Origin of the sequence: Escherichia sp. S10b, from assembly GCF_028421345.1 — a bacterium.
In the GTDB taxonomy this organism is placed as follows: domain Bacteria; phylum Pseudomonadota; class Gammaproteobacteria; order Enterobacterales; family Enterobacteriaceae; genus ECMA0423.
In genome coordinates this window covers 286,457-401,010 of record NZ_JAHZSO010000169.1, presented here as the reverse complement: position 1 = coordinate 401,010, position 114,554 = coordinate 286,457, and the positions used below count along the sequence as shown (strand labels likewise).

Here is a 114,554-nt window from a genome sequence, read left to right as displayed (position 1 = left end):
TCTCAAAATCGGTGGAGCTGCATGACAAAGTCATCGGGCATTATCTGAACATAAAACACTATCAATAAGTTGGAGTCATTACCGCGCCGCTGCAACAATACCGCCGACAACCTGGGCAATTACGTAGCCAACGACTTCTTTTGCCGGAAAACGTCCGCCAGCCCATAAACCAATAGTGACCGCCGGGTTAAAATGACCACCAGAAATATGACCAACAGCAAAGGCCATCGTCAGAACGGTCAGACCGAACGCCAACGCCACGCCGGCAAAACCAATGCCTAATTCCGGGAAGCCTGCGGCCAGTACAGCACTACCACAGCCACCAAAAACAAGCCAGAAAGTACCAAAACATTCAGCTGCTAATTTTCTGAACATATCCACCTCAATTAAAAATTGACCCTGTGAAAAATATGGTCGTTTTATAGGGTCGTCGTAAAAAAGTGACGACGGAAATAATGCGCGGCTATTTTAAAAACGAAGGCGAGTCATTCACCAGATAAATAAATCCAGTAAATTTGATTTAGGGCAACAGCGGGTTGCCCCATATAGTCATTTGTCTGATTGACAGTGTAGTGCAAGCAAAAGATTTAATCCTTTAGGCGTAATAAAAAATAATTTATCATGCTAATTATTTGATTTTGTTGTTTTTGCAGACTTATCAGCAAGAGGGAGTATAACGCGATTATTCGCTCATTTTTCAGACATTTGCCATGCTTAAATGTGATGTCATCACGTATTAGCAAGGCCTTTCCCGTTATACTGCCAGCGTAAAGGATAAGTCACATATTTCTGGAGGGGATATGATTCTTGAGCGCGTTGAAATTGTGGGTTTTCGCGGTATCAACCGTTTGTCGTTGATGCTGGAACAAAACAACGTCCTGATTGGGGAGAACGCGTGGGGTAAATCCAGCTTGCTGGACGCCTTAACCCTGCTGCTATCGCCAGAATCAGATCTCTACCATTTTGAGCGCGACGATTTCTGGTTCCCGCCGGGAGATATCAACGGGCGAGAACATCATCTGCATATTATTTTGACCTTCCGCGAATCGCTGCCAGGCCGACATCGGGTTCGCCGTTATCGGCCGCTGGAAGCGTGCTGGACGCCATGCACCGATGGCTATCACCGTATTTTTTATCGTCTGGAAGGGGAGAGTGCGGAAGACGGCAGCGTGATGACACTGCGCAGTTTTCTCGATAAAGACGGACATCCGATTGATGTCGAGGATATTAACGATCAGGCACGCCATCTGGTGCGTTTAATGCCGGTGCTGCGCTTGCGTGATGCCCGTTTTATGCGCCGTATTCGTAACGGCACGGTGCCAAATGTCCCCAATGTGGAAGTCACCGCGCGCCAGCTCGATTTCCTCGCCCGTGAGTTGTCCTCACATCCGCAAAATCTCTCTGATGGACAGATTCGTCAGGGACTTTCCGCAATGGTGCAGTTGCTTGAGCATTATTTCTCTGAGCAGGGGGCTGGACAGGCGCGATATCGTTTAATGCGGCGGCGGGCCAGCAATGAGCAACGAAGCTGGCGCTATCTGGATATCATCAACCGGATGATTGACCGACCTGGAGGGCGCTCGTATCGGGTTATTTTGCTCGGCCTGTTTGCAACTTTATTGCAGGCAAAAGGCACATTGCGACTGGATAAAGACGCCCGTCCATTGTTGCTGATTGAAGATCCAGAAACCCGTTTACACCCCATTATGCTTTCAGTTGCCTGGCATCTGTTGAATCTTCTGCCATTGCAGCGCATTGCCACCACCAACTCGGGTGAGTTGCTTTCGTTAACTCCAGTGGAACATGTTTGCCGCCTGGTGCGTGAATCTTCTCGTGTTGCCGCCTGGCGTCTGGGGCCAAGTGGCTTGAGCACCGAAGACAGCCGCCGCATCTCTTTTCACATTCGTTTTAATCGTCCGTCATCGCTGTTTGCTCGCTGCTGGTTGCTGGTGGAAGGGGAAACGGAAACCTGGGTTATCAATGAACTGGCGCGTCAGTGCGGACATCATTTTGATGCCGAAGGGATCAAGGTCATTGAGTTTGCCCAGTCCGGGCTAAAGCCACTGGTTAAATTTGCCCGCCGAATGGGGATTGAATGGCATGTACTGGTCGATGGCGATGAAGCAGGGAAGAAATATGCCGCTACGGTACGCAGCCTGTTGAATAACGATCGGGAAGCCGAACGAGAACATTTAACGGCGTTACCGGCGCTGGATATGGAACATTTTATGTATCGCCAAGGATTTTCCGATGTGTTCCACCGCGTGGCGCAAATCCCGGAAAATGTACCGATGAATCTGCGCAAAATTATCTCGAAAGCGATCCATCGCTCTTCCAAACCCGATCTTGCCATTGAAGTGGCAATGGAGGCCGGACGTCGTGGTGTGGACTCCGTACCGACGCTGCTGAAAAAAATGTTCTCACGCGTGCTGTGGCTGGCGCGCGGTCGCGCGGATTAACCGCGAAACATCGTGGCCATTTGTGGCTGAATAGCGTCGAGCATCTCATAGCGCCGACGGTATTCAGCCCGTTTTTTACTGGCGATTTCGGCAATCTCTTTTCGTGCTATCTGTGCTGGAAGGCGGTAATGGCGTTCAGCATCACATACGCCGCCAACCGATTCCCAGAAAGCGTTGTAATCGGCATGGATCTTGCCTTCTTTATCACGATAACGCAGGCTGCGGTAAATATGCGTTTCATTGCTGACGGCAATAATCTGCTCTACCTGCAAACGTTGGGCAAACAGACAGGCCGCTTCCATCACGAGGCGTTTGGGAAATAGCCCGTGGCAGGCTTTCGTCGCATTCTGGATTTCCTGATGTGGAATTTCCCATTTTGCGCCTTGCAGTCCGCCAATAAACATCGTTCTTTTCCCCTGATATTCACACAGGGTAAACGTGATCTCTGCCAGAGGAATACCTTCGCTGTTGCGAAACAGGATTGTGCTGTCACCTTCTTTATCCATTGAGATCATCATGGTCAGCTCAAGCGTGAACTGCTCGCCGTTTTTGCCTTCCAGCTTCGCCAGTTGCAGCCCGGGGGTATTCAAATATAAGCTGAATTCTTCCGCCGACATACATCCGCGGAGTAACGCATAATGGTAACGTAACGCCTCCAGCAATTGCTTACGGCTAAGATTCGCCGCAAGGTAAGGGCGATGCAGACGCACAGGCAGTCGCGGTTGGCGCGTTAACAACACATTGAGATTAGGCCAGTGGGAAAGTTCGTTCATCCACTCAACGCTTAAACGCGGCATAATCAACGAGCGCAGCAAAAATTTCTGGCGAAAACTACGGCGATGCCAGAATTTACCCGGCCGACACTGTCCACGTGCCAGACTAAGAAAAAGTGACAGGCTGCTGAGAGATTCAGATGGCGTAAAGGTCCGTTCAGTTAGCTGCGACATATTCATGAAATCAATGGTTATACATGACGTCGATTTCACCATTGCGTATCTTAACCAAACATCAATAGTGTGATTACTAACGTAAATTTTATGGTTTTGTTGATATTTCGTTGAAGTTAATGACCCGGATTGGCATATGGAGTATTCAGAATATTTATGAAAAAGCGGAAAACCGTGAAGAAGCGTTACGTTATTGCGCTGGTGATAGTCATCGCCGGACTGATTACGTTGTGGAGAATTCTTAACGCACCCGTGCCGACTTATCAGACGCTGATTGTGCGCCCCGGTGATTTACAGCAAAGCGTGCTGGCGACCGGAAAGCTGGACGCGCTGCGTAAGGTTGACGTGGGCGCGCAGGTCAGCGGTCAGTTGAAAACTCTGTCGGTGGCGATTGGCGATAAAGTAAAAAAAGACCAGCTTTTAGGGGTTATTGATCCTGAACAGGCTGAAAACCAGATTAAGGAGGTCGAAGCAACGCTGATGGAGCTACGTGCGCAGCGGCAGCAGGCGGAAGCGGAGCTGAAACTGGCGCGGGTGACGTATTCCCGTCAGCAACGTCTGGCACAAACGCAGGCTGTTTCACAGCAGGATCTCGACACCGCCGCGACGGAGATGGCTGTGAAACAGGCGCAAATTGGCACCATTGACGCGCAAATCAAGCGCAATCAGGCTTCTCTCGATACGGCTAAAACCAATCTCGATTACACTCGCATCGTTGCCCCGATGGCCGGGGAAGTCACGCAAATCACCACTCTGCAAGGCCAGACGGTGATTGCCGCACAACAAGCACCGAACATTCTGACGCTGGCAGATATGAGCACCATGCTGGTAAAAGCGCAGGTTTCTGAAGCGGATGTAATCCACCTGAAGCCGGGGCAAAAAGCCTGGTTTACGGTGCTTGGCGATCCACTGACGCGCTACGAGGGGCAAATCAAGGATGTACTACCGACGCCGGAAAAGGTTAACGACGCTATTTTCTATTACGCCCGTTTTGAAGTCCCCAACCCCAATGGTTTGCTGCGGCTGGATATGACTGCGCAAGTGCATATTCAGCTCACCGATGTGAAAAATGTGCTGACGATCCCTCTGTCGGCGTTAGGCGATCCAGTTGGCGATAATCGTTATAAAGTCAAATTGTTGCGTAATGGTGAAACACGCGAGCGTGAAGTGACGATTGGCGCACGTAACGATACCGATGTTGAGATTGTCAAAGGGCTTGAAGCGGGCGATGAAGTGGTGATTGGTGAGGCCAAACCAGGAGCTGCACAATGACGCCTTTGCTCGAATTAAAGGATATTCGTCGCAGCTATCCTGCCGGTGATGAGCAGGTTGAGGTGCTGAAGGGCATCAGCCTCGATATTTATGCGGGTGAGATGGTCGCGATTGTTGGCGCTTCGGGTTCCGGTAAATCGACCCTGATGAATATTCTCGGCTGTCTGGATAAGGCCACCAGCGGCACCTATCGCGTCGCCGGTCAGGATGTTGCCACGCTGGACGCCGATGCGCTGGCGCAACTGCGCCGCGAGCATTTCGGCTTTATTTTCCAGCGTTACCATTTGCTTTCGCATTTAACCGCCGAGCAGAACGTTGAAGTACCCGCCGTCTATGCTGGTCTTGAGCGGAAACAGCGACTGCTTCGTGCCCAGGAGTTGCTGCAACGGCTGGGGCTGGAAGACCGTACAGAGTATTATCCGGCACAGCTTTCGGGTGGTCAGCAACAGCGCGTCAGCATCGCGCGGGCATTGATGAACGGTGGTCAGGTAATTCTTGCCGATGAACCAACCGGCGCACTGGACAGCCATTCTGGCGAAGAGGTGATGGCGATCCTGCATCAGCTGCGCGATCGTGGGCATACGGTGATTATCGTCACCCACGATCCGCAGGTCGCTGCTCAGGCCGAGCGGGTGATCGAAATTCGCGACGGCGAAATTGTGCGCAATCCTCCCGCCATTGAAAAAGTGAATGTTGCTGGCGGGACGGAGCCTGTTGTCAACACGGTGTCTGGCTGGCGGCAGTTTGTCAGCGGTTTTAACGAGGCGCTGACGATGGCATGGCGGGCGCTGGCAGCGAATAAAATGCGTACTTTACTGACCATGCTGGGGATTATTATCGGTATTGCGTCGGTGGTTTCCATTGTCGTGGTGGGTGACGCCGCCAAACAAATGGTGCTGGCGGATATTCGTTCTATTGGTACGAATACTATTGATGTCTATCCCGGGAAAGATTTTGGCGATGACGATCCGCAATATCAGCAGGCGCTGAAGTACGACGACTTAATCGCCATCCAAAAACAACCGTGGGTCGCCTCAGCCACACCTGCCGTCTCGCAAAACCTGCGCCTGCGTTATAACAATGTTGATGTTGCTGCCAGTGCCAATGGCGTGAGCGGCGATTATTTTAATGTCTATGGCATGACCTTCAGTGAAGGAAACACCTTTAATCAGGAGCAGCTGAACGGTCGTGCGCAGGTCGTGGTTCTCGACAGTAATACTCGCCGCCAGCTTTTCCCCCATAAAGCAGATGTGGTTGGCGAGGTGATTCTGGTCGGCAATATGCCCGCCAGAGTCATTGGTGTGGCGGAAGAAAAACAGTCGATGTTTGGTAGCAGTAAAGTGCTGCGTGTCTGGCTACCTTACAGCACGATGTCCGGGCGAGTTATGGGCCAGTCGTGGCTGAACTCCATTACTGTCAGGGTAAAAGAAGGATTTGACAGCGCCGAGGCGGAACAGCAACTCACGCGTTTACTTTCACTGCGCCACGGAAAGAAGGATTTCTTTACCTGGAACATGGACGGCGTCTTGAAAACTGTTGAAAAGACCACACGTACTTTACAACTGTTTCTGACGCTGGTGGCGGTGATTTCGCTGGTGGTGGGCGGTATTGGTGTAATGAATATTATGCTGGTGTCAGTGACCGAGCGGACGCGGGAAATTGGCATTCGCATGGCTGTAGGTGCGCGAGCAAGCGATGTTTTGCAACAGTTCCTGATCGAAGCCGTACTGGTTTGCCTGGTCGGTGGCGCGTTGGGAATAACACTGTCACTGTTAATTGCTTTCACCTTGCAGCTTTTCTTACCCGGCTGGGAGATTGGTTTTTCACCGTTGGCACTGCTGCTGGCGTTTCTCTGCTCGACGGTCACCGGGATTTTATTTGGATGGTTACCCGCACGAAATGCGGCACGACTGGATCCAGTAGATGCTCTGGCACGAGAGTAATTTTTGAGATAAAAATGCCAGCCGATCGGGCTGGCATTTTGCCTTTAGGATGTACACAATGAGACAGAAGAGCTATGCGACTGCCGCTTCTACTTCGACGGGCACAATAACACTGGCGTGATTGCCTTTTGGCCCCTGGTGGACATCAAACTGAACGGATTGTCCAGCTTTTAGCGTTCTGTAACCATCCATCTGAATGGTGGAATAATGAGCGAAAATATCTTCGCCGCCGCCTTCAGGGCAGATGAAACCAAACCCTTTGGCATTGTTGAACCACTTAACAGTACCCTTTTCCATGCTTCGACATCCTTCGCAAATCTTATACAAGTAAGATGGAATAAACCGGGGTCAGAGAGGGGGCTGTTCAAAACCTCGCCAACTCTAGAAATACAATTTAGAGAATTAGGGCGAGCCGTCAAGCGTTTGACAGGGGCCAGGGGGCAGGTATGAATCAAAAATTTGAAGCAGTTAACGCTATTGACAGGAATGTGACAGATGTCGCTGATGCCAACGATAGATGATAGTTATCTATCATGTGGAGTAGATTGGTCAGGCAAATAAGCTCTTGTCAGCGGCAGGGCGTTCTGCCGATAACCGTAACCGAAGATGATAACTGACAATGGGTAAAACGAACGACTGGCTGGACTTTGATCAACTGGCGGAAGAAAAAGTTCGCGACGCGCTAAAACCGCCATCTATGTATAAAGTGATATTAGTCAATGATGATTACACTCCGATGGAGTTTGTTATTGACGTGTTACAAAAATTCTTTTCTTATGATGTAGAACGTGCAACGCAATTGATGCTCGCTGTTCACTACCAGGGGAAGGCCATTTGCGGAGTCTTTACCGCCGAGGTTGCAGAAACCAAAGTGGCGATGGTGAACAAGTACGCGAGGGAGAATGAGCATCCATTGCTGTGTACGCTAGAAAAAGCCTGAATGCAGGCATAAAAATTGGGGGAGGTGCCTATGCTCAATCAAGAACTGGAACTCAGTTTAAATATGGCTTTCGCCAGAGCGCGCGAGCACCGTCATGAGTTTATGACCGTCGAGCACTTGTTACTGGCGCTGCTCAGTAACCCATCTGCCCGGGAGGCGCTGGAAGCGTGTTCTGTGGATTTGGTTGCGCTCCGTCAGGAACTGGAAGCCTTTATTGAACAAACCACACCCGTTCTGCCTGCCAGTGAAGAGGAGCGCGACACACAGCCGACGCTGAGTTTTCAGCGTGTACTGCAACGTGCGGTCTTCCATGTCCAGTCCTCCGGTCGCAATGAGGTTACCGGTGCAAACGTTCTGGTCGCTATCTTTAGCGAACAGGAGTCGCAGGCGGCATATCTGTTGCGTAAACATGAAGTCAGCCGTCTCGATGTGGTGAATTTTATCTCTCATGGCACGCGTAAAGACGAGCCGACACAGTCTTCTGATCCTGGCAGCCAGCCAAACAGCGAAGAACAAGCTGGTGGGGAGGAACGTATGGAGAATTTCACGACGAACCTGAATCAGCTTGCGCGCGTGGGCGGAATCGACCCACTGATTGGTCGTGAGAAGGAGCTGGAGCGTGCTATTCAGGTTCTCTGCCGTCGCCGTAAAAACAACCCGCTGCTGGTGGGGGAATCTGGTGTCGGTAAAACCGCGATTGCGGAAGGTCTTGCCTGGCGAATTGTTCAGGGCGATGTGCCGGAAGTGATGGCTGACTGTACGATTTACTCTCTCGATATCGGTTCTCTGTTAGCGGGCACTAAATATCGCGGCGACTTTGAAAAACGTTTTAAAGCGTTGCTCAAGCAGCTGGAGCAGGACACTAACAGCATCCTGTTTATTGATGAGATCCACACCATTATCGGTGCGGGTGCAGCGTCTGGTGGCCAGGTTGATGCGGCTAACCTGATCAAACCGTTGCTCTCCAGCGGTAAAATTCGCGTAATTGGTTCGACAACCTATCAGGAGTTCAGCAACATTTTCGAGAAAGACCGTGCTCTGGCGCGTCGCTTCCAGAAAATTGATATTACTGAACCGTCGATCGAAGAAACTGTTCAAATCATCAATGGCCTGAAACCGAAGTATGAAGCGCACCACGACGTGCGTTATACCGCAAAAGCGGTGCGTGCAGCGGTAGAGCTGGCGGTGAAATACATTAACGATCGTCATCTGCCGGATAAAGCCATTGACGTTATCGACGAAGCGGGCGCTCGCGCACGCCTGATGCCGGTAAGCAAACGCAAGAAAACCGTTAATGTGGCGGATATTGAGTCCGTGGTGGCCCGTATTGCGCGCATTCCAGAGAAGAGTGTTTCTCAGAGTGACCGCGATACCCTGAAAAACCTCGGCGATCGCCTGAAAATGCTGGTCTTCGGTCAGGATAAAGCCATTGAGGCGCTGACTGAAGCCATTAAGATGGCGCGTGCAGGTTTAGGTCACGAACATAAACCGGTCGGTTCGTTCCTGTTTGCCGGCCCTACCGGGGTCGGGAAAACAGAGGTGACGGTACAGCTTTCGAAAGCTTTGGGCATTGAGCTTCTGCGCTTTGATATGTCCGAGTATATGGAACGCCATACCGTCAGCCGTCTGATTGGTGCGCCTCCGGGATACGTTGGTTTTGATCAGGGCGGTTTGCTGACTGATGCGGTCATCAAGCATCCACATGCGGTGCTTCTGCTGGACGAAATCGAGAAAGCGCACCCAGACGTGTTCAATATTCTGTTGCAGGTGATGGACAACGGTACGCTGACCGATAACAACGGACGCAAAGCAGACTTCCGTAACGTGGTGCTGGTGATGACCACCAATGCCGGGGTACGGGAAACTGAGCGCAAATCCATTGGTCTTATCCACCAGGATAACAGCACCGATGCGATGGAAGAGATCAAGAAGATCTTTACACCGGAATTCCGTAACCGTCTCGACAACATTATCTGGTTCGATCATCTGTCAACCGACGTGATCCATCAGGTGGTGGATAAATTCATCGTCGAGTTGCAGGTTCAGCTGGATCAGAAAGGTGTTTCTCTGGAAGTGAGCCAGGAAGCGCGTAACTGGCTGGCCGAGAAAGGTTACGACCGGGCAATGGGCGCTCGTCCGATGGCGCGTGTCATCCAGGACAACCTGAAAAAACCGCTCGCCAACGAACTGCTGTTTGGTTCGCTGGTGGACGGCGGTCAGGTGACGGTTGCGCTGGATAAAGAGAAAAATGAGCTGACTTACGGATTCCAGAGTGCACAAAAGCACAAGGCGGAAGCAGCGCATTAATCTGATTGTTAGGTAGGTTGGTCAAGTCCGTAATCTCGAAAGAGGTTACGGACTTTTTGTTTATGGGGTGGAGGAGGTTCAGACCCTTTTTTTAATGATGATGGTAAGTTGTTGATAATTAGTGCTGCGGGAAGGTAAGGATAAAAAAGGGTGCTGCAGGAGAATGGGATGGTTTTGCTTTATTAACAACGGGCTAAACGTGTAGTATTTGAGTTCACTGCCGTACAGGCAGCTTAGAAAACATCATGAACGCGCAGCAATATGCCGCAATTGTTCACTGCCGTACAGGCAGCTTAGAAACGGCAGAAAAACCGGTCGCGCTAATGGAGAAAGTTCACTGCCGTACAGGCAGCTTAGAAAGCCGCAACTCACAATAACAGAATCACAAATTAGTTCACTGCCGTACAGGCAGCTTAGAAATGCCAGATATTTCAGATCATGAACGGTTGCGCGTTCACTGCCGTACAGGCCGTTTAGAAACACATATACGCGAACGTCATTTTGCAGTAGCAGTTCACTGCCGTACAGGCAGTATTCACACTACGATAGTGTTAGGCATTTGGTCATGCCATGACACTCTCAACTTCAAACCATTAGCTTCAGCACACAATAACAATCGTAATAATTGCGACAGAAATCAATTTTCAGCACATAAATCAATGCTGTACTAAGCCCAATACCTTCAAATATAAAATAATCACAGGATGTGTTTATGTCTTCGAATTACCTTACGCCTTCCGATCTCAAAACCATTCTCCACTCCAAACGCGCCAATATTTATTATCTGGAAAAATGCCGGGTTCAGGTGAATGGTGGGCGGGTGGAGTATGTCACCAGCGAAGGTAAGGAGTCGTACTACTGGAATATCCCCATTGCGAATACCACGGCATTGATGTTGGGGATGGGAACATCCGTTACCCAGGCGGCGATGCGTGAATTTGCCCATGCCGGGGTGATGGTGGGCTTTTGTGGTACGGATGGTACGCCGCTGTATTCAGCGAATGAAGTGGATGTCGATGTCTCCTGGCTCAGCCCACAAAGTGAATATCGCCCTACAGAATATCTCCAGCAATGGGTTTCTTTCTGGTTTGTTGAAGTTAAACGACTTGCCGCCGCGAAACGTTTTCAGTTAATCCGCCTGGCTCATATTGAGAAGCACTGGACCAGCGCGAAAATGCAGCGTGAACACGCATTTCAACCTGATGTTAATGCGCTGCATACCCTCCTGAATCGTACTCGTGAAGAAATAGACGCGGCAGAAAACCATACGCAGCTTATGCTCGTAGAGGCCAAATTGACTAAAGCGTTATACAAAATGGTCAGTCAAACAGTGGGGTATGGCGATTTCACTCGCGCAAAACGGGGCGGTGGTATTGATATGGCCAACCGCTTCCTCGATCAAGGGAATTATCTGGCTTATGGACTGGCAGCAGTGGCGGCGTGGGTAACAGGTATCCCGCACGGTTTAGCAGTAATGCACGGTAAAACACGTCGCGGCGGGCTTGTTTTTGACCTTGCCGATCTGATTAAAGATGCCCTGGTTATGCCACAAGCATTTATTGCCGCAATGGCGGGAGAAGATGCTCAGGAGTTTCGTCAACGCTGTATCAATATCTTTCAACAAGCGGATGCGCTGGATGTCATGATCACTTCTCTGCAGGAAACGGCCCAGGCACTGGCTAAGGCTGACCAATGAATGTCCTAATTATCTCGCGCTGTACAAAAAATGCTCGCGTGGAAAGCTGCCGTATTATTGAACAGTTTGCTGAACGTACAGGTGATGCCGCATGGCAAACGGTGATTACTCTGGAAGGAGTTAATACACTCCGCCGTTTACTGCGCAAAACTGCCAGGCGAAATACCGCAGTGGCATGTCACTGGCTAAAGAAGAATGGACAAATGGAGTTGATGTGGATTGTGGGTAATATTCGTCATTTTAATGCTCAGGGGCGCGTTCCCACAAATCGCACAACGCAAACCAGCCTGGTGAACAAGGAAGAAAACCGCTGGCAATGTGCGGAAAGCATTGCGCTGCTGGCAGCCATCGCCGGGTTATTTCATGATTTTGGAAAATCCGGACGCAGCTTTCAGCAAAGCCTGACCCAAAAGAATGCCCGCAGTTATCAACCATACCGACATGAATGGATCTCACTGCGGCTCTTTCAGGCGTTTGTCGGTGATCGGCCCGACGATGTGTGGCTGGCGAAGCTTGGCGAACTTACGGCAGATGATGAATCTGCGATTCTGGAACGCCTGCTAAAAGACACGCCTCAATTTTCAGATAGCCCATTTACTTCGCTGCAACCGCTAGCCAAAACGGTAGGTTGGCTGATCCTTTCCCATCATCGAATTCCGGAGAATCTTTCGCCACAACCGGAACAATCTTGCAAAGGGTGTGAAAGTTGGCTGGAAAGGCAACTTAATGCTGACTGGAATGCCGTCAACCACCGCAGAGATGACTGGTCACAACAGGATTTTGCGCACGTCTGGCAGTTTCCATCAGGAACGCCGCTTCAAAGCGCGAGCTGGCGAGAAAAAGCGCGTCAGATAGCCCGCCGGGCAAGTAACGCGCTCGGTTTAAAGACATACGGGCAGATGGAACAGTTGTTCCCCTTACATATGGCGCGTTTTTGCCTGATGCTTGCCGATCATTACTATTCCTCACGCGATGCGCAGCAAAAATGGCAGGACCCGGAATATATCGTCTGGGCAAATAGCGATCGCCAAAGCGGCACGCTCAAACAACGGGTAGACGAACATCTTGTTGGCGTCGCGCATCATGCGTATCTGCTTGGGCGGCAACTGATGCACACACGGGCTTCTCTTCCGGCAATTGCCCGACATAAAGGTTTTAGCCAGCGAGCTACAGATGTGAAATATCGCTGGCAGAATAAAGCCTGGGATGTGGCACGAGCGCTACGTGAACGAAGCCGGGAGGAGGGATTTTTCGGCGTTAATATTGCCTCGACGGGGTGCGGTAAAACCTTTGCGAACGCCCGCATTATGTATGCGCTTGCCGATGAGCGGGAAGGGTGCCGTTTTACCGTCGCGCTGGGATTGCGCACGCTGACTTTGCAAACCGGCGATGCTCTGCGTAGTCGACTTGGACTCGGTGAGGATGAGCTGGCGGTATTGATTGGTTCTGCGGCAGTTAAACAGCTCTGGCAGCAGGAAAAAATAGACAATGATTGCGGAAGTGCTTCACAAGAGTCGCCAGCAGAGGAGCAACAGTTCGTTAAGTACGAAGGCAGCCTGCATAACGGGGCGCTGGAAAAATGGTTGAAGGATGACAGCAAACTTAAGGCGTTAGTAAGCGCACCGATTCTGGTAGCGACGATTGATCATCTTATTTCCGCGACCGAGGGTGTGCGTGGCGGGAAACAGCTTCCGGCGATGTTGCGTCTGTTAACCTGCGATTTAGTGCTCGACGAACCCGACGACTTTGATATTGCTGATCTTCATGCGGTATGTCGTTTGATGAACTGGGCCGGGATGCTGGGAACGCGGGTGTTACTCTCTTCGGCGACGCTGCCGCCAGGCCTGATTCAGGCGCTGTTCGCGGCTTATCTTGCCGGGCGTAAAATGTGGCAGGCGTCTTGTGGTACCAACGGCAGGCCCGTCAATATTTGCTGTGCCTGGTTTGATGAAAACGATGCTGATGCCACGCAAATTAGCGATGGAGCGGCCTTTCGCGATGCGCATACAAAATTTGTTGCCAGGCGGGCGGTAATGCTGGCTGAAAAAGAGCGGCTGCATTTCGGGCGTGTTGCTTCGATTTCATCTGCATCAGTTGCAATCCAGGATGTTACCGAAAGTGTGGCCCAGACGGTGCATACGCAAATGCTGAAGTTGCATCAGGCGCATCGCCAGCTACACGAAAGCGGTAAAACCGTTTCGCTGGGCCTGGTGCGCTTCTCGAATATCAATCCACTGGTTGCAGTGACCAAAGCCCTGATTGCCATTCCTTCACCAGAAAATGTTTGTATTCATTATTGTGTTTACCACTCCCGACACCCGCTGGCGGTGCGTTCAGATATTGAGAAGCGCCTGGATCGCGCTTTTACCCGTCATAACGAACTCGATTTCTGGAACAACGAAGACATCGCAGATGCCTTACATAACCGTCCGGAATCGCACCATCTGTTTGTGGTGTTGGGGACATCGGTTATAGAAGTGGGGCGTGACTGGGATGCGGACTGGGGAATAATTGAACCGAGTTCCATGCGTTCGATTATTCAATTTGCCGGACGTATTCAGCGCCACCGTAGAAATGTGCCGACCAGTGAGAATCTGGTTATTTTGCGTAGTAATATCAAATCATTGCAGAAAAAAGCCCCCGCATTTTGTAAGCCAGGTTTCGAAACAAAAGAACACTTGCTGAATAGCCACGATATTTGCGAACTGATTCCGATCGCAGACTACCGGACGATTAACGCCTTGCCGCGGATCCTGTCTGCCAATAATGACAACAAACTGGCGGAGCTTGAACATAGTCGTTTATCCGCCGAATTGATGAGCAGTAAAAGCAAACATGTGGTGGCGGCGCAATGGTGGCGTGCACCGCTAAGCTGGAACGGCTGGATACAGCGCCAGACGCCATTTCGTTATTCCCCTTTGCCGGAGGCGGTATTTTTTCTGCATATGGATGATGAAGAAAGCGAAGTGCGTTTCTATTCCCGCACGGGCGACAACGAGCGTAAAGCGCAGGGGAATTTCAGGCGAGAAGAGGTGAGATGCGCCAGCGGTGTTGCTTGCTGGGGCGTGATGGATTACCAACACGTTTTGTTGAATTTAGCTGATAAGCAAGGTTGTGAAATACAGCGTGTTGGAGAAATGTTTGCTGAAGTGAGAGTACCGGCCAGTGAAGAAGATGCGGTCGATGACTGGCGTTATCACCCTTGGCTTGGGGTGTTTCGCAATCAGTGATGGGGAGCACTAGCTGCCTGTACGGCAGTTTACAAGTCCGTATCCGGAGATACATCTATTTCTAAGCTGCCAACGGCAGTGCGTGAATGTTAATCGCATAACTATTGCACTGCAAATAATTTATATATGGTAATATCACTTTGGTTTATAGCATTGGGTTTGGCTAGATTAAAACGTAGATATATCTAGGTGAACTATCCATGATTATAACCACGGGTGTTGTCCCTTTTGCTGTATGCGTCGTTGTACTGAAGCCTGGTTGGGCTACGGAGATTTTTCAGTGAAGTCAGGGAGCAACTTCAATTTGATGGACTAACGAAAGGAGCCGAAATGGAAAAAACGGCGCTAATACAATTTATCACTGACTACATCGCTTCGCGAAGGCAACCCAAAATAGATGCCTTTGAAAAAGAAGCAGCAAAGCGGTTGGAACAGGGCGAGGACGCCAGCGTTATCGCTCTGGAGCGACAGGAGCTCGAAGCACGCTACTTGCCACGTAACTGGTTAACGGATGCGGCAAATCGTATTCGTTCTATAAGGATAATTTCCCACGGGGCAAAATATAGTAATGGTGACTCCAAAGCATATGGGCGTTATTTGGAGAAATTCGTCAGTGAGGGATATTTAAATACAGCATCACTGGCAATTATTAAAGAGGATGCTGAAGGCAACGCAGCCGTTTTTGATGTTGCAAAACTACTACTAACTGAAATCAACGGTGATTCATTACTCGCCAGCTTAAAACGTGGCGATTATCATTCATTAAACGTTTTTGCCTTGAATGATGAACAATTAAAACAATGGGTTGAATGCTTTAGCAAAGCATATGCTTCGGAGTGGATAAAAGCGCATAAACTATCGAAGCAAATCTATTTTCCTGTCGATGATGGCTATCATCTGCTCTGCCCGCTATTTTCCAGTTCGCTGGCGCAGGCGATGTATGAAAAGCTAACCGCTGTGCGCTTTAGCGAAGAATCAAAAGTCATTCGCGATGCGCACAAAGCAGGTAAATGGCACTCACAGCCAGATATTCGTTTCCCTAATCTTGCAGAGATGCATTATGGAGGTGGAAATCAACAGAATATCTCCCTGCTAAACAGTGCCAGAATTGGACGCGTCTGGCTGTTGCCGTCAATGCCGCCTACCTGGGCGACGCTGGATCGTGCACCACAAAACATGCGCAGTATTTTTGCCTTACGCGGCGATTTCAATAGGGCGGCTTCGGGCATTATCGCCCGAATGACCTACTTACTGAAGGTTGACATAAACAATGTTCATATCCGTACTGCGCGGGCGAAATATATTGATGAGTTGATCGATCTGCTGTTCATGCAGGCATCCGCTTTTCAGCAAGAAAAATGGCAGGGATGGTCAGCGCAATCGCAAGATTTACCGCGCCACCAACAACTTTGGCTGGATCCGTGGCGAAGCCTCTCAGATGAGACTTTTAAACAGGAGCGTGAGAAAAACGACTGGCAAGAGACGGTAGCCGATGATTTCGCGCGCTGGCTGAACTATCGCCTGAAAAAATCCAGTTTTGACGTAGGCGCTGTCGAACAAAAAGAGTGGCGCAGCCAGTCTCTGTTTGCTCAACGGATGCGTGAAATGGAAGCTGTTTTGCAGGAGGCGCTGAAATGAGTTATCTGCTCTTGTTACCCCATATACGCATCGAAAACGCTAACGCCGTCTCCGGGTTGACCTGGGGATTCCCGTCAATGACCCATTTTCTCGGTTATGTTCATGCGCTTTCTCGAAAAGTCGTGGATGAATTTGGCGTAAGTTTTGACGGTTGTGCGGTAGTAAGCCATGAACAGCATATTCAGGCGTACAGCTCCGGGCGCGATTTTCAATTCGCTCTCACCCGTAACCCATTAACCAGAGAAGGTAAAACCGCCTCGTTCAATGAAGAGGGCCGTATGCACCTGACGGTTTCTCTGCTGATTGAATGTAATGGCGAAATTACCAATGGTGAATATGGCAGAAAAGCCCTTTGCGACCATCTGAAAATGCTCTGCCAGAGCCATAAACTGGCGGGCGGCAGTATTGTTGACATGCGCGAACCACAGCTTTTTCATGCGCCTGAAGATGAAAAGCAACTGCGTAAAATCATCTGGCGTTTAATGCCTGGCTATGCGCTTTACGATCGCAGTGAATGGCTGGCTGAACGTCACCAACAACATCCCGACATCTCGTTGCTGGATGCCTGGCTTGATTTTGCTGCCGTTAAATATCAGGCCGAATCTCCGGCAGAAGACAACAGCGCAAAATGGACCTATCAGCCGAAGCCAATGCCTGGTTTCCTGGTACCGTTAATGTGTGGCTACCAACGCATTTCGCCTGTTTACGCACCCGGTGAAGTTGAAAATGCGCGCGACACCGTGACGCCATTTGCTTTTGCCGAAGCGGTATATGGCATCGGCGAATGGCGCGGATTACATCGCATAACTGACTTGCAACCGCTGATGTGGCATTACCGCACAACGGACACTGGCTACTATTGTTCGGCAACGCCAGTTGTTGATGATTTTACTTTTAATGAATATGACGATTTAGAATAAGGACATAATTATGGCAAAGGCTCCTGTAGCAATCAAAACGGCATCGGTACTGGCATTTGAGCGCAAACTGGCAACATCTGACGCGGTAATGTACGCAGGTAACTGGCAAGGAAATGTATGGCAACCCATTGAGATTCAGGAGAAAGCGGTTCGCGGAACTATCTCTAATCGCTTGAAAAATACGATTACCAGTGACTCCACAAAACTGGATGCTGAAATCCAAAAAGCCAACCTGCAACGGGTGGATGTGGCTTCGCTTCCGGTAGATGCGGATACGTTAAAGGTGGTGTTTACGCTGCGTGTGCTGGGTAATTTATCCACACCGTCAGTATGTAATGATATGGCTTATCAGGAGGCGCTTTCCGGGGTCATTGAAGGTTACATCAGCGAACATGGCTTTAAAGAGCTGGCGCTTCGCTATGCGCTGAATCTGGCAAATGGTCGTTTTCTGTGGCGCAACCGCATTGGTGCTGAGCAGATCCAGGTGAAAGTTACTGCTAACGACACTTTCTGGACTTTTAACAGCCATGACTTCTCTTTACGTCAATTTGACCAGGGACAGGCAGCGGTCACGCAGCTGGCGGCCATCATAGAACAAGGATTAAGCGCAAAAGAGTGGGTAATGCTCACCGTTGAAGCGCAGGTTCGCCTTGGGGGCGGGCAAGAAGTTTTCCCGTCGCAGGAGCTGGTGCTCGACAGCAACAGTAGCAAAAGTCGCGTGTTATATCAGGTGGCTGGCATTGCTGGTATTCACTCCCAGAAGATTGGCAATGCTTTACGCACCATTGATACCTGGCATCCGAAGGTTGATGAGTTGGGGGCTATCGCCGTGGAGCCTTATGGTTCAGTAACCAGCCGCGGTGTTGCTTGCCGCCAACCGAAAGAAAAACTCGATTTCTACACCTTACTGGACAACTGGGTGACGAAAGGAGTGAAACCAGACGTTGATCAGCAGCACTACGTGATGGCTGTGCTGATCCGTGGCGGTGTCTTTGGTGAGAAATCGGAATAAGGAGCTGCCAATGGATCACTACCTTGAGATCCGCGTTCTGCCAGATCCTGAATTTTCGAGCGAAATGTTGATGGCGGCATTATTTGCCAAATTGCATCGGGCATTAGGTGCAAGAGGGCAAGGTGATATCGGCGTGAGTTTCCCGGACGTGAATGTTACGCCGGGAGCGCGTTTACGCTTGCACGGCAGTGCCCCCGCATTGCAAGAACTTGAAGCCTCGACGTGGCGTAAAGGGCTGACGGATTACTGCCAATGTTCGCCTGTCACGCCAGTTCCTGAAATTAAAGGCTGGCGAGTCGTAAGTCGTGTACAGGTAAAAAGTAACCCTCAGCGTCTGTTAAGGCGTTCAGTGAAAAAAGGCTGGCTAACTGAAGAACAGGCGATTGAACGACTGGCGACGCAGGCTGAACTGCGGACCGATTTACCCTTTCTTAATATGAAGAGTTTGTCGAGTCAGCAGCAGTTCAAGCTTTTTATCCGTCATGGTGATTTGCTTACTGAACCGGTTAAAGGGGAATTTAGTAGTTACGGATTAAGCGCAACAGCCACTATTCCCTGGTTTTGATGCTTTGTAATTTTTAACAGGCCTAGCCATGTGGTTGGGCCTTTTTTATGTGCTCCGTGACTGACACACACAAAAAAAAGCCCGTACTTTCGTACGAGCTCTTCTTTAAAGATGGCGGTGAGGCGGGGATTCGAACCCCGGATACGTTGCCGTATACACACTTTCCAGGCGTGCTCCTTCAGCCACTCGGACACCTCACCAAATTGTTTTGCTGCCAGACCTCATAGGTGGCAACGGGGCGCTACTATAGGGAGTTGGAGTGAAACGGTCAAGAAGAATTTATATAGATTGATTTGTTTGGTTACGCAATGAACACGCTGTTCGCGGGACGGAGATTATGACCGTATGTGTTCTGGTCAATTGTTTATCAAAAGCTATGCAGAAAATATGAGATGAAGAAATACCAAATCGACCCTTTTTTTAGGGCGAAATGTAACTCATTGATTTTATTTATTTCTATTTTGAAGTCTGGAAAAAGGGTTTGAATCTGCGATTTTGTAACTTTTAACAATAAATCAATCGGATAGTCTGCTATTATTCCAGTTCACTGCCGTACAGGCAGCTTAGAAAAGTAATTCCCCAATAATTCCCCGCGCAAAAAAGTTCACTGCCGTACAGGCAGCTTAGAAAGTATTGCCTGACTATTTCACGCAACAGATCGCGTTCACTGCCGTACAGGCAGCTTAGAAATCTAATATTTCAAAACCCCAACGACTGCCAATGTTCACTGCCGTACAGGCAGCTTAGAAAACAGGCACCCGGCTGATGTTCGTAGGCGACATGTTCACTGCCGTACAGGCAGCTTAGAAATGGTGGCCGGAAGAAGCTGATCACATCATGTTGTTCACTGCCGTACAGGCAGCTTAGAAACACATTATGAATCACACGATGGCGATGCGTGAGTTCACTGCCGTACAGGCAGCTTAGAAAATCACATTTAATTCCGTGTTTCGTTTTGAACAGTTCACTGCCGTACAGGCAGCTTAGAAAGAACTCCCTTTCGTGGGCGGTACGTAATGATGGTTCACTGCCGTACAGGCAGCTTAGAAAGGAAAGTTAAGCGCCAGCGCGGCGTTGTGGGGGTTCACTGCCGTACAGGCAGCTTAGAAAGGAATCGCCCCTCGCTCTCAATCCAGAATTTTGTTCACTGCCGTACAGGCAGCTTAGAAAAGTCCGCGCGATTTCATTGATTAACCGGAACCGTTCACTGCCGTACAGGCAGCTTAGAAAGGGAACAACAGGACACAATCCGCAACGGTGACGTTCACTGCCGTACAGGCAGCTTAGAAATCAGCGACGAGCTGCGCCGGTGGGCACGTAATGTTCACTGCCGTACAGGCAGCTTAGAAAATCCTGATAATTCAAGTCTGTGATTACCAGTAGTTCACTGCCGTACAGGCAGCTTAGAAATACTTGTGCTGAAGCACTGGCATCCAGAATGCGTTCACTGCCGTACAGGCAGCTTAGAAAAGTACGCTATTACGCTACCCTACCCAAAACACGTTCACTGCCGTACAGGCAGCTTAGAAAATGTTTATTCCCTGATTAATGACGCCGTGTTAGTTCACTGCCGTACAGGCAGCTTAGAAAACATCGTTTACTCCGTTCGCCGCGTTAATGCGGTTCACTGCCGTACAGGCAGCTTAGAAAACATTGATCAGGTTATTTCAAATACGCCCGGCGTTCACTGCCGTACAGGCAGCTTAGAGAAGCAAGCTGTCTCGCCCCTTCGGGCTTCCAGCGTGCACTGCCGTACAGGCAGTTTTCAAACTCAACACTCCATCCTCTAATATTTATTCCCCATAACTCACAGACGCAAAAAAGGTCGGCTAAACCGACCTTTTACTCGTTCTTTCTCTTCGCCCATCAGGCGGTAAAACAATCAGCGACTACGGAAGACAATGCGGCCTTTGCTCAGGTCGTACGGGGTCAGTTCAACAGTCACTTTGTCGCCCGTCAGGATGCGGATGTAGTTTTTGCGCATTTTACCGGAGATGTGTGCAGTAACCACGTGACCGTTTTCTAACTCTACGCGGAACATGGTATTAGGCAACGTTTCAAGAACGGTACCTTGCATTTCAATATTGTCTTCTTTGGCCATCTAATCCTCTGGGGTATCACTACCGTAATTTGAACCGGCAAGATAATGCCGAAGTTCTGTAAATAAGTAAAGATTTGCGCGCTAAATCGCAACAAACAGGTTCGGCACATTACTCCGAAAACACACGGCTAAGCCGCACCAAAAGCGCAACGTATAAGGGAGCGGTGAGATAAACGATGGGCGTTACCTGACGCGAAAAATTCCTTATCGGCAGCGGGGTAATGAGCGTAACCAACTCTGCGACCGCAATTATAACACTCTGGGGAGAAATGTGCCGAAAACATTCATTCTTGTGGTGAAAACAAGCATCGTGGTACCCAGAAATTATTCGGCAATCGTCCGAGGCGCATTTGATTGAGATAATTAAGGTAATCCCGGCGGGGAATTTCGCAGGCACCAAGCGATGCTGTGTGATCGTTAAGGACCTGGCAGTCGATAAGCTTACCGCCATGACCGATAAATTCCTCACAGAATACCAGAAGCGCCGTTTTAGACGCATTTTCCATCCGGCTGAACATGGACTCGCCACAAAATAGCGTTCCCTGGGCCACGCCGTACATACCGCCGACAAGCTCATCTTCACGCCAGACTTCAATGGAGTGGGCATGGCCGAGTTCGTGAAGGCGATGGTAGGCTTCGACCACGCCACGCGTGATCCAGGTTCCTTCTTCGCGATCGCTGGCACAGCCTTCAATGACCTGACCAAAAGCGTAATTCATCGTGACACGATAGGGCGAGCGTTTATGAAATCGCTTCATACTACGGCTGATATGCAGTGATTCTGGCCATAGCACCGCGCGGGGATCGGGCGACCACCAGAGGATGGGGTCGCCTGGAGAAAACCACGGAAAAATACCACGCTGGTAAGCCATTAACAGGCGCGCAGGGCTAAGATCGCCCCCAAGTGCCAGCAGGCCGTTAGGCTCACGTAATGCGCCTTCCGGGGAAGGGAAGGCTATTGAATGGCGAGAAAGCTGAACCAGGCGCATGACCGCAAAACTCCACGCAAGTCGGATCGTTCAATAATAGCTTACAAACCCTGCTTGAACTGGTAATAACGCCCCTGTCTGGCAAGCAGCTCTGCGTGAGTACCTTGCTCAATAATTTGCCCGTTGTCCATCACTATTATTTGTTGGAAACGAGAGAGTCCGCGAAGTCGATGGGTGACCATTAACACCGTTTTCTCACGCATCATTTCTGCAAGCAATTCAAGGATCTGGCTTTCGGTTGTGGCATCTAAGCCTTCGGTAGGTTCATCCAGCAACACCAGTGGCGCATCATGTAACAGCGCACGGGCGATAGCCAGACGGCGCAGTTCACCACCGGAGAGCTGGCGTCCGCCTTCACCTAACCAACTGTTGAGACCTGCATCCTCGAGCAGCTTCTCCAGACCAACGCGACGCAAGCTCTCCGCCAGAGCCTCATCACTACTGCCAGGCGAGGCGAGTAACAGATTATCACGCAGCGTGGCGCTAAACAGATGCACTCGCTGAGGAACAACGCTGATGGTCTGTCGTAGAGCCGCTTCATTCAGGCTGGCTATGGGGCTATCGTTAAGCAAAATCTCTCCCTGTTGCGGGTCCCAAGCGCGGGTCAGCAGTTGTAACAGTGTTGATTTGCCGCATCCGGTTCGCCCGAGAATCGCTATATGTTCCCCGGCGTTTACCTGAAGAGAAATCCCTTTAAGTGCCTGTTGGGATTGCTCCGGATAAGTGAACTGAACATCCCGTAACGTCAGCGAAACGCGATTGGCAACATGAGTTTGGGTATCAGGGAAGGTGACTTCCGGTTTTTGATCCGTTAAGTCAGTGATCCGAACGGCAGAGGCAATGACTTGCCCCAGATGCTGAAATGCACCCGTTACTGGTGCCAGTGCTTCAAACGCGGCTAACGCGCAGAAGACAAACAGGGCAATTAACGCGCCGGGTTGAGCATTGCCGCCAACGCCGCCAGACGCCATCCACAGCATCAGGATCACCGCTAACGCGCCAATGAGCAGCATTATCGCTTGCGACAATGCGGTCAGTTCAGATTGACGGCGTTGCGCTTCCAGCCATTGAATTTCTGTATTCTCTAATTGCGTGCGATAACGATCGCTGGCACCAAAAATGGTCAGCTCAGCTTGCCCTTGCAGCCAGGCCGTCAGTTGTTGGCGATACTGTCCGCGAAGATGAGTCAGATTTTGCCCGGTGCTTTTTCCCGCACGATAAAACAGCGGTGGCATCAGGAAAAGCGTCAGTAACATAATGCCGCCCAGCGTAAAGGCGAGGGTGAAATCAAGGAAACTTAACCCGATTGTCACCACCATAATCACCACAAAAGCGCCCACCAGCGGCGAGATAACGCGCAGGTAAAGATGATCGAGCGTATCAACATCCGCCACCACGCGGTTGAGCAATTCGCCCTGACGATAGCGCGCCAGTCCGGCAGGGGAGAGGGGCAACAATTTGCTGAAGGTGTAAATGCGCAGATGCTGCAACACGCGGAAAGTCGCGTCGTGACTTACCAGACGTTCAAAATAACGCCCGGCAGTACGGGTGATTGCGGCACCACGCACGCCCGCAGCGGGTAGCATATAGTTGAAGCTGTACAGTCCGGCAACCCCCGCAACCGCTGAGGCCGAGAGGAACCAGCCGGAAAGTGTCAACAGACCGATACTGGCGAGCAGCGTCACAATTGCCAGCACAATACCAAGACTTAACATCCATTTATGACGTTTATACAGTGCCAGATAGGGTAGCAAAGCGCGCATTTAAATCTCCTCCTGACGATGGGCCAGTAATGTGGCGAATGGGCCGCCAGCCACACTTAATTCCGCGTAACGTCCTTGCTCAATAATCCGGCCATCCTGCATAACCCAAATGACATCCCAGTCAGCAAGATCTTCTAACTGGTGGGTGACCATTAACGTTGTCTGGCGCAGAGAGGCGGCATTCAGCGCCTCCATTACGCGCTGTTCACTGTGAGCATCAAGGCTGGCAGCGGGTTCATCCAACAGTAATAGCGAACAGGGATTTAGTAACGCACGGGCCACCGCCACGCGCTGCGCCTGCCCCACGGAAAGGCGGGCAGCCTGGTCGCCAACAGGCGTATCAACGCCTTGTGGCAGGAGCGGTAGAAACTCGCTGACCCAGGCGTTATCCAGCGCTGCTTGTAATTCTTGTTCGCTGGCATCAGGTCGCGCCAGTAGTACGTTATCCCGCAATGTTGCTGCCGGTAATTGTGGGTTTTGCCCAACCCAGGAGAGATGTTTACGCCATGATTCTGGTGATAAATCGCGTAATTCTATCCCGTTGATTCGTAATGATCCCTGATATGAAAGAAAACCAGAAAGCGCGTTCAGCAGTGAGCTTTTACCTGAACCGCTGCGACCAACCAACACTGCACGTTGGCCTGCTGGCAAAGTAAAGTTCAGCGGTCCGGCCAGCGTTTTACCTTCCGGCGACGTGATAAACAGATCCTCGGCCTCAATGGTCACCGGATCGGTCGATGCTAATTCCGCCTCACCGCGCTGCGGATGGGCGAGCGGGGTTTCCATAAACGTTTTCAGACTGTCAGCTGCACCAACAGCCTGGGCTTTAGCATGATAAAACGTACCGAGATCGCGCAATGGCTGGAAAAACTCTGGCGCAAGGATCAGGGCCAGAAAACCCGCAGCCAGCGTCACACCGGTATCGTAGTGACCAAAATCCAGCTCGCCGAGATAGGAAAAACCAAAGTAGACCGCCACCAGAGCAATTGACAGCGAGGTAAAAAATTCGAGAATGCCGGAGGATAAAAACGCCAGCCGTAGCACTTCCATTGTCCGTTGGCGGAAATCTTCCGAAGCAGAACGAATACTTTCAATTTCAGCTTCACCACGACCAAAAATACGCAATGTTTCCATGCCGCGCAGGCGATCGAGGAAATGCCCACTTAAGCGAGCAAGAGCGAGAAAGTTACGCCGGTTAGCATCGGCAGCCCCCATCCCAACCAGCGCCATAAACAACGGAATTAACGGTGCTGTGCCCAGCAGAATGAGCGCCGCAGCCCAGTTAGAGGGGAAGATCGCCACCACAATCAGCAACGGCACCGACACTGCCAGCGCCATTTGCGGCAGGTAGCGTGCATAGTAATCATGCATATCGTCAATTTGCTCGAGTACCAACGTCGCCCAGCTCCCCGCAGGTTTACCCTGAATCCACGCTGGCCCTGCTTGTTGCAGACGGTCGAGAACCTGACGGCGGATGGCAAAGCGGATATGCTGCCCGGCGTGATAACCCACCCGTTCGCGTAACCAGACCACCCATGCGCGCAGTACAAAGGTCAGAACCAGTAACGTAAAGGGAAGCAGCAGGGCTTCACGGGGAATATTCTCCATAATCATATGTTGCAGAATTCGCGCCATGAACCAGGCCTGGGCAATGATCAATATGCCGCTTACAAAGCCCAGCAGACGAGAAATATTCAGCCAACGTTGGGAGATGACGCTTTGCTGTTTTAACCAGCGGGTTAACTCTTTTTGACGGGATTTATTCATTGCACGCTTAGCAGGTGAGTTATCAGAATTATTTGCAGAGCAATGTTACAACGGGGAAAAAATAAAGGCGACCCATAGTCGCATGGTGTCGCCTTCTTTACTTTTGTTACTGATTTGTAAAATTATTTTGCGTCAGCTAAACCATCGAGGTAGCGTTCCGCATCAAGTGCTGCCATGCAGCCTGTACCGGCCGAAGTAATGGCCTGACGATAAATATGATCCATCACGTCACCCGCGGCAAAGACGCCAGGAATGCTGGTCTGGGTGGCATTACCATGAATACCCGACTGCACTTTGATGTAGCCGTTTTCCAGTTCCAGCTGCCCTTCGAAAATGGCAGTATTCGGGCTGTGACCGATAGCAACAAACAGACCGGCAACGTCGAGTGACTCGATGTTATCGCTGTTTTGCGTATCGCGCAGACGAACGCCAGTGACACCCATTTGATCGCCGGTCACTTCTTCCAGCGTACGGTTGGTGTGCAGAATGATGTTGCCGTTCTCCACTTTATCCATCAGACGCTTAATAAGGATTTTTTCCGCGCGGAAACCGTCACGGCGGTGAATCAGATGCACTTCCGAAGCGATGTTAGACAGATACAGCGCCTCTTCAACCGCGGTATTGCCGCCGCCGATGACCGCAACTTTCTGGTTGCGATAGAAGAAACCGTCGCAGGTTGCACAAGCAGAAACCCCACGGCCTTTAAAGGCTTCTTCAGAGGGCAGGCCGAGATAGCGTGCAGAAGCTCCGGTGGCAATAATCAGCGCGTCGCAAGTGTATTCGCCGTTATCGCCATTCAGACGGAACGGACGGTTTTGCAGATCCACCTTGTTGATATGATCAAAAATGATCTCAGTTTCAAACTTGGTGGCATGTTCGTGCATGCGCTCCATTAATAACGGACCGGTCAGATCGTTTGGATCGCCAGGCCAGTTTTCCACTTCCGTGGTGGTGGTCAGTTGGCCGCCTTTTTCCATGCCGGTAATCAGCACAGGTTGCAGGTTGGCGCGCGCCGCGTAGACAGCAGCGGTGTATCCCGCCGGGCCTGAACCCAGGATAAGCAGTTTACTGTGTTTGGTCGTGCCCATGAGATCCCCATAGTTGTTGGCAGACAATGGGCAGGATTGTAGGGAATTTACAGACGTAAAAAAAGAGTATGACGATTTTGTTAACAATTTGTGCAATCGGCAGCATCGATAAGCAGGTCAAATTCTCCCGTCATTATCACCTCTGCTACTTAAATTTCCCGCTTTATAAGCCGATTAAATGATGAATAAACGCCCCTGTTAATGAATATCTGGCATGTTGTACTAAAAATCGATGTTTTGCTTTGACAATCCCCTGGTGTTTTGCGAAAACATTCGAGGAAGAAAAAAAACAGTATTCTTATATGCGCATAACCATGCATGTAAATACCATGTTTACCGTGCTAGTGAAATCTACGTATGGCGTGGACAGACGCCATTCGTGATGTCGATAGCTGCCACAAGGCAACGGTCTTCTCACCGTAGACCCAGGCATTGCGCGCCGTGAATCTTCATGATTTCGGTCTATCGTGACGGGTAGCGACTCTGAACAGTGATGTTTCAGGGTCAGACAGGAGTAGGGAAGGAATACAGAGAGACAATAATAATGGTAGATAGCAAGAAGCGCCCTGGCAAAGATCTCGACCGTATCGATCGTAACATTCTTAATGAGTTGCAAAAGGATGGGCGTATTTCTAACGTCGAGCTTTCTAAACGTGTGGGACTTTCCCCAACGCCGTGCCTTGAGCGTGTGCGTCGGCTGGAAAGACAAGGGTTTATTCAGGGCTATACGGCGCTGCTTAACCCCCATTATCTGGATGCATCACTTCTGGTATTCGTTGAGATTACTCTGAATCGTGGCGCACCGGATGTGTTTGAACAATTCAATACCGCTGTACAAAAACTTGAAGAAATTCAGGAGTGTCATTTAGTATCTGGTGATTTCGACTACCTGTTGAAAACACGCGTGCCGGATATGTCAGCTTACCGTAAGTTGCTGGGGGAAACCCTGCTGCGTCTGCCTGGCGTCAATGACACACGGACATACGTTGTTATGGAAGAAGTCAAGCAGAGTAATCGTCTGGTTATTAAGACGCGCTAACACGGAACAGGTGCAAAATCGGCGTATTTTGATTACACTCCTGTTAATCCATACAGCAACAGTACTGGGGGAACCTGGTACTGTTGTCCGTTTTAGCATCGGGCAGGAAAAGCCTGTAACCTGGAGAGCCTTTCTTGAGCCAGGAATACACTGAAGACAAAGAAGTCACATTGACAAAGTTAAGTAGCGGCCGTCGCCTTCTGGAAGCGTTGCTGATCCTTATTGTCCTGTTTGCCGTCTGGTTGATGGCTGCCTTACTAAGCTTTAACCCTTCGGACCCCAGCTGGTCGCAAACGGCCTGGCATGAACCTATCCATAATTTAGGTGGGATGCCCGGTGCGTGGCTGGCAGATACGCTGTTCTTTATTTTTGGCGTGATGGCTTACACCATTCCCGTCATTATTGTCGGCGGTTGTTGGTTTGCCTGGCGTCATCAGTCCAGTGACGAATACATTGATTATTTTGCCGTTTCGCTACGCATCATTGGCGTTTTGGCGCTCATCCTTACCTCCTGTGGTCTGGCGGCAATCAACGCTGACGATATCTGGTATTTTGCCTCCGGTGGCGTCATTGGCAGCTTACTAAGCACTACGCTACAACCACTGCTACACAGTAGCGGGGGAACTATTGCGCTGCTCTGCGTTTGGGCTGCGGGCCTGACGCTGTTCACCGGTTGGTCATGGGTGACCATTGCTGAAAAACTCGGCGGCTGGATTTTAAACATTCTCACCTTCGCTAGTAATCGTACCCGTCGCGATGATACCTGGGTCGATGAAGATGAATATGAAGATGACGAAGAGTATGAAGATGAAAACCACGGCAAACAGCATGAATCACGCCGTGCCCGTATTCTTCGCGGCGCGCTAGCGCGTCGTAAACGGTTGGCGGAAAAATTCATTAATCCGATGGGGCGGCAAACAGACGCTGCGTTGTTCTCCGGTAAGCGGATGGATGATGAAGAAGAGATTATCTACACTGCACGCGGTGTGGCTGCCGACCCGGACGACGTCCTATTTTCGGGCAATCGTGCAACGCAGCCAGAATATGACGAATACGATCCATTATTAAACGGTGCGCCAATTACCGAACCTGTTGCTGTAGCAGCTGCTGCTACCACGGCGACACAAAGCTGGGCTGCGCCGGTTGAACCTGTGACTCAGATGCCGCCTGTTGCTTCTGTTGATGTTCCACCTTCGCAACCTACAGTAGCCTGGCAGCCTGTACCGGGTCCACAAACGGGAGAGCCGGTTATTGCTCCTGCACCGGAAGGTTACCCACAGCAGTCACAATATGCGCAGCCTGCAGTGCAATATAATGAGCCGCTGCAACAACCAGTACAGCCGCAGCAGCCGTATTATGCACCTGCAGCTGAACAACCTGCGCAACAACCTTACTACGCTCCTGCGGCGGAACAACCTGTTCAGCAACCGTATTACGCCCCTGCGCCAGAACAACCGGTGGCAGGTAACGCCTGGCAAGCCGAAGAGCAGCAATCCACTTTTGCTCCACAGTCTACATACCAGACTGAGCAAACTTATCAGCAACCAGCCGCTCAGGAGCCGTTGTACCAACAGCCACAATCCGTTGAACAGCAGCCTGTTGTGGAGCCTGAACCCGTTGTAGAAGAGACAAAACCCGCGCGTCCGCCGCTTTACTATTTTGAAGAAGTGGAAGAGAAGCGAGCCCGTGAACGTGAACAACTTGCGGCCTGGTATCAACCGATTCCAGAACCGGTTAAAGAACCAGAACCGATCAAATCTTCGTTGAAAGCGCCTTCTGTTGCAGCAGTACCTCCAGTAGAAGCCGCTGCCGCTGTTTCTCCGCTGGCATCTGGCGTGAAAAAAGCGACACTGGCGACGGGGGCTGCCGCAACCGTTGCCGCGCCAGTCTTCAGTCTGGCAAATAGCGGTGGACCGCGTCCGCAAGTCAAAGAGGGGATTGGCCCGCAGTTGCCACGACCGAAACGTATCCGCGTGCCAACTCGTCGTGAACTGGCGTCTTACGGTATTAAGCTGCCCTCACAGCGTGCGGCGGAAGAGAAAGCCCGTGAAGCCCAGCGCAATCAGTATGATTCTGGCGATCAGTATAACGATGATGAAATCGATGCGATGCAGCAGGATGAACTGGCACGTCAGTTCGCCCAGACACAGCAGCAACGCTATGGCGAACAGTATCAACATGATGTGCCCGTAAACGCAGAAGATGCAGATGCTGCGGCAGAGGCTGAACTGGCTCGTCAGTTTGCGCAAACTCAACAACAACGTTATTCCGGCGAACAACCGGCTGGGGCGAATCCGTTCTCGCTGGATGATTTTGAATTTTCGCCAATGAAAGCGTTGCTGGATGATGGTCCACACGAACCGTTGTTTACGCCAATTGTTGAACCTGTACAGCAGCCGCAACAGCCGGTTGCGCCACAGCAGCAATATCAGCAGCCGCAACAGCCGGTTGCGCCGCGGCCGCAGTATCAGCAGCCACAACAGCAGGTTGCGCCGCAGCCACAATATCAGCAGCCGCAACAACCGGTTGCGCCACAGCCGCAGTATCAGCAGCCGCAACAACCGGTTGCGCCGCAGCCGCAGTATCAGCAGCCGCAACAACCGGTTGCGCCGCAGCAGCAGTATCAGCAGCCACAACAGCCAGTTGCGCCACAACCGCAGGATACCCTGCTTCATCCGCTGTTGATGCGTAATGGCGACAGCCGTCCGTTGCATAAACCGACGACGCCGCTGCCTTCTCTGGATTTGCTGACACCGCCGCCGAGCGAAGTGGAGCCGGTAGATACCTTTGCGCTTGAACAAATGGCTCGCCTGGTGGAAGCGCGTCTGGCTGATTTCCGTATTAAAGCCGATGTCGTCAATTACTCTCCGGGGCCGGTTATCACTCGCTTTGAACTTAACCTGGCTCCTGGCGTAAAAGCGGCGCGCATTTCTAACTTGTCACGGGACCTTGCCCGTTCACTTTCGACGGTGGCGGTGCGTGTCGTTGAAGTTATTCCTGGCAAACCCTATGTAGGTCTGGAGTTACCAAATAAAAAACGACAAACCGTTTATCTGCGCGAAGTTTTGGATAACGCCAAATTCCGCGATAATCCGTCGCCATTAACCGTGGTGCTGGGTAAAGATATCGCCGGTGAGCCGGTGGTTGCCGATCTGGCGAAAATGCCGCACTTGTTGGTTGCGGGGACTACCGGTTCCGGTAAATCTGTCGGTGTGAACGCGATGATCCTGAGCATGCTTTATAAAGCACAGCCAGAAGATGTGCGTTTCATCATGATCGACCCGAAAATGCTGGAGCTTTCGGTTTATGAAGGCATTCCGCATCTGTTAACGGAAGTCGTTACTGATATGAAAGATGCCGCCAACGCGCTGCGCTGGTGTGTTAACGAGATGGAGCGTCGTTATAAACTGATGTCTGCGCTGGGTGTGCGTAATCTGGCGGGTTATAACGAAAAAATTGCTGAAGCCGATCGCATGATGCGTCCGATTCCAGACCCGTACTGGAAGCCGGGTGACAGTATGGATGCCCAGCATCCGGTGCTGAAAAAAGAACCATACATTGTGGTGTTGGTTGACGAATTTGCCGACCTGATGATGACGGTAGGTAAAAAAGTGGAAGAGCTGATAGCACGTCTGGCGCAAAAAGCCCGTGCCGCGGGTATCCATCTCGTACTGGCAACTCAGCGTCCATCGGTTGATGTTATTACTGGTCTGATTAAAGCGAATATTCCGACCCGTATCGCCTTTACCGTATCCAGTAAGATTGACTCACGTACCATTCTTGATCAGGCTGGCGCGGAATCACTGCTGGGGATGGGGGATATGCTCTACTCTGGGCCGAACTCCACGTTGCCGGTACGTGTCCATGGTGCTTTTGTTCGCGATCAGGAAGTTCATGCCGTGGTGCAGGACTGGAAAGCGCGTGGTCGCCCACAGTATGTTGATGGCATCACTTCCGACAGTGAAAGCGAAGGTGGCGCGGGCGGTTTCGATGGCGCTGAAGAACTGGATCCGTTGTTCGATCAGGCGGTGCAGTTTGTCACTGAAAAACGCAAAGCGTCAATTTCTGGCGTACAGCGTCAGTTCCGCATTGGTTATAACCGTGCAGCGCGTATTATCGAACAGATGGAAGCGCAGGGGATTGTCAGCGAACAGGGGCACAACGGTAATCGTGAAGTGCTGGCCCCACCGCCGTTTGACTAATTAATGCATTGCCGGATAAGGCGCGGTAGCGTCGCATCCGGCACTCTATCAACTGAAAATTCAGTATTTTCTTCTTTCCTCAAGCTGATTATTAGCCTGGAATAGAGAGTAGAGGGAACTCCCGATCGGGAGTGACGTAATTTGAGGAATAATGATGAAAAAAATTGCCATCACCTGTGCATTACTCTCAAGCTTAGTAGCAAGCAGCGTTTGGGCTGATGCCGCAAGCGATCTGAAAAGCCGCCTGGATAAAGTCAGCAGCTTCCACGCCAGCTTCACACAAAAAGTGACTGACGGTAGCGGCGCGGCGGTGCAGGAAGGTCAGGGCGATCTGTGGGTGAAACGTCCAAACTTATTCAACTGGCATATGACACAACCTGATGAAAGCATTCTGGTTTCTGACGGTAAAACACTGTGGTTCTATAACCCGTTCGTTGAGCAAGCTACGGCAACCTGGCTGAAAGATGCCACCGGTAATACGCCGTTTATGCTGATTGCCCGCAACCAGTCCAGCGACTGGCAGCAGTACAATATCAAACAGAATGGCGATGACTTTGTCCTGACGCCGAAAGCCAGCAATGGCAATCTGAAGCAGTTCACCATTAACGTGGGACGTGATGGCACAATCCATCAGTTTAGCGCGGTGGAGCAGGACGATCAGCGCAGCAGTTATCAACTGAAATCCCAGCAAAATGGGGCTGTGGATGCAGCGAAATTTACCTTCACCCCGCCGCAAGGCGTCACGGTAGATGATCAACGTAAGTAGAGGCACCTGAGTGAGCAATCTGTCGCTCGATTTTTCGGATAATACTTTTCAACCTCTGGCCGCGCGTATGCGGCCAGAAAATTTAGCACAGTATATCGGCCAGCAACATTTGCTGGCTGCGGGGAAGCCGTTGCCGCGCGCTATCGAAGCCGGGCATTTACATTCTATGATCCTCTGGGGGCCACCGGGTACCGGCAAAACAACCCTCGCTGAAGTGATTGCCCGCTATGCGAACGCTGATGTGGAACGTATTTCTGCCGTCACCTCTGGCGTGAAAGAAATTCGCGAGGCGATCGAGCGCGCCCGGCAAAACCGCAATGCAGGTCGCCGCACTATTCTTTTTGTTGACGAAGTTCACCGTTTCAACAAAAGCCAGCAGGATGCATTTCTGCCACATATTGAAGACGGCACCATCACTTTTATTGGCGCAACCACTGAAAACCCGTCGTTTGAGCTTAATTCGGCACTGCTTTCCCGTGCCCGTGTCTATCTGTTGAAATCCCTGAGTACAGAGGATATTGAGCAAGTACTAACTCAGGCGATGGAAGACAAAACGCGTGGCTATGGTGGTCAGGATATTGTTCTGCCAGATGAAACACGACGCGCCATTGCTGAACTGGTGAATGGCGACGCGCGCCGGGCGTTAAATACGCTGGAAATGATGGCGGATATGGCCGAAGTCAATGATAGCGGTAAGCGGGTCCTGAAGCCTGAATTATTGACCGAAATCGCCGGTGAGCGAAGCGCCCGCTTTGATAACAAAGGCGATCGCTTTTACGATCTGATTTCCGCACTGCATAAGTCGGTACGTGGTAGCGCACCCGATGCGGCGCTGTACTGGTATGCGCGAATTATTACCGCCGGTGGCGATCCGTTATATGTCGCGCGTCGCTGTCTGGCGATAGCGTCTGAAGATGTGGGTAATGCTGATCCACGAGCGATGCAGGTGGCAATTGCGGCCTGGGATTGCTTTACTCGCGTTGGCCCGGCGGAAGGTGAACGCGCCATTGCTCAGGCGATTGTTTACCTGGCCTGCGCGCCAAAAAGCAACGCTGTCTACACTGCGTTTAAAGCCGCGCTGGCGGATGCTCGCGAACGTCCGGATTATGACGTGCCGGTTCATTTGCGTAATGCGCCGACGAAATTAATGAAGGAAATGGGCTACGGGCAGGAATATCGTTACGCTCATGATGAAGCAAACGCTTATGCTGCCGGTGAGGTTTACTTCCCGCCGGAAATAGCACAAACACGCTATTATTTCCCGACAAACAGGGGCCTTGAAGGCAAGATTGGCGAAAAGCTCGCCTGGCTGGCTGAACAGGATCAAAATAGCCCCATAAAACGCTACCGTTAATGTTATCGTTGCGGTAATGTTGTTACTGTATCCCTGTGGTCGCAGGCTGTGGCCACATCTCCCATTTAATTCGATAAGCACAGGATAAGCATGCTCGATCCCAATCTGCTGCGTAATGAGCCAGACGCAGTCGCTGAAAAACTGGCACGCCGGGGCTTTAAGCTGGATGTAGATAAGCTGGGCGCTCTTGAAGAGCGTCGTAAAGTATTGCAGGTCAAAACGGAAAACCTGCAAGCGGAGCGTAACTCCCGATCGAAATCCATTGGCCAGGCGAAAGCGCGCGGGGAAGATATCGAGCCTTTACGTCTGGAAGTGAACAAACTGGGCGAAGAGCTGGATGCAGCAAAAGCCGAGCTGGATGCTTTACAGGCTGAAATTCGCGATATCGCGCTAACCATCCCTAACTTGCCTGCAGATGAAGTGCCGGTAGGTAAAGACGAAAATGACAACGTTGAAGTCAGCCGCTGGGGCACCCCGCGTGAGTTTGACTTTGAAGTTCGTGACCACGTGACGCTGGGTGAAATGCACTCTGGCCTCGACTTTGCAGCCGCAGTTAAGCTGACAGGTTCGCGCTTTGTGGTGATGAAAGGGCAGATTGCTCGCATGCACCGCGCACTGTCGCAGTTTATGCTGGATCTGCATACCGAACAGCATGGCTACAGTGAGAACTATGTTCCGTACCTGGTTAACCAGGACACGCTGTACGGTACGGGTCAGCTGCCGAAATTTGCTGGCGATCTGTTCCATACTCGTCCGCTGGAAGAAGAAGCAGACACCAGTAACTATGCGCTGATCCCAACGGCAGAAGTTCCGCTGACCAACCTGGTACGCGGTGAAATCATTGATGAAGATGATCTGCCAATTAAGATGACCGCCCACACCCCATGCTTCCGTTCTGAAGCCGGTTCATATGGTCGTGACACCCGTGGTCTGATCCGTATGCACCAGTTCGACAAAGTTGAAATGGTGCAGATCGTGCGCCCGGAAGACTCAATGGCGGCGCTGGAAGAGATGACTGGTCATGCAGAAAAAGTCCTGCAACTGCTGGGCCTACCGTACCGTAAAATCATCCTTTGTACCGGCGACATGGGCTTTGGCGCTTGCAAAACTTACGACCTGGAAGTATGGATCCCGGCACAGAACACCTACCGCGAGATCTCTTCCTGCTCCAACGTTTGGGATTTCCAGGCGCGTCGTATGCAGGCTCGTTGCCGCAGCAAGTCGGACAAGAAAACCCGTCTGGTTCATACCCTGAACGGTTCTGGACTGGCTGTTGGTCGTACGCTGGTTGCAGTAATGGAAAACTATCAGCAGGCTGATGGTCGTATTGAAGTACCAGAAGTTCTGCGTCCGTATATGAACGGACTGGAATATATTGGCTAATACCCAATTTTTCTGAATCTAAAAAGCGCCTGCGGGCGCTTTTTTTGTCTCCCTTTGATACCGAACAATAATTACTCCTCACTTACACGTAATACTACTTTCGAGTGAAAATCTACCTATCTCTTTGATTTTCAAATTATTCGATGTATACAAGCCTATATAGCGAGCTGCTATAGAAATAATTACACAATACGGTTTGTTACTGGAATCAATCGTGAGCAAGCTTGAGTGAGCCATTATGAAAACGAAAATCCCTGATGCGGTATTGGCTGCTGAGGTGAGTCGCCGTGGTTTGGTAAAAACGACAGCGATCGGCGGCCTGGCAATGGCCAGCAGCGCATTAACATTACCTTTTAGTCGGATTGCGCACGCTGTCGATAGCGCCATTCCAACAAAATCAGACGAAAAGGTTATCTGGAGCGCCTGTACAGTTAACTGTGGTAGTCGCTGCCCGCTACGTATGCACGTCGTGGACGGTGAAATCAAATATGTCGAAACGGACAATACCGGCGATGACAATTACGACGGCCTGCACCAGGTTCGCGCCTGCCTGCGTGGGCGTTCCATGCGTCGCCGTGTCTACAATCCGGACCGCCTGAAATATCCGATGAAACGAGTCGGGGCGCGCGGTGAAGGCAAATTCGAGCGCATTAGCTGGGAAGAAGCCTACGACATCATCGCGACCAATATGCAGCGCCTGATCAAAGAGTACGGCAACGAGTCTATCTATCTGAACTATGGCACCGGTACGCTGGGCGGCACCATGACCCGCTCCTGGCCGCCGGGAAATACCCTGGTCGCGCGGCTGATGAACTGCTGCGGCGGCTATCTGAACCATTACGGCGACTACTCCTCCGCGCAAATTGCGGAAGGTTTGAACTATACCTACGGCGGCTGGGCAGATGGTAACAGCCCGTCGGATATCGAAAACAGTAAGCTGGTAGTGCTGTTTGGTAATAACCCTGGCGAAACGCGAATGAGTGGCGGTGGGGTGACTTACTATCTTGAACAGGCACGCCAGAAATCTAATGCCCGCATGATCATCATTGATCCGCGCTATACCGACACCGGTGCCGGGCGCGAAGATGAGTGGATCCCTATTCGTCCGGGAACAGATGCCGCACTGGTTAACGGTCTGGCGTACGTCATGATCACTGAAAACCTGGTGGATCAGGCATTCCTCGATAAATATTGCGTTGGCTACGATGAGAAAACCCTGCCAGCCAGTGCGCCGAAAAATGGCCACTATAAAGCTTATATTCTGGGTGAAGGGCCAGATGGCGTGGCTAAAACACCGGAATGGGCCTCACAAATCACCGGTGTTCCGGCAGACAAAATCATCAAACTGGCTCGTGAAATCGGCAGTACCAAACCGGCGTTTATCAGCCAGGGATGGGGCCCGCAGCGTCACGCTAACGGTGAAATCGCAACCCGTGCTATCTCGATGCTGGCGATTCTGACCGGTAACGTTGGTATTAACGGAGGCAACAGCGGCGCGCGTGAAGGTTCATACAGCTTACCGTTTGTCCGTATGCCGACCTTGGAAAACCCGATCCAGACCAGCATTTCGATGTTTATGTGGACCGATGCCATTGAACGTGGCCCGGAAATGACGGCGCTGCGTGATGGTGTACGCGGGAAAGATAAGCTGGATGTGCCGATCAAAATGATCTGGAACTATGCCGGTAACTGCCTGATTAACCAGCATTCTGAAATCAACCGTACCCATGAAATCCTTCAGGATGATAAGAAGTGCGAGCTGATTGTGGTTATCGACTGCCACATGACCTCATCGGCGAAATATGCTGACATCCTGCTGCCTGACTGCACCGCTTCCGAACAGATGGACTTTGCACTGGATGCATCCTGCGGGAATATGTCTTACGTGATTTTCAACGATCAGGTGATTAAACCGCGCTTTGAATGTAAGACCATCTATGAAATGACCAGCGAACTGGCAAAACGTCTTGGCGTTGAGCAACAGTTTACTGAAGGCCGTACCCAGGAAGAGTGGATGCGGCATCTGTATGCCCAGTCGCGGGAAGCGATTCCTGAACTGCCAACGTTTGAAGAGTTCCGCAAGCAGGGGATCTTTAAAAAGCGCGACCCACAAGGGCATCACGTTGCTTATAAAGCCTTCCGTGAAGATCCGCAGGCAAACCCACTGACTACGCCATCGGGCAAAATTGAGATTTATTCGCAGGCGCTGGCTGACATTGCCGCTACCTGGGAATTGCCAGAAGGCGATGTGATCGATCCACTGCCGATCTACACGCCGGGCTTTGAAAGTTATCAGGATCCGCTGAACAAACAGTATCCGCTGCAGCTTACGGGTTTCCACTATAAATCTCGCGTTCACTCAACTTACGGCAACGTTGATGTGCTGAAAGCAGCTTGCCGTCAGGAAATGTGGATCAACCCGCTTGATGCGCAAAAACGCGGTATCAACAACGGCGATAAAGTCAGGATCTTTAACGATCGTGGTGAGGTTCATATTGAGGCGAAAGTGACGCCACGAATGATGCCGGGTGTGGTCGCACTGGGTGAAGGTGCCTGGTATGACCCGGATACAAAACGTGTCGATAAGGGCGGTTGTATCAACGTACTGACCACTCAACGTCCGTCTCCTCTCGCTAAGGGGAATCCGTCACATACAAACCTTGTTCAGGTTGAAAAGGTGTAAGGAGTAACCGATGACAACCCAGTATGGATTTTTTATTGATTCCAGCCGTTGCACCGGTTGCAAAACCTGCGAGCTGGCCTGTAAAGACTACAAAGATTTGACGCCAGAAGTCAGCTTCCGCCGCATTTATGAATATGCTGGCGGCGACTGGCAGGAAGATAACGGTGTCTGGCACCAGAACGTGTTTGCCTACTATCTGTCGATTTCATGTAACCACTGCGAAGATCCGGCTTGTACTAAAGTCTGCCCGAGCGGTGCGATGCATAAACGCGAAGATGGTTTTGTTGTGGTCGATGAAGATGTATGCATTGGCTGCCGCTACTGTCATATGGCTTGCCCGTATGGCGCACCGCAATATAACGAAACGAAAGGCCATATGACCAAATGCGATGGTTGTTATGACCGTGTTGCGGAGGGTAAAAAGCCGATCTGTGTTGAATCTTGCCCGCTGCGGGCGCTGGATTTCGGTCCTATCGACGAGCTGCGTAAAAAACATGGCGATCTGGCGGCCGTTGCGCCGTTGCCGCGAGCTCACTTTACCAAACCGAATATTGTGATCAAACCCAATGCCAACAGCCGCCCGACCGGGGATACCACTGGCTACCTGGCAAACCCGAAGGAGGTGTGAGATGGGAAGTGGATGGCATGAATGGCCGCTGATGATCTTCACGGTCTTCGGGCAATGTGTAGCGGGTGGTTTTATCGTTCTGGCTTTGGCGCTGCTCAAAGGCGACCTGCGAGCAGAAGCCCAGCAGCGTGTTATCGCCTGCATGTTTGGCTTATGGGTGCTGATGGGCATTGGCTTTATCGCCTCTATGCTCCATCTTGGTTCACCGATGCGCGCCTTTAACTCGCTCAACCGGGTAGGGGCTTCAGCACTCAGTAACGAAATCGCCAGCGGTTCGATCTTTTTTGCTGTAGGCGGCATCGGCTGGTTGCTGGCAATGCTGAAAAAGCTGTCACCGGCATTGCGTACGCTATGGCTGGTGGTGACGATGGTTCTTGGCGTCGTCTTTGTCTGGATGATGGTGCGTGTGTATAACAGCATTGATACCGTTCCGACCTGGTACAGCATCTTGACGCCGATGGGCTTCTTCCTGACGATGTTCATGGGCGGCCCGTTACTGGGTTACCTGTTGCTGAGTCTGGCTGGCGTCGATGGCTGGGCGATGCGTCTGCTGCCAGCCATTTCTGTACTGGCACTGGTGGTGAGTGGTGTGATGTCAGTGATGCAGGGCACAGAGCTGGCAACTATTCATAGTTCTGTGCAGCAGGCCGCAGCGCTGGTGCCGGACTATGGTGCGCTGATGTCCTGGCGGATCGTGCTTTTGGCCGTTGCCCTGTGCTTGTGGATTGCACCACAGCTAAAAGGTTATCAGCCTGCGGTTCCGCTACTATCCGTCTCATTCATTCTGCTTCTGGCAGGGGAATTAATCGGTCGCGGCGTATTCTATGGTTTGCATATGACCGTGGGGATGGCCGTCGCAAGCTAATCAGTAACAACCGGGGTTTCGGCCCCGGTTCTCTTTTATTTCTGCTTCGTTAACGTGTCATAACTGGTCATCAAATTACGATAATCAGGAATATGGTTAGAGAACAACGTCGCCAGTCCTTCAATATCATTACGCCAGTCACGGTGCAGCTCGCACGCCACGCCGAACCATGTCATCAATTGCGCACCTGCTTGCGACATGCGATCCCATGCCGAATGCCGGGTAATTTCATTAAAGGTCCCTGACGCGTCAGTCACGACAAAGACGTCAAACCCTTCTTCAATGGCTGAAAGCGCCGGGAATGCCACGCAAACTTCGGTTACCACACCGGCAATAATTAACTGTTTTTTACCTGTCGCTTTGACTGCTTTTACAAAATCTTCGTTATCCCAGGCGTTAATATTTCCCGGGCGAGCAATGTAAGGTGCATCGGGGAATTGTGCTTTCAGTTCTGGAACTAATGGACCGTTAGGACCGGTTTCAAAACTGGTGGTAAGAATAGTTGGTAAGTTGAAATACTTAGCCAGGTCACCCAGCGCCAGCACGTTATTTTTAAACTTATCGGGTTCGATATCCCGTACAAGGGAAAGTAAACCAGCCTGGTGATCAACAAGCAAAACGGCAGCATCATTTTTATCAAGACGAACATACGGTTTGGTCATCCTCTTCTCCTTTCGAGAGTCAGTGGTACGTCTGAAATCGGTCAGACGCGATGCATTGCTCTGAAAGCATAGACGGGAAATATGAGTTTGCTGTGACCATGAAATTTTTCGACTGAACGAAGCGTATGAAATTTGTGTTAGATCAATAAAAACAATCAGATGAGATTAATCGTCTCTTCAGCATTAGCGTTATGAATGAGTAATATAAATCGATAATACCGCCGCTGCGATATGCGCGTATTTTCACCCATTGACAATGTTTTTGGCGGTGGCATGATGCGCATGAAATTTGAACTTCCTCACGGTTTTAATTCATGTCCACGTATACCCGGCCTGTCATGCTTTTGCTGTCTGGCCTGCTTTTGTTGACTCTGGCGATCGCGGTGTTAAATACACTCGTGCCGCTTTGGCTCGCCCAGGAACACATGTCCACATGGCAGGTAGGCGTTGTCAGCTCATCCTATTTTACCGGCAACCTTGTCGGTACATTGCTGACAGGGTATGTCATTAAGCGCATTGGCTTTAACCGCAGCTATTATCTGGCCTCCTTCATTTTTGCCGCTGGCTGTGCCGGCCTTGGCCTGATGATTGGATTCTGGAGCTGGTTGGCTTGGCGTTTTGTCGCGGGCGTCGGCTGTGCCATGATTTGGGTGGTTGTTGAGAGCGCGCTGATGTGCAGTGGGACGTCACGTAACCGTGGGCGTTTGCTTGCTGCGTATATGATGGTTTATTACGTGGGAACGTTTTTAGGCCAGTTACTGGTCAGCAAAGTTTCAACCGAGCTGATGTCCGTATTGCCGTGGGTTACAGGTTTGACGTTGGCAGGGATCTTACCGCTGTTGTTTACGCGTGTGCTGAATCAGCAGGCTGAAAACCATGATTCGACGTCAATTACGTCAATGCTAAAACTCCGTCAGGCGCGGCTTGGCGTGAATGGCTGCATTATCTCAGGAATCGTTCTGGGATCTCTATATGGCCTGATGCCGCTGTACCTCAATCACAAAGGGGTGAGCAATGCCAGCATTGGTTTCTGGATGGCGGTACTGGTCAGTGCGGGTATCCTTGGACAATGGCCGATTGGACGTCTGGCGGATAAGTTTGGTCGACTGCTGGTGTTGCGTGTTCAGGTCTTTGTCGTCATTCTCGGCAGTATCGCGATGCTTAGCCAGGCGGCGATGGCCCCAGCGTTATTCATCCTCGGTGCCGCTGGCTTTACGCTATATCCGGTGGCGATGGCATGGGCTTGCGAGAAAGTTGAACATCATCAACTGGTGGCGATGAACCAGGCCTTACTGTTGAGTTATACTGTGGGAAGTCTGCTTGGCCCGTCATTTACCGCTATGCTAATGCAGAATTTCTCCGATAATTTATTGTTTATCATGATCGCCAGCGTATCGTTTATCTATTTGCTGATGCTGCTGCGCAACGCCGGTCATACGCCGAAACCCGTTGCTCACGTGTAAATGAATTCAAGCAGAGTGTGAACTTACTGTTTCACACTCTGCTTTTTTGTTTCTTCTATCTGACTTGCTTTATTCCAAATTTTATTCGTTTAAAAATAAAATGTGCAGCAGGTTATAATTTTGCATTTCGCTATTTCCGCACTTCTTATTTGCCGCGCATAATCCCTCGTTTTACAGATGCCCCTTTAATTTTGGCGAAGGATTTGTCTATGGCTGGGAATGTTCAGGAAAAACAGTTGCGATGGTACAACATTGCGCTGATGTCTTTTATCACTGTCTGGGGTTTTGGCAACGTTGTTAATAACTATGCCAACCAGGGGCTGGTGGTTGTTTTTTCATGGGTGTTTATCTTTGCACTCTATTTCACACCTTATGCGCTAATTGTTGGTCAGTTAGGCTCGACCTTCAAAGATGGGAAGGGCGGGGTCAGTACCTGGATTAAACACACGATGGGACCCGGACTGGCTTATCTCGCCGCGTGGACCTACTGGGTGGTGCATATTCCCTATCTGGCACAAAAACCCCAGGCAATTCTGATTGCGCTCGGTTGGGCGATGAAAGGCGACGGTTCGCTAATCAAAGAATATTCAGTCGTAGCGTTACAGGGGTTAACGCTGGTGCTGTTTATCTTCTTTATGTGGGTTGCTTCACGCGGTATGAAATCGCTGAAAATCGTCGGTTCTGTGGCAGGGATTGCGATGTTTGTTATGTCGCTCCTGTATGTGGCGATGGCGGTAACCGCGCCTGCGATTACTGAAGTGCATATTGCGACCACAAACATTACCTGGGAAACGTTCATTCCTCATATCGACTTTACCTACATTACCACTATTTCAATGCTGGTTTTCGCGGTTGGCGGAGCAGAGAAGATTTCTCCTTACGTTAATCAAACGCGCAACCCAGGAAAAGAATTTCCAAAAGGGATGCTATGCCTGGCGGTGATGGTTGCGGTTTGTGCCATTCTGGGCTCACTGGCGATGGGGATGATGTTTGACTCGCGTAATATCCCGGATGACTTAATGACTAACGGTCAATATTACGCCTTTCAGAAGCTGGGCGAGTATTACAACATGGGTAATACTTTAATGGTGATTTACGCCATTGCGAATACCCTGGGACAAGTAGCTGCGCTGGTATTCTCGATTGATGCCCCGCTTAAAGTGCTATTAGGTGATGCTGACAGCAAATATATTCCAGCCAGTTTATGTCGTACCAACGCTTCTGGTACGCCCGTTAATGGCTATTTTCTGACCCTGGTGCTGGTGGCAATTCTGATTATGCTGCCGACTCTCGGCATCGGTGATATGAACAATCTCTATAAATGGCTGTTGAATCTTAACTCGGTAGTGATGCCGCTGCGTTATTTATGGGTATTTGTTGCATTTATTGCAGTCGTTCGCCTGGCGCAGAAATATAAACCAGAATATGTCTTTATTCGTAATAAGCCTCTGGCAATGACCGTCGGGATTTGGTGTTTTGCCTTTACCGCCTTTGCCTGTTTGACGGGGATCTTCCCGAAAATGGAAGCCTTCACTGCAGAGTGGACCTTCCAGTTGGCGCTGAATGTTGCAACGCCGTTTGTGCTGGTAGGATTAGGACTGATTTTCCCGCTGCTGGCGCGTAAAGCGAATAGTAAATAATTATTGTGGTCGGTGACGCTGACTCTGGCAGATCTGACCCGTTTTTACATAATCGAGAAATGCGCGCAAGCCGCAGGACATATACTGGCGGTTTGGATAATAGATCTGGAAGCCTGGACGCTCTGTGCTCCAGTCTTCCAGTACACATTCTAAACGACCAGTATCAAGGTACTCCTTGATCTGTTCATAGAGCAGATACCCGATACCAGCACCCATCAAAACGGCCTCCAGTTCAGCATCAACATCATCCAGAATGATATTTCCTGCGACAGCAATTTCCAGCTCCTTTGCAAATTGCCAGTGGAAAGGTTTGCCGCTGGGATAACGAAAAACAACACATTGATAATTAAGCAGATCATGAGGATGGCGGGGTTTGCCATATCTTGCAAAGTACTCTGGCGTTGCTGCTACACATAATTTCACTGGTGGGCCGATCGCCACGCTGATCATATCTTTTTCGACGATGCCACTAAGTCGAACGCCAGCGTCAAAGCCCTGTTGGACGATATCGACAAGAGAATCGTCAGTTGTGAGCTCGACTTTAATATCAGGATATTCACGTGTGAAACCAACCAGTAAAGGCATTAAAAATATACGTGCAGCTACCCGGGCGGCATTGATTTTGAGCGTTCCTGTCGGTGTCAGACGAAAATCATTCATCTCATCTAACATGATCTGAATTTCGTCGAAAGCTGGGCGCAATCGTTCATAGAGATTAGAACCCGCTTCCGTTAACGATACGCTTCGGGTTGTCCGATTGAATAAGCGAATTTTAAGACGTTGTTCCAGTGTTTTAATACTATGGCTAATGGCGGACGAGGATAAGCCTAATTCATCGCCCGCTGCACGAAAGCTTTGATTACGGGCCACGGCAAAGAAAGTGGCAAAGTCAGACATATTCATCCGCATTAGTGAAAATCCTTCATTAACTCATCCTGAATCATCACGTTTACAGGATTATGCCGCCTGCGTAAAGTGCGCTCCAGAACTTAACGTGGAGGTAAAATTATGCAGTCTGAACGTATTTATTTGGTATGGGCCCATCCTCGTCATGATTCATTGACCGCACATATTGCTGATGCGATCCATCAGCGGGCAATGGAGCGGAAAATACAGGTGACGGAACTCGATTTATATCGGCGTAATTTCAACCCGGTGATGACGTCGGAAGATGAACCAGACTGGAAGAATATGGATAAACGTTATTCTCCAGAGGTTCATCAGCTTTATTCAGAGCTGCTTGAGCATGACACGTTAGTGGTGGTTTTTCCTCTCTGGTGGTACAGCTTCCCGGCAATGCTAAAAGGATATATTGACAGAGTATGGAATAATGGGCTGGCTTATGGAGATGGGCACAAATTACCATTCAATAAAGTTCGTTGGGTGGCGCTGGTTGGAGGAGACAAAGAATCATTTGTCCAGATGGGCTGGGAAAAAAATATAAGCGATTATTTAAAAAATATGTGCAGTTATCTTGGTATTGAAGATGCCGATGTCACTTTCTTGTGTAATACAGTGGTATTCGATGGGGAAGAACTTCACGCGAGCTATTATCAGTCGTTATTATCTCAGGTACGGGATATGGTAGATGCACTATAAGATGTGTTAAAAACGCTGTAGCAGAATGAAGCGCGGAATAAAAAAGCGGCAACTCAATAAAGTTGCCGCTTTACGGGGAAATTAGAACATTACCTTATGACCGTACTGCTCAAGAATGCCTTTCACGCGTTCCATGGTCTCTTTCTTCGGTGGTTTAACACCGTCGAGTTTGTACTCTTCACCCATTGCCACCCATTTGTGTTTGCCCAGCTCGTGGTAGGGGAGAAGCTCGATTTTCTCAACGTTGCCCATATCACGGGTAAATTCACCGAGGCGATGCGCTGAATCGTCATCGTCAGACCAGCCTGGGACAACAACGTAGCGGATCCACACCTTCACATTTTTGTTCGCCAGATATTTGGCGAACTCCAGCGTGCGGTGATTGGAAACTCCAACCAGATTTTGGTGGATCTCGTCGTTCATCTGTTTGAGATCGAGCATTACCAGGTCGGTTACTTCCAGCAGTTCATCAATCACCGGATCGTAACGACGAACAAAACCGTTGGTGTCCAGACAGGTATGAATGCCTTCTTTTTTGCAGGCGCGGAACCAGTCACGAACAAACTCAGCTTGTAGGATTGCCTCACCGCCGGATGCGGTAACGCCGCCGCCGGAAGCGTTCATAAAGTGGCGATAGGTCACCACCTCTTTCATTAAATCTTCAACGGTAACTTCTTTACCGCCATGCGTATCCCAGGTGTCGCGGTTATGACAATACAGGCAGCGCATCAGGCAGCCCTGGAAAAAGGTGATAAAGCGAATACCTGGGCCGTCTACGGTTCCACAGGATTCAAAGGAGTGAATGCGACCAATAACTGACATTGCGGTGTTTCTCCAGATGTGGCCCATCTGAGGCCGTGTTGGTGCGCAGCTCGAAGGCTACGTCGAGTCTGTTTTGGCAGTCACCTTAAAGTATAGATAGCTGACAAAAAAGGCTCTCGTGCTAAAAAAGGCCCCACTTTCGTGGAGCCTTTATTGTACGCTTTTTACTGTACGATTTCAGTCAAATCTAATTACATAGATTGAGTGAAGGTACGAGTAATAACGTCCTGCTGCTGTTCTTTAGTCAGCGAGTTGAAACGTACTGCGTAGCCAGATACACGGATGGTCAGCTGCGGATATTTTTCCGGGTTTTCCATCGCGTCGAGCAGCATTTCACGGTTCATCACGTTAACGTTCAGGTGCTGACCACCTTCGATGGATGCTTCGTGGTGGAAGTAACCATCCATCAGACCAGCCAGGTTGGTCTTACGAACTTCGTCGTCTTTACCCAGTGCGTTCGGAACGATAGAGAAGGTGTAGGAGATACCATCTTTAGCGTAAGCAAACGGCAGTTTAGCAACGGAAGTCAGAGACGCTACAGCACCTTTCTGGTCACGACCGTGCATCGGGTTAGCACCCGGTCCGAACGGCGCGCCAGCACGACGACCGTCTGGGGTGTTACCAGTTTTCTTACCATACACAACGTTAGAAGTGATGGTCAGAACAGACTGAGTCGGGATAGCGTCACGGTAGGTGTGCAGTTTCTGAATTTTCTTCATGAAACGTTCTACCAGGTCAACAGCCAGGTCATCTACACGCGGATCATTGTTACCAAACTGCGGGTATTCGCCTTCGATTTCGAAGTCGATAGCCAGACCGTCTTCGTCACGAATCGGTTTAACTTTCGCATATTTGATTGCAGACAGGGAGTCAGCAGCAACGGACAGACCAGCGATACCACACGCCATAGTGCGGATAACGTCACGGTCGTGCAGCGCCATCAGAGAGGCTTCGTAGCTGTACTTGTCGTGCATGTAGTGGATGATGTTCAGTGCAGTGATGTACTGTTTAGCCAGCCAGTCCATGAAGTGATCCATGCGCTCCATCACTTCATCATAGTTCAGGACATCGCCTTTGATCGGTTCAGACTTCGGACCAACCTGCATTTTCAGTTTTTCGTCAACGCCGCCGTTGATTGCGTACAGCATGGTTTTCGCCAGGTTTGCACGCGCACCGAAGAACTGCATTTGTTTACCAACGATCATCGGGCTTACGCAGCAAGCAATAGCGTAGTCATCGTTGTTGAAGTCCGGACGCATCAGGTCATCGTTCTCATACTGCAGAGAAGAGGTGTCGATGGACACTTTAGCGGCGAATTTCTTGAAGTTCAGCGGCAGTTTTTCAGACCACAGAATGGTCATGTTCGGTTCCGGAGACGGACCCATGGTGTACAGGGTGTTCAGGAAACGGAAGCTGTTTTTGGTAACCAGGGTACGACCGTCGAGGCCCATACCACCGATAGATTCGGTTGCCCAGATCGGGTCGCCAGAGAACAGTTCATCGTACTCCGGAGTACGCAGGAAGCGAACCATACGCAGTTTCATGACCAGGTGGTCAACCATTTCCTGCGCTTCTTGTTCGGTGATCTTGCCAGCTTTCAGGTCACGTTCGATGTACACATCCAGGAAGGTGGAGGTACGACCGAAGGACATTGCAGCACCGTTCTGAGACTTAACAGCAGCCAGGTAGCCGAAGTAAGTCCACTGGATAGCTTCCTGAGCGTTGGTAGCCGGACCAGAGATGTCGTAGCCGTATTTCGCAGCCATTTCTTTCATCTGACCCAGAGCGCGGTGCTGTTCAGCGATTTCTTCGCGCAGACGGATAGTCTGTTCCAGGTTTACGCCGTTTTCCAGATCAGCCTGCAGAGAAGTGAACTGTGCCAGTTTGTCTTTCATCAGGTAGTCGATACCGTACAGCGCAACGCGACGGTAGTCACCGATGATACGGCCACGGCCATATGCATCTGGCAGACCGGTCAGAACACCAGATTTACGGCAACGCAGGATGTCCGGAGTGTAAACGTCGAACACGCCCTGGTTGTGAGTTTTACGGTATTCAGTGAAGATTTTTTTGATCATCGGATCCAGTTCGCGGTTGTACGCTTTGCAGGAACCTTCGATCATTTTGATACCACCGAACGGGATAAGAGCACGTTTCAGCGGAGCTTCAGTCTGCAGACCAACGATTTTCTCAAGCTGCTTGTTGATGTAGCCTGCGTCGTGAGAGGTGATGGTGGAAGCAACAGCGGTGTCAAAGTCAACTGGCGCGTGAGTGCGGTTTTCCAGTTTAACGCCTTCCATTACTTTGTCCCACAGGGTGGTGGTCGCTTCAGTAGCGCCAGCCAGGAAGGACTCATCACCCTCGTACGGAGTGTAGTTTTTCTGAATGAAGTCACGGACGTTTACTTCATTCTGCCAGTCACCTTTGGTAAAACCTTCCCAGGCTGTGGCTAACTTTTCATTAAGCTCGGACATGTAACACCTACCTTCTTAAGTGGATTTTTTATTTACTGCGTACTTCGACAACCATTAATGGTGGTCGTTTTCACGCAGGTAAATGACCCAGTATGTCAACCCAACCAACAAACCACCACCGATAATGTTGCCGATCGTAACCGGAATCAGGTTATCAGTGATGAAATTCATCACGGTCAGGTGAGAAAAATTTTCCGGTGCAGAACCGACAGCGGTCCAGAATTCCGGAGATGCGAAGTCGCGGATTACAATACCCATCGGGATCATAAACATGTTTGCGATACTGTGCTCAAAACCGCTGGCAACAAACATCGCGACCGGCAGCACCATAATGAACGCTTTGTCCATCAGGCTACGGCCAGAATAACTCATCCATACTGCCAGACATACCATCAGGTTTGCCAGGATACCAAGGCAGACGGCCTCAATAAAAGTATGGTGCACTTTGTGGTCGGCGGTTTGTAGGACGTTTAGTCCCCATTGACCATTTGCGGTCATATACTCGCCGGAAAGCCACATTAAAAGTACAAACAGCAGTGCGCCGACCAGGTTGCCAAAATAGACATTTAGCCAGTTTTTCGCCAACTGACCCCAGGTGATGCGCCCACTCGCCTTAGCAACAACAATCAACACTGTGGAAGTAAAGAGATCGGCTCCGCAGACAACACAAAGAATCAGCCCCAGAGAGAAGCAAATACCGCCAACCAGTTTTGCCATGCCGAAGGGCATTGTGCCTGTGCCAGTGGTTGCTGTGATATAGAAGACGAATGCGATTGAGATGAAAACACCGGCGGTAATCGCCAGATAGAAAGTCTTAAGCGGATGTTTCGTTGCTTTATAGACACCCGCCTCTTCGGCCACTTTGGCCATTGCAGCAGGAAGTAAAAGATCAAAAGGGTTGTCAGCTTTCACACTAACTCTCTCTTTATTAAGTCGGCGACGAGATACTAACAAAGCATTATAGATGAGAAATTGATATAGATCATATCTCGCCTGGCTTATAGGCCCGTAACTCGCATGGTTTTTATGCAAATACGGAGTAAATATTTGATTATCCAAATAAAAATAAATTTTAAAAATTAACAAATGAGTTGAATTTTTTCCGCATCCTCCGCTAAAACAGTTAATTAAAAGGGAGCATCAGGCGAATAAAGTAACAATATCGATCGTATTTATTAAATACAAATTACCGATATTTAACCTTATAATTACAATTATTTTATTAATGCAAATATATGTAAAGCGGGGCATTAAAAAAACGCCCCGTAATATAACTCAGACTAATCATTAAGCCTACATTGCGTAGGCTATTTGATTTTATTTTGCCCAGAATGCTGCTTTGGCGCGCTGCAGCTTTTCGTAGGCCTTCAACAACGACTGATGTGCAGCAAACGCGTGCAGATCGCTATCTACCGGTTGCAGGCCGTAAAACGCCGCTTCGCCGCTCATTGCCGCACTGGCGGCTTCTACGGCATCTGCGCCGTACATGCGAACAAACGCATTCAGATATTGCAGCGGCTGGCGATCTTCTTCCTGTGCCAGTAATAACAACGTTTGCAGGCAGCGATAATAGTTGGCGCGTTCCGGACTAAATACTGATGAGTTAAACTCCATCGTCCATTCGGTCCAGACCAGAGCCTGTTCCAGATCGCCACCAGCCAGCGCCAGCATGGCTTTTAATTCACCGATACGCAGGGTGTACCAACCGTTATCCGACCCGGTCGCCAGACCCAACAGCTCACGCACGCGGGTAAAGTCATCAAAACCTTCTTCATCCAGTTGCTCGATGAGGTTCAGGTAATCTTCTTTTTCCCACTCGCTGCCTGGTAGCGAAAGAATCGTTTCACGTAAATGGCTGCCCATACTGTTATTCGCGAGCCACAGATCTTCAGCCGGATAAATATCGGACATGCCAGGCACGATAATGCGGCAAGCGTAGACACCCAGATGCTCGTAATCGGCAATATAAACTTCTTTATCTTCCTTTTTGAAGATAGCCATCAGCGTGGCGAACTCTTCTTCCGTGGTGCCGGAGAAATTCCAGTCCACAAACGGATAATCGGCATCCTGCTTGAACAGGTCCCAGGAGATTAAACCGCTGGAATCGATAAAGTGCGTTTCGAGGTTGGTATGTTCAGCGACTTCTTCATCATCGAAGGTTGGCGGAGTAAACACATCCAAATCTTTCAGGCCACGACCTTGCAGCAGCTCGGTCACGGTACGTTCCAGTGCTACGCCAAAATCAGGATGCGCACCGAAAGAGGCAAAGCAGGTACCGTTAGCAGGATTGAACAGTACCACGCAAATCACCGGATACTGGCCGCCAAGCGAACCGTCATAAGCGAAGATTGGGAAACCCTCCGCTTCCAGCGTTTCGATGGCTTCAACTACTGCTGGGTAACGCGCCAGCACGTCTGCCGGGATCTCTGGCAGGCTGATGCTTTCAGCAATAATGCGGTTTTTCACGTAGCGTTCGAAAACTTCAGACAATCCCTGAACGCGTGCTTCGTTGCGGGTATTACCTGCGGACATACCGTTGGAGACGTACAGGTTACCAATGATATTCATCGGAATATAAACGGTCTGATTGTCGGACTGACGCGTAAACGGCAGGCCGCAAATACCACGATCTTCGTTACCGGATTGTAGGTCAATCAGCATGCTGCCGGTCAGTTCATTCTCCGGATCATAAAACGCGCGCAGACGGTCATCGAGTAGTCCTTCTGGCACATCGTCATTTTCGGTCAGTGGGAACCATTTTTCGTTGGGATAATGCACGAACGGACCGTTGGCGATGGTTTCGCCCAGCCAGAAATCAGCAAAAAAGTAGTTGGTTGAGAGACGCTCGAAATATTCACCAAGTGCAGAAGCCAGCGCCGCTTTTTTGGTTGCGCCTTTACCGTTGGTAAAACACAGTGCGCACTCTTTGTCGCGAATATGTACAGACCAGACGTTAGGCACAGGATTCAGCCAGGAGGCCTCTTCAATCTGAAAGCCGAGGTCTGAAAGTTTTTGCTGGAAGCGAGCGATGGAATCTTCCAGAGCGGCATCTTTGCCGGGGATAAATGTTTGCGTCATGAAAATCACTTTAGTCGTACGGAAAGCGCGCAATAATACGGGTTTTATCTCAAAGGCGCTATCACCGCCGCCATGCCGATGAACTGTTGACTATGCTTTTAGCGGATAAACCACGATAAGAGCATAAAAATGAAGGCGTTCGATCTCCACCGTATGGCATTTGATAAAGTGCCTTTTGATTTCCTTGGCGAAGTTGCACTACGTAGTCTTTATACCTTTGTACTGGTTTTTTTGTTCCTCAAAATGACCGGAAGACGCGGTGTGCGACAGATGTCGCTGTTTGAAGTGTTAATCATTCTCACGCTGGGTTCAGCGGCGGGAGATGTGGCGTTTTATGATGATGTGCCGATGGTGCCGGTACTTATCGTCTTTATCACTCTGGCGTTGTTATACCGCCTGGTAATGTGGTTGATGGCGCACAGTGAAAAACTGGAAGATTTACTGGAAGGTAAGCCGGTTGTTATTATTGAAGATGGCGAGCTGGCCTGGTCGAAACTCAATAACTCCAACATGACGGAATTTGAGTTCTTTATGGAGCTACGATTGCGTGGCGTGGAGCAGCTGGGGCAGGTACGTCTGGCGATTCTCGAAACCAACGGGCAAATCAGTGTCTATTTCTTTGAAGATGACAAGGTGAAACCGGGTTTACTTATTTTACCCAGTGATTGTACGCAGCGTTACAAAGTGGTGCCGGAGTCGGCGGACTATGCCTGTATTCGTTGTAGTGAAATCATTCATATGAAAGCGGGGGAAAAACAATTATGTCCGCGCTGTGCAAATCCAGAATGGACGAAGGCAAGTCGGGCAAAACGGGTGACCTGACAGTAAAAACATCGGCTTTTTGCTAATAATCCGAGAGATTCTTTTGTGTGATGCAAGCCACATTTTTGCCCTCAACGGTTTTACTCATTGCGATGTGTGTCACTGAATGATAAAACCGATAGCCACAGGAATAATGTATTACCTGTGGTCGCAATCGATTGACCGCGGGTTAATAGCAACGCAACGTGGTGAGGGGAAATGGCTCAAATCTTCAATTTTAGTTCTGGTCCGGCAATGCTACCGGCAGAGGTGCTTAAACAGGCTCAACAGGAACTGCGCGACTGGAACGGTCTTGGTACGTCGGTGATGGAAGTGAGTCACCGTGGCAAAGAGTTCATTCAGGTTGCAGAGGAAGCCGAGAAGGATTTTCGCGATCTTCTTAATGTCCCCTCCAACTACAAGGTATTATTCTGCCATGGCGGTGGTCGCGGTCAGTTTGCTGCGGTACCGCTGAATATTCTCGGTGATAAAACCACCGCAGATTATGTTGATGCCGGTTACTGGGCGGCAAGTGCCATTAAAGAAGCGAAAAAATACTGCACGCCTAATGTCTTTGACGCCAAAGTGACTGTTGATGGTCTGCGCGCGGTTAAGCCAATGCGTGAATGGCAACTCTCTGATAATGCTGCTTATATGCATTACTGCCCGAATGAAACCATCGACGGTATCGCCATCGACGAAACGCCAGACTTCGGCAAAGATGTGGTGGTCGCCGCCGACTTCTCTTCAACCATTCTTTCCCGTCCGATTGACGTCAGCCGTTATGGCGTGATTTACGCTGGCGCGCAGAAAAATATCGGCCCGGCTGGCCTGACAATCGTCATCGTTCGTGAAGATTTGCTGGGCAAAGCGAATATCGCGTGTCCGTCGATTCTGGATTATTCCATCCTCAACGATAACGGCTCCATGTTTAACACGCCGCCGACATTTGCCTGGTATCTATCTGGTCTGGTCTTTAAATGGCTGAAAGCGAACGGCGGTGTAGCTGAAATGGATAAAATCAATCAGCAAAAAGCAGAACTGCTATATGGGGTGATTGATAACAGCGATTTCTACCGCAATGACGTGGCGAAAGCTAACCGTTCGCGGATGAACGTGCCGTTCCAGTTGGCGGACAGTGCGCTTGACAAATTGTTCCTTGAAGAGTCTTTTGCTGCTGGCCTTCATGCACTGAAAGGTCACCGTGTGGTCGGCGGAATGCGCGCTTCTATTTATAACGCCATGCCGCTGGAAGGCGTTAAAGCGCTGACAGACTTCATGGTTGAGTTCGAACGCCGTCACGGTTAATGCCGAAATTTTGCTTAATCCCCACAGCCAGCCTGTGGGGTTTTTATTTCTGTTGTAGAGAGTTGAGTTCATGGAATCCCTGACGTTACAACCCATCGCTCGTGTCGATGGCACTATTAATCTGCCCGGTTCCAAGAGCGTTTCTAACCGCGCTTTATTGCTGGCGGCATTAGCACACGGCAAAACAGTATTAACCAATCTGCTGGATAGCGATGACGTGCGCCATATGCTGAATGCATTAACAGCGTTAGGGGTAAGCTATACGCTTTCAGCCGATCGTACGCGTTGCGAAATTATCGGTAACGGCGGTCCATTACACGCAGAAGGTGCCCTGGAGTTGTTCCTCGGTAACGCCGGAACGGCAATGCGTCCGCTGGCGGCAGCTCTTTGTCTGGGTAGCAATGATATTGTGCTGACCGGTGAGCCGCGTATGAAAGAACGCCCGATTGGTCATCTGGTGGATGCGCTGCGCCTGGGCGGGGCGAAGATCACTTACCTGGAACAAGAAAATTATCCGCCGTTGCGTTTACAGGGCGGCTTTACTGGCGGCAACGTTGACGTTGATGGCTCCGTTTCCAGCCAATTCCTCACCGCACTGTTAATGACTGCGCCTCTTGCGCCGGAAGATACGGTGATTCGTATTAAAGGCGATCTGGTTTCTAAACCTTATATCGACATCACACTCAATCTGATGAAGACGTTTGGTGTTGAAATTGAAAATCAGCACTATCAACAATTTGTCGTAAAAGGCGGGCAGTCTTATCAGTCTCCGGGTACTTATTTGGTCGAAGGCGATGCATCTTCGGCTTCTTACTTTCTGGCAGCAGCAGCAATCAAAGGCGGCACTGTAAAAGTGACCGGTATTGGACGTAACAGTATGCAGGGTGATATTCGCTTTGCTGATGTGCTGGAAAAAATGGGCGCGACCATTTGCTGGGGCGATGATTATATTTCCTGCACGCGTGGTGAACTGAACGCTATTGATATGGATATGAACCATATTCCTGATGCGGCGATGACCATTGCCACGGCGGCGTTATTTGCAAAAGGCACCACCACGCTGCGCAATATCTATAACTGGCGTGTTAAAGAGACCGATCGCCTGTTTGCGATGGCAACAGAACTGCGTAAAGTCGGCGCGGAAGTGGAAGAGGGGCACGATTACATTCGTATCACTCCTCCGGAAAAACTGAACTTTGCCGAGATCGCGACATACAATGATCACCGGATGGCGATGTGTTTCTCGCTGGTGGCGTTGTCAGATACACCAGTGACGATTCTTGATCCCAAATGCACGGCCAAAACATTTCCGGATTATTTCGAGCAGCTGGCGCGGATTAGCCAGGCAGCCTGAATGAACAACGGGCGATAAATAGCCAAATCTTTCTTTATCAAAACGTCGGCACATTGTCGGCGTTTTTTTTCGGACCTTGTGAGTCATTTTGATTAATGGTAGCGTCGCTTGTCAATGTAAGTTGTTGATACATAATATTTATATATGATTAATCAACGGATGATTCACATGAAGAATACTAAATTACTGCTGGCGATTGCGACCTCTGCAGCATTACTGACAGGGTGTCAAAATACCCACGGTATTGATACCAATATGGCTATCAGCTCCGGTTTAAATGCCTATAAAGCAGCAACATTAAGCGATGCCGATGCAAAAGCGATTGCCAATCAGGGCTGTGCCGAAATGGACAGCGGCAATCAAGTCGCAAGTAAATCCAGCAAGTACGGTAAACGTCTGGCAAAAATCGCCAAAGCATTGGGTAACAATATTAATGGCACGCCGGTCAACTATAAGGTTTATATGACCAGCGACGTCAACGCATGGGCGATGGCGAACGGCTGTGTCCGTGTCTACAGTGGCCTGATGGACATGATGAATGACAACGAAATTGAAGGTGTTCTGGGCCATGAACTGGGCCACGTCGCGTTGGGTCACTCGCTGGCTGAAATGAAAGCTTCTTATGCGATCGTTGCCGCACGCGATGCCATTTCAGCTACCAGCGGAGTGGCTTCCCAGCTTTCCCGCTCACAATTGGGTGATATCGCAGAAGGCGCTATTAATGCTAAATACTCCCGTGATAAAGAGTCCGAAGCAGATGATTTCTCCTTTGATCTGTTGAAGAAACGTGGCATCAGCACCCAGGGGCTGGTTGGCAGCTTTGAAAAACTGGCTAGTCTGGATGGCGGTCGCACCCAGTCCATGTTTGACTCTCACCCACCATCAACAGAGCGTGCGCAACACATCCGTGATCGTATCGCCTCTGGTAAGTAAATCATTGTCATCTTTCGGGCTGGTCTTCTGCCAGCCCGCTATAATTGCGCAATAAATCCCCATCTGAATACAGACAAAACTGGTTTTTGCACACAACGTTAACGATTTGTGGCGTCGGCGCGTATAATGCGCGCGGTTATGTTAACGGTACGCCTGTTTTAAGGAGATAAAGATGACGGCAATTGCCCCGGTTATTACCATTGATGGCCCAAGCGGTGCAGGGAAAGGCACCTTGTGTAAGGCTATGGCGGAAGCATTGCAATGGCATCTGCTGGATTCGGGTGCAATTTATCGCGTACTGGCATTGGCGGCATTACATCACCATGTTGATGTTGCGTCAGAAGATGCGCTGGTACCGCTGGCATCCCATCTGGATGTACGTTTTGTGTCAACCAATGGCAATCTGGAAGTGATCCTCGAAGGGGAAGATGTCAGCGGCGAAATTCGTACTCAGGAAGTGGCGAATGCAGCTTCACAAGTCGCGGCATTCCCACGCGTTCGTGAAGCATTATTGCGTCGCCAACGCGCGTTTCGCGAATTACCAGGCCTGATTGCCGATGGCCGCGACATGGGAACGGTGGTATTCCCTGATGCGCCAGTGAAAATTTTCCTTGACGCCTCCTCGGAAGAACGAGCGCATCGCCGCATGCTACAGTTGCAGGAGAAGGGCTTTAGTGTTAACTTTGAGCGCCTTTTGGCCGAGATCAAAGAACGCGACGACCGCGATCGTAACCGAGCGGTAGCGCCACTGGTTCCGGCAGCCGATGCTTTAGTGTTGGATTCCACCACCTTAAGCATTGAGCAAGTGATTGAAAAAGCGCTACAATACGCGCGCCAGAAATTGGCTCTCGCATAAGCGACCGAATTTGCAGTACCCCCGTTGCAATGGAATGACAGCGGGTATGTTAAACAACCCCATCCGGCATGGAGCCAGGTGGACGTTAAATATAAACCTGAAGATTAAACATGACTGAATCTTTTGCTCAACTCTTTGAAGAGTCCTTAAAAGAAATCGAAACCCGCCCGGGTTCTATCGTTCGTGGCGTTGTTGTTGCTATCGACAAAGACGTAGTACTGGTTGACGCTGGTCTGAAATCTGAGTCCGCCATCCCGGCTGAGCAGTTCAAAAACGCCCAGGGCGAGCTGGAAATCCAGGTAGGTGACGAAGTTGACGTTGCTCTGGACGCAGTAGAAGACGGCTTCGGTGAAACTCTGCTGTCCCGTGAGAAAGCTAAACGTCACGAAGCCTGGATCACGCTGGAAAAAGCTTACGAAGATGCTGAAACTGTTACCGGTGTTATCAACGGCAAAGTTAAGGGCGGCTTCACTGTTGAGCTGAACGGTATTCGTGCGTTCCTGCCAGGTTCTCTGGTAGACGTTCGTCCGGTGCGTGACACTCTGCACCTGGAAGGCAAAGAGCTTGAATTCAAAGTAATCAAGCTGGATCAGAAGCGCAACAACGTTGTTGTTTCTCGTCGTGCCGTTATCGAATCCGAAAACAGCGCAGAGCGCGATCAGCTGCTGGAAAACCTGCAGGAAGGCATGGAAGTTAAAGGTATCGTTAAGAACCTCACTGACTACGGTGCATTCGTTGATCTGGGCGGCGTTGACGGCCTGCTGCACATCACTGACATGGCCTGGAAACGCGTTAAGCATCCGAGCGAAATCGTCAACGTGGGCGACGAAATCACTGTTAAAGTGCTGAAGTTCGACCGCGAACGTACCCGTGTATCTCTGGGCCTGAAACAGCTGGGCGAAGATCCGTGGGTAGCTATCGCTAAACGTTATCCGGAAGGTACCAAACTGACTGGTCGCGTGACCAACCTGACCGACTACGGCTGCTTCGTTGAAATCGAAGAAGGCGTTGAAGGCCTGGTACACGTTTCCGAAATGGATTGGACCAACAAAAACATCCACCCGTCCAAAGTTGTTAACGTTGGCGATGTAGTGGAAGTTATGGTTCTGGATATCGACGAAGAACGTCGTCGTATCTCCCTGGGTCTGAAACAGTGCAAAGCTAACCCGTGGCAGCAGTTCGCGGAAACCCACAACAAGGGCGACCGTGTTGAAGGTAAAATCAAGTCTATCACTGACTTCGGTATCTTCATCGGCCTGGACGGCGGCATCGACGGCCTGGTTCACCTGTCTGACATCTCCTGGAACGTTGCAGGCGAAGAAGCAGTTCGTGAATACAAAAAAGGCGACGAAATCGCTGCAGTTGTTCTGCAGGTTGACGCAGAACGTGAACGTATCTCCCTGGGCGTTAAACAGCTCGCAGAAGATCCGTTCAACAACTGGGTTGCTCTGAACAAGAAAGGCGCTATCGTAACCGGTAAAGTAACTGCAGTTGACGCTAAAGGCGCAACCGTAGAACTGGCTGACGGCGTTGAAGGTTACCTGCGTGCTTCTGAAGCATCCCGTGACCGCGTTGAAGACGCTACCCTGGTTCTGAGCGTTGGCGACGAAGTTGAAGCTAAATTCACCGGCGTTGATCGTAAAAACCGCGCAATCAGCCTGTCTGTTCGTGCGAAAGACGAAGCTGACGAGAAAGATGCAATCGCAACTGTTAACAAACAGGAAGATGCAAACTTCTCCAACAACGCAATGGCTGAAGCTTTCAAAGCAGCTAAAGGCGAGTAATTCTCTGACTCTTCGGGATTTTTATTCCGAAGTTTGTTGAGTTTACTTGACAGATTGCAGGTTTCGTCCTGTAATCAAGCACTAAGGGCGGCTACGGCCGCCCTTAATCAATGCAGCAACAGCAGCCGCTTAATTTGCCTTTAAGGAACCGGAGGAATCATGACCAAGTCAGAATTGATAGAAAGACTTGCCACCCAGCAATCGCACATTCCCGCCAAGACGGTTGAAGATGCAGTAAAAGAGATGCTGGAGCATATGGCCTCGACTCTTGCGCAGGGCGAGCGTATTGAAATCCGCGGTTTCGGCAGTTTCTCTTTGCACTACCGCGCACCACGTACCGGACGTAATCCGAAGACTGGCGATAAAGTAGAACTGGAAGGAAAATACGTTCCTCACTTTAAACCTGGTAAAGAACTGCGCGATCGCGCCAATATTTACGGTTAAGTTTTTACTCAAACTTGAACGCGAGAAAAGCACCTGTCGGGTGCTTTTTTCATTTCTCTAATCAGGAACTGGAAGCTGCCTCGCAGAGTTTTGAGCAGTTTTCACCCTTTCGTTAAATTCTTCTGAATGTGCCTCGGGGAACGCAAAATTCCCACCAGACAACCGCTCAACAAAGTTGCACACTTTCCATAAACAGGGAGGGGTGTATGAAAATAACGACAGTCGGCGTATGCATAATTTGCGGAATTTTTCCGTTGCTGATTTTGCCCCAATTGCCTGGGACATTAACCCTTGCGTTTCTGACTCTCTTCGCCTGCGTACTGGCATTTATCCCTGTTAAAACCGTCCGTTATATCGCGCTGACGTTGCTGTTTTTCGTTTGGGGCATATTATCAGCAAAGCAAATTTTGTGGGCAGGAGAAACCTTAACTGGCGCGACGCAGGATGCAATTGTTGAGATCACTGCAACTGACGGCATGACCACTCATTACGGTCAAATTACTCATCTACAAGGTCGACGTATATTCCCTGCGCCAGGCCTTGTGCTGTATGGCGAATATCTTCCGCAAGCGGTTTGTGCTGGACAACAATGGTCAATGAAACTCAAAGTTCGTGCAGTTCATGGCCAACTTAATGATGGCGGCTTTGATAGCCAGCGTTATGCCATTGCCCAGCATCAGCCGCTCACCGGCCGCTTTCTGCAGGCAAGTGTCATTGAACCGAATTGTAGCCTGCGTGCACAGTATCTGGCGTCACTACAAACAACGCTGTAACCCTATATGTGGAATGCGGTTATTCTTGGTTTAGGTATGGGGGAACGGTTATCCGTCCCCAAAGAAATCAAAAATATCATGCGTGATACTGGAACGGCGCATTTAATGGCGATATCGGGATTGCACATCGCTTTTGCGGCGTTGCTGGCTGCCGGACTCATTCGCGGTGGGCAAGTTTATCTGCCTGGGCGCTGGATCCACTGGCAAATGCCATTAATTGGTGGAATCTGCTGTGCTGCTTTTTATGCCTGGTTGACGGGAATGCAACCTCCTGCATTGCGTACCGTGGTGGCGCTTGCTACGTGGGGAATGCTTAAGTTAAGTGGGCGACAGTGGAGTGGCTGGGATGTATGGATATGTTGTCTGGCGGCAATTTTGCTGATGGATCCTGTTGCCATTCTCTCGCAAAGTTTATGGCTCTCTGCCGCTGCGGTCGCGGCACTGATTTTTTGGTACCAGTGGTTTCCCTGTCCTGAGTGGCAACTGCCGCCGGTATTGCGTGCAGTTGTTTCCCTCATTCATTTGCAACTGGGAATCACACTCCTGCTTATGCCTGTGCAAATCGTCATATTTCATGGCATTAGTCTGACCTCGTTTATTGCAAATCTATTAGCAATTCCCTTGGTGACATTTATCACGGTTCCGTTGATCCTCGCCGCGATGGTTGTGCATTTAAGCGGGCCGTTAATCCTGGAGCAAGGGTTATGGTTTCTTGCCGACCGGTCTTTGGCTTTACTTTTCTGGGGGTTAAAGAGTTTGCCAGAAGGGTGGATCAACATTGCTGAACGTTGGCAATGGCTATCATTTTCCCCATGGTTCTTACTGGTGGTATGGCGATTAAACGCCTGGCGAACGTTGCCAGCAATGTGTGTGGCTGTAGGCTTGCTGATGTGCTGGCCGCTGTGGCAAAAACCTCGACCTGACGAGTGGCAGGTGTACATGCTTGATGTCGGGCAAGGGCTGGCAATGGTGATAGCCAGAAACGGCAAAGCGATTCTCTATGACACAGGACTGGCCTGGCCCGAAGGGGATAGTGGGCAACAACTGATTATCCCCTGGCTCCACTGGCATAATCTTGAACCGGAAGGCGTTATTCTGAGTCATGAACATCTGGATCACCGGGGAGGGCTGGACTCAATATTGCACACATGGCCGATGTTATGGATCAGAAGTCCGTTAAACTGGGAACATCATCAGCCCTGTGTGCGTGGCGAAGCGTGGCAATGGCAAGGATTGCGTTTCAGCGTGCACTGGCCTTTACAAGCTAGCAACGATAAAGGAAATAACCATTCCTGTGTGGTTAAGGTTGATGACGGGACGAATAGCATTCTTCTAACCGGTGATATTGAAGTCCCCGCTGAACAAAAGATGCTAAGCCGTTACTGGCAGCAAGTGCAGACAACATTGCTTCAGGTACCTCACCATGGCAGTAATACCTCATCATCGTTGCCATTAATTCAGCGAGTGAATGGAAAAGTGGCACTCGCATCGGCATCGCGCTATAACGCATGGCGATTGCCCTCTAATAAAGTTAAGCATCGCTATCAACAGCAAGGATATCAATGGCTTGATACTCCACATCAGGGTCAAGTGACGGTCAATTTTTCAGCGCAAGGCTGGCGGATTAGCAGCCTCAGAGAGCAAATTTTACCTCGTTGGTATCATCAGTGGTTTGGCGTGCCAGTGGATAACGGGTAGAATATGCGGCTATTTCAACAAATGCTGGTTTTTTGAATGCATAACGACAAAGATCTCTCTACGTGGCAGACGTTCCGCCGACTGTGGCCAACCATTGCGCCTTTTAAAGCGGGTCTGATCGTGGCGGGCGTAGCGTTAATCCTCAACGCAGCCAGCGATACCTTCATGTTATCGCTCCTTAAGCCACTTCTTGATGATGGCTTTGGTAAAACAGATCGCTCCGTGCTGGTGTGGATGCCGCTGGTGGTGATCGGGCTGATGATTTTACGTGGTATCACCAGCTATGTCTCCAGCTACTGTATCTCCTGGGTATCAGGAAAGGTGGTAATGACCATGCGTCGCCGCCTGTTTGGTCACATGATGGGAATGCCGGTTTCATTTTTTGACAAACAGTCAACGGGGACGCTGTTGTCACGTATCACCTACGATTCCGAACAGGTTGCTTCTTCTTCTTCCGGCGCACTGATAACGGTTGTGCGTGAAGGTGCGTCAATCATCGGCCTGTTCATCATGATGTTCTATTACAGTTGGCAACTGTCGATCATTTTGATTGTGCTGGCACCGATTGTTTCGATTGCGATTCGCGTAGTATCGAAGCGTTTTCGCAACATCAGTAAAAACATGCAGAACACCATGGGGCAGGTGACCACCAGCGCCGAACAAATGCTGAAGGGCCACAAAGAAGTATTGATTTTCGGTGGTCAGGAAGTGGAAACGAAACGCTTTGATAAAGTCAGCAACCGAATGCGTCTTCAGGGGATGAAAATGGTTTCAGCCTCTTCCATCTCTGATCCGATCATTCAGCTGATCGCCTCTTTGGCGCTGGCGTTTGTTCTGTATGCGGCGAGCTTCCCAAGTGTCATGGATAGCCTGACTGCCGGTACGATTACCGTTGTTTTCTCTTCAATGATTGCACTGATGCGTCCGCTGAAATCACTGACCAACGTTAACGCCCAGTTCCAGCGCGGTATGGCGGCTTGTCAGACGCTGTTTACCATTCTGGACAGTGAGCAGGAGAAAGACGAAGGTAAGCGCGTGATCGAGCGTGCGACTGGCGACGTGGAATTCCGCAATGTCACCTTTACTTATCCGGGACGTGACGTACCTGCATTGCGTAACATCAACCTGAAAATTCCGGCAGGGAAGACGGTTGCTCTGGTTGGACGCTCTGGTTCAGGTAAATCAACCATCGCCAGCCTGATCACTCGTTTTTACGATATTGATGAAGGCGAAATCCTGATGGATGGTCACGATCTGCGCGAGTATACCCTGGCGTCGTTACGTAACCAGGTTGCTCTGGTGTCGCAGAATGTCCATCTGTTTAACGATACGGTTGCTAACAACATTGCTTACGCACGGACTGAACAGTACAGCCGTGAGCAAATTGAAGAAGCGGCGCGTATGGCCTACGCCATGGACTTCATCAATAAGATGGATAACGGTCTCGATACAGTGATTGGTGAAAACGGCGTGCTGCTCTCTGGCGGTCAGCGTCAGCGTATTGCTATCGCTCGAGCCTTGCTGCGTGATAGCCCGATTCTGATTCTGGATGAAGCTACCTCGGCTCTGGATACCGAATCCGAACGTGCGATTCAGGCGGCACTGGATGAGTTGCAGAAAAACCGTACCTCTCTGGTGATTGCCCACCGCTTGTCTACCATTGAAAAGGCAGACGAAATCGTGGTCGTCGAGGATGGTGTCATTGTGGAACGCGGTACGCATAACGATTTGCTTGAGCACCGCGGCGTTTACGCGCAACTTCACAAAATGCAGTTTGGCCAATGATCGAAAAAATCTGGTCTGGTGAATCCCCTTTGTGGCGGCTATTGCTGCCACTCTCCTGGTTGTATGGCCTGGTGAGTGGCGCGATCCGTCTTTGCTATAAACTAAAACTGAAGCGCGCCTGGCGTGCCCCCGTACCGGTTGTCGTGGTTGGTAATCTCACCGCAGGCGGCAACGGAAAAACCCCGGTCGTTGTCTGGCTGGTGGAACAGTTGCAACAGCGCGGAATTCGCGTGGGGGTCGTATCGCGGGGATATGGTGGTAAGGCTGAATCTAATCCGCTGTTATTGTCGGCAGATACCACAACAGCACAGGCGGGTGATGAACCTGTGTTGATTTATCAACGCACTGATGCGCCTGTTGCGGTTTCTCCCGTTCGTTCTGATGCGGTAAAAGCCATTCTGGCGCAACACCCTGATGTGCAGATCATCGTAACCGACGACGGTTTACAGCATTACCGTCTGGCGCGTGATGTGGAAATTGTCGTTATTGATGGTGTGCGTCGCTTTGGCAATGGCTGGTGGTTGCCGGCGGGGCCAATGCGTGAGCGAGCGGGGCGCTTAAAGTCAGTTGATGCGGTAATCGTCAACGGCGGTGTCCCCCGCAGCGGTGAAATCCCCATGCATCTGCTGCCGGGTCAGGCGGTGAATTTACGTACCGGTACGCGTTGTGATGTTGCTCAGCTTGAACATGTGGTGGCGATGGCAGGGATTGGGCATCCGCCGCGCTTTTTTGCCACGCTGAAGATGTGCGGCGTACAACCGGAAAAATGTGTACCGCTGGCCGATCATCAGTCTTTGAACCATGCGGATGTCAGCGCGTTGGTAAGCACCGGGCAAACGCTGGTAATGACTGAAAAAGATGCGGTGAAATGCCGGGCCTTTGCAGAAGAAAATTGGTGGTATTTGCCTGTAGACGCACAGCTTTCAGGTGATGAACCAGCGAAACTGCTTACGCAACTAACCTCGCTGGCTTCTGGCAACTAGTTACGCCGCGGCAGCGTTCGATTGATGGAGTCATGAATGTCGCTGCCGCACCTCTCCCTTGCTGATGCGCGTAATCTTCACCTTGCCGCACAAGGCCTGTTAAACAAACCCCGCCGTCGAGCGTCGTTGGAGGATATTCCGGCAACGATCTCCCGCATGTCCTTGCTGCAAATCGATACCATCAATATTGTTGCCCGTAGTCCATATCTGGTGCTTTTCAGTCGTCTGGGAAATTATCCTGCCCAGTGGCTGGATGAGTCTCTGGCGCGTGGCGAATTAATGGAATACTGGGCGCATGAAGCCTGCTTTATGCCACGCAGCGACTTTCGTCTTATTCGCCACCGCATGCTGGCACCTGAAAAAATGGGCTGGAAATACAAAGACGCCTGGATGCAGGAACATGAGGCGGAAATTGCACAGTTAATTCAGCATATTCATGATAAGGGGCCGGTACGTTCAGCCGATTTTGAGCATCCTCGTAAAGGTGCAAGCGGCTGGTGGGAATGGAAGCCGCATAAACGGCATCTGGAAGGTTTATTTACTGCCGGAAAGGTGATGGTGATTGAACGGCGCAACTTCCAGCGCGTTTATGATTTAACCCACCGTGTCATGCCTGACTGGGATGATGAGCGCGATCTCGTTTCGCAAACAGAAGCAGAAATCATCATGCTGGATAACAGTGCGCGTAGCCTGGGAATATTCCGCGAACAGTGGCTGGCAGATTACTATCGGCTGAAACGTCCGGCACTGGCGGCGTGGCGCGAAGCGAGGGCTGAACAGCAGCAAATCATTGCTGTGCATGTTGAAAAATTGGGCAATCTTTGGCTGCATGCTGATTTGCTGCCGCTACTCGAGCGTGCGCTGGCCGGAAAGCTCACTGCAACGCACAGCGCGGTACTTTCGCCTTTTGATCCTGTTGTCTGGGATCGCAAACGCGCAGAGCAGCTTTTTGATTTTAGCTACCGGCTGGAGTGCTATACCCCAGCGCCGAAACGCCAGTATGGCTATTTTGTTCTGCCATTATTACATCGTGGGCAATTAGTTGGGCGAATGGATGCCAAAATGCATCGCCAGACAGGCATCCTTGAAGTTATCTCTCTGTGGTTACAGGAAGGCATTAAACCAACGACAATGCTGCAAAAAGGGTTACGTCAGGCGATTACTGATTTCGCGAGCTGGCAGCAGGCAACGCGGGTGACATTAGGACGCTGCCCGCAAGGTCTCTTTACTGATTGCCGCACTGGCTGGGAAATAGACCCCGTCGCATAAATGATTATGATAAGATTTATGCATTCATAACCCGATCCATCTGGAGGAACTATGGATCATCGTCTGCTTGAAATCATTGCCTGCCCGGTTTGCAACGGAAAACTTTGGTATAACCAAGAAAAACAAGAACTTATTTGCAAACTGGACAACCTGGCTTTCCCGCTGCGTGATGGCATTCCAGTGTTGCTGGAAACGGAAGCCCGCGTGCTGACTGCTGATGAGAGTAAATCATGAGTTTTGTGGTCATTATTCCCGCGCGCTACGCGTCAACGCGTCTGCCCGGTAAACCATTGGTTGATATTAATGGCAAACCCATGATTGTTCATGTTCTTGAACGTGCTCGCGAATCAGGTGCCGATCGCATCATCGTGGCAACCGATCATGAGGATGTCGCCCGCGCCGTTGAAGCCGCTGGCGGTGAAGTATGTATGACGCGCGCCGATCACCAGTCAGGGACAGAACGCCTGGCGGAAGTTGTCGAAAAATGCGCATTCAGCGACGACACGGTGATCGTTAATGTGCAGGGTGATGAACCGATGATCCCTGCGACAATCATTCGTCAGGTTGCTGATAACCTCGCTCAGCGTCAGGTGGGTATGGCGACTCTGGCGGTGCCAATCCACAATGCGGAAGAAGCGTTTAACCCGAATGCGGTGAAAGTGGTTCTCGACGCTGAAGGGTATGCACTGTACTTCTCTCGCGCCACCATTCCTTGGGATCGTGATCGTTTTGCAGAAGGCCTTGAAACCGTTGGCGATAACTTCCTGCGTCATCTTGGTATTTATGGCTACCGTGCAGGCTTTATCCGTCGTTACGTCAACTGGCAGGCAAGTCCGTTAGAACACATCGAAATGTTAGAGCAGCTTCGTGTTCTGTGGTACGGCGAAAAAATCCATGTTGCTGTTGCTCAGGAAGTTCCTGGCACAGGTGTGGATACCCCTGAAGATCTTGAGCGCGTTCGCGCTGAAATGCGCTAATTTCACTTCACGACACTTCAGCCAATTTTGGGAGGAGTGTCGTACCGTTACGATTTTCCTCAATTTTTCTTTTCAACAATTGATCTCATTCAGGTGACATCTTTTATATTGGCGCTCATTATGAAAGCAGTAGCTTTTATGAGGGTAATCTGAATGGAACAGCTGCGTGCCGAATTAAGCCATTTACTGGGCGAAAAACTCAGTCGTATTGAGTGCGTCAATGAAAAAGCGGATACGGCGTTGTGGGCTTTGTATGACAGCCAGGGAAACCCAATGCCGTTAATGGCAAGAAGCTTTAGTACGCCCGGAAAAGCCCGACAACTGGCATGGAAAACCACCATGCTGGCAAGAAGTGGGACTGTCCGTATGCCGACTATTTATGGTGTGATGACGCATGAAGAACACCCCGGCCCCGATGTCCTGCTACTGGAGCGGATGCGTGGTGTTTCGGTGGAGGCACCAGCCCGAACACCAGAACGCTGGGAACAACTCAAAGACCAAATCGTTGAAGCCTTACTGGCCTGGCACCGTCAGGACAGTCGCGGTTGCGTCGGCGCGGTCGACAATACTCAGGAAAATTTCTGGCCCTCATGGTACCGGCAACATGTTGAAGTGCTATGGACCACGCTCAATCAGTTCAATAACACCGGTCTGACGATGCAGGATAAGCGGATCCTGTTTCGCACTCGCGAATGTCTCCCGGCATTATTTGAAGGCTTTAACGACAATTGTGTGTTGATTCACGGTAACTTCTGTTTACGCAGCATGCTGAAAGATTCGCGCAGCGATCAGTTACTGGCGATGGTCGGGCCGGGACTAATGCTTTGGGCACCGCGAGAATACGAACTGTTCCGACTAATGGATAATTCTCTGGCGGAAGATTTGCTCTGGAGTTACCTGCAACGCGCGCCAGTGGCGGAGTCGTTCATCTGGCGGCGTTGGTTGTATGTGTTATGGGATGAAGTTGCGCAACTGGTTAATACCGGACGATTTAGTCGGCGCAACTTCGATCTGGCATCAAAATCACTCTTGCCGTGGCTCGCCTGACGGACCTTTCAGCCACTGCCAGATGCGGCCAAGCGTTTCATAGCCAACACGATCGCTATGCATCAGCCAGACCGGAGAAGGGATTGCCCGTTCCCACGGGTTAAGCGGCGAGTCGATGGCCAACTGATTCGCCGGGGCTGGTAGCGGATTTAACCCTTCCTGCTGAAAAAAGATCATCGCCCGCGGCAGATGTGATGCGGAGGTCACCAGCAGGAAAGGGGCGTCACCAATCGCCTGTTTCACTGCCGCAGCTTCTTCTTCGGTATCTTTTGGCAAATCCAGGGTGATAATTTGCTCGCGCGGCACGCCCAGCGATTGCGCAACTCTGGCACCTACTTCCGCTGTACTCACCGTATTGGTTTTTGCTACGCCTCCCGTGAAGATCAGTTTTGATCCCGGATTTTCGCGCCATAAGCGAATACCTTCATTCAGGCGTGGCAGACTGTTATTGATTAAATTAGAGCTCGGTGCCCACTGCGGGTTCCAGGTATAACCACCTCCGAGCACCACGATATAGTCCACTTTTTGCGAATTATTCCATGTCGGATAGGTGCTTTCGATGGGACGCAGCAGGCGGTCGGCTACCGGTTGCAAACTCAATAACAAGAGTGCCAGCCACCCAATGCTAATAAAAATCTTCCCGGTTTTTTGAAAACGGCTAAACCACAGCAGCGCCAGGCCAGCGCCAATAATTAACAACATCAGCGGAAGTGGCAGCAACATATTGCCAATCACTTTTTTCAGTGTAAAAAGCATCCTTTCTGGTTCCTTTTTTAACCATATAGCAAGGGATCGCCAGCGATATTACACCAGACGGGTTCATTCTCGCCGTGGCTGTGACAAAATAGCGTCTTTATCAGAAAACGTCTTAGCCAACCGGTGGAGAAAGCAATGCAGGATCGCAATTTTGATGATATTGCGGAAAAGTTTTCCCGTAACATTTACGGCACCACCAAAGGGCAGCTTCGACAGGCTATTCTGTGGCAGGATCTCGATCACGTGCTGGCGGAAATGGGCCCGCAAAAACTGCGTGTGCTGGATGCTGGCGGTGGAGAAGGGCAGACCGCAATCAAAATGGCCGAGCGTGGGCATCAGGTCATTTTATGCGATCTTTCTGCGCAGATGATCGACCGCGCAAAACAGGCGGCAGAAGCAAAAGGTGTGAGCGACAACATGCAATTTATACATTGCGCCGCTCAGGATGTTGCTTCGCATTTGGAAACGCCCGTTGATCTGATATTGTTCCATGCGGTGCTCGAGTGGGTGGCCGATCCCCGCAGTGTATTGCAGACCCTGTGGTCAGTGTTGCGTCCAGGCGGCGTGTTGTCGTTAATGTTCTACAATGCGCATGGTTTGTTGATGCATAACATGGTCGCCGGGAATTTTGATTACGTGCAGGCGGGAATGCCGAAAAAGAAAAAACGGACGCTTTCGCCAGATTATCCACGCGACCCGGCGCAGGTTTATCTGTGGCTGGAAGAAGCTGGTTGGCAAATTATGGGTAAGACAGGCGTTCGCGTGTTTCATGATTATCTGCGCGAGAAGCACCAGCAGCGCGACTGCTATGAAGCATTACTTGAATTAGAAACGCGTTATTGCCGTCAGGAACCGTATATTACCCTGGGGCGTTATATTCATGTCACCGCGCGCAAACCGCAGAGCAAGGATAAAGTATGAGTGAATTTTCCCAGACAGTCCCCGAACTGGTTGCCTGGGCCAGAAAAAATGACTTCTCCATCTCGCTGCCGGTAGACCGACTCTCTTTTCTGCTGGCGGTTGCCACGCTGAACGGCGAGCGTCTGGATGGTGAGATGAGTGAAGGCGAGCTGGTGGATGCATTCCGCCATGTGAGTGATGCGTTTGAGCAAACCAGCGAAACCATCGGCGTGCGCGCCAACAACGCGATCAACGACATGGTGCGTCAACGTCTGCTGAACCGCTTTACCAGCGAGCAGGCGGAAGGGAACGCAATTTACCGTCTGACGCCGCTCGGCATCGGCATTACTGACTACTACATCCGTCAGCGCGAGTTTTCTACGCTGCGTCTTTCTATGCAGTTGTCGATTGTGGCGGGTGAGCTCAAACGCGCAGCAGATGCCGCCGAAGAGGGCGGTGATGAATTTCACTGGCACCGTAATGTCTATGCGCCACTGAAATATTCGGTAGCAGAAATTTTCGACAGTATCGACCTGACGCAACGTCTGATGGACGAACAGCAGCAGCAGGTGAAGGACGATATCGCCCAGTTGCTGAACAAAGACTGGCGGGCGGCGATTTCCAGCTGTGAATTGTTGCTTTCGGAAACTTCCGGAACGCTGCGTGAATTGCAGGATACGCTGGAAGCGGCAGGCGACAAATTGCAGGCTAATCTGTTGCGCATTCAGGATGCGACGATGACCCATGACGATCTGCATTTCGTCGATCGTCTGGTGTTCGATCTGCAGAGCAAACTCGATCGTATTATCAGTTGGGGCCAGCAATCCATCGACTTGTGGATTGGCTACGACCGCCACGTACACAAATTTATTCGTACCGCGATCGATATGGATAAAAACCGCGTCTTTGCTCAGCGGTTACGTCAGTCGGTACAAACCTATTTTGATGAGCCGTGGGCGCTAACTTATGCCAATGCCGATCGTCTGCTGGATATGCGTGACGAAGAGATGGCACTGCGCGATGAAGAAGTGACTGGGGAACTTCCTGAGGATCTGGAATACGAAGAGTTTAACGAGATCCGCGAACAGCTGGCGGCGATCATCGAAGAACAACTTGCCGTGTACAAAACCAGACAAGTGCCGCTGGATCTTGGTCTGGTGGTACGCGAATATCTGTCACAGTATCCGCGTGCACGTCACTTTGACGTTGCGCGCATTGTTATTGATCAGGCGGTACGTCTTGGCGTAGCGCAAGCAGATTTCACCGGACTGCCAGCGAAATGGCAGCCGATTAATGATTACGGAGCCAAGGTACAGGCGCATGTCATCGACAAATATTGAACAAGTGATGCCGGTTAAGCTGGCGCAGGCGCTGGCGAATCCGTTATTTCCGGCGCTGGACAGCGCCTTACGTTCAGGCCGCCATATTGGCCTCGACGAACTGGATAATCATGCATTCCTGATGGATTTTCAGGAATATCTGGAAGAGTTTTACGCGCGTTATAACGTTGAGCTTATTCGCGCACCAGAAGGGTTCTTCTATTTACGCCCACGTTCCACCACGCTGATCCCTCGTTCCGTCTTGTCGGAACTGGATATGATGGTCGGGAAAATCCTCTGTTATCTCTATCTCAGCCCGGAACGGCTGGCGAATGAGGGGATTTTCACCCAGCAGGAACTGTACGACGAACTGCTCACCCTGGCCGATGAAGCAAAACTGCTGAAACTGGTGAACAACCGTTCAACCGGTTCAGACGTTGACCGTCAGAAGTTGCAGGAGAAAGTACGTTCTTCGCTCAACCGTCTGCGTCGTTTAGGCATGGTGTGGTTTATGGGCCACGACAGCAGCAAGTTTCGCATTACCGAATCGGTGTTCCGCTTCGGAGCCGATGTGCGTGCTGGCGACGATCCCCGTGAAGCACAGCGTCGCCTGATTCGTGATGGCGAAGCAATGCCGATTGAAAATCATCTGCAACTCAACGATGAAACCGAAGAGAATCAGCCAGATAGCGGAGAGGAAGAATAATGATTGAACGCGGTAAATTTCGCTCACTGACGCTGATTAACTGGAACGGCTTTTTTGCCCGAACTTTTGACCTTGACGAGCTGGTCACGACGCTTTCTGGCGGTAACGGGGCGGGTAAATCCACCACCATGGCGGCGTTCGTTACGGCGCTGATCCCCGACCTGACCCTGCTGCATTTCCGTAACACTACGGAAGCCGGGGCCACCAGCGGTTCGCGCGATAAAGGTCTGCACGGTAAGCTGAAAGCGGGTGTCTGTTATTCGATGCTCGACACCATTAACTCGCGCCACCAGCGCGTGGTGGTCGGTGTGCGTCTGCAACAGGTTGCCGGACGCGATCGTAAAGTGGATATCAAGCCGTTTGCCATTCAGGGACTGCCGATGTCGGTGCAGCCGACACAGCTGGTGACCGAAACCCTGAACGAACGCCAGGCGCGCGTGCTGCCGCTTAACGAGCTGAAAGACAAGCTCGAGGCGATGGAAGGCGTGCAGTTTAAACAGTTCAACTCCATTACTGATTACCACTCGCTGATGTTCGATCTGGGCATCATCGCGCGTCGTCTGCGCTCCGCATCTGACCGTAGCAAATTCTATCGTCTGATCGAAGCTTCGCTGTATGGCGGGATCTCCAGTGCCATTACCCGTTCTCTGCGCGACTACCTGTTGCCGGAAAACAGCGGCGTGCGTAAAGCGTTCCAGGACATGGAAGCGGCGCTGCGTGAAAACCGTATGACGCTGGAAGCGATTCGTGTCACCCAGTCGGACCGTGACCTGTTTAAGCATCTGATCAGCGAAGCTACCAACTACGTGGCGGCGGACTACATGCGTCACGCCAACGAGCGCCGTGTCCATCTCGACAAAGCCCTGGAGTTTCGTCGCGAGTTACATACTTCGCGTCAGCAACTGGCGGCTGAGCAGTACAAACACGTCGATATGGCGCGTGAGCTGGCAGAGCACAACGGTGCCGAAGGCGATCTGGAAGCGGATTATCAGGCGGCCAGCGATCACCTGAACCTGGTGCAAACCGCACTGCGTCAGCAGGAGAAGATCGAACGCTACGAAGCGGATCTCGATGAGCTGCAGATCCGTCTGGAAGAGCAAAACGAAGTGGTGGCAGAAGCCATCGAACGCCAGGAAGAGAACGAGGCTCGCGCGGAAGCTGCCGAACTGGAAGTGGACGAGCTGAAAAGCCAGCTTGCTGACTACCAGCAGGCGCTGGACGTCCAGCAAACGCGCGCGATCCAGTATAACCAGGCGATTGCTGCGCTTAATCGCGCCAAAGAACTGTGCCATCTGCCGGACTTAACCGCCGACAGCGCCGCCGAATGGCTGGAAACCTTCCAGGCGAAAGAGCTGGAAGCGACTGAAAAAATGCTCTCTCTTGAGCAGAAAATGAGCATGGCGCAAACCGCGCACAGCCAGTTTGAGCAGGCTTATCAGCTGGTGGTGGCAATCAACGGCCCGCTGGCGCGTAACGAGGCGTGGGATGTCGCTCGCGAACTATTGCGCGAAGGGGTCGATCAGCGTCACCTGGCAGAGCAGGTTCAACCGTTGCGGATGCGCTTAAGTGAACTGGAACAGCGTCTGCGCGAGCAGCAAGAAGCCGAACGCCTGCTGGCAGACTTCTGCAAACGTCAGGGCAAGAATTTTGATATTGATGAACTGGAAGCTCTGCATCAGGAGCTGGAAGCGCGCATTGCCTCTCTTTCCGATAGCGTGTCTAACGCCCGTGAAGAGCGCATGGCACTGAGCCAGGAACAGGAACAGCTGCAGTCTCGCATTCAGAGTTTGATGCAGCGTGCGCCGGTTTGGCTGGCAGCGCAAAACAGTCTCAACCAGTTGAGCGAGCAGTGCGGTGAAGAGTTTACCTCCAGCCAGGACGTCACCGAATATCTGCAACAGTTGCTGGAGCGTGAGCGAGAGGCGATTGTTGAACGCGATGAAGTGGGCGCGCGCAAAAACGCTGTCGATGAAGAGATCGAACGTTTAAGCCAGCCTGGCGGCTCTGAAGATCAGCGTCTGAACGCGCTGGCGGAGCGTTTTGGCGGCGTGCTGCTGTCAGAAATTTATGACGACGTTAGCCTGGAAGATGCGCCGTACTTCTCAGCGCTGTATGGCCCGTCACGCCACGCCATCGTGGTGCCAGATCTGTCACAGGTAACTGAACACCTGGAAGGCTTGACCGATTGCCCGGAAGATCTCTATCTGATCGAAGGAGATCCGCAGTCATTCGATGACAGCGTGTTCAGCGTTGATGAGCTGGAAAAAGCGGTAGTGGTGAAAATCGCCGATCGTCAGTGGCGTTATTCACGTTTCCCGGAAGTGCCGCTGTTTGGTCGTGCTGCGCGTGAAAGCCGTATTGAAAGCCTCCATGCCGAGCGTGAAGTGCTTTCCGAACGCTTCGCCACGCTCTCCTTTGATGTACAGAAAACTCAGCGTCTGCATCAGGCGTTCAGCCGCTTTATCGGCAGTCATCTGGCGGTTGCGTTTGAGTCTGACCCGGAAGCAGAAATCCGTCAACTGAACAGCCGTCGCGTCGAACTGGAGCGGGCGTTGAGTAATCATGAAAATGATAACCAGCAGCAGCGTATTCAGTTTGAGCAGGCGAAAGAAGGCGTTACGGCGCTGAACCGCATTCTGCCGCGTCTCAACCTGTTGGCTGATGACAGCCTGGCGGATCGCGTCGATGAAATCCGCGAACGTCTGGATGAAGCCCAGGAAGCCGCGCGTTTTGTTCAGCAGTTTGGCAATCAACTGGCGAAACTGGAACCGATCGTTTCGGTATTGCAGAGCGACCCGGAACAGTTCGAACAGCTAAAAGAAGATTACGCGTACTCTCAGCAGATGCAGCGCGATGCCCGTCAGCAGGCGTTTGCCCTGACGGAAGTGGTGCAGCGTCGTGCGCACTTTAGCTATTCTGACTCGGCAGAAATGCTGAGCGGTAATAGCGATCTCAACGAAAAGCTGCGTGAACGTCTGGAACAGGCGGAAGCGGAGCGTACTCGCGCTCGTGAAGCGTTGCGTGGTCACGCAGCGCAGTTGAGTCAGTACAACCAGGTGCTGGCTTCGCTGAAAAGTTCTTACGACACCAAAAAAGAGCTACTCAACGATCTGCAACGTGAATTGCAGGATATCGGCGTGCGCGCCGATAGCGGGGCAGAAGAGCGGGCGCGAATTCGCCGTGACGAGCTGCATGCGCAACTGAGTAATAACCGGTCCCGCCGCAACCAGCTGGAAAAAGCACTGACTTTCTGCGAAGCGGAGATGGACAATCTGACCCGCAAACTGCGCAAGCTGGAGCGGGATTACTTTGAGATGCGCGAGCAGGTAGTGACCGCCAAAGCGGGCTGGTGTGCAGTGATGCGCATGGTGAAAGATAACGGCGTTGAACGGCGCTTACACCGTCGCGAGCTGGCTTATCTCTCCGCTGATGATTTGCGCTCTATGTCGGATAAGGCATTGGGTGCGCTGCGTCTGGCGGTGGCGGATAACGAACATCTGCGCGACGTGCTGCGCATGTCGGAAGATCCAAAACGTCCGGAACGTAAAATTCAGTTCTTCGTGGCGGTTTATCAGCATCTGCGTGAACGTATTCGTCAGGATATTATTCGTACCGATGATCCGGTGGAAGCCATCGAGCAGATGGAAATCGAACTTAGCCGACTGACCGAGGAGTTAACCTCCCGCGAACAGAAACTGGCGATCAGTTCCCGCAGCGTGGCGAACATCATTCGCAAAACCATTCAGCGCGAGCAGAACCGTATCCGTATGCTCAACCAGGGGTTGCAGAACGTATCGTTTGGTCAGGTGAACAGCGTACGTCTGAACGTGAACGTGCGTGAAACGCACGCCATGCTGCTGGATGTGCTCTCTGAACAGCACGAGCAGCATCAGGATCTGTTTAACAGCAACCGTCTGACCTTCTCGGAAGCGCTGGCGAAATTGTATCAGCGTCTTAATCCGCAGATTGATATGGGGCAGCGCACGCCGCAGACCATTGGCGAAGAACTGCTGGATTACCGCAACTATCTGGAAATGGAAGTTGAGGTTAACCGTGGTTCCGATGGCTGGTTGCGCGCAGAGTCTGGTGCATTGTCGACCGGTGAGGCGATTGGTACCGGTATGTCGATTCTGGTGATGGTGGTACAAAGCTGGGAAGATGAATCTCGCCGCCTGCGCGGTAAAGATATCTCTCCTTGCCGCCTGCTGTTCCTCGATGAAGCAGCGCGACTGGATGCTCGTTCTATCGCCACGCTGTTTGAATTGTGTGAACGTTTGCAAATGCAGCTCATCATCGCAGCGCCGGAAAATATCAGCCCGGAGAAAGGCACCACCTATAAACTGGTGCGTAAAGTCTTCCAGAATACCGAACACGTTCACGTCGTCGGCCTGCGAGGATTTGCGCCGCAACTCCCTGAAACGCTTCCAGGAAGTGACGAAGCGCCTTCTCAGGCGAGTTAAAATTAAGGCGGCAGCAATGCCGCCTTTTCTTTTTCCGAAAACTCCGTTTCTGCACTAAAAAAGTGGCACATTACGGCGCGCTTTTCTTTAAACTTCTTTACATTAGGTTATGTAAAAACGTATCGGCGTTTATATACTGAAGATAAGCCTGATGAGTAACAGGCTTGCTCGTCATACTTTCGTGAGTATTGGCGTTGTACAGGCAAGTCGTAAAATAACAGCCTGGCTATTCAGAGTATGATAAAAACAGGGGGCAAGGGATGTTGCTTAATATGATGTGTGGTCGTCGGCTGTCGGCAATCAGTTTGTGCCTGGCCGTAACATTCGCTCCACTGTTCAATGCGCAGGCCGATGAGTCTGAAGTAATCCCTGGCGACAGCCCGGTGGCTGTCAGTGAACAGGGCGAGGCACTGCCGCAGGCGCAAGCCACGGCAATAATGGCGGGGATCCAGCCATTGCCTGAAGGTGCGGCAGAAAAAGCCCGCACGCAAATCGAATCTCAATTACCCGCAGGTTACAAGCCGGTTTATCTTAACCAGCTTCAACTGTTGTATGCCGCACGCGATATGCAACCCATGTGGGAAAACCGTGATGCTGTTAAAGCCTTCCAGCAACAGCTGGCAGAGGTGGCGATTGCCGGTTTCCAGCCGCAGTTTAATAAATGGGTAGAGTTACTGACCGATCCTGGTGTTAACGGGATGGCACGCGACGTAGTGCTCTCTGATGCGATGATGGGCTATCTCCATTTCATTGCAAATATTCCGGTCAAAGGCACTCGCTGGCTATATAGCAGTAAACCTTATGCACTTGCAACGCCGCCGCTCTCGGTGATTAACCAATGGCAGCTGGCGCTGGATAAAGGTCAATTGCCTACGTTTGTTGCTGGACTGGCACCGCAGCATCCGCAATATGCGGCGATGCATGAATCGTTACTGGCCTTACTCAGTGACACCAAACCGTGGCCCCAACTGACCGGCAAAGCAACGTTGCGCCCAGGGCAGTGGAGTAACGACGTACCGGCGTTGCGCGAAATATTGCAACGCACAGGCATGTTGGACGGGGGGCCGAAAATTACTCTACCTGGCGATGACACGCCAACTGACGCGGTAGTCAGCCCATCCGCTGTTACTGTTGAAACAGCAGAAACTAAGCCGATGGACAAGCAAACGACATCTCGTAGTAAACCTGCGCCTGCCGTTCGCGCCGCCTACGATAATGAACTGGTGGAAGCCGTTAAACGTTTTCAGGCATGGCAAGGATTGGGGGCAGATGGTGCTATTGGCCCGGCAACACGTGACTGGTTAAACGTAACGCCCGCCCAGCGTGCTGGCGTGTTGGCTCTCAACATCCAGCGATTGCGCTTGCTGCCAACAGAGCTTTCTACCGGGATCATGGTTAACATTCCGGCCTATTCGCTGGTCTACTATCAGAACGGCAATCAGGTGCTGGATTCGCGAGTCATTGTCGGTCGCCCCGATCGCAAAACGCCGATGATGAGCAGTGCCCTTAACAACGTAGTGGTAAACCCGCCGTGGAACGTACCTCCAACTCTGGCACGCAAAGATATTCTGCCAAAAGTGCGCAACGATCCGGGATATCTCGAAAGCCATGGCTATACGGTGATGCGCGGCTGGAACAGCAGAGAAGCGATTGACCCTTGGCAGGTTGACTGGTCTACAATCACGGCCTCGAATTTACCGTTCCGCTTCCAGCAGGCTCCAGGCCCACGGAACTCGCTGGGGCGCTATAAATTCAATATGCCGAGTTCAGAGGCCATTTATTTGCATGACACGCCGAACCACAATCTGTTCAAGCGTGATACACGCGCATTGAGCTCAGGCTGTGTACGAGTGAATAAAGCTTCCGATCTGGCGAATATGCTGTTGCAGGATGCAGGCTGGAATGACAAACGTATTTCTGATGCGCTGAAGCAGGGTGATACACGTTACGTCAATATTCGGCAGTCGATTCCGGTGAATCTCTACTACCTGACGGCCTTTGTTGGTGCAGATGGTCGTACCCAATATCGTACAGATATTTACAATTATGATCTGCCTGCGCGATCCAGCTCGCAAATCGTATCGAAAGCGGAACAATTAATCAGGTAAATGAAGTAGTTCGGGGAAATCAGTTGTCGTAATAATTAGCATGATTGGGGGCGATTCTCTGCAGCCCCCGTCACTGCTGGGGTTGAGTCATCTTGACGTCTGCTTTACGGGCGGTTAAGGTGCCTCTTGTGCGCCAGAAGTGCATATAAACGATAACATTGACCTGTAGACTTGATTATCATGGACAAATTCGACGCTAATCGCCGCAAATTGCTGGCGCTTGGTGGCGTTGCACTCGGTGCCGCCATCCTGCCGACCCCTGCGTTTGCAACACTCTCTACCCCACGCCCGCGCATTTTGACACTCAATAATCTTCATACCGGAGAGTCAATCAAAGCGGAGTTTTTCGATGGCAGAGGCTATATTCAGGAAGAATTGGCAAAACTTAACCATTTTTTCCGCGATTACCGCGCGAACAAAATAAAGTCCATCGACCCAGGATTATTCGACCAGTTGTATCGCCTGCAAGGGTTGTTAGGCACGCGCAAACCGGTGCAACTCATTTCCGGTTATCGTTCTATTGATACCAACAATGAACTACGCGCCCGCAGCCGTGGAGTAGCGAAGAAAAGCTATCACACTAAAGGCCAGGCGATGGATTTCCATATTGAAGGTATCGCGTTAAGCAATATTCGCAAAGCCGCGTTATCTATGCGCGCAGGTGGTGTAGGATATTATCCACGTAGTAACTTTGTGCATATTGATACCGGGCCAGCACGGCACTGGTAGTAATTGCTTAACGAAACAGGGGCAGTATGAACTATCGTATTATTCCGGTCACCGCATTCTCCCAGAACTGTTCATTAATCTGGTGTGAACAAACCCGTCTGGCCGCACTGGTCGATCCTGGCGGCGATGCGGAAAAAATCAAACAGGAAGTTGATGACAGCGGCCTGACACTGATGCAGATCCTGCTGACGCATGGTCATCTGGACCACGTTGGCGCAGCGGCGGAACTGGCGCAACATTACGGCGTGCCGGTTTTTGGCCCGGAAAAAGAAGATGAGTTCTGGCTGCAAGGCTTGCCTGCGCAAAGTCGTATGTTTGGTCTGGAAGAGTGCCAGCCGCTGACGCCAGATCGTTGGCTGAACGAAGGCGATACCATCAGCATAGGGAATGTGACTTTACAGGTGTTACATTGCCCTGGGCATACGCCGGGTCATGTCGTGTTTTTTGATGATCGGGCAAAGCTGCTGATTTCTGGCGATGTTATTTTCAAAGGCGGAGTAGGGCGCAGTGACTTCCCGCGTGGCGATCATAATCAACTGATTTCTTCAATCAAAGATAAATTGCTGCCACTGGGGGATGACGTGACATTTATTCCGGGTCACGGACCATTATCCACACTTGGTTATGAACGCCTGCATAATCCCTTCCTGCAAGACGAAATGCCCGTCTGGTAAGGCACATAAAAAAGCCCGCTTTTAATGCGGGCCTGGATTTCTGGCAAAGTGCGCTTTGTTTATGCCGGATGCGGCACGAGCGCCTTATCCGGCCTACAAAATCGTGCAAATTCAAAATATTGCAGGGGACGCGTAGGCCTGATAAGCGTAGCGCATCAGGCAATGTTGCGTTTGTCATCAGTCTCAGCCCGCTTTTCAGCGGGCTTCATTGTTTTTAATGCTTACAGCACTGCCACAATCGCTTCGCACAGCGGAGCCATGTTATCTGGTGTCATCCCGGCCACATTTACGCGACCAGAAGCAACCGCATATACGCCAAACTCTTCGCGCAGACGCAGCACTTGTTCTTTTGTCAGGCCACTGAAGGAGAACATGCCGTTCTGTTTGATGATAAAGCTGAAGTCGCGGTTTGCGCCTTTTTCCTGCAGCGTATTGACGAACAACTGACGCATACGCTGAATACGCTGGCGCATATCAGTCAGCTCTTGTTCCCAAATCGCACGTAACGCATCGTTGCTCAGGATGGTGGCAACAACAGAAGCGCCGTGTGCTGGTGGGTTAGAGTAGTTAGCGCGAATCGCCGCTTTCATTTGGCTGAATGCGCGATCAACGGTTTCACTGTCGGCAGCAACCAGAGTACAAGCGCCAACACGCTCGTTGTACAGGCCAAAGTTTTTAGAGTAGGAACTGGCAACAATCAGCTCTTTATGCATAGCCGCGAAAGCGCGCAGTCCTTCAGCATCTTCTTCCAGACCACGGGCAAAACCCTGGTAAGCGAAGTCAAACAGCGGTAACCAGCCTTTCTCAACTGAGAGTTGTGCCAGTGTCTGCCATTGTTCCAGCGTAGGGTCGATACCGGTTGGGTTATGGCAGCAGCCATGGAACAGCACTACGTCGCCAGCCTGAGCTTCGTTCAGGCTGTTAATCAGTGCATCGAAGTCAAGGGTGTGGTTTTCTGCATCATAATAAGCGTATTCACGAACTTCCAGACCTGCAGAGTTAAAGACGCTCTTATGGTTCGGCCAGCTTGGGTTGCTCACCCACACTCGCTTAACGCTGGTATTTTTTGCCAGGAAATCGGCAGCTACGCGTAGTGCGCCAGTGCCCCCCGGAGTCTGTGCCGTGCGAGCACGTTTGTCATTGATCAGGGCGCTACCTTTACCAAACAGCAGTTCCTGAGTGCAGCGACCAAATTCAGGGATGCCGTCAATGCCGAGGTAATTTTTGGTGGTTTCATTTTCGAGCAGATACTGTTCAGCCTTTTTCACGCTGGTCAATACCGGGGTTTTGCCCGTCTCATCTTTATAGACACCAATCCCGAGGTTAATTTTGCCGGGACGTTCATCGGCACGAAACAGATCGGCCAGGCCCAGAATCGGGTCGGCAGGAGCGGCGGTAATGTTCTCAAACATGACGAGGTTCCATTATGGTTACAGAAGGGAAGTCCGCTATCAGGGTAACGGGAGATTTACAAAATTCCAACTATTACTGATGAAAACGCAGGCTGTTTTTGCAAGACGTGAGATTGCTCTGGAAGGCATAAAAAAAACAGGACCAAAGTCCTGTTTTTTCGGCATTTAACAAAGAGGTGTGCTATTAGAACTGGTAAACGATACCCACAGCAACGGTGTCGTCAGAACCTACGCCCAGTTTGTTGTCAGAATCGATCTGGTTGATGATGTAGTCAACATAGGTGGACATGTTTTTGTTGAAGTAGTAGGTTGCGCCCACTTCAAAGTAGTTCACCAGATCAACATCACCGATACCTTCTACGTCTTTCGCTTTAGATTTGGTGTAAGCGATGGACGGACGCAGACCGAAATCGAACTGGTATTGCGCAACTAACAGAACGTCTTGCGTTTTGTTGGCGAAGCCGCTGGTGTTTGTAAATTTATTAGTGATCGGCGTAGCGTTACGGGTTTCACCGTAGTTCGCTGCCAGGTAGATGTTGTTCGCGTCGTACTTCAGACCAGTAGCCCACTGTTCAGCTTTTTTACCGTTGCCAAGAGGTTGAGCTTCTTGCAGGTTGGTACGGTCAGCTGCACCATAAGCACCAACGATACCAAAGCCTTCGTATTCGTAGCTGATAGAACCGCCAACACCGTCGCCGTTAGAACGGCGTGCAGTGTCACGCTCGTTTTTACCCAGGTACTGAACAGCGAAGTTCAGGCCATCAACCAGACCAAAGAAGTTGGAGTTACGATAGGTAGCAACGCCGCCAACACGACCAACGAAGAAGTCATCGCTGTATGCAGTATCACCACCAAATTCTGGCAGCATATCGGTGTAACCCAGTGCATCATAAACCACACCGTAGTTACGGCCGTAATCGAAAGAACCAACGTCAGCGTATTTAAGACCCGCGAATGCCAGACGCGTTTTGTTACCAGTTTGAGCGTCAGCGCCTTCAGAGTTGTTACCCTGGAAGTTATATTCCCACTGACCATAACCGGTCAGATCGGAATTGATTTGAGTTTCCCCTTTAAAACCAAGACGGGCATAGGTCATGTCGCCATTGCCACCGTAACTGTTTTCACCGTTACCCTTGGAAAAATAATGCAGACCAACAGCTTTACCGTACAGATCTACTTTGTTGCCATCTTTGTTATAGATTTCTGCAGCGTTTGCAGTACCTGCTACTAACAGAGCAGGGACGATCACTGCCAGAATATTGCGCTTCATCATTATTTATTACCCTCATGGTTTTTTTTATGACACCTGCCACTGCCGTCAATAAGTTCTGTCAATAAAAATTTACGGAACTATTGATGAGAGTTTGGTGTCTTTATGTGTCTGCAGGCATCTTTCCATTCAAACTAACGTTTCGCTACCGTGAAAGTGCTACAAAGATAAAGATTTAGTTTCAAAAAGAAAAAATATGTAACCAAAAGTAAAAATTAAGGAACTTTGTGAACACCGTCATATTTCCATAGAAACGTGATGATATTTACAGCAATTTTTATCTATTTATATGATTTACTTATATTTAAATTAACTAAACGGAAATTTTGTTTCTGATGGAAACTTTATCGACCTGGCACAAAATCCTCTTTCAGACATCCAGAATGCCAAAAAATAGTATGAAAATTGTGCTATCAGCTAAGAAAAAACTAATCCGCAATAAGAATGCGGGTTATTTTTTGTGCGTAAATGTTGCAATGTAATATTCCGTAACAGGATGATCGTTATGGCGGGGTTGCAAATAGATTGCTTGACTTAACAAACAGATAACTTGACAGAAAGGATAAAAAAGAGCCAGCAGGCGCTGGCTCTTTGAGGAAGAAAATCAGAAGCTGGCGTTGCGCGGAGTACGTGGGAACGGAATCACATCACGCACGTTTTGCACGCCAGTTACGTAAGCAATCAGGCGTTCAAAACCAAGACCGAAACCTGAATGCGGAACAGTACCGTAGCGACGCAGATCGCGATACCACCAGTAATCTTCTTTATTCAGGCCCATTTCCAGCATACGCTCGTCCAGAACGTCCAGACGTTCTTCACGCTGGGAGCCACCAATGATCTCACCGATGCCCGGAGCCAGAACGTCCATAGCCGCAACGGTTTTACCGTCTTCGTTGAGGCGCATATAGAACGCTTTAATATCTTTCGGATAGTTTTTAACCACTACCGGTGCTTTAAAGTGTTCTTCCGCCAGATAACGCTCATGCTCAGAAGAGAGATCGACGCCCCAGTAAACCGGGTTTTCAAACTTCCTGCCGCAGTTTTCGAGAATGGTCACTGCGTCGGTGTAATCCACCTGCGCGAAATCGGCCTCAATGAAGCGTTCCAGACGTGAAACGGCATCTTTATCTACGCGTTCAGCGAAGAATTTCATGTCGTCTGCGCGTTCTTCGAGAACCGCTTTGAAGACATATTTCAGCATGGCTTCAGCCAGACCCGCGATATCGTTCAGGTTAGCAAACGCCACTTCCGGCTCCAGCATCCAGAATTCCGCCAGGTGACGGCTGGTGTTGGAGTTTTCAGCACGGAAAGTCGGGCCGAAGGTATAAATTTTGGATAATGCGCAAGCGTAGGTTTCGCCGTTCAACTGGCCAGATACGGTCAGGAAAGACTCTTTACCAAAGAAGTCTTTGTCGAAATCCACTTTGCCCTGATCGTTACGCGGCAGGTTTTCCAGATCCAGCGTAGAAACGCGGAACATTTCGCCTGCACCTTCGGTATCAGATGCGGTAATCAGTGGCGTTGAAACCCAGAAGAATCCCTGCTCGTTAAAGAAGCGATGCAGCGCCTGCGCCAGCGTATGGCGAACGCGCGCGACGGCACCAATCAGGTTTGTGCGCGGACGCAGGTGAGCGACTTCACGCAGATACTCAATGCTGTGGCGTTTTGCCGCCATCGGGTAAGTGTCTGGATCTTCAACCCAACCAGCAACTTCAACTTTGCTGGCCTGAATTTCAAATTGTTGCCCCTGGCCCGGCGACGCCACGACTTTACCCGTCACAATGACCGAGCAGCCGGTGGTCAGACGCAGGACGTCTTCATTGTAATTGGGCAGAGAATTATTGATGACAGCCTGTACAGGATCAAAGCAGGAACCGTCATAAACGGCGAGGAAGGAGATGCCAGCTTTTGAATCTCGGCGGGTACGTACCCATCCGCGTACGGTGACTTCGCTGTCAACGGCTACGCGGCCCTGGAGTACGTCGGCTACAGGCACAACGCTCATAATATTCTCTCTGTTAATAGTCGGAAAAAATAAACACTTGTCCACCCGTAAATGGGGGGATACCTATGTTACCTGGCATCTGCAATCAGACAAGCAGAATTCGCAAATGCAGCGAAAGATTTCGGAATTAAAGGTAAAAAAAGGGAGCCGATTAGCTCCCTGATGATATTAACTGGCTTTTTTAATATGCGGAAGGTCGAACGCTTTGCGCAGCGCCCGAACAAACGCTTTATCGTGGCAGATAGTTTTGCCAGGGCTGTCAGAAAGTTTCGCCACCGGTTTACCGTTACACTCAACCAACTTAATCACAATATTCAGGGGTTTTACCTGGGGGATATCGCAGGTCAGGCGAGTCCCAATACCAAAACTTAATTGCACGCGGGAAGAGAAGTGGCGGTATAGCTCAACCGCTTTGCGTAAATCCAGATTGTCAGAGAAAACCAGAGTTTTACTCTGTGGATCAATTCCCAGCTTTTCATAATGTGCAATGGCTTTTTCACCCCATTCAACCGGGTCGCCAGAGTCATGACGCAGGCCCTGATAGCGACTGGCGAACTCGACACCGAAATCACGCAGGAAAGCATCCATAGTGATGCAGTCGGTTAATGCAATGCCAAGTTGGTCGGGATATTCTTCCAGCCAGGCAGCAAGTGCAGCTCGCTGGCTGTTGGCTAGATCCGGGCTGATTTGCTGATGTGCCTGGAACCATTCGTGTGCCTGTGTTCCCATCGGCGTGAGGGAAAGCCGACGCGCCAGATCGTAGTTGCTGGTGCCCACGAACCAGGATTCCTGTTGCAGACGCTTAACGATGGTTTCTTGTACTTCGCGAGAAAAACGGCGACGGGTGCCAAAATCCATAAGATGGAAGCGCGACATATCAAGGCCGGCGGTTAACGCCGAGAAGTCGACTAATTTACTTTCCAGCGTGTCGAGGGCTTGCGCAACGTCGGCCTGCGGTGAGCGATAGCGATGTACCATTTCACTGATAACCGCCAGCAAAGGAACTTCCCAGAGGATGACTTCACGCCACGGGCCGCTTAAACGAATATCCAGCTTGCCATTATCGTTGGATACGGTGACTTGTTCCGGGTTAAAGCGGAACTCGCGTAACCAGTTAAGATAGTCGGCCTTAAAGAAAGGCAGAGCAGAGAGCCACTGATATTCATCATCCTGCAGGCGCAGGTGCTGCATCGCCTGAATCTGTTCACGAATAGCATCGGCATAAATACCCAGCAGATCGTCACCTCGGCAACGAAACTCCGCCGCGACATGCACATCGTAATAGTGATGAAACACGGCTTGCTGCATATGCAACTTATAAGCATCTGTATCCAGCAACGAGTGCAGAACAGGAGAAGCGAATTGTGTCATAGGTGCGCAGTAGCGTCCTCGTACAGGAGCGTTTAGTACAATAAACATCTTCAGGAACTGCTGGAGTATACCTTGTTTCGCAATTTATTGAACCCCGATCACATCATATGCCACCTTTCTGGTCGATGGCATTACGCGGTGTATGTTATAAAAATGTAGCAATAAAGGCGTTTGTACCTGAAAAGATGAAGATTCTGCATAGCGCGATTTACGCAACAGGAATAGACTGAACACCAGACTCTATAAAAGATGCTAAAGGTTATTTATGACTCAACAGCCACAAGCCAAATACCGTCACGATTATCGTGCGCCGGATTACCAGATTACTGATATTGACTTGACCTTTGACCTCGACGCGCAAAAGACGGTCGTTACCGCGGTCAGCCAGGCTGTCCGTCATGGTGCATCAGATGCTCCGCTTCGTCTCAACGGCGAAGACCTCAAACTGGTTTCTGTTCATATTAATGATGAGCCGTGGACCGCCTGGAAAGAAGAAGAGGGCGCACTGGTCATCAGTAATTTGCCGGAGCGTTTTACGCTTAAGATCATTAATGAAATAAGCCCGGCGGCGAATACGGCGCTGGAAGGGCTTTATCAGTCAGGCGATGCGCTTTGCACCCAGTGTGAAGCCGAAGGTTTCCGCCATATTACGTATTATCTCGACCGCCCGGACGTGCTGGCGCGTTTTACCACCAAAATTATTGCCGATAAAATCAAATATCCCTTCCTGCTTTCCAATGGTAACCGCGTTGCGCAAGGCGAACTCGAAAACGGACGCCATTGGGTACAGTGGCAGGACCCGTTCCCGAAACCGTGCTACCTGTTTGCGCTGGTGGCAGGCGACTTTGATGTACTGCGCGATACCTTTACCACGCGTTCTGGTCGCGAAGTAGCACTGGAGCTGTACGTCGATCGCGGCAACCTTGATCGCGCGCCGTGGGCGATGACCTCGCTGAAAAACTCCATGAAATGGGATGAAGAACGCTTTGGCCTGGAGTATGACCTCGACATCTATATGATCGTCGCGGTGGATTTCTTCAATATGGGCGCAATGGAGAATAAGGGGCTGAATATCTTTAACTCCAAATATGTGTTGGCCCGCACCGACACCGCCACCGACAAAGATTATCTCGATATTGAACGCGTTATCGGCCATGAATATTTCCATAACTGGACCGGTAACCGAGTGACCTGCCGCGACTGGTTCCAGCTCAGCCTGAAAGAAGGTTTAACCGTCTTCCGCGATCAGGAATTCAGCTCTGACCTTGGTTCCCGCGCGGTAAACCGTATCAATAATGTGCGCACCATGCGCGGATTGCAGTTTGCGGAAGACGCCAGCCCGATGGCGCACCCGATCCGCCCGGATATGGTCATTGAGATGAACAACTTCTACACCCTGACCGTTTACGAGAAGGGCGCGGAAGTGATTCGCATGATCCACACCCTGCTGGGCGAAGAAAACTTCCAGAAAGGGATGCAACTCTATTTCGAGCGCCATGATGGCAGCGCGGCAACCTGCGACGACTTTGTGCAGGCGATGGAAGATGCGTCGAATGTCGATCTCTCCCATTTCCGCCGTTGGTACAGCCAGTCCGGCACGCCGATTGTGACCGTCAAAGACGACTACAATCCGGAAACCGAGCAGTACACCCTGACCATCAGCCAGCGCACGCCAGCCACGCCGGATCAGGCAGAAAAACAGCCGCTGCATATTCCATTTGCCATCGAATTGTATGACAACGAAGGCAAAGTGATCCCGTTGCAGAAAGGCGGTCATCCGGTGAATTCCGTGCTGAACGTCACCCAGGCGGAACAGACCTTTGTTTTTGATAATGTCTACTTCCAGCCGGTGCCTGCGCTGCTGTGCGAATTCTCTGCGCCAGTGAAACTGGAATATAAGTGGAGCGATCAGCAACTGACCTTCCTGATGCGTCATGCGCGTAATGATTTCTCCCGTTGGGATGCGGCGCAAAGTTTGCTGGCAACCTACATCAAGCTGAACGTCGCCCGTCATCAGCAAGGGCAGCCGCTGTCTCTGCCGGTACATGTGGCTGACGCTTTCCGCGCGGTGCTGCTCGATGAGAAGATTGATCCGGCGCTGGCGGCAGAAATCCTGACGCTGCCTTCTGTCAATGAAATGGCTGAACTGTTCGATATCATCGACCCGATTGCTATTGCCGAAGTACGCGAAGCACTCACTCGTACTCTGGCGACTGAACTGGCGGATGAGCTGCTGGCTATTTACAACGCGAATTACCAGAGCGAGTACCGTGTTGAGCATGAAGATATTGCAAAACGCACTCTGCGTAATGCCTGCCTGCGCTTCCTTGCTTTTGGTGAAACGCATCTGGCTGACGTGCTGGTGAGCAAGCAATACCATGAAGCAAACAATATGACCGATGCGCTGGCAGCGCTTTCTGCGGCGGTTGCTGCACAGCTGCCTTGCCGTGACGCGCTGATGCAGGAGTACGACGATAAGTGGCATCAGGACGGTCTGGTGATGGATAAATGGTTTATCCTGCAAGCCACCAGCCCGGCGGCGAATGTGCTGGAGACGGTGCGTGGTCTGTTGCAGCATCGCTCATTTACCATGAGCAACCCGAACCGTATTCGTTCGTTGATTGGTGCGTTTGCGGGCAGCAACCCGGCAGCGTTCCATGCCGAAGATGGCAGCGGTTACCAGTTCCTGGTGGAAATGCTTACCGACCTCAACAGCCGTAACCCGCAGGTAGCTTCACGTCTGATTGAACCGCTGATTCGCCTGAAACGTTATGATGCCAAACGTCAGGAGAAAATGCGCGCGGCGCTGGAACAGTTGAAAGGGCTGGAAAATCTCTCTGGCGATCTGTACGAGAAGATCACCAAAGCACTGGCTTGATACTTTTGAGCCAAAATGCCTGATGCGACGCTTGACGCGTCTTATCAGGCCTACAACTCCGTTGAAATTGCTGGTTTTGTAGGCTGGATAAGGCGTTCACGCCGCATCCGGCAGCCGTGCCCAACTGCCTGATGCGATGCTTGACGTGTCTTATCAGGCCTACTAGTCCGTTGAAAATGCTGGTTTTGTGCGCCACATCCGGCATATTAACCATGACGCCGAATCAGTTGTTCAGAATGCCCACGCCGCATTACCCGTTGCAATACTTCCGCTTCCAGCTCCGCTAATCGCACCGACCCTAATCGACGCGGACGGGGGATATCCACTGTCAAATCCAGACCAATTTTTCCCTCTTCAATTAACAACACCCGGTCAGCCATTGCTACCGCTTCGCTCACATCATGCGTCACCAACAGTACGGTAAAGCCGTGCTCCTGCCAAAGTGACACAATCAAATCCTGCATCTCGAGTCGCGTTAAGGCGTCCAGTGCCCCGAGCGGTTCATCAAGCAACAATAAACCCGGTCGATGAATCAACGCTCTTGCCAGCGCCACTCGCTGTTTCTGCCCGCCTGAAAGTGCGGCAGGCCATTCCCCGGCGCGATTCTCCAGTCCTACCGCAGCCAACGCCCGACGCGCGGCATCGCGCCACTGGCCTTTAAGGCCTAACCCAACGTTATCAATCACCGATTTCCACGGTAGCAGACGCGCATCCTGAAACATCATTCGCGTGTCTTCCTGAATTTCAGCCAGCGGTGTGGTGCCTGCCAACACATCGCCTGCGGTTGGCGTTTCCAGCCCGGCCAGCAGGCGCAGCAGGGTACTTTTGCCACCACCGCTGCGGCCCACCACCGCCACAAACTGACCTGCCGGAATATGTAAATCCAGTTGGTTCAGGACGATATTTTCCGCGTAATGTTTGCTTACTGCATTGAGCAACAATGGTGTGCCCTGGTTCAGACGAGCAGTATTCATACCGTGGCCTCCTTCAAATGATAAGCCGGGTTCCAGCGCAACCAGAGGCGCTCTAACAGCTGCGCGCTGACGTCAGCAAGTTTGCCGAGCAGGGCGTAAAGAATAATAGCGACTACCACCACGTCCGTTTGCAAAAACTCCCGCGCATTCATCGCCAGATAACCAATGCCTGAATTGGCAGAAATGGTTTCGGCAACAATCAGCGTCAGCCACATCAGGCCCAACGCAAAACGCACGCCGACCATAATTGAGGGCAGGGCACCAGGCAGGATCACATGGATAAACAGCGGTATGCCGGATAATCCATAGCTACGCGCCATTTCCACCAGACCGCGATCGATATTACGGATGCCATGCCAGGTGTTGATATAAATGGGGAATAGCGTGCCGAGCGCCACCAGAAAGATTTTTGCGGATTCATCAATGCCAAACCACAAAATCACCAGCGGGATCAGCGCCAGATGCGGTACGTTGCGCAACATCTGAATTGAGGTATCCAGCAGCCGTTCTCCCCAGCGAGATAGCCCGCTAATCAGTCCCAAAATCAACCCCAGCGATCCGCCAATTGAAAAGCCAATCAGCGCCCGCCAGGAACTGATCGCCAGATGCTGCCACAGTTCGCCGCTGGCGGAGAGCGTCCAGAACGCCGTCACCACCCCTTCCGGTGAGGGCAAAATACGCGTCGACAGCCAGCCAACTGAGGAGGCCAGTTGCCACACCGCCACGATGCCCACCGGTAAAAACCAGGGGGCAACGCGCAATAACCACTTCTTCACTGGCGTTGCCATTATTTCTTCCTTAGCTTTGCGCGACTTTACGGGGGATAAAATCATTCGCCACCGCTTCGCCTTGCGGATTCAGCGGCTGCGGCTGGGGAATTTCCGGAATGGCGACATCCAGATGTGGGAACAGCAACTCGCCGACCCGATACGCTTCTTCCAGATGCGGATAGCCCGAAAGCACAAAGCTGTCGATGCCAAGCGCGGCGTATTCGTTGATTCGCGCAGCGACCGTAGGACCATCGCCCACCAGCGCCGTTCCGGCACCGCCGCGCACTAAGCCAACGCCCGCCCATAAATTGGGGCTGATCTCCAGATTGTCGCGCTTGCCGTTATGTAACGCCGCCATTCGCTGTTGTCCTACGGAATCCGTCCGGGCGAATGCGGCCTGTGCTTTGGCGATAGTTTCATCATCAAGATGCGAGATTAACCGCTCGGCGGCCTGCCACGCTTCGTCGTTAGTTTCACGAACAATCACATGCAGACGAATACCGAAACGAATTTTGCGTCCATGCGCGGCAGCTTTCGCCCGCACTTGTTCGATCTTCTCTTTTACTAGTTCTGGCGGTTCGCCCCAGGTGAGGTAGAGATCAACTTGTTCTGCCGCCAGCTCCTGGGCGACGTCTGACGATCCGCCAAAGTAAAGCGGAGGATAAGGCTGTTGAATCGGCGGGAAGAGCAGTTTTGCTCCGCGCACATGAATATGTTTACCGTTGAAATTGACGGTTTCCCCCAGCAATAAGCGCCGCCAGACCTGGGTAAATTCCGCCGAGGCTTCGTAGCGCTCGCTATGATCAAGGAACACGCCGTCGCCTGCCAGCTCTTGTGGATCGCTGCCTGTGACCAGATTAAACAACGCACGACCATTTGAGAGACGGTCAAGCGTGGCGGCCTGGCGAGCGGCAACGGTAGGTGAGGTTACGCTGGGGCGCAGGGCGACAAGAAACTTCAGCCGCTGCGTCACCGGGATCATCGACGCCGCCACCAGCCACGCATCTTCACACGATCGCCCCGTTGGGATCAGCACACCGGTATAGCCCAGACGATCCGCCGCTTGCGCAATTTGTTGCAGATAGCCGTGATCAACCGGGCGTGAACCTTCTTCCGTTCCAAGATAATGCCCGTCACCATGGGTCGGTAAAAACCAGAACATATTCAGACTCATAATTGTTTTCCTTCCAGTTGAGTGGGCTGCCAGATGCGCTGGCGAATATCGACTTTTTTCGGCACCAGACGATTTTCATAAAACAGATCTGCCGTTTGCTGCTGTAAGGCGGCAACCTCGGCGTTAACCGGTTTGATGGTGGTAGGAGGGCGATGATCTAAGTAAGAGGCAATCACCGGTGCCGGTAAGCCCATCGTTTTTGCCAGTAAAGCGATGCTTTGCTCGCGCTGGCTGCGGGTTAACGCATCGGCCTCACTAAAGGTTGCGAGTACGCCCTGAATAAAAGCGCCGTTTTTTTCTGCATAGGGACGAGCTGCCAGATAAAACGATCCAGTTTGATTGAGATCGGTGCCGTCTTTCAGCACCCGCACGCCGCCCTGTAATAATGCAGCAGAGTAGTAGGGATCCCAGATAGCCCAGGCGTCAACGTTACCTTGCTGGAACGCGGCGCGGGCATCAGCGGGCGTCAGGTAAGTGGGTTGGATATCGGTAAACTTAAGTCCGGCCTGACGCAGTGCACGCAGTAAAAGGTTGTGTGAACTGGAACCTTTCTGAAAGGCAACTTTGTGACCTTTAAGATCGGCTACGGTTTTGATCGGGCTGTTTTCTGCCACCAGAATCACTTCGGCTTTGGGCTTCGGTGGCTCGACGCCCACATATACCAAATCAGCCCCGGCAGCCTGGGCAAAGATTGGCGGAATATCCCCGGTACTGCCGAGATCAATACTGCCAACGTTTAACGCTTCCAACATTTGCGGACCCGCGGGGAACTCCACCCAGGAGATTTTTGATTGCGGATAGCGTTTTTCCAGTAACTGGTGGCTTTTTGCCAGTACCATACCAATACTGCCTTTCTGATAGCCTATACGTAACGCTTCAGGCGAGGATTCTGCAGCAACCGCAATCGTAGAGACGCTAAGCAATCCCACCAGCGCCAGTTTAATGATGTTACGCATGGGCATTACCTCGCAGAGACAGAAGGTCAGGAACCTGAACATCGCGGCGGTGCAATGCCTGCCAGAAAGTTTCTAGCGCGGTATCAAGACGGGTTTGCAGATTTGGCGTGAACTGGGGTCTGTGATGGTAATCAATTACTTGTGAGTCATCGGCAAACACGCCGTGCAGGATCTCCTGAGCTTTCAGTGCGCTTAAAACTGGTTTAAGGGCATAATCGACCGCCAGCAGATGGGCCACGGTACCGCCCGTCGCCAGCGGTAGCACCACTTTGCCTTGCAAAGCGCGCTCTGGCAGCAGGTCGAGCAGGGTTTTCAGCGCGCCGGAATAGGCGGCTTTATACACAGGTGTAGCGACTATCAGTCCATCAGCCTGTTGCAGCTGTTCGGTGAAGGTCTTGAGTGCCGGACTATCGAAACGAGCATAAAGCAGATCTTCCGGGGCGAAGTTTTGCAGATTCCAGTGATAAACCTCTACATCGAGGCCATTTAGTTTTTCCCGCGCATATTCCAGCAAGGAGCTGGAGCGAGAAGGAAAGCGAGGACTACCCGCCAGGGTGATGACACGCATACTCTCTCCTTATAACCAATTGTTCTTTTTTTGTTAACATTGATAACAATTCGGTCAGTCTGTCGGAGAGACAAGAAAATGCCAAATATAAATTTTGTGTATCTTTTTCTGAAAATAAACTAAAGAAAGGGCTTTATATATCACGCATATTTATTTGTTGGATAGTCATTAGATGTTGAATCAATGAATTACTCGTTCAGTTAATATTTAAATATTCATGAAATCTATAAATTAAAGATTTGTCACTTATTGGATTTAGTATGCTTGATTTAAATGGCGGTCAATTATTGTTATTATTAAGTCTAATGTCATTTAAAGGCATTATCATATTTACGAAGAGATCAGGATGATGACGATGAAAAAAAGTGTATTGACGGCGTTTATAACTGTGGTATGTGCAACGTCCAGCGTTATGGCAGCTGATGATAATGCTATCACGGATGGCAAAGTAACATTTAATGGTAAAGTTATTGCTCCAGCTTGTACCCTGGTAGCTGCGACGAAAGATTCAGTAGTCACATTGCCAAATGTCAGCGCCACCAAGTTGCAAACTAATGGAGCAGTCTCTGGCGTTAAAACTGATGTACCAATTGCCTTAGAAGGCTGTGATGTTACTGTAACTAAAAATGCGACGTTTACCTTTAGTGGTACGGCTGACGGCGTGCAACCTACAGCATTTGCCAACCAGGCTACCACCGATGCAGCGACGAATGTTGCTCTACAAATGTATCTGCCAGATGGTTCTACATCGGTAACTCCCGGTACCGAAACGTCGAATATTCAGTTAGCGGATTCTGCTGAGCAAACAGTGACCTTTAAAGTTGATTATATCGCTACGGGGAAAGCGACTTCTGGTAATGTGAATGCGGTAACAAATTTCCATATTAACTATTATTAATAGAACTCATTAATTGTTTTATTAATTAGTACCCCTCTAGTGTTCTGGAGGGGATATTCATATTTTTTAAGAGTGACTATTTATGAAAACTTGCATAACAAAGGGAATTGTGACCGTAAGTTTAACGGCAATATTACTCAGCTGCTCATCCGCATGGGCGGCAGGTAAAGGCGGGATTGGACTTGCAGCAACACGTCTTGTTTATTCAGAAGGTGAAGAGCAAATTTCACTGGGTGTACGTAACACCAGTCCGGATGTTCCTTATCTTATTCAGTCATGGGTGATGACCCCAGATAATAAAAAATCAGCAGATTTTATTATTACACCACCGCTATTTGTGCTGAATCCGGCTAATGAGAATCTGTTACGCATTATGTACATTGGTGCGCCGTTGGCGAAAGACAGAGAAACCCTTTTCTTCACTAGCGTACGGGCAGTCCCTTCAACAACGAAGCGGGAAGAGGGAAATACCCTGAAGATTGCCACACAAAGCGTCATCAAACTTTTCTGGCGACCAAAAGGTTTAGCGTATCCCTTAGGCGAGGCTCCGGCGAAACTGAGTTGCACTTCGTCAGCTGACATGGTTACGGTCAGTAACCCAACACCTTATTTCATTACCCTGACAGACCTGAAAATAGGTGGAAAAGTAGTTAAAAATCAAATGATTTCCCCCTTTGATAAATACCAATTTTCTCTGCCAAAGGGGGCCAAAAATAGCAGCGTAACGTATCGAACCATCAATGACTACGGGGCGGAAACGCCGCAACTCAACTGTAAATCGTAAGCCGTCTTCAGTTAAGAGAGCGAGATGTATAGAACTCATCGACAACACAGCCTGTTAAGCTCTGGTGGAGTGCCATCGTTTATTGGTGGGCTGGTGGTGTTTGTGTCGGCAGCGTTCAATGCACAAGCTGAAACCTGGTTCGATCCTGCTTTTTTCAAAGATGATCCCTCAATGGTGGCCGATTTGTCTCGTTTCGAAAAAGGACAAAAAATAACGCCAGGGGTTTATCGTGTCGATATTGTTCTGAATCAGACAATTGTAGATACGCGCAACGTCAATTTTGTTGAGATAACGCCAGAGAAGGGGATTGCCGCCTGTTTGACGACTGAAAGCCTGGATGCAATGGGTGTTAATACTGATGCGTTTCCGGCTTTTAAACAACTGGACAAACAAGCGTGTGTGCCATTGGCGGAGATTATTCCGGATGCCAGCGTAACGTTTAATGTGAATAAACTCCGTCTGGAAATTTCAGTACCGCAAATCGCCATCAAAAGTAATGCCCGTGGTTATGTCCCCCCTGAACGTTGGGATGAAGGGATCAACGCGCTATTACTGGGATATTCGTTTAGCGGGGCTAACAGTATTCATAGCAGCGCAGACAGTGATTCTGGCGACAGCTATTTTCTGAATTTAAACAGTGGCGTTAATTTAGGCCCATGGAGATTGCGCAACAATTCAACATGGAGTCGCAGTAGTGGCCAAACCGCAGAATGGAAGAATCTCAGCAGCTATTTGCAGCGGGCGGTTATTCCACTAAAAGGCGAACTGACCGTTGGTGATGATTATACTGCAGGCGATTTTTTCGATAGTGTCAGCTTTCGTGGTGTGCAGCTGGCGTCAGATGACAACATGCTGCCAGACAGCCTGAAAGGGTTTGCGCCTGTGGTGCGTGGTATCGCCAAAAGCAATGCCCAGATAACGATTAAGCAAAATGGTTACACCATTTACCAAACTTATGTATCGCATGGTGCTTTTGAAATTAGTGATCTCTATTCCACGTCGTCGAGCGGTGATTTGTTAGTTGAAATCAAAGAAGCGGACGGCAGCGTCAATAGCTACAGCGTACCGTTTTCCAGCGTGCCATTACTCCAGCGTCAGGGGCGAATCAAATACGCGGTGACACTGGCGAAATACAGAACCAATAGTAATGAACAGCAGGAGAGCAAATTTGCCCAGGCCACGTTGCAGTGGGGCGGACCGTGGGGAACGACATGGTATGGTGGTGGACAATATGCTGAATATTACCGTGCCGCCATGTTTGGTCTGGGATTTAACCTTGGCGATTTCGGAGCAATTTCGTTCGATGCGACCCAGGCGAAGAGTACGCTGGCAGACCAAAGCGAACATAAAGGTCAGTCATATCGTTTTCTGTATGCCAAAACGCTCAACCAATTGGGCACTAATTTTCAATTGATGGGCTATCGCTATTCGACGTCGGGTTTCTACACCCTTTCCGACACCATGTATAAACATATGGATGGCTACGAATTTAATGACGGTGATGATGAAGATACGCCGATGTGGTCGCGTTATTACAATTTGTTTTACACCAAACGTGGCAAACTGCAGGTCAATATCTCCCAGCAATTAGGCGAGTACGGTTCGTTTTATTTAAGTGGTAGCCAGCAAACTTACTGGCATACCGATCAACAGGATCGGCTATTACAGTTTGGCTACAACACGCAAATTAAAGATCTCTCGCTGGGGGTTTCCTGGAACTACAGTAAGTCCCGTGGTCAACCTGATGCTGATCAGGTGTTTGCACTAAATTTTTCCCTGCCGCTCAATCTGTTGCTCCCCAGAAGTAATGATAGCTATACCAGGAAAAAAAATTACGCCTGGATGACCTCTAACACCAGTATCGATAACGAAGGGCACATTACACAAAACCTGGGTTTAACGGAGACACTACTCGATGACGGTAACCTGAGCTACAGCGTGCAACAGGGATATAACAGCGAGGGGAAAACGGCTAATGGTAGCGCCAGCATGGACTACAAAGGGGCGTTTGCAGATGCCCGAGTGGGCTACAACTACAGCGATAACGGCAGTCAACAACAACTGAACTACGCTCTTTCAGGCAGTTTAGTTGCCCATTCACAGGGCATTACCCTGGGGCAATCGCTGGGGGAAACTAACGTGCTGATTGCAGCACCAGGCGCAGAGAATACTCGTGTGGCGAACAGCACCGGGCTGAAAACTGACTGGCGCGGATATACCGTTGTCCCCTATGCCACTTCTTATCGGGAAAATCGAATCGCACTTGATGCGGCATCGTTAAAACGTAACGTGGATCTTGAAAATGCAGTAGTCAACGTGGTTCCCACCAAAGGGGCGTTGGTTCTGGCGGAGTTCAATGCCCATGCGGGAGCAAGGGTATTAATGAAAACATCAAAGCAGGGTATACCGCTGCGTTTTGGCGCGATAGCGACGCTGGACGGCATACAGACTAATAGCGGCATTATTGATGATGATGGCTCGCTCTATATGTCCGGTTTGCCCGCTCAGGGAGCGATAACTGTACGCTGGGGCGAAGCTCCCGATCAAATTTGTCATATCAGTTACCAGCTTACCGAACAACAAATTAACTCTGCGATTACGCGAATGGATGCCATATGCAGATAATCTTTGGAGAAAAATGCGTGTTATTACTACGACTATTTTTTGCCGCCGTCTTAATGCTATGGTGCGCTCAAACTGCTGCTTATAGCGGGCAGTGTCATACCACTCAGGGGAATCCGTATATTGGCGTCAATTTTGGCGTTAAAACCCTGGAGGAAGAAGAAAATACGGCTGGAGTAGTTAAAGACAAATTTTATCAGTGGAACGAATCGAATGATTATTATGTTTCCTGTGATTGCGATAAAGACAATGTCAGAAGTGGCCGATGGGCATTCGCCGCGGATTCACCGTTAGTCTATTTAGGCGACAACTGGTACAAAATTAATGACTATCTTGCCGCCAAAGTTTTATTGCAGGTTAAAGGCAGTTCTCCTACTGCGGTTCCTTTCGAAAACGTGGGCACAGGGGCAGATACACGATGGCATATTTGCGATCCCGGCGGTCAACGTTTAGGTGGCCAGGGGGCTAGCGGTAATAGCGGTAGCTTTTCCCTGAAAATATTGCAGCCGTTCGTTGGTTCGGTCGTCATTCCTCCTATGGCGCTGGCGCGATTATTTGAATGCTACAACATACCCGCAGGTGATTCCTGCACGACTACAGGTACATCGGTTTTAGTGTATTACCTGTCTGGTACGATCAATTCACTTGGCTCATGTTCCGTCAATGCCGGAGAGACTATCGAGGTCGATCTGGGCGACGTATTTGCGGCTAACTTTCGTGTTGTAGGGCATAAACCCCTTGGGGCCAGAACGGCAGAACTCGCAATTCCAGTCAGGTGTAACACGGGAAACGCGGGGTTAGTTAACGTCAACCTGAGTCTGACGGCAACCACAGACCCCAGCTATCCCCAGGCGATTAAGACGTCACGTCCTGGCGTGGGCGTGGTGGTGACCGATAGCCAGAACAACATTATTTCCCCTGCTGGTGGAACATTACCGCTCTCTATTCCTGATGATGCAGACAGTATCGCGCGAATGAATGTCTATCCAGTCAGCACGACAGGTGTACCACCAGAAACCGGGCGATTTGAAGCCACGGCAACGGTGAGAATAAATTTTGATTAACGCGTGAACGTATGAAGAAAAAAACGATATTTCAGTGCGTTATCTTGTTCTTTAGCATTCTTAACATCCATGTCGGGATGGCTGGGCCTGAACAAGTTAGTATGCATATTTATGGGAATGTGGTCGATCAGGGCTGTGATGTCGCCACCAAAAGTGCATTACAAAATATTCATATTGGTGATTTTAATATCAGTGATTTTCAGGCCGCGAATACCGTAAGCACTGCTGCTGATTTGAATATCGATATCACCGGTTGTGCCGCTGGTATTACTGGCGCGGACGTCCTTTTTAGCGGCGAGGCTGACACCCTTGCGCCGACACTGCTCAAACTAACTGACACAGGCGGAAGCGGTGGTATGGCAACGGGGATTGCCGTGCAAATTCTTGATGCGCAAAGTCAGCAAGAAATCCCGCTCAATCAGGTCCAGCCTCTTACGCCCTTAAAAGCCGGGGATAACACACTCAAATATCAACTTCGTTATAAGTCCACAAAGGCGGGAGCAACGGGCGGTAATGCGACGGCGGTTCTCTATTTTGATCTGGTTTACCAGTGAAGGAGTGATGTTGAAACGGATAATCTGGATTCTGTTCTTACTGGGATTAACGGGGGGCTGTGAGCTATTTGCCCATGATGGCACAGTCAACATTAGCGGATCGTTTCGCCGTAATACATGCGTGCTGGCACAGGATAGCAAGCAAATCAATGTGCAGTTAGGCGATGTCTCGCTGACACGTTTTTTTCATGGGAATTATGGCCCGGAGAAATCTTTCATCATTAATTTGCAGGATTGCGGAACAGATGTCAGCACGGTTGACGTCACCTTTTCAGGAACCCCCGACGGAGTGCAGAGCGAAATGCTGTCCATTGAAAGTGGTACGGATGCAGCCAGCGGGCTGGCAATTGCGATTCTGGATGATGCGAAGATATTGATTCCGCTTAACCAGGCGAGTAAAGACTACAGCCTACATAGCGGTAAGGTGCCATTAACTTTTTATGCGCAATTGCGACCTGTCAATAGCGATGTGCAGTCGGGTAAAGTGAATGCCAGCGCGACATTTGTACTTCATTATGACTAATACGTGGAACAGATTGGCGCTCTTGATTTTCGCCGTTTTATCGCTGCTGGTGGCGGGTGAATTGCGGGCAGGAGTGGTGGTCGGCGGAACGCGATTTATCTTTCCGGCAGACAGAGAATCGATATCTATTTTACTGACTAATACCAGTCAGGAATCCTGGCTTATTAACAGTAAAATCAACCGCCCAACGCGTTGGGCCGGGGGGGAAGCGTCGACAGTGCCAGCACCATTACTGGCCGCTCCGCCACTTATTCTCCTGAAGCCCGGTACTACAGGCACGTTGCGCTTGCTGAGAACGGAAAGCGACATCTTGCCTGTGGATCGCGAAACGCTATTTGAGTTAAGCATTGCCAGCGTGCCATCCGGCAAAGTTGAAAATCAGAGCGTAAAAGTGGCGATGCGCTCGGTATTTAAACTGTTCTGGCGACCCGAAGGTTTGCCGGGCGACCCGCTGGAAGCTTATCAACAATTACGCTGGACACGGAATTCGCAGGGTGTACAACTCACTAACCCAACGCCTTACTACATTAACCTGATTCAGTTGAGCGTAAATGGTAAAGCGTTAAGTAATGCGGGAGTTGTGCCGCCTAAAAGCCAGCGTCAGACAAGCTGGTGTCAGGCAATCGCACCGTGTCATGTCGCCTGGCGGGCGATAAATGATTACGGCGGGTTGAGTGCAAAGAAGGAGCAAAATCTGCCCTGAAACAGGTTCGGAAAACGTTTGCGTTTTTTTTGCCGCAGGTCAATTCCCTTTTGGTCCGAACTCGCACATAATACGCCCCCGGTTTGCACACCGGGAATCCAGGAGAGTTCATGTACTACCCCTTCGTTCGTAAAGCCCTTTTCCAGCTCGATCCAGAGCGCGCTCATGAGTTTACTTTTCAGCAATTACGCCGTATTACAGGAACGCCGTTTGAAGCACTGGTGCGGCAGAAAGTGCCTGCGAAACCTGTTAACTGCATGGGCCTGACGTTTAAAAATCCGCTTGGTCTGGCAGCCGGTCTTGATAAAGACGGGGAGTGCATTGACGCGTTAGGCGCGATGGGATTTGGATCGATCGAGATCGGTACCGTCACGCCACGTCCACAGCCAGGTAATGACAAGCCGCGTCTCTTTCGTCTGGTAGATGCCGAAGGTTTGATCAACCGTATGGGCTTTAATAATCTTGGCGTTGATAACCTCGTAGAGAACGTAAAAAAGGCCCATTATGACGGCGTCCTGGGTATTAACATCGGCAAAAATAAAGATACGCCAGTGGAGCAGGGCAAAGATGACTATCTGATTTGTATGGAAAAAATCTATGCCTATGCGGGATATATCGCCATCAATATTTCATCGCCGAATACCCCAGGATTACGCACGCTGCAATATGGTGAAGCGCTGGATGATCTCTTAACCGCGATTAAAAATAAGCAAAATGATTTGCAAGCGATGCACCATAAATATGTGCCGATCGCAGTGAAGATCGCGCCGGATCTTTCTGAAGAAGAATTGATCCAGGTTGCCGATAGTTTAGTTCGCCATAATATTGATGGCGTTATTGCAACCAATACCACACTCGATCGTTCTCTTGTTCAGGGAATGAAAAATTGCGATCAAACCGGTGGCTTAAGTGGTCGTCCGCTTCAGTTAAAAAGCACCGAAATTATTCGCCGCTTGTCACTGGAATTAAACGGTCGCTTACCGATCATCGGTGTTGGCGGCATCGACTCGGTTATCGCTGCGCGTGAAAAGATTGCTGCGGGTGCCTCACTGGTGCAAATTTATTCTGGTTTTATTTTTAAAGGTCCGCCGCTGATTAAAGAAATCGTTACCCATATCTAATTATTTCTTCGAATTCCTCTTTATAAGATAATCAGGGCTTTATTTTCAGCCCTGGTTGTTTTATATTCATCGCTGTTGCTTATTTAGACATTTTGTACTTTTATTGTTGAGGTTATTAAGCGAAGCGACAATGGATTGTGTTGCTGCGGTTTTATAGGGTAGGGGAGAGGCAGATGCGAATTAAACCAGACGATAACTGGCGTTGGTATTACGATGAAGAGCACGATCGAATGATGCTCGATTTAGCCAATGGTATGCTATTTCGCTCACGTTTTGCGCGCAAGATGTTGACTCCAGATGCCTTTTCTCCCGCAGGCTTTTGCGTTGACGACGCCGCGCTCTATTTCTCTTTTGAAGAAAAGTGCCGCGATTTTAATTTATCTAAAGAACAAAAAGCCGAACTGGTGCTGAATGCACTGGTAGCAATTCGCTATCTCAAACCGCAAATGCCGAAAAGCTGGCATTTTGTTTCCCATGGTGAAATGTGGGTGCCCATGCCGGGCGATGCGGCCTGCGTTTGGTTGAGCGATACTCACGAGCAGGTCAATTTGCTGGTCGTTGAATCTGGCGAAAATGCCGCACTATGCCTGCTGGCACAACCCTGCGTTGTTATTGCGGGTCGCGCGATGCAGTTGGGCGACGCCATTAAAATCATGAACGACAGGCTGAAACCGCAGGTTAATGTTGACAGCTTCAGCCTCGAACAGGCTGTCTAACGCGCCAACTTAAGTGCAGTCTTCGGCACACAGCTACAGCAAAGAATGGTGCCATCATCGCCCATTGCTGATTTTTTCAGCGGCGTGACTTCGCCTTCTAAAAGCTGAACACGGCAACTTCCACAAATGCCCGCGCGGCAAGAATAAGGGATACGAATTCCCTGATTTTCTAATTGCTCCAGCAACACCTGTTGGTTATTTCCACGAAATGCCTGTCCCTGCCAGTCAATATCTACATTTGCGTCCGGTTGTTGCGTGATGTTGGCGGTATCATCAGCGGCAGCTGCGCCGTAAATTTTTGCCGGAGCCGTTGCCAGAATTTCCACCTCATCGCCAACGCGAATCACGCCGCTATTACGGGCAATTAAATTCTGACCAAAATCGACATCGCTGTTATCCTGGGCAGTGCGGAAAGATTGCAATGTTTTTAATGGTTCGCCTGCCGGATGTTTTTGCCCTTTTTCTGGGCTGACGGTGGTGAAAATACAGCGGCTACAAGGTTTAACCACATCAAACACCACATCACCAATGCGAATCACTTTCCAGCTATCTTCTTCCCAGGCTGACGCGCCGGAAACCACCAGATTGGGGCGGAATTGCTCCATTTTTACACTGGCCGGACAACGTTGTTGGAGATCACGTAACGAGGCTTCGTTAGCAAGAAGGTAAGGATAGCCATCAGCAAATGACAGGGGTACAGTGTTGTGGCGTTTCACGCGCCGGGTCATTTGTGGCCCCACCCAGCGTAATTGCACTTCGCGGGAGAAAAATCTACTTAGCCATTTGTTGATCGCGTCTGGCGCAATTCGCGCGGTAAAATGTGTGCCCCAAACTTCGGTTGGTGCGTCTTGTGTGGCGAAATCAGCAAAACGAACATATGCGCTACTGCCATCTGGTGCGGTGAGATGCAAGCCATCATGCACAGGTGAAGGAGTAAACCGTACCATCTGGGGAAACTGGCGAGCGGTAATAAACGTACCGTCAGGTTCCGTGATCATAAAGATGCGATCGAAGGCCAGACCACTGACATCAGCCAGAGCATGTGTAAGACCAATGCCGCGCATCGATTTAACAGGATGAATAAAAAGCCGGGTTAATGTCGCCACGGTGCGGTCCTCAAATGAAAATAAGCCCTCAACTTTATGACATGACGCGCTTATTAGCTATAATGCGCAACAATTTTCTTAGCGCCTGTCCCATTAGGCTATTTTATTTGTCAGTTTGGCCCTGGGTTGTGCTCGAAATCCTCACGTACTTGTGTACGCTCCGGTTTCTCCGCGCTGTCCATGTCCAGACTGACTGCAACAATTACGCCTACTGCGGTAGGCTCTTAGAGTAAAAGTGACGATATGAATTCTCTGTTTGCCAGTACGGCCCGTGGGCTGGAAGAGCTGTTAAAAACTGAACTGGAAAACCTGGGGGCCGTTGAATGCCAGGTGGTTCAGGGTGGGGTCCATTTCAAGGGCGACACACGGCTTGTTTACCAGAGCCTGATGTGGAGCCGCCTGGCCTCGCGTATTATGTTGCCGCTGGGCGAGTGTAAGGTTTACAGCGATTTAGACCTCTATCTCGGTGTTCAGGCGATCAACTGGACAGAGATGTTTAATCCTGGCGCGACCTTCGCTGTCCACTTCAGTGGTTTGAATGACACCATCCGCAACAGTCAGTACGGCGCGATGAAAGTGAAAGACGCGATCGTCGATGCTTTCACGCGGAAAAATCTGCCGCGTCCAAATGTTGATCGCGATGCGCCGGATATCCGCGTTAACGTCTGGCTGCATAAAGAAACCGCCAGTATCGCTCTTGATCTGAGTGGTGATGGTTTACATCTGCGTGGCTATCGCGATCGTGCTGGTATTGCGCCGATCAAAGAAACCCTGGCAGCCGCTATTGTGATGCGATCCGGCTGGCAGCCAGGAACACCGCTGCTCGATCCGATGTGTGGTTCCGGTACGTTGCTGATTGAAGCGGCGATGCTAGCGACCGATCGCGCACCAGGCTTGCACCGTGGGCGTTGGGGCTTTAGCGGCTGGGTGCAGCATGATGAAGATATCTGGCAGGAAGTGAAAGCGGAAGCGCAAACTCGTGCCCGTAAAGGCCTGGCTGAGTATAGCTCTCATTTTTACGGTTCGGACAGCGACGCACGGGTGATTCAACGTGCGCGCACTAACGCCCGTCTTGCGGGGATTGGTGAACTGATCACCTTTGAGGTGAAAGATGTCGCGCAACTGACCAATCCGCTGCCGAAAGGGCCGTACGGCACAGTGTTGAGCAACCCGCCATACGGGGAACGTCTGGACAGCGAACCGGCGCTGATTGCGCTGCATAGCCTGCTGGGTCGGATCATGAAAAACCAGTTTGGTGGCTGGAATCTCTCTTTGTTTAGTGCCTCGCCGGATCTGCTAAGCTGCTTGCAGCTGCGTGCAGACAAACAGTACAAGGCGAAAAACGGCCCGCTGGACTGCGTACAGAAAAATTACCACGTTGCCGAAAGCACTCCAGACAGCAAACCGGCGATGGTAGCGGAAGACTACGCCAACCGCCTGCGTAAGAACCTCAAAAAATTCGAGAAGTGGGCTCGCCAGGAAGGAATTGAATGTTACCGCCTGTATGACGCCGATCTACCGGAATATAACGTTGCCGTTGACCGTTATGCCGACTGGGTGGTGGTGCAGGAGTATGCGCCGCCAAAAACTATTGATGCTCACAAAGCGCGTCAGCGTCTGTTCGATATTATCGCTGCAACCATTTCGGTACTGGGGATTGCGCCAAACAAACTGGTGCTGAAAACCCGTGAACGCCAGAAGGGCAAAAATCAGTACCAGAAACTGGGCGAGAAGGGCGAGTTTCTTGAAGTTACCGAATATAACGCTCACTTGTTGGTGAACCTGACGGATTACCTCGATACCGGTCTGTTTCTCGATCACCGTATCGCCCGTCGTATGCTCGGTCAGATGAGCAAAGGCAAAGATTTCCTCAACCTGTTCTCTTATACCGGCAGCGCCACCGTGCATGCGGGATTAGGCGGTGCACGCAGCACCACCACCGTGGATATGTCGCGTACTTATCTGGAGTGGGCAGAACGCAACCTGCGTTTGAATGGCCTGACCGGGCGTGCGCATCGCCTGATTCAGGCCGATTGCCTGGCGTGGCTGCGTGAGGCAAATGAACAGTTCGATCTGATCTTTATCGATCCGCCAACCTTCTCTAACTCAAAACGAATGGAAGATGCGTTTGATGTTCAGCGCGATCATCTGGCGCTGATGAAAGATTTGAAACGTCTGCTGCGTGCAGGTGGGACGATCATGTTCTCGAACAATAAACGTGGCTTCCGTATGGATCTCGACGGCCTGGCAAAACTGGGACTGAAAGCACAAGAAATTACGCAAAAAACGCTCTCCCAGGATTTCGCCCGTAACCGCCAGATCCACAACTGCTGGCTGATTACCGCAGCCTAAAGGAATAGTAATGTCATTAATCAGTATGCATGGCGCATGGCTGTCGTTCAGCGACGCGCCGCTTCTCGATAACGCAGAACTGCATATCGAAGATAACGAACGTGTTTGTCTGGTGGGCCGCAACGGCGCGGGCAAATCGACGTTAATGAAAATCCTCAACCGTGAACAAGGGCTGGATGACGGTCGCATTATTTACGAGCAAGATTTGATTGTAGCTCGTCTGCAACAGGATCCGCCGCGTAACGTTGAGGGTAGCGTTTATGATTTCGTTGCCGAAGGCATTGAAGAACAAGCGGAATATCTGAAACGCTATCACGATATTTCGCGCCTGGTGATGAACGACCCGAGCGAGAAAAATCTCAACGAACTGGCGAAGGTTCAGGAACAGCTGGATCACCACAACCTGTGGCAGCTGGAAAACCGCATCAACGAAGTGCTGGCGCAACTGGGGTTAGATCCTAACGTTGCGCTGTCGTCGCTTTCCGGCGGCTGGTTGCGTAAAGCGGCATTAGGACGCGCGCTGGTGAGTAATCCGCGCGTGCTGTTGCTTGATGAACCGACAAACCACCTGGATATTGAAACCATCGACTGGCTGGAAGGGTTTTTGAAAACTTTCAACGGGACGATTATTTTCATCTCCCACGACCGTTCGTTTATCCGCAATATGGCGACGCGCATTGTTGATCTCGATCGCGGCAAGCTGGTGACCTATCCAGGGAATTACGACCAGTACCTGCTGGAAAAAGAAGAAGCCCTGCGCGTGGAAGAATTACAAAATGCCGAGTTCGATCGCAAACTGGCGCAGGAAGAGGTGTGGATCCGCCAGGGGATCAAAGCACGCCGTACCCGTAATGAAGGCCGCGTACGCGCCCTGAAAGCGATGCGTCGCGAGCGTGGTGAACGTCGCGAAGTGATGGGTACCGCAAAGATGCAGGTGGAAGAGGCCAGCCGCTCCGGTAAGATCGTTTTCGAAATGGAAGACGTTTGCTACCAGGTTGACGGTAAGCAACTGGTGAAAGATTTTTCGGCCCAGGTTCTACGTGGCGACAAAATTGCCCTGATTGGTCCGAATGGGTGCGGCAAAACCACGCTGCTGAAACTGATGCTCGGTCAGCTTCAAGCGGACAGCGGGCGTATTCACGTTGGCACCAAACTGGAAGTGGCTTATTTCGATCAGCACCGCGCGGAACTGGATCCCGATAAAACGGTGATGGATAACCTTGCCGAAGGTAAGCAAGAGGTGATGGTTAACGGCAAGCCACGCCACGTATTGGGCTATTTGCAGGACTTTCTGTTCCATCCGAAACGGGCGATGACGCCGGTACGTGCGCTTTCTGGCGGTGAGCGGAACCGCTTGCTGCTGGCGCGTTTGTTCCTCAAACCAAGCAACTTATTGATTCTTGACGAACCGACCAACGATCTTGATGTCGAAACGCTGGAACTGCTGGAAGAACTGATCGACAGCTATCAGGGCACGGTATTGCTGGTTAGCCACGATCGTCAGTTTGTCGATAACACCGTTACAGAATGTTGGATCTTCGAAGGCGGCGGTAAAATTGGTCGTTATGTCGGCGGTTATCATGATGCCCGTGGTCAGCAAGAGCAGTATGTGGCGCTCAAACAGCCTGCGGTGAAAAAAACCGAAGAAGCCGCCGCGGCAAAAGCAGAAACTGTAAAACGCAGCAGTAGCAAACTAAGCTATAAATTGCAGCGCGAACTGGAGCAGCTACCGCAATTGCTCGAAGATCTGGAGGCGAAGCTGGAAGCCCTACAGACGCAGGTGGCGGATGCTTCCTTCTTCAGTCAGCCACATGAGCAGACACAAAAAGTGCTCGCCGATATGGCTGCTGCAGAGCAGGAGCTGGAGCAAGCCTTTGAACGCTGGGAGTATCTTGAAGCGTTAAAAAATGGTGGCTGATCGCAAAATAGTCGATTTAAACAGAGACAGCTGACAACGGTAAAATTGCCTGATGAACTGGGTTTATCAGGCATGAAAACCAACACTTTGTTAGTCATCTGTAAAATAGCGCATCATTAAGGAGTACCAATGTGCGAACATCATCATGCCGCGAAGCACATCCTGTGCTCGCAGTGTGACATGCTGGTGGCGTTACCGCGCCTTGAGCATGGTCAGAAAGCGGCATGTCCCCGGTGTGGCACAACGTTAACCGTGGCGTGGGATGCCCCTCGGCAGCGTCCCACCGCCTATGCGTTGGCTGCACTGTTCATGCTGTTGCTGTCCAACTTGTTTCCTTTTGTGAATATGAACGTTGCAGGAGTTACCAGTGAAATTACATTACTGGAAATTCCCGGCGTGCTTTTTTCTGAGGACTACGCCAGCCTCGGCACCTTTTTCCTGTTGTTTGTGCAACTGGTTCCCGCGTTTTGTCTGATAACCATTCTGTTACTGGTGAATCGCGCGGAATTACCGGTCCGTTTAAAAGAGCAACTGGCACGGGTGCTTTTTCAACTCAAAACCTGGGGAATGGCGGAGATTTTCCTCGCTGGTGTGCTGGTCAGTTTCGTTAAACTGATGGCTTACGGCAGCATTGGGGTAGGCAGCAGCTTTCTCCCCTGGTGTTTATTTTGTGTCCTGCAACTGCGCGCTTTTCAGTGCGTTGATCGTCGCTGGTTATGGGACGACATCGCCCCGATGCCAGAACTGCGCCAGCCGCTAAAACCAGGCGTCACGGGGATACGTCAGGGGCTGCGTTCGTGCTCCTGTTGTACGGCAATCCTTCCTGCTGATGAACCCGTGTGCCCGCGTTGTAGTACCAAAGGGTACGTTCGGCGTAGAAACAGCCTGCAGTGGACACTCGCGCTGCTTGTAACGTCCATCATGCTGTATCTTCCGGCTAATATTTTGCCCATCATGGTGACGGATTTATTAGGCTCGAAGATGCCGTCGACGATTCTCGCTGGGGTCATTCTGTTATGGAGCGAAGGCTCTTATCCCGTCGCTGCGGTGATCTTTCTGGCCAGTATTATGGTGCCAACGTTAAAGATGATCGCAATCGCGTGGCTGTGTTGGGATGCCAAAGGGCATGGCAAGCGCGACAGTGAAAGAATGCATTTGATTTATGAAGTTGTTGAGTTTGTAGGCCGCTGGTCGATGATTGACGTTTTCGTTATCGCGGTGCTCTCGGCGCTGGTGCGTATGGGAGGTTTAATGAGTATTTATCCGGCAATGGGTGCATTAATGTTTGCTTTAGTCGTCATAATGACAATGTTTTCTGCTATGACGTTTGACCCGCGTTTGTCGTGGGATCGTCAACCTGAATCAGAGCATGAGGAGTCCTGACAGTATGGAATCTAATAATGGGGAAGCCAAAATCCAGAAAGTGAAGAACTGGTCTCCCGTGTGGATATTTCCTATCGTCACGGCGCTCATTGGGGCCTGGGTTCTTTTTTATCATTACAGCCATCAGGGACCGGAAGTGACCCTGATCACCGCGAATGCGGAAGGAATTGAAGGTGGCAAAACCACCATTAAAAGCCGTAGCGTTGACGTCGGCGTGGTTGAAAGCGCCACACTGGCTGATGATTTGACGCACGTTGAAATCAAAGCGCGGCTGAATTCCGGTATGGAAAAATTGCTGCATAAAGACACCGTCTTTTGGGTGGTGAAACCGCAGATTGGTCGCGAAGGGATTAGCGGCCTGGGAACGCTGCTGTCTGGAGTTTATATCGAACTGCAGCCAGGCGCGAAAGGCAGCAAAATGGATAAATACGATTTGCTGGACTCGCCACCGTTGGCCCCGCCTGATGCGAAAGGTATCCGTGTGATTCTCGATAGCAAAAAAGCCGGGCAGCTCTCGCCAGGAGATCCGGTGCTGTTCCGTGGCTATCGGGTAGGTTCGGTTGAAACCAGCACCTTCGATACACAAAAACGCAATATCAGCTATCAACTGTTCATCAATGCACCTTATGACCGACTGGTGACCAACAATGTTCGCTTCTGGAAAGATAGTGGCATTGCGGTTGATCTGACGTCAGCAGGGATGCGTGTGGAGATGGGCTCATTGACAACGCTGCTGAGTGGCGGTGTCAGCTTTGATGTGCCGGAAGGTCTGGATTTAGGGCAGCCAGTGGCACCGAAAACAGCTTTCGTTTTGTATGATGATCAGAAGAGCATTCAGGATTCGTTGTACACCGATCACATTGATTATCTGATGTTCTTTAAAGATTCGGTACGCGGTCTGCAACCGGGAGCTCCGGTAGAGTTCCGGGGTATTCGCCTGGGTACCGTAAGCAAAGTGCCATTCTTTGCGCCGAATATGCGTCAGACATTTAACGATGATTACCGTATTCCGGTACTGATTCGTATCGAGCCAGAGCGGCTGAAAATGCAGCTTGGCGAAAATGCGGATGTTGTTGAGCACCTTGGCGAATTGTTGAAACGTGGTTTACGCGGATCGCTGAAAACCGGAAACCTGGTCACTGGTGCACTGTATGTTGATCTCGATTTCTATCCAAATACGCCTGCAATAACCGGTATTCGTGAATTTAATGGTTATCAGATTATCCCGACCGTTAGCGGCGGCCTGGCGCAAATCCAGCAACGACTGATGGAAGCGTTGGATAAGATCAACAAACTGCCATTGAATCCGATGATTGAACAGGCAACCAGTACGCTTTCTGAAAGTCAGCGCACAATGAAAAACCTGCAAACGACGCTGGATAGCATGAACAAGATCCTCGCTAGCCAGTCGATGCAGCAGTTGCCGACGGATATGCAGTCAACGTTGCGTGAATTGAATCGCAGCATGCAGGGCTTCCAGCCTGGCTCCGCAGCCTACAACAAGATGGTGGCGGATATGCAGCGCCTTGATCAGGTGTTGCGAGAACTGCAACCGGTGCTGAAAACGCTCAATGAGAAGAGTAACGCGCTGGTATTTGAAGCGAAGGACAAAAAAGATCCAGAGCCGAAGAGGGCGAAACAATGAAAAAGTGGCTAGTGACGATTGCAGCACTGTGGCTGGCCGGATGCAGCTCCGGCGAAATTAATAAAAACTATTACCAGTTACCTGTGGTGCAGAGCGGTACACAAAGTACCGCCAGCCAGGGCAATCGTCTGTTATGGGTAGAGCAGGTCACTGTTCCTGACTATCTGGCGGGGAATGGTGTGGTTTATCAAACCAGTGATGTGAAGTATGTGATTGCCAACAACAACTTGTGGGCCAGCCCGTTGGATCAACAGTTGCGCAACACCCTGGTTGCCAACCTGAGTACGCAACTGCCCGGCTGGGTGGTTGCCTCCCAGCCTCTGGGAAGCGCCCAGGACACGCTCAATGTTACCGTAACGGAGTTTAACGGTCGCTATGATGGCAAGGTCATTGTCAGTGGTGAGTGGCTGTTGAACCACCAGGGACAACTGATCAAACGTCCGTTCCGTCTGGAAGGAGTGCAAACTCAGGATGGTTACGATGAGATGGTTAAAGTACTGGCCAGTGTCTGGAGTCAGGAAGCCGCTTCTATTGCGCAAGAGATAAAGCGTCTACCTTAATTATAAAGATTTGTAAATATAACCGTCTCCGGTATGTTGCCTGAGGCGGTTTTTTTGTTTCTAACGTGCGGAAAAATTTGTTCCTCTTCACATTTTTTGTACAACCGACATGCCCGTGTAGCTCACAAATATGACAGTGGCGTGAATTTTGCGCATTGACGGCAGTTATGATTCGCGGTATTGCTTAACTGTGATTGCACATTTAGTAATCACTGTTTTCTTTTCCACCAGAAACCAGTATGAGGGAAACGAGGCATGAAGAGACAAAAACGAGATCGCCTGGAACGGGCACATCAACGTGGTTATCAGGCCGGCATCGCCGGACGCTCAAAAGAAATGTGTCCCTATCAGACGCTGAATCAAAGGTCACAATGGCTGGGAGGCTGGCGAGAAGCCATGGCGGACAGGGTAGTAATGGCCTGATTCTGTCTCTTTAAAAAGAAACCTCCGCATTGCGGAGGTTTCGCCTTTTGATACTCTGTCTGATTATAATCAGAAGGCAGACGTATCCTGGAACAGACCGACTTTCAGGTCGCTGGCGGTATAGATAAGACGACCATCAACCAGCACTTCGCCATCCGCCAGGCCCATAATCAGACGACGGTTAACAATGCGTTTAAAGTGAATACGGTAGGTCACTTTTTTCGCTGTCGGCAGTACCTGACCAGTGAATTTCACTTCGCCAACGCCCAGCGCGCGGCCTTTACCTTCGCCGCCCAGCCAGCCGAGGTAGAACCCTACCAGCTGCCACATTGCGTCCAGGCCCAGGCATCCCGGCATAACCGGATCGCCAATAAAGTGGCATCCGAAGAACCACAGATCCGGATTGATATCCAGTTCTGCTTCAACATACCCTTTGTCGAAGTTACCACCCGTTTCGGTCATTTTGACCACACGGTCCATCATCAGCATGTTCGGTGCTGGCAATTGCGGGCCTTTAGCGCCAAACAGTTCACCGCGACCAGAGGCAAGAAGGTCTTCTTTTGTATAGGATTCGCGTTTATCTACCATGTTCTCTGTAAGCCTTATTTTATTGAAGCACGCAGGATAGCTAACACGTGTACGCTGAACAAGTCCGATCAGTTCGGAATAAACCAGTTCAGCCAACGTAATGGCCATGGAAAACGGTGACGTCCTTCCTGTTGCGATGCTTGCGCGATACGTTCCTGGATGGTTTGCATCAGCGTCGTTTGGCCTTCGCCATCCCACACCAGATTTAATAATAACGGCAGTGCGTCAGTCACATCGTCTACTGCCCAGATGGTGAATTTGCCTTCTTCTACCGCTTTCACCAGTTCACTGTGAAGACTTAAATGGCGAACGTTAGCTGTGGGGATAATGACACCTTGTTTCCCGGTTAACTCACGTTGCTGGCAAATAGCAAAGAAGCCTTCGATTTTCTCATTTAAACCACCGACCGGCTGGGCGCGACCGAACTGATCGACTGAACCTGTGATAGCGATACTCTGATTCACCGGCACATCGGCGAGGGCGCTTATCAGGGCGCAGAGTTCAGCCATCGAGGCACTATCTCCATCAACTTCACTGTATGACTGCTCAAATGTCAGCGATGCTGAGAAGGGGATCTGTTGCTCAAGCTGTAGTTCCGACATCAGGAACGCTTGCATGATCATCATCCCTTTCGCATGGATATTGCCGCCAAGCTCCGCTTTGCGTTCGATGTCGGTGAATTCACCATCGCCAATATGCACAACGCAGCTAATGCGAGAAGGTTCGCCAAAAGCGCGTGGATGACCCGGAAATTCAATGACCGAAAGGGCGTTAATTTGCCCGATGCGTTCGCCTTCGGTTTCAATCAGGATTTGCTCCTGAAGGATCTCATCCTGCATACGTTCAGCGAGGAAACCTTCGCGCCATTCACGCTGCTGCAGCATTAAGTTTAGCTGCTCGCCGGAGAAGGTGTCGCCATCACACAGGGAGGCGACCTCTTTACACTGGCGGAGGATCCACTGCGGGCTAAGCGGAAGTGTTTCTTGTTCACCGGTGTAGCGTGCTGCTTCGCGGATAAGTACCGGCCAGGCATCCGCTCCCGGTGCAGGTAAGTGATTATGTCTGGCGGTAAATGTCACCCAGCGACACCACTGGGTTACTGACTCTGCATCGACAATCTGCAGAGTATCTTCAAATTCGCTATAAATAGCCTGCTCTGAAAGCTCTGGCTCCATCTCCTGGAAATCAGCCAATGATTCGCGTTCGCCTACCAGAATGACTTTCAGCTTCAATGGCATCGAAGGCACAGAGACGGGGAGAGGGCGCGACTCATCAAACGCAACCCAGTCAAAACGCTCGCGGTTAACGATATTTTTCAGCCGCATCCACAGCAGAGGTTGCGCCAGCAGTGTACGCAAAGAGATGATGAGAATACCGCCATTTGCCTGATGCACCAGACCAGGCTGCAGGGTAATGTCGCCATTAAACTGGCGCAGGCAGCCAAAGAGTTGCTCCGCTTCTACCCAGTCGGCAGCGACAACTTGCGTTAAAGTCGCAAAATTATCATCTGCACTCACTGCGTGACGTAAGCGGATGGAGTGGCCGGAAACCTCATAGTGACCGCCCACCAGTTGGCCTGCATCGCTTTGTAGCGTACGCGCGGCATTGGCAATAAGATTCAGATACTCAGACTCTTCCGGGGCCTTCGCCAGCATAAAAGAGGAGGATGCTCGCGTATGCAGCAACTGCTCCAGTGCGAATTGCAGTCGCGGTTGAGTATCACTGAATAAAGGATCGTTTTCGTCAATCAAATGTGGCTGAGCAAATATTTCCTGATAGCTATCGGTATCAGGAACCAGGTCACGCCATGCAAGTTTCGTAATGGTCAAAGTTGATGTTTTTTAGTCTGTTGTCAAAGCCGCGATTATACCGTAACCGGCACTACAGCACACGTAGAAAGCACCGACAATACTCCTGGCATGGGCGTTAAAGCTCACAGGATGGAGATTCTTTTCTTCACTGGCCTAAAAAGCTGATATTCTGTAAAGAGTTACACGGTAACATTGAGATCGCTATGAAATATCAACAACTTGAAAATCTTGAAAGCGGTTGGAAATGGAAGTATCTGGTGAAGAAGCATCGCGAAGGGGAGTTAATCACCCGTTACATAGAAGCCAGTGCCGCCCAGGAAGCCGTCGATGTGTTGCTCTCGCTGGAAAATGAACCCGTGCTGGTAAATGGCTGGATTGACAAGCATATGAATCCGGAACTGGTCAATCGCATGAAGCAAACCATTCGGGCAAGACGAAAGCGCCATTTTAATGCGGAACACCAGCATACGCGCAAAAAATCGATCGATCTGGAATTTATTGTCTGGCAACGTCTGGCTGGTCTTGCGCAGCGTCGCGGTAAAACGCTTTCTGAAACGATTGTTCAGCTGATTGAAGATGCGGAAAACAAAGAGAAATACGCGAATAAAATGTCTTCTCTGAAGCAGGATCTGCAGGCATTGCTGGGTAAGGAATAACTGACGAAAGTCAGTTCAATTTACTAAAGGCAAAAAAAACCCCGCAGCAGCGGGGTTTTTCTACCAGACGAGAACTTAAGCTTGCGGCTGAGTTACAACGTCTTTGATACCTTTAACTTCGATCTCTACGCGACGATCCGGAGCCAGGCAGTCGATCAGTGCAGCACGCTGTTTCACGTTGTCACAGGTGTTGCCAGTAACCGGGTTGGATTCGCCCATACCACGTGCGGAGATCTTGTCTGCCGGGATACCTTTGGAGATCAGGTAATCAACAACAGACTGAGCACGGCGCTCGGACAGACCCTGGTTGTAAGCGTCAGAACCGATGCGGTCAGTGTAACCCAGAACAACTACGGAACCGTCTTTCGGATCCAGGTTGCTCAGCTGGCTGTACAGCTGATCCAGAGCAGCCTGACCTTCCGGTTTCAGGGTTGCTTTGTTGAAGTTGAACAGAACGTCAGACTTCAGAGTGAAGTGCTTGGTCTGTACTTCCGGTGCCGGAGCTGGAGCCGGAGCAACTACCGGAGCTGCTTCGCCCTGACCGAAACGGTAGGAAACACCCAGGCTCAGCAGACCGTTGTCCGGACGAGTACCGATGGTGTTTGCGTCACCGATGTTGTTGGTCCACTGGTATTCCAGACGGGTAGCGATTTCAGGAGTGATCGCGTACTCAACACCACCTGCGAAAACCGGAGAAACGCCAGTGTCGTGGTCTTTAAAGGATGCGCCACCAGGTACGTTAGCCTTGGTGTCTGCACGCCATACCATACCACCCAGACGAGTGTATACG

Annotated in this window: 88 protein-coding genes, 1 tRNA gene, 2 pseudogenes and 2 CRISPR repeat arrays (1 of these 93 cut by a window edge); of the genes and pseudogenes, 62 read left to right on the top strand and 29 right to left on the bottom strand. The window is 50.6% G+C overall.

The window, feature by feature from the left end:
• Positions 1-68, top strand: a 68-nt coding sequence (locus FTE26_RS19990; RefSeq protein ID WP_004209611.1) for an IS1 family transposase, incomplete at its 5' end; no start/stop codon positions are given.
• A 16-nt stretch (positions 69-84) separates the two neighbouring features.
• On the opposite strand, the pseudogene FTE26_RS19985 reads toward FTE26_RS19990, so the two are convergent.
• Positions 85-375: pseudogene (locus FTE26_RS19985) on the bottom strand (aquaporin); the annotation flags it as partial.
• 425 nt (positions 376-800) lie between these two features.
• Here FTE26_RS19985 and FTE26_RS19980 point away from each other — a divergent pair.
• Positions 801-2,459, top strand: coding sequence for an ATP-dependent endonuclease (locus FTE26_RS19980; RefSeq protein ID WP_000599806.1), 1,659 nt, complete (start codon positions 801-803; stop codon positions 2,457-2,459).
• Here FTE26_RS19980 and FTE26_RS19975 read toward each other — a convergent pair.
• Complete coding sequence (locus FTE26_RS19975; protein WP_001355621.1) at positions 2,456-3,412, bottom strand: VirK/YbjX family protein; 957 nt, start codon at positions 3,410-3,412, stop codon at positions 2,456-2,458. The two genes, FTE26_RS19980 and FTE26_RS19975, sit on opposite strands and share 4 nt — an antisense overlap.
• A 150-nt stretch (positions 3,413-3,562) precedes the next feature.
• Between FTE26_RS19975 and macA the strand changes: the two genes are divergently transcribed.
• Both macA and macB read left to right on the top strand, forming a co-directional pair.
• A complete protein-coding gene (macA, locus tag FTE26_RS19970; RefSeq protein WP_000746460.1) occupies positions 3,563-4,678 on the top strand; it encodes a macrolide transporter subunit MacA in 1,116 nt (371 codons plus the stop codon).
• Positions 4,675-6,621, top strand: a complete 1,947-nt coding sequence (macB, locus tag FTE26_RS19965; RefSeq protein WP_000188140.1) for a macrolide ABC transporter ATP-binding protein/permease MacB — start codon at positions 4,675-4,677, stop codon at positions 6,619-6,621. Before macA ends, macB begins: the two co-directional genes overlap by 4 nt.
• A gap of 72 nt (positions 6,622-6,693) precedes the next feature.
• Here macB and cspD read toward each other — a convergent pair whose 3' ends face one another.
• The gene (cspD, locus tag FTE26_RS19960) at positions 6,694-6,918 is read right to left on the bottom strand and encodes a cold shock-like protein CspD (protein ID WP_000410785.1); all 225 of its coding nucleotides are present in this window, start codon (positions 6,916-6,918) and stop codon (positions 6,694-6,696) included.
• 149 nt (positions 6,919-7,067) lie between these two features.
• On the opposite strand from cspD, the gene yljB reads away from it, so the two are divergent.
• From yljB to cas6f, 9 genes are all read left to right on the top strand, one after another.
• Complete coding sequence (yljB, locus tag FTE26_RS19955) at positions 7,068-7,142, top strand: protein YljB (RefSeq protein ID WP_001406719.1); 75 nt, start codon at positions 7,068-7,070, stop codon at positions 7,140-7,142.
• A gap of 98 nt (positions 7,143-7,240) precedes the next feature.
• The gene (clpS, locus tag FTE26_RS19950; RefSeq protein ID WP_000520781.1) at positions 7,241-7,561 is read left to right on the top strand and encodes an ATP-dependent Clp protease adapter ClpS; all 321 of its coding nucleotides are present in this window, start codon (positions 7,241-7,243) and stop codon (positions 7,559-7,561) included.
• Between the two features lie 30 nt (positions 7,562-7,591).
• The gene (clpA, locus tag FTE26_RS19945; RefSeq protein ID WP_000934041.1) at positions 7,592-9,868 is read left to right on the top strand and encodes an ATP-dependent Clp protease ATP-binding subunit ClpA; all 2,277 of its coding nucleotides are present in this window, start codon (positions 7,592-7,594) and stop codon (positions 9,866-9,868) included.
• 212 nt (positions 9,869-10,080) lie between these two features.
• Positions 10,081-10,408: direct repeats of the CRISPR family, unit length 28 nt; unit sequence GTTCACTGCCGTACAGGCAGCTTAGAAA.
• Between the two features lie 172 nt (positions 10,409-10,580).
• Positions 10,581-11,564 (top strand): type I-F CRISPR-associated endonuclease Cas1f, encoded by a 984-nt coding sequence (gene cas1f, locus FTE26_RS19940; RefSeq protein ID WP_000097888.1) that lies wholly within the window; start codon positions 10,581-10,583, stop codon positions 11,562-11,564.
• Positions 11,561-14,794, top strand: coding sequence for a type I-F CRISPR-associated helicase Cas3f (gene cas3f / locus FTE26_RS19935; protein WP_001101569.1), 3,234 nt, complete (start codon positions 11,561-11,563; stop codon positions 14,792-14,794). Before cas1f ends, cas3f begins: the two co-directional genes overlap by 4 nt.
• Before the next feature lie 330 nt (positions 14,795-15,124).
• Complete coding sequence (csy1, locus tag FTE26_RS19930) at positions 15,125-16,432, top strand: type I-F CRISPR-associated protein Csy1 (protein ID WP_000415804.1); 1,308 nt, start codon at positions 15,125-15,127, stop codon at positions 16,430-16,432.
• A complete protein-coding gene (gene csy2 / locus FTE26_RS19925; protein ID WP_000120900.1) occupies positions 16,429-17,352 on the top strand; it encodes a type I-F CRISPR-associated protein Csy2 in 924 nt (307 codons plus the stop codon). The genes csy1 and csy2 overlap by 4 nt, the downstream gene beginning before the upstream one ends.
• Positions 17,353-17,362: 10 nt before the next feature.
• The gene (gene csy3 / locus FTE26_RS19920; RefSeq protein ID WP_001029754.1) at positions 17,363-18,364 is read left to right on the top strand and encodes a type I-F CRISPR-associated protein Csy3; all 1,002 of its coding nucleotides are present in this window, start codon (positions 17,363-17,365) and stop codon (positions 18,362-18,364) included.
• A gap of 10 nt (positions 18,365-18,374) precedes the next feature.
• Complete coding sequence (gene cas6f / locus FTE26_RS19915; RefSeq protein WP_000350179.1) at positions 18,375-18,929, top strand: type I-F CRISPR-associated endoribonuclease Cas6/Csy4; 555 nt, start codon at positions 18,375-18,377, stop codon at positions 18,927-18,929.
• Between the two features lie 112 nt (positions 18,930-19,041).
• Here cas6f and FTE26_RS19910 read toward each other — a convergent pair.
• The 6 genes from FTE26_RS19910 to trxB form a co-directional block, all read right to left on the bottom strand.
• Positions 19,042-19,129: transfer RNA gene (locus FTE26_RS19910), tRNA-Ser, on the bottom strand.
• A gap of 342 nt (positions 19,130-19,471) precedes the next feature.
• Positions 19,472-20,699: direct repeats of the CRISPR family, unit length 28 nt; unit sequence GTTCACTGCCGTACAGGCAGCTTAGAAA.
• Positions 20,700-20,811: 112 nt separating this feature from the next.
• Positions 20,812-21,030 carry a translation initiation factor IF-1 gene (gene infA, locus FTE26_RS19905; protein ID WP_001040187.1) on the bottom strand — a complete coding sequence of 73 codons (219 nt, stop codon included), beginning with the start codon at positions 21,028-21,030 and terminating at the stop codon, positions 20,812-20,814.
• A 284-nt stretch (positions 21,031-21,314) separates the two neighbouring features.
• Positions 21,315-22,019, bottom strand: coding sequence for a leucyl/phenylalanyl-tRNA--protein transferase (gene aat, locus FTE26_RS19900; RefSeq protein WP_001241678.1), 705 nt, complete (start codon positions 22,017-22,019; stop codon positions 21,315-21,317).
• Positions 22,020-22,060: 41 nt separating this feature from the next.
• On the bottom strand, positions 22,061-23,782 hold the full coding sequence (cydC, locus tag FTE26_RS19895; protein ID WP_001202179.1) for a heme ABC transporter ATP-binding protein/permease CydC: 1,722 nt from the start codon (positions 23,780-23,782) through the stop codon (positions 22,061-22,063).
• On the bottom strand, positions 23,783-25,549 hold the full coding sequence (cydD, locus tag FTE26_RS19890) for a heme ABC transporter permease/ATP-binding protein CydD (protein WP_001043587.1): 1,767 nt from the start codon (positions 25,547-25,549) through the stop codon (positions 23,783-23,785).
• A gap of 122 nt (positions 25,550-25,671) precedes the next feature.
• Positions 25,672-26,637, bottom strand: a complete 966-nt coding sequence (gene trxB, locus FTE26_RS19885; protein WP_000537418.1) for a thioredoxin-disulfide reductase — start codon at positions 26,635-26,637, stop codon at positions 25,672-25,674.
• A 544-nt stretch (positions 26,638-27,181) separates the two neighbouring features.
• Here trxB and lrp point away from each other — a divergent pair.
• The 8 genes from lrp (at position 27,182) to dmsC (ending at position 39,557) form a co-directional block, all read left to right on the top strand.
• Positions 27,182-27,676 carry a leucine-responsive transcriptional regulator Lrp gene (gene lrp, locus FTE26_RS19880; RefSeq protein ID WP_000228473.1) on the top strand — a complete coding sequence of 165 codons (495 nt, stop codon included), beginning with the start codon at positions 27,182-27,184 and terminating at the stop codon, positions 27,674-27,676.
• 134 nt (positions 27,677-27,810) lie between these two features.
• Positions 27,811-31,878: a DNA translocase FtsK gene (gene ftsK, locus FTE26_RS19875; RefSeq protein ID WP_000077086.1), complete on the top strand. Its 4,068-nt coding sequence runs from the start codon at positions 27,811-27,813 to the stop codon at positions 31,876-31,878.
• Positions 31,879-32,032: 154 nt separating this feature from the next.
• Positions 32,033-32,644, top strand: coding sequence for an outer membrane lipoprotein chaperone LolA (gene lolA, locus FTE26_RS19870; RefSeq protein ID WP_001295343.1), 612 nt, complete (start codon positions 32,033-32,035; stop codon positions 32,642-32,644).
• Between the two features lie 10 nt (positions 32,645-32,654).
• Positions 32,655-33,998, top strand: a complete 1,344-nt coding sequence (gene rarA / locus FTE26_RS19865) for a replication-associated recombination protein RarA (RefSeq protein ID WP_000067767.1) — start codon at positions 32,655-32,657, stop codon at positions 33,996-33,998.
• A 90-nt stretch (positions 33,999-34,088) separates the two neighbouring features.
• Positions 34,089-35,381, top strand: a complete 1,293-nt coding sequence (gene serS, locus FTE26_RS19860; RefSeq protein ID WP_000886683.1) for a serine--tRNA ligase — start codon at positions 34,089-34,091, stop codon at positions 35,379-35,381.
• A 238-nt stretch (positions 35,382-35,619) separates the two neighbouring features.
• On the top strand, positions 35,620-38,064 hold the full coding sequence (dmsA, locus tag FTE26_RS19855; protein WP_000850306.1) for a dimethylsulfoxide reductase subunit A: 2,445 nt from the start codon (positions 35,620-35,622) through the stop codon (positions 38,062-38,064).
• A 10-nt stretch (positions 38,065-38,074) separates the two neighbouring features.
• On the top strand, positions 38,075-38,692 hold the full coding sequence (dmsB, locus tag FTE26_RS19850; protein ID WP_000213098.1) for a dimethylsulfoxide reductase iron-sulfur subunit DmsB: 618 nt from the start codon (positions 38,075-38,077) through the stop codon (positions 38,690-38,692).
• 1 nt (position 38,693) lies between these two features.
• Positions 38,694-39,557: a dimethyl sulfoxide reductase anchor subunit DmsC gene (gene dmsC / locus FTE26_RS19845; protein WP_000534646.1), complete on the top strand. Its 864-nt coding sequence runs from the start codon at positions 38,694-38,696 to the stop codon at positions 39,555-39,557.
• A 35-nt stretch (positions 39,558-39,592) separates the two neighbouring features.
• Here the strand turns inward: dmsC and ycaC are convergent, their stop codons facing one another.
• Positions 39,593-40,219 carry an isochorismate family cysteine hydrolase YcaC gene (gene ycaC, locus FTE26_RS19840; protein ID WP_000165876.1) on the bottom strand — a complete coding sequence of 209 codons (627 nt, stop codon included), beginning with the start codon at positions 40,217-40,219 and terminating at the stop codon, positions 39,593-39,595.
• Positions 40,220-40,533: 314 nt separating this feature from the next.
• On the opposite strand from ycaC, the gene FTE26_RS19835 reads away from it, so the two are divergent.
• Entirely contained in the window at positions 40,534-41,682 is a 1,149-nt protein-coding gene (locus FTE26_RS19835) for an MFS transporter (protein ID WP_000109295.1), read from the top strand.
• A 209-nt stretch (positions 41,683-41,891) separates the two neighbouring features.
• A complete protein-coding gene (locus FTE26_RS19830; protein ID WP_000918506.1) occupies positions 41,892-43,322 on the top strand; it encodes an APC family permease in 1,431 nt (476 codons plus the stop codon).
• On the opposite strand, the gene FTE26_RS19825 is transcribed toward FTE26_RS19830, so the two are convergent.
• Positions 43,323-44,231, bottom strand: a complete 909-nt coding sequence (locus FTE26_RS19825) for a LysR family transcriptional regulator (RefSeq protein ID WP_001242680.1) — start codon at positions 44,229-44,231, stop codon at positions 43,323-43,325.
• A 99-nt stretch (positions 44,232-44,330) separates the two neighbouring features.
• Between FTE26_RS19825 and FTE26_RS19820 the strand changes: the two genes are divergently transcribed.
• Positions 44,331-44,921, top strand: a complete 591-nt coding sequence (locus tag FTE26_RS19820) for an NAD(P)H oxidoreductase (protein ID WP_001190375.1) — start codon at positions 44,331-44,333, stop codon at positions 44,919-44,921.
• Positions 44,922-45,002: 81 nt separating this feature from the next.
• On the opposite strand, the gene pflA is transcribed toward FTE26_RS19820, so the two are convergent.
• The 4 genes from pflA to ycaO form a co-directional block, all read right to left on the bottom strand.
• A complete protein-coding gene (gene pflA, locus FTE26_RS19815; protein WP_000111043.1) occupies positions 45,003-45,743 on the bottom strand; it encodes a pyruvate formate lyase 1-activating protein in 741 nt (246 codons plus the stop codon).
• 191 nt (positions 45,744-45,934) lie between these two features.
• A complete protein-coding gene (pflB, locus tag FTE26_RS19810) occupies positions 45,935-48,217 on the bottom strand; it encodes a formate C-acetyltransferase (protein ID WP_001292822.1) in 2,283 nt (760 codons plus the stop codon).
• Between the two features lie 54 nt (positions 48,218-48,271).
• Complete coding sequence (focA, locus tag FTE26_RS19805; RefSeq protein WP_000642546.1) at positions 48,272-49,129, bottom strand: formate transporter FocA; 858 nt, start codon at positions 49,127-49,129, stop codon at positions 48,272-48,274.
• Positions 49,130-49,534: 405 nt separating this feature from the next.
• Positions 49,535-51,295: a 30S ribosomal protein S12 methylthiotransferase accessory factor YcaO gene (gene ycaO, locus FTE26_RS19800; RefSeq protein WP_001297197.1), complete on the bottom strand. Its 1,761-nt coding sequence runs from the start codon at positions 51,293-51,295 to the stop codon at positions 49,535-49,537.
• A gap of 129 nt (positions 51,296-51,424) precedes the next feature.
• On the opposite strand from ycaO, the gene FTE26_RS19795 reads away from it, so the two are divergent.
• The 14 genes and pseudogenes from FTE26_RS19795 to FTE26_RS19730 all read left to right on the top strand — a co-directional run bounded on the left by FTE26_RS19795 (position 51,425) and on the right by FTE26_RS19730 (position 67,307).
• The gene (locus FTE26_RS19795; RefSeq protein ID WP_000642849.1) at positions 51,425-52,117 is read left to right on the top strand and encodes a DUF421 domain-containing protein; all 693 of its coding nucleotides are present in this window, start codon (positions 51,425-51,427) and stop codon (positions 52,115-52,117) included.
• Positions 52,118-52,315: 198 nt separating this feature from the next.
• Positions 52,316-53,404: a 3-phosphoserine/phosphohydroxythreonine transaminase gene (serC, locus tag FTE26_RS19790; RefSeq protein ID WP_000057149.1), complete on the top strand. Its 1,089-nt coding sequence runs from the start codon at positions 52,316-52,318 to the stop codon at positions 53,402-53,404.
• Positions 53,405-53,474: 70 nt separating this feature from the next.
• Entirely contained in the window at positions 53,475-54,758 is a 1,284-nt protein-coding gene (gene aroA / locus FTE26_RS19785) for a 3-phosphoshikimate 1-carboxyvinyltransferase (protein WP_000445231.1), read from the top strand.
• Positions 54,759-54,926: 168 nt separating this feature from the next.
• A complete protein-coding gene (gene ycaL, locus FTE26_RS19780) occupies positions 54,927-55,691 on the top strand; it encodes a metallopeptidase YcaL (RefSeq protein WP_001295345.1) in 765 nt (254 codons plus the stop codon).
• 172 nt (positions 55,692-55,863) lie between these two features.
• A complete protein-coding gene (cmk, locus tag FTE26_RS19775) occupies positions 55,864-56,547 on the top strand; it encodes a (d)CMP kinase (protein WP_000125016.1) in 684 nt (227 codons plus the stop codon).
• 110 nt (positions 56,548-56,657) lie between these two features.
• Entirely contained in the window at positions 56,658-58,331 is a 1,674-nt protein-coding gene (gene rpsA / locus FTE26_RS19770) for a 30S ribosomal protein S1 (RefSeq protein ID WP_000140327.1), read from the top strand.
• 159 nt (positions 58,332-58,490) lie between these two features.
• Positions 58,491-58,775 carry an integration host factor subunit beta gene (ihfB, locus tag FTE26_RS19765; RefSeq protein WP_000167336.1) on the top strand — a complete coding sequence of 95 codons (285 nt, stop codon included), beginning with the start codon at positions 58,491-58,493 and terminating at the stop codon, positions 58,773-58,775.
• A gap of 206 nt (positions 58,776-58,981) precedes the next feature.
• A pseudogene (locus FTE26_RS19760) lies at positions 58,982-61,246 on the top strand (ComEC family protein).
• Positions 61,247-61,282: 36 nt separating this feature from the next.
• Complete coding sequence (gene msbA, locus FTE26_RS19755) at positions 61,283-63,031, top strand: lipid A ABC transporter ATP-binding protein/permease MsbA (protein ID WP_000551270.1); 1,749 nt, start codon at positions 61,283-61,285, stop codon at positions 63,029-63,031.
• Positions 63,028-64,014 carry a tetraacyldisaccharide 4'-kinase gene (gene lpxK, locus FTE26_RS19750; protein ID WP_000570525.1) on the top strand — a complete coding sequence of 329 codons (987 nt, stop codon included), beginning with the start codon at positions 63,028-63,030 and terminating at the stop codon, positions 64,012-64,014. Before msbA ends, lpxK begins: the two co-directional genes overlap by 4 nt.
• A gap of 36 nt (positions 64,015-64,050) precedes the next feature.
• Positions 64,051-65,283: a crosslink repair DNA glycosylase YcaQ gene (ycaQ, locus tag FTE26_RS19745; RefSeq protein ID WP_000056529.1), complete on the top strand. Its 1,233-nt coding sequence runs from the start codon at positions 64,051-64,053 to the stop codon at positions 65,281-65,283.
• Between the two features lie 51 nt (positions 65,284-65,334).
• A complete protein-coding gene (gene ycaR / locus FTE26_RS19740) occupies positions 65,335-65,517 on the top strand; it encodes a protein YcaR (protein WP_000350058.1) in 183 nt (60 codons plus the stop codon).
• A complete protein-coding gene (gene kdsB / locus FTE26_RS19735; protein WP_000011589.1) occupies positions 65,514-66,260 on the top strand; it encodes a 3-deoxy-manno-octulosonate cytidylyltransferase in 747 nt (248 codons plus the stop codon). Before ycaR ends, kdsB begins: the two co-directional genes overlap by 4 nt.
• Before the next feature lie 153 nt (positions 66,261-66,413).
• Complete coding sequence (locus tag FTE26_RS19730) at positions 66,414-67,307, top strand: YcbJ family phosphotransferase (protein WP_000436922.1); 894 nt, start codon at positions 66,414-66,416, stop codon at positions 67,305-67,307.
• Here the strand turns inward: FTE26_RS19730 and elyC are convergent.
• Positions 67,284-68,063, bottom strand: a complete 780-nt coding sequence (gene elyC, locus FTE26_RS19725) for an envelope biogenesis factor ElyC (protein ID WP_000899599.1) — start codon at positions 68,061-68,063, stop codon at positions 67,284-67,286. The two genes, FTE26_RS19730 and elyC, sit on opposite strands and share 24 nt — an antisense overlap.
• 135 nt (positions 68,064-68,198) lie before the next feature.
• On the opposite strand from elyC, the gene cmoM reads away from it, so the two are divergent.
• From cmoM to gloC, 7 genes are all read left to right on the top strand, one after another.
• A complete protein-coding gene (cmoM, locus tag FTE26_RS19720; RefSeq protein WP_001297198.1) occupies positions 68,199-68,984 on the top strand; it encodes a tRNA uridine 5-oxyacetic acid(34) methyltransferase CmoM in 786 nt (261 codons plus the stop codon).
• On the top strand, positions 68,981-70,303 hold the full coding sequence (gene mukF / locus FTE26_RS19715) for a chromosome partition protein MukF (protein WP_001288850.1): 1,323 nt from the start codon (positions 68,981-68,983) through the stop codon (positions 70,301-70,303). The genes cmoM and mukF overlap by 4 nt, the downstream gene beginning before the upstream one ends.
• The gene (gene mukE, locus FTE26_RS19710; RefSeq protein WP_001295347.1) at positions 70,284-70,988 is read left to right on the top strand and encodes a chromosome partition protein MukE; all 705 of its coding nucleotides are present in this window, start codon (positions 70,284-70,286) and stop codon (positions 70,986-70,988) included. Before mukF ends, mukE begins: the two co-directional genes overlap by 20 nt.
• On the top strand, positions 70,988-75,448 hold the full coding sequence (mukB, locus tag FTE26_RS19705; protein ID WP_272457589.1) for a chromosome partition protein MukB: 4,461 nt from the start codon (positions 70,988-70,990) through the stop codon (positions 75,446-75,448). Before mukE ends, mukB begins: the two co-directional genes overlap by 1 nt.
• Positions 75,449-75,708: 260 nt before the next feature.
• Entirely contained in the window at positions 75,709-77,556 is a 1,848-nt protein-coding gene (gene ldtD / locus FTE26_RS19700; RefSeq protein WP_000926031.1) for a L,D-transpeptidase, read from the top strand.
• Positions 77,557-77,736: 180 nt separating this feature from the next.
• Positions 77,737-78,285 (top strand): YcbK family protein, encoded by a 549-nt coding sequence (locus FTE26_RS19695; RefSeq protein WP_001295932.1) that lies wholly within the window; start codon positions 77,737-77,739, stop codon positions 78,283-78,285.
• 26 nt (positions 78,286-78,311) lie between these two features.
• Positions 78,312-78,959, top strand: a complete 648-nt coding sequence (gloC, locus tag FTE26_RS19690; RefSeq protein ID WP_001109487.1) for a hydroxyacylglutathione hydrolase GloC — start codon at positions 78,312-78,314, stop codon at positions 78,957-78,959.
• Positions 78,960-79,180: 221 nt separating this feature from the next.
• Here the strand turns inward: gloC and aspC are convergent, their stop codons facing one another.
• The 4 genes from aspC to pncB form a co-directional block, all read right to left on the bottom strand.
• Entirely contained in the window at positions 79,181-80,371 is a 1,191-nt protein-coding gene (gene aspC, locus FTE26_RS19685; RefSeq protein WP_000462687.1) for an aspartate transaminase, read from the bottom strand.
• A gap of 184 nt (positions 80,372-80,555) precedes the next feature.
• Complete coding sequence (gene ompF / locus FTE26_RS19680; protein ID WP_000977920.1) at positions 80,556-81,644, bottom strand: porin OmpF; 1,089 nt, start codon at positions 81,642-81,644, stop codon at positions 80,556-80,558.
• A gap of 601 nt (positions 81,645-82,245) precedes the next feature.
• Positions 82,246-83,646, bottom strand: coding sequence for an asparagine--tRNA ligase (gene asnS / locus FTE26_RS19675; protein ID WP_000117881.1), 1,401 nt, complete (start codon positions 83,644-83,646; stop codon positions 82,246-82,248).
• Positions 83,647-83,814: 168 nt separating this feature from the next.
• Positions 83,815-85,017, bottom strand: coding sequence for a nicotinate phosphoribosyltransferase (gene pncB, locus FTE26_RS19670; protein WP_001297200.1), 1,203 nt, complete (start codon positions 85,015-85,017; stop codon positions 83,815-83,817).
• 265 nt (positions 85,018-85,282) lie between these two features.
• Here pncB and pepN point away from each other — a divergent pair, with 265 nt between their 5' ends.
• A complete protein-coding gene (gene pepN / locus FTE26_RS19665) occupies positions 85,283-87,895 on the top strand; it encodes an aminopeptidase N (protein WP_000193844.1) in 2,613 nt (870 codons plus the stop codon).
• Positions 87,896-88,101: 206 nt separating this feature from the next.
• Here pepN and ssuB read toward each other — a convergent pair whose 3' ends face one another.
• Genes ssuB through ssuE form a run of 5 tightly spaced genes read right to left on the bottom strand, consistent with a single transcriptional unit; the run spans position 88,102 to position 92,337 of the window.
• Positions 88,102-88,869 carry an aliphatic sulfonates ABC transporter ATP-binding protein gene (gene ssuB, locus FTE26_RS19660; protein WP_001090508.1) on the bottom strand — a complete coding sequence of 256 codons (768 nt, stop codon included), beginning with the start codon at positions 88,867-88,869 and terminating at the stop codon, positions 88,102-88,104.
• Positions 88,866-89,657, bottom strand: a complete 792-nt coding sequence (gene ssuC / locus FTE26_RS19655; protein WP_000235203.1) for an aliphatic sulfonate ABC transporter permease SsuC — start codon at positions 89,655-89,657, stop codon at positions 88,866-88,868. The genes ssuB and ssuC overlap by 4 nt, the downstream gene beginning before the upstream one ends.
• A gap of 10 nt (positions 89,658-89,667) precedes the next feature.
• The gene (ssuD, locus tag FTE26_RS19650) at positions 89,668-90,813 is read right to left on the bottom strand and encodes an FMNH2-dependent alkanesulfonate monooxygenase (RefSeq protein WP_000055996.1); all 1,146 of its coding nucleotides are present in this window, start codon (positions 90,811-90,813) and stop codon (positions 89,668-89,670) included.
• Positions 90,810-91,769: an aliphatic sulfonate ABC transporter substrate-binding protein SsuA gene (gene ssuA / locus FTE26_RS19645; RefSeq protein ID WP_001244342.1), complete on the bottom strand. Its 960-nt coding sequence runs from the start codon at positions 91,767-91,769 to the stop codon at positions 90,810-90,812. The genes ssuD and ssuA overlap by 4 nt, the downstream gene beginning before the upstream one ends.
• Positions 91,762-92,337, bottom strand: a complete 576-nt coding sequence (gene ssuE / locus FTE26_RS19640) for an NADPH-dependent FMN reductase (protein ID WP_001263933.1) — start codon at positions 92,335-92,337, stop codon at positions 91,762-91,764. Before ssuE ends, ssuA begins: the two co-directional genes overlap by 8 nt.
• 355 nt (positions 92,338-92,692) lie before the next feature.
• Here ssuE and FTE26_RS19635 point away from each other — a divergent pair, with 355 nt between their 5' ends.
• The 9 genes from FTE26_RS19635 (at position 92,693) to zapC (ending at position 101,322) form a co-directional block, all read left to right on the top strand.
• Positions 92,693-93,235: a fimbrial protein gene (locus FTE26_RS19635; protein WP_000750284.1), complete on the top strand. Its 543-nt coding sequence runs from the start codon at positions 92,693-92,695 to the stop codon at positions 93,233-93,235.
• Positions 93,236-93,317: 82 nt separating this feature from the next.
• A complete protein-coding gene (locus tag FTE26_RS19630; RefSeq protein ID WP_001348396.1) occupies positions 93,318-94,019 on the top strand; it encodes a fimbrial biogenesis chaperone in 702 nt (233 codons plus the stop codon).
• Between the two features lie 24 nt (positions 94,020-94,043).
• Positions 94,044-96,644 (top strand): fimbrial biogenesis usher protein, encoded by a 2,601-nt coding sequence (locus FTE26_RS19625; RefSeq protein ID WP_063611692.1) that lies wholly within the window; start codon positions 94,044-94,046, stop codon positions 96,642-96,644.
• On the top strand, positions 96,635-97,705 hold the full coding sequence (locus tag FTE26_RS19620; protein WP_001165658.1) for a fimbrial protein: 1,071 nt from the start codon (positions 96,635-96,637) through the stop codon (positions 97,703-97,705). The genes FTE26_RS19625 and FTE26_RS19620 overlap by 10 nt, the downstream gene beginning before the upstream one ends.
• 11 nt (positions 97,706-97,716) lie before the next feature.
• Entirely contained in the window at positions 97,717-98,259 is a 543-nt protein-coding gene (locus tag FTE26_RS19615; RefSeq protein ID WP_000730614.1) for a fimbrial protein, read from the top strand.
• Positions 98,260-98,266: 7 nt separating this feature from the next.
• Positions 98,267-98,782: a fimbrial protein gene (locus FTE26_RS19610; protein WP_000919489.1), complete on the top strand. Its 516-nt coding sequence runs from the start codon at positions 98,267-98,269 to the stop codon at positions 98,780-98,782.
• Positions 98,748-99,485: a fimbrial chaperone gene (locus FTE26_RS19605; protein ID WP_001111470.1), complete on the top strand. Its 738-nt coding sequence runs from the start codon at positions 98,748-98,750 to the stop codon at positions 99,483-99,485. Before FTE26_RS19610 ends, FTE26_RS19605 begins: the two co-directional genes overlap by 35 nt.
• A gap of 110 nt (positions 99,486-99,595) precedes the next feature.
• On the top strand, positions 99,596-100,606 hold the full coding sequence (gene pyrD / locus FTE26_RS19600) for a quinone-dependent dihydroorotate dehydrogenase (RefSeq protein WP_001295352.1): 1,011 nt from the start codon (positions 99,596-99,598) through the stop codon (positions 100,604-100,606).
• Between the two features lie 173 nt (positions 100,607-100,779).
• A complete protein-coding gene (zapC, locus tag FTE26_RS19595; RefSeq protein WP_001295353.1) occupies positions 100,780-101,322 on the top strand; it encodes a cell division protein ZapC in 543 nt (180 codons plus the stop codon).
• On the opposite strand, the gene ycbX is transcribed toward zapC, so the two are convergent.
• Positions 101,319-102,428 carry a 6-N-hydroxylaminopurine resistance protein YcbX gene (gene ycbX, locus FTE26_RS19590; protein WP_000224284.1) on the bottom strand — a complete coding sequence of 370 codons (1,110 nt, stop codon included), beginning with the start codon at positions 102,426-102,428 and terminating at the stop codon, positions 101,319-101,321. The two genes, zapC and ycbX, sit on opposite strands and share 4 nt — an antisense overlap.
• A 243-nt stretch (positions 102,429-102,671) precedes the next feature.
• On the opposite strand from ycbX, the gene rlmKL reads away from it, so the two are divergent.
• The 6 genes from rlmKL to rmf all read left to right on the top strand — a co-directional run bounded on the left by rlmKL (position 102,672) and on the right by rmf (position 110,709).
• Positions 102,672-104,780, top strand: a complete 2,109-nt coding sequence (rlmKL, locus tag FTE26_RS19585) for a bifunctional 23S rRNA (guanine(2069)-N(7))-methyltransferase RlmK/23S rRNA (guanine(2445)-N(2))-methyltransferase RlmL (protein ID WP_001086549.1) — start codon at positions 102,672-102,674, stop codon at positions 104,778-104,780.
• 10 nt (positions 104,781-104,790) lie between these two features.
• Positions 104,791-106,698: an ABC transporter ATP-binding protein gene (locus FTE26_RS19580; protein ID WP_000053089.1), complete on the top strand. Its 1,908-nt coding sequence runs from the start codon at positions 104,791-104,793 to the stop codon at positions 106,696-106,698.
• 129 nt (positions 106,699-106,827) lie between these two features.
• Positions 106,828-108,081 (top strand): membrane integrity-associated transporter subunit PqiA, encoded by a 1,254-nt coding sequence (gene pqiA, locus FTE26_RS19575; protein WP_000333176.1) that lies wholly within the window; start codon positions 106,828-106,830, stop codon positions 108,079-108,081.
• A 4-nt stretch (positions 108,082-108,085) separates the two neighbouring features.
• Positions 108,086-109,726 carry an intermembrane transport protein PqiB gene (gene pqiB / locus FTE26_RS19570; RefSeq protein WP_000445533.1) on the top strand — a complete coding sequence of 547 codons (1,641 nt, stop codon included), beginning with the start codon at positions 108,086-108,088 and terminating at the stop codon, positions 109,724-109,726.
• Positions 109,723-110,286 (top strand): membrane integrity-associated transporter subunit PqiC, encoded by a 564-nt coding sequence (pqiC, locus tag FTE26_RS19565; protein ID WP_000759123.1) that lies wholly within the window; start codon positions 109,723-109,725, stop codon positions 110,284-110,286. Before pqiB ends, pqiC begins: the two co-directional genes overlap by 4 nt.
• Positions 110,287-110,541: 255 nt before the next feature.
• A complete protein-coding gene (rmf, locus tag FTE26_RS19560) occupies positions 110,542-110,709 on the top strand; it encodes a ribosome modulation factor (RefSeq protein ID WP_000828648.1) in 168 nt (55 codons plus the stop codon).
• A gap of 69 nt (positions 110,710-110,778) precedes the next feature.
• Here rmf and fabA read toward each other — a convergent pair whose 3' ends face one another.
• The gene (gene fabA, locus FTE26_RS19555; RefSeq protein ID WP_000227927.1) at positions 110,779-111,297 is read right to left on the bottom strand and encodes a bifunctional 3-hydroxydecanoyl-ACP dehydratase/trans-2-decenoyl-ACP isomerase; all 519 of its coding nucleotides are present in this window, start codon (positions 111,295-111,297) and stop codon (positions 110,779-110,781) included.
• A gap of 68 nt (positions 111,298-111,365) precedes the next feature.
• Entirely contained in the window at positions 111,366-113,126 is a 1,761-nt protein-coding gene (locus FTE26_RS19550; protein WP_000156526.1) for an AAA family ATPase, read from the bottom strand.
• Between the two features lie 185 nt (positions 113,127-113,311).
• Between FTE26_RS19550 and matP the strand changes: the two genes are divergently transcribed.
• A complete protein-coding gene (gene matP, locus FTE26_RS19545) occupies positions 113,312-113,764 on the top strand; it encodes a macrodomain Ter protein MatP (RefSeq protein WP_000877161.1) in 453 nt (150 codons plus the stop codon).
• 75 nt (positions 113,765-113,839) lie between these two features.
• On the opposite strand, the gene ompA is transcribed toward matP, so the two are convergent.
• On the bottom strand, positions 113,840-114,554 hold the 3' portion of the coding sequence (gene ompA, locus FTE26_RS19540; RefSeq protein ID WP_000750419.1) for a porin OmpA. 338 nt of this gene lie beyond the right edge of the window; only the last 715 of its 1,053 coding nucleotides appear in the window; its start codon lies off the right edge, out of view; it ends in the stop codon at positions 113,840-113,842.

What these genes read in the sequence shown, in the direction of transcription:
- FTE26_RS19980 (WP_000599806.1), top strand. Translation starts at nt 801, where the DNA reads ATGATTCTTGAGCGCGTTGAAATTGTGGGTTTTCGCGGTATCAACCGT.
- FTE26_RS19975 (WP_001355621.1), bottom strand. Translation starts at nt 3,412, where the DNA reads ATGAATATGTCGCAGCTAACTGAACGGACCTTTACGCCATCTGAATCT.
- macA (WP_000746460.1), top strand. Translation starts at nt 3,563, where the DNA reads ATGAAAAAGCGGAAAACCGTGAAGAAGCGTTACGTTATTGCGCTGGTG.
- macB (WP_000188140.1), top strand. Translation starts at nt 4,675, where the DNA reads ATGACGCCTTTGCTCGAATTAAAGGATATTCGTCGCAGCTATCCTGCC.
- cspD (WP_000410785.1), bottom strand. Translation starts at nt 6,918, where the DNA reads ATGGAAAAGGGTACTGTTAAGTGGTTCAACAATGCCAAAGGGTTTGGT.
- clpS (WP_000520781.1), top strand. Translation starts at nt 7,241, where the DNA reads ATGGGTAAAACGAACGACTGGCTGGACTTTGATCAACTGGCGGAAGAA.
- clpA (WP_000934041.1), top strand. Translation starts at nt 7,592, where the DNA reads ATGCTCAATCAAGAACTGGAACTCAGTTTAAATATGGCTTTCGCCAGA.
- cas1f (WP_000097888.1), top strand. Translation starts at nt 10,581, where the DNA reads ATGTCTTCGAATTACCTTACGCCTTCCGATCTCAAAACCATTCTCCAC.
- cas3f (WP_001101569.1), top strand. Translation starts at nt 11,561, where the DNA reads ATGAATGTCCTAATTATCTCGCGCTGTACAAAAAATGCTCGCGTGGAA.
- csy1 (WP_000415804.1), top strand. Translation starts at nt 15,125, where the DNA reads ATGGAAAAAACGGCGCTAATACAATTTATCACTGACTACATCGCTTCG.
- csy2 (WP_000120900.1), top strand. Translation starts at nt 16,429, where the DNA reads ATGAGTTATCTGCTCTTGTTACCCCATATACGCATCGAAAACGCTAAC.
- csy3 (WP_001029754.1), top strand. Translation starts at nt 17,363, where the DNA reads ATGGCAAAGGCTCCTGTAGCAATCAAAACGGCATCGGTACTGGCATTT.
- cas6f (WP_000350179.1), top strand. Translation starts at nt 18,375, where the DNA reads ATGGATCACTACCTTGAGATCCGCGTTCTGCCAGATCCTGAATTTTCG.
- infA (WP_001040187.1), bottom strand. Translation starts at nt 21,030, where the DNA reads ATGGCCAAAGAAGACAATATTGAAATGCAAGGTACCGTTCTTGAAACG.
- aat (WP_001241678.1), bottom strand. Translation starts at nt 22,019, where the DNA reads ATGCGCCTGGTTCAGCTTTCTCGCCATTCAATAGCCTTCCCTTCCCCG.
- cydC (WP_001202179.1), bottom strand. Translation starts at nt 23,782, where the DNA reads ATGCGCGCTTTGCTACCCTATCTGGCACTGTATAAACGTCATAAATGG.
- cydD (WP_001043587.1), bottom strand. Translation starts at nt 25,549, where the DNA reads ATGAATAAATCCCGTCAAAAAGAGTTAACCCGCTGGTTAAAACAGCAA.
- trxB (WP_000537418.1), bottom strand. Translation starts at nt 26,637, where the DNA reads ATGGGCACGACCAAACACAGTAAACTGCTTATCCTGGGTTCAGGCCCG.
- lrp (WP_000228473.1), top strand. Translation starts at nt 27,182, where the DNA reads ATGGTAGATAGCAAGAAGCGCCCTGGCAAAGATCTCGACCGTATCGAT.
- lolA (WP_001295343.1), top strand. Translation starts at nt 32,033, where the DNA reads ATGAAAAAAATTGCCATCACCTGTGCATTACTCTCAAGCTTAGTAGCA.
- serS (WP_000886683.1), top strand. Translation starts at nt 34,089, where the DNA reads ATGCTCGATCCCAATCTGCTGCGTAATGAGCCAGACGCAGTCGCTGAA.
- dmsA (WP_000850306.1), top strand. Translation starts at nt 35,620, where the DNA reads ATGAAAACGAAAATCCCTGATGCGGTATTGGCTGCTGAGGTGAGTCGC.
- dmsB (WP_000213098.1), top strand. Translation starts at nt 38,075, where the DNA reads ATGACAACCCAGTATGGATTTTTTATTGATTCCAGCCGTTGCACCGGT.
- dmsC (WP_000534646.1), top strand. Translation starts at nt 38,694, where the DNA reads ATGGGAAGTGGATGGCATGAATGGCCGCTGATGATCTTCACGGTCTTC.
- ycaC (WP_000165876.1), bottom strand. Translation starts at nt 40,219, where the DNA reads ATGACCAAACCGTATGTTCGTCTTGATAAAAATGATGCTGCCGTTTTG.
- FTE26_RS19835 (WP_000109295.1), top strand. Translation starts at nt 40,534, where the DNA reads ATGTCCACGTATACCCGGCCTGTCATGCTTTTGCTGTCTGGCCTGCTT.
- FTE26_RS19830 (WP_000918506.1), top strand. Translation starts at nt 41,892, where the DNA reads ATGGCTGGGAATGTTCAGGAAAAACAGTTGCGATGGTACAACATTGCG.
- FTE26_RS19825 (WP_001242680.1), bottom strand. Translation starts at nt 44,231, where the DNA reads ATGCGGATGAATATGTCTGACTTTGCCACTTTCTTTGCCGTGGCCCGT.
- FTE26_RS19820 (WP_001190375.1), top strand. Translation starts at nt 44,331, where the DNA reads ATGCAGTCTGAACGTATTTATTTGGTATGGGCCCATCCTCGTCATGAT.
- pflA (WP_000111043.1), bottom strand. Translation starts at nt 45,743, where the DNA reads ATGTCAGTTATTGGTCGCATTCACTCCTTTGAATCCTGTGGAACCGTA.
- pflB (WP_001292822.1), bottom strand. Translation starts at nt 48,217, where the DNA reads ATGTCCGAGCTTAATGAAAAGTTAGCCACAGCCTGGGAAGGTTTTACC.
- ycaO (WP_001297197.1), bottom strand. Translation starts at nt 51,295, where the DNA reads ATGACGCAAACATTTATCCCCGGCAAAGATGCCGCTCTGGAAGATTCC.
- FTE26_RS19795 (WP_000642849.1), top strand. Translation starts at nt 51,425, where the DNA reads ATGAAGGCGTTCGATCTCCACCGTATGGCATTTGATAAAGTGCCTTTT.
- serC (WP_000057149.1), top strand. Translation starts at nt 52,316, where the DNA reads ATGGCTCAAATCTTCAATTTTAGTTCTGGTCCGGCAATGCTACCGGCA.
- aroA (WP_000445231.1), top strand. Translation starts at nt 53,475, where the DNA reads ATGGAATCCCTGACGTTACAACCCATCGCTCGTGTCGATGGCACTATT.
- ycaL (WP_001295345.1), top strand. Translation starts at nt 54,927, where the DNA reads ATGAAGAATACTAAATTACTGCTGGCGATTGCGACCTCTGCAGCATTA.
- cmk (WP_000125016.1), top strand. Translation starts at nt 55,864, where the DNA reads ATGACGGCAATTGCCCCGGTTATTACCATTGATGGCCCAAGCGGTGCA.
- rpsA (WP_000140327.1), top strand. Translation starts at nt 56,658, where the DNA reads ATGACTGAATCTTTTGCTCAACTCTTTGAAGAGTCCTTAAAAGAAATC.
- ihfB (WP_000167336.1), top strand. Translation starts at nt 58,491, where the DNA reads ATGACCAAGTCAGAATTGATAGAAAGACTTGCCACCCAGCAATCGCAC.
- msbA (WP_000551270.1), top strand. Translation starts at nt 61,283, where the DNA reads ATGCATAACGACAAAGATCTCTCTACGTGGCAGACGTTCCGCCGACTG.
- lpxK (WP_000570525.1), top strand. Translation starts at nt 63,028, where the DNA reads ATGATCGAAAAAATCTGGTCTGGTGAATCCCCTTTGTGGCGGCTATTG.
- ycaQ (WP_000056529.1), top strand. Translation starts at nt 64,051, where the DNA reads ATGTCGCTGCCGCACCTCTCCCTTGCTGATGCGCGTAATCTTCACCTT.
- ycaR (WP_000350058.1), top strand. Translation starts at nt 65,335, where the DNA reads ATGGATCATCGTCTGCTTGAAATCATTGCCTGCCCGGTTTGCAACGGA.
- kdsB (WP_000011589.1), top strand. Translation starts at nt 65,514, where the DNA reads ATGAGTTTTGTGGTCATTATTCCCGCGCGCTACGCGTCAACGCGTCTG.
- FTE26_RS19730 (WP_000436922.1), top strand. Translation starts at nt 66,414, where the DNA reads ATGGAACAGCTGCGTGCCGAATTAAGCCATTTACTGGGCGAAAAACTC.
- elyC (WP_000899599.1), bottom strand. Translation starts at nt 68,063, where the DNA reads ATGCTTTTTACACTGAAAAAAGTGATTGGCAATATGTTGCTGCCACTT.
- cmoM (WP_001297198.1), top strand. Translation starts at nt 68,199, where the DNA reads ATGCAGGATCGCAATTTTGATGATATTGCGGAAAAGTTTTCCCGTAAC.
- mukF (WP_001288850.1), top strand. Translation starts at nt 68,981, where the DNA reads ATGAGTGAATTTTCCCAGACAGTCCCCGAACTGGTTGCCTGGGCCAGA.
- mukE (WP_001295347.1), top strand. Translation starts at nt 70,284, where the DNA reads ATGTCATCGACAAATATTGAACAAGTGATGCCGGTTAAGCTGGCGCAG.
- mukB (WP_272457589.1), top strand. Translation starts at nt 70,988, where the DNA reads ATGATTGAACGCGGTAAATTTCGCTCACTGACGCTGATTAACTGGAAC.
- ldtD (WP_000926031.1), top strand. Translation starts at nt 75,709, where the DNA reads ATGTTGCTTAATATGATGTGTGGTCGTCGGCTGTCGGCAATCAGTTTG.
- FTE26_RS19695 (WP_001295932.1), top strand. Translation starts at nt 77,737, where the DNA reads ATGGACAAATTCGACGCTAATCGCCGCAAATTGCTGGCGCTTGGTGGC.
- gloC (WP_001109487.1), top strand. Translation starts at nt 78,312, where the DNA reads ATGAACTATCGTATTATTCCGGTCACCGCATTCTCCCAGAACTGTTCA.
- aspC (WP_000462687.1), bottom strand. Translation starts at nt 80,371, where the DNA reads ATGTTTGAGAACATTACCGCCGCTCCTGCCGACCCGATTCTGGGCCTG.
- ompF (WP_000977920.1), bottom strand. Translation starts at nt 81,644, where the DNA reads ATGATGAAGCGCAATATTCTGGCAGTGATCGTCCCTGCTCTGTTAGTA.
- asnS (WP_000117881.1), bottom strand. Translation starts at nt 83,646, where the DNA reads ATGAGCGTTGTGCCTGTAGCCGACGTACTCCAGGGCCGCGTAGCCGTT.
- pncB (WP_001297200.1), bottom strand. Translation starts at nt 85,017, where the DNA reads ATGACACAATTCGCTTCTCCTGTTCTGCACTCGTTGCTGGATACAGAT.
- pepN (WP_000193844.1), top strand. Translation starts at nt 85,283, where the DNA reads ATGACTCAACAGCCACAAGCCAAATACCGTCACGATTATCGTGCGCCG.
- ssuB (WP_001090508.1), bottom strand. Translation starts at nt 88,869, where the DNA reads ATGAATACTGCTCGTCTGAACCAGGGCACACCATTGTTGCTCAATGCA.
- ssuC (WP_000235203.1), bottom strand. Translation starts at nt 89,657, where the DNA reads ATGGCAACGCCAGTGAAGAAGTGGTTATTGCGCGTTGCCCCCTGGTTT.
- ssuD (WP_000055996.1), bottom strand. Translation starts at nt 90,813, where the DNA reads ATGAGTCTGAATATGTTCTGGTTTTTACCGACCCATGGTGACGGGCAT.
- ssuA (WP_001244342.1), bottom strand. Translation starts at nt 91,769, where the DNA reads ATGCGTAACATCATTAAACTGGCGCTGGTGGGATTGCTTAGCGTCTCT.
- ssuE (WP_001263933.1), bottom strand. Translation starts at nt 92,337, where the DNA reads ATGCGTGTCATCACCCTGGCGGGTAGTCCTCGCTTTCCTTCTCGCTCC.
- FTE26_RS19635 (WP_000750284.1), top strand. Translation starts at nt 92,693, where the DNA reads ATGAAAAAAAGTGTATTGACGGCGTTTATAACTGTGGTATGTGCAACG.
- FTE26_RS19630 (WP_001348396.1), top strand. Translation starts at nt 93,318, where the DNA reads ATGAAAACTTGCATAACAAAGGGAATTGTGACCGTAAGTTTAACGGCA.
- FTE26_RS19625 (WP_063611692.1), top strand. Translation starts at nt 94,044, where the DNA reads ATGTATAGAACTCATCGACAACACAGCCTGTTAAGCTCTGGTGGAGTG.
- FTE26_RS19620 (WP_001165658.1), top strand. Translation starts at nt 96,635, where the DNA reads ATGCAGATAATCTTTGGAGAAAAATGCGTGTTATTACTACGACTATTT.
- FTE26_RS19615 (WP_000730614.1), top strand. Translation starts at nt 97,717, where the DNA reads ATGAAGAAAAAAACGATATTTCAGTGCGTTATCTTGTTCTTTAGCATT.
- FTE26_RS19610 (WP_000919489.1), top strand. Translation starts at nt 98,267, where the DNA reads ATGTTGAAACGGATAATCTGGATTCTGTTCTTACTGGGATTAACGGGG.
- FTE26_RS19605 (WP_001111470.1), top strand. Translation starts at nt 98,748, where the DNA reads ATGCCAGCGCGACATTTGTACTTCATTATGACTAATACGTGGAACAGA.
- pyrD (WP_001295352.1), top strand. Translation starts at nt 99,596, where the DNA reads ATGTACTACCCCTTCGTTCGTAAAGCCCTTTTCCAGCTCGATCCAGAG.
- zapC (WP_001295353.1), top strand. Translation starts at nt 100,780, where the DNA reads ATGCGAATTAAACCAGACGATAACTGGCGTTGGTATTACGATGAAGAG.
- rlmKL (WP_001086549.1), top strand. Translation starts at nt 102,672, where the DNA reads ATGAATTCTCTGTTTGCCAGTACGGCCCGTGGGCTGGAAGAGCTGTTA.
- FTE26_RS19580 (WP_000053089.1), top strand. Translation starts at nt 104,791, where the DNA reads ATGTCATTAATCAGTATGCATGGCGCATGGCTGTCGTTCAGCGACGCG.
- pqiA (WP_000333176.1), top strand. Translation starts at nt 106,828, where the DNA reads ATGTGCGAACATCATCATGCCGCGAAGCACATCCTGTGCTCGCAGTGT.
- pqiB (WP_000445533.1), top strand. Translation starts at nt 108,086, where the DNA reads ATGGAATCTAATAATGGGGAAGCCAAAATCCAGAAAGTGAAGAACTGG.
- pqiC (WP_000759123.1), top strand. Translation starts at nt 109,723, where the DNA reads ATGAAAAAGTGGCTAGTGACGATTGCAGCACTGTGGCTGGCCGGATGC.
- rmf (WP_000828648.1), top strand. Translation starts at nt 110,542, where the DNA reads ATGAAGAGACAAAAACGAGATCGCCTGGAACGGGCACATCAACGTGGT.
- fabA (WP_000227927.1), bottom strand. Translation starts at nt 111,297, where the DNA reads ATGGTAGATAAACGCGAATCCTATACAAAAGAAGACCTTCTTGCCTCT.
- matP (WP_000877161.1), top strand. Translation starts at nt 113,312, where the DNA reads ATGAAATATCAACAACTTGAAAATCTTGAAAGCGGTTGGAAATGGAAG.